The 82,988-nt window shown below is 67.9% G+C and carries 76 protein-coding genes and 18 pseudogenes; 47 read left to right on the forward strand and 47 right to left on the reverse strand.

Features of this window, described 5'->3' with window-relative positions:
- Positions 1-97 precede the first annotated feature (97 nt).
- The 8 genes and pseudogenes from AB0D12_RS32805 (at position 98) to AB0D12_RS32840 (ending at position 10,453) form a co-directional block, all read left to right on the forward strand.
- Positions 98-859: a serine hydrolase domain-containing protein gene (locus AB0D12_RS32805; protein ID WP_362691071.1), complete on the forward strand. Its 762-nt coding sequence runs from the start codon at positions 98-100 to the stop codon at positions 857-859.
- 1,225 nt (positions 860-2,084) lie between these two features.
- Positions 2,085-2,558 carry a lamin tail domain-containing protein gene (locus tag AB0D12_RS32810; protein ID WP_362691074.1) on the forward strand — a complete coding sequence of 158 codons (474 nt, stop codon included), beginning with the start codon at positions 2,085-2,087 and terminating at the stop codon, positions 2,556-2,558.
- Between the two features lie 203 nt (positions 2,559-2,761).
- Positions 2,762-2,968 carry a hypothetical protein gene (locus tag AB0D12_RS32815; RefSeq protein ID WP_362691077.1) on the forward strand — a complete coding sequence of 69 codons (207 nt, stop codon included), beginning with the start codon at positions 2,762-2,764 and terminating at the stop codon, positions 2,966-2,968.
- A 309-nt stretch (positions 2,969-3,277) separates the two neighbouring features.
- Positions 3,278-3,829 (forward strand): annotated as a pseudogene (locus tag AB0D12_RS32820) (dihydrofolate reductase family protein); the annotation flags it as partial.
- A 615-nt stretch (positions 3,830-4,444) separates the two neighbouring features.
- Entirely contained in the window at positions 4,445-5,953 is a 1,509-nt protein-coding gene (locus AB0D12_RS32825; RefSeq protein ID WP_362691080.1) for an AMP-binding protein, read from the forward strand.
- Positions 5,954-6,001: 48 nt separating this feature from the next.
- On the forward strand, positions 6,002-7,771 hold the full coding sequence (locus tag AB0D12_RS32830; protein WP_362691083.1) for a DUF3556 domain-containing protein: 1,770 nt from the start codon (positions 6,002-6,004) through the stop codon (positions 7,769-7,771).
- On the forward strand, positions 7,764-9,179 hold the full coding sequence (locus tag AB0D12_RS32835) for an NAD(P)/FAD-dependent oxidoreductase (RefSeq protein ID WP_362691086.1): 1,416 nt from the start codon (positions 7,764-7,766) through the stop codon (positions 9,177-9,179). The genes AB0D12_RS32830 and AB0D12_RS32835 overlap by 8 nt, the downstream gene beginning before the upstream one ends.
- Positions 9,180-9,202: 23 nt before the next feature.
- A complete protein-coding gene (locus AB0D12_RS32840) occupies positions 9,203-10,453 on the forward strand; it encodes a helix-turn-helix domain-containing protein (RefSeq protein WP_362691089.1) in 1,251 nt (416 codons plus the stop codon).
- Between the two features lie 95 nt (positions 10,454-10,548).
- Here the strand turns inward: AB0D12_RS32840 and AB0D12_RS32845 are convergent, their stop codons facing one another.
- The 9 genes and pseudogenes from AB0D12_RS32845 to AB0D12_RS32885 form a co-directional block, all read right to left on the reverse strand.
- Complete coding sequence (locus tag AB0D12_RS32845; RefSeq protein WP_362691092.1) at positions 10,549-11,769, reverse strand: acyl-CoA dehydrogenase family protein; 1,221 nt, start codon at positions 11,767-11,769, stop codon at positions 10,549-10,551.
- A complete protein-coding gene (locus AB0D12_RS32850; protein ID WP_362691095.1) occupies positions 11,766-12,722 on the reverse strand; it encodes a 3-hydroxyacyl-CoA dehydrogenase NAD-binding domain-containing protein in 957 nt (318 codons plus the stop codon). The genes AB0D12_RS32845 and AB0D12_RS32850 overlap by 4 nt, the downstream gene beginning before the upstream one ends.
- Before the next feature lie 42 nt (positions 12,723-12,764).
- Complete coding sequence (locus AB0D12_RS32855) at positions 12,765-13,502, reverse strand: acetoacetate decarboxylase (protein WP_362691098.1); 738 nt, start codon at positions 13,500-13,502, stop codon at positions 12,765-12,767.
- Between the two features lie 19 nt (positions 13,503-13,521).
- A complete protein-coding gene (locus AB0D12_RS32860) occupies positions 13,522-14,292 on the reverse strand; it encodes a crotonase/enoyl-CoA hydratase family protein (protein ID WP_362691101.1) in 771 nt (256 codons plus the stop codon).
- Positions 14,293-14,323: 31 nt separating this feature from the next.
- The gene (locus tag AB0D12_RS32865; RefSeq protein ID WP_362691104.1) at positions 14,324-15,493 is read right to left on the reverse strand and encodes a CoA transferase; all 1,170 of its coding nucleotides are present in this window, start codon (positions 15,491-15,493) and stop codon (positions 14,324-14,326) included.
- 149 nt (positions 15,494-15,642) lie between these two features.
- A complete protein-coding gene (locus AB0D12_RS32870) occupies positions 15,643-16,548 on the reverse strand; it encodes a LysR family transcriptional regulator (RefSeq protein WP_362691255.1) in 906 nt (301 codons plus the stop codon).
- An 815-nt stretch (positions 16,549-17,363) separates the two neighbouring features.
- Positions 17,364-18,065: pseudogene (locus AB0D12_RS32875) on the reverse strand (sodium:solute symporter); the annotation flags it as partial.
- Positions 18,062-18,265 carry a DUF3311 domain-containing protein gene (locus AB0D12_RS32880; protein ID WP_362691106.1) on the reverse strand — a complete coding sequence of 68 codons (204 nt, stop codon included), beginning with the start codon at positions 18,263-18,265 and terminating at the stop codon, positions 18,062-18,064. The gene AB0D12_RS32880 and the pseudogene AB0D12_RS32875, both read right to left, overlap by 4 nt.
- Positions 18,266-18,570: 305 nt before the next feature.
- The gene (locus AB0D12_RS32885) at positions 18,571-18,849 is read right to left on the reverse strand and encodes a GlsB/YeaQ/YmgE family stress response membrane protein (RefSeq protein WP_327328046.1); all 279 of its coding nucleotides are present in this window, start codon (positions 18,847-18,849) and stop codon (positions 18,571-18,573) included.
- 810 nt (positions 18,850-19,659) lie between these two features.
- On the opposite strand from AB0D12_RS32885, the gene AB0D12_RS32890 reads away from it, so the two are divergent.
- Positions 19,660-20,739, forward strand: a complete 1,080-nt coding sequence (locus AB0D12_RS32890; protein ID WP_362691258.1) for a PP2C family protein-serine/threonine phosphatase — start codon at positions 19,660-19,662, stop codon at positions 20,737-20,739.
- A gap of 136 nt (positions 20,740-20,875) precedes the next feature.
- Here AB0D12_RS32890 and AB0D12_RS32895 read toward each other — a convergent pair whose 3' ends face one another.
- On the reverse strand, positions 20,876-21,202 hold the full coding sequence (locus AB0D12_RS32895; protein WP_362691109.1) for a plasmid stabilization protein: 327 nt from the start codon (positions 21,200-21,202) through the stop codon (positions 20,876-20,878).
- Between the two features lie 990 nt (positions 21,203-22,192).
- Here AB0D12_RS32895 and AB0D12_RS32900 point away from each other — a divergent pair.
- The 4 genes and pseudogenes from AB0D12_RS32900 (at position 22,193) to AB0D12_RS32915 (ending at position 24,075) form a co-directional block, all read left to right on the forward strand.
- Positions 22,193-22,419: pseudogene (locus tag AB0D12_RS32900) on the forward strand (DUF5133 domain-containing protein).
- 109 nt (positions 22,420-22,528) lie between these two features.
- A complete protein-coding gene (locus AB0D12_RS32905; protein WP_362691112.1) occupies positions 22,529-22,897 on the forward strand; it encodes an STAS domain-containing protein in 369 nt (122 codons plus the stop codon).
- A 9-nt stretch (positions 22,898-22,906) separates the two neighbouring features.
- The gene (locus AB0D12_RS32910) at positions 22,907-23,251 is read left to right on the forward strand and encodes an ANTAR domain-containing protein (protein ID WP_362691114.1); all 345 of its coding nucleotides are present in this window, start codon (positions 22,907-22,909) and stop codon (positions 23,249-23,251) included.
- A 287-nt stretch (positions 23,252-23,538) separates the two neighbouring features.
- A complete protein-coding gene (locus tag AB0D12_RS32915) occupies positions 23,539-24,075 on the forward strand; it encodes an isochorismatase family cysteine hydrolase (RefSeq protein ID WP_362691261.1) in 537 nt (178 codons plus the stop codon).
- 1,036 nt (positions 24,076-25,111) lie between these two features.
- On the opposite strand, the gene AB0D12_RS32920 is transcribed toward AB0D12_RS32915, so the two are convergent.
- Positions 25,112-25,999 carry an SDR family oxidoreductase gene (locus tag AB0D12_RS32920; RefSeq protein WP_362691117.1) on the reverse strand — a complete coding sequence of 296 codons (888 nt, stop codon included), beginning with the start codon at positions 25,997-25,999 and terminating at the stop codon, positions 25,112-25,114.
- Positions 26,000-26,169: 170 nt separating this feature from the next.
- Between AB0D12_RS32920 and AB0D12_RS32925 the strand changes: the two genes are divergently transcribed.
- Positions 26,170-26,511 (forward strand): hypothetical protein, encoded by a 342-nt coding sequence (locus AB0D12_RS32925; protein ID WP_362691264.1) that lies wholly within the window; start codon positions 26,170-26,172, stop codon positions 26,509-26,511.
- Positions 26,486-26,836 carry a PRC-barrel domain-containing protein gene (locus AB0D12_RS32930; protein WP_362691120.1) on the forward strand — a complete coding sequence of 117 codons (351 nt, stop codon included), beginning with the start codon at positions 26,486-26,488 and terminating at the stop codon, positions 26,834-26,836. The genes AB0D12_RS32925 and AB0D12_RS32930 overlap by 26 nt, the downstream gene beginning before the upstream one ends.
- 43 nt (positions 26,837-26,879) lie before the next feature.
- On the opposite strand, the pseudogene AB0D12_RS32935 reads toward AB0D12_RS32930, so the two are convergent.
- Positions 26,880-27,110: pseudogene (locus tag AB0D12_RS32935) on the reverse strand (CBS domain-containing protein); the annotation flags it as partial.
- Positions 27,111-27,169: 59 nt separating this feature from the next.
- Here AB0D12_RS32935 and AB0D12_RS32940 point away from each other — a divergent pair.
- A complete protein-coding gene (locus AB0D12_RS32940) occupies positions 27,170-27,670 on the forward strand; it encodes a metallophosphoesterase (protein ID WP_362691123.1) in 501 nt (166 codons plus the stop codon).
- A gap of 700 nt (positions 27,671-28,370) precedes the next feature.
- Here AB0D12_RS32940 and AB0D12_RS32945 read toward each other — a convergent pair.
- Positions 28,371-28,934 (reverse strand): hemerythrin domain-containing protein, encoded by a 564-nt coding sequence (locus AB0D12_RS32945; protein ID WP_362691126.1) that lies wholly within the window; start codon positions 28,932-28,934, stop codon positions 28,371-28,373.
- 247 nt (positions 28,935-29,181) lie between these two features.
- Between AB0D12_RS32945 and AB0D12_RS32950 the strand changes: the two genes are divergently transcribed.
- Positions 29,182-29,709, forward strand: coding sequence for a hypothetical protein (locus tag AB0D12_RS32950; protein WP_362691267.1), 528 nt, complete (start codon positions 29,182-29,184; stop codon positions 29,707-29,709).
- 257 nt (positions 29,710-29,966) lie between these two features.
- On the opposite strand, the gene AB0D12_RS32955 is transcribed toward AB0D12_RS32950, so the two are convergent.
- On the reverse strand, positions 29,967-30,095 hold the full coding sequence (locus tag AB0D12_RS32955) for a helix-turn-helix domain-containing protein (protein WP_362691129.1): 129 nt from the start codon (positions 30,093-30,095) through the stop codon (positions 29,967-29,969).
- 465 nt (positions 30,096-30,560) lie between these two features.
- Between AB0D12_RS32955 and AB0D12_RS32960 the strand changes: the two are divergent.
- Positions 30,561-30,882 (forward strand): annotated as a pseudogene (locus AB0D12_RS32960) (hypothetical protein).
- 374 nt (positions 30,883-31,256) lie between these two features.
- On the opposite strand, the gene AB0D12_RS32965 reads toward AB0D12_RS32960, so the two are convergent.
- The 3 genes from AB0D12_RS32965 to AB0D12_RS32975 form a co-directional block, all read right to left on the reverse strand.
- Positions 31,257-31,448 carry a DUF6381 family protein gene (locus tag AB0D12_RS32965; RefSeq protein WP_362691132.1) on the reverse strand — a complete coding sequence of 64 codons (192 nt, stop codon included), beginning with the start codon at positions 31,446-31,448 and terminating at the stop codon, positions 31,257-31,259.
- Between the two features lie 121 nt (positions 31,449-31,569).
- Positions 31,570-31,947, reverse strand: a complete 378-nt coding sequence (locus AB0D12_RS32970) for an SRPBCC family protein (RefSeq protein WP_362691135.1) — start codon at positions 31,945-31,947, stop codon at positions 31,570-31,572.
- Positions 31,948-32,113: 166 nt separating this feature from the next.
- On the reverse strand, positions 32,114-33,139 hold the full coding sequence (locus AB0D12_RS32975; protein ID WP_362691138.1) for a hypothetical protein: 1,026 nt from the start codon (positions 33,137-33,139) through the stop codon (positions 32,114-32,116).
- A 190-nt stretch (positions 33,140-33,329) separates the two neighbouring features.
- Between AB0D12_RS32975 and AB0D12_RS32980 the strand changes: the two genes are divergently transcribed.
- A complete protein-coding gene (locus AB0D12_RS32980; protein ID WP_362691141.1) occupies positions 33,330-33,926 on the forward strand; it encodes a TetR family transcriptional regulator in 597 nt (198 codons plus the stop codon).
- A gap of 208 nt (positions 33,927-34,134) precedes the next feature.
- Positions 34,135-34,620, forward strand: a complete 486-nt coding sequence (locus AB0D12_RS32985; RefSeq protein ID WP_362691144.1) for a DUF4265 domain-containing protein — start codon at positions 34,135-34,137, stop codon at positions 34,618-34,620.
- Positions 34,621-34,660: 40 nt separating this feature from the next.
- Here the strand turns inward: AB0D12_RS32985 and AB0D12_RS32990 are convergent, their stop codons facing one another.
- Positions 34,661-34,927 carry a hypothetical protein gene (locus AB0D12_RS32990; protein ID WP_362691147.1) on the reverse strand — a complete coding sequence of 89 codons (267 nt, stop codon included), beginning with the start codon at positions 34,925-34,927 and terminating at the stop codon, positions 34,661-34,663.
- A gap of 525 nt (positions 34,928-35,452) precedes the next feature.
- Between AB0D12_RS32990 and AB0D12_RS32995 the strand changes: the two genes are divergently transcribed.
- Positions 35,453-35,629: a hypothetical protein gene (locus AB0D12_RS32995; RefSeq protein WP_362691150.1), complete on the forward strand. Its 177-nt coding sequence runs from the start codon at positions 35,453-35,455 to the stop codon at positions 35,627-35,629.
- Positions 35,630-35,936: 307 nt separating this feature from the next.
- On the opposite strand, the gene AB0D12_RS33000 is transcribed toward AB0D12_RS32995, so the two are convergent.
- Positions 35,937-36,131 (reverse strand): hypothetical protein, encoded by a 195-nt coding sequence (locus tag AB0D12_RS33000; protein ID WP_362691153.1) that lies wholly within the window; start codon positions 36,129-36,131, stop codon positions 35,937-35,939.
- 227 nt (positions 36,132-36,358) lie between these two features.
- On the opposite strand from AB0D12_RS33000, the gene AB0D12_RS33005 reads away from it, so the two are divergent.
- The gene (locus tag AB0D12_RS33005; protein ID WP_362691156.1) at positions 36,359-36,916 is read left to right on the forward strand and encodes a hemerythrin domain-containing protein; all 558 of its coding nucleotides are present in this window, start codon (positions 36,359-36,361) and stop codon (positions 36,914-36,916) included.
- Positions 36,917-37,104: 188 nt separating this feature from the next.
- A complete protein-coding gene (locus AB0D12_RS33010; RefSeq protein ID WP_362691270.1) occupies positions 37,105-38,106 on the forward strand; it encodes a glutathione S-transferase C-terminal domain-containing protein in 1,002 nt (333 codons plus the stop codon).
- A 95-nt stretch (positions 38,107-38,201) separates the two neighbouring features.
- Here AB0D12_RS33010 and AB0D12_RS33015 read toward each other — a convergent pair.
- A pseudogene (locus AB0D12_RS33015) lies at positions 38,202-39,679 on the reverse strand (ornithine decarboxylase).
- A 527-nt stretch (positions 39,680-40,206) separates the two neighbouring features.
- On the opposite strand from AB0D12_RS33015, the gene AB0D12_RS33020 reads away from it, so the two are divergent.
- Complete coding sequence (locus tag AB0D12_RS33020; protein ID WP_362691159.1) at positions 40,207-40,350, forward strand: DUF6233 domain-containing protein; 144 nt, start codon at positions 40,207-40,209, stop codon at positions 40,348-40,350.
- Positions 40,351-40,952: 602 nt separating this feature from the next.
- Positions 40,953-42,194 (forward strand): cytochrome P450, encoded by a 1,242-nt coding sequence (locus AB0D12_RS33025; protein WP_362691273.1) that lies wholly within the window; start codon positions 40,953-40,955, stop codon positions 42,192-42,194.
- Between the two features lie 686 nt (positions 42,195-42,880).
- Here AB0D12_RS33025 and AB0D12_RS33030 read toward each other — a convergent pair.
- The 4 genes and pseudogenes from AB0D12_RS33030 to AB0D12_RS33045 form a co-directional block, all read right to left on the reverse strand.
- Positions 42,881-43,006 (reverse strand): type II toxin-antitoxin system prevent-host-death family antitoxin, encoded by a 126-nt coding sequence (locus tag AB0D12_RS33030; RefSeq protein WP_362691276.1) that lies wholly within the window; start codon positions 43,004-43,006, stop codon positions 42,881-42,883.
- A 252-nt stretch (positions 43,007-43,258) separates the two neighbouring features.
- Positions 43,259-43,632 (reverse strand): annotated as a pseudogene (locus AB0D12_RS33035) (VOC family protein).
- 344 nt (positions 43,633-43,976) lie between these two features.
- Positions 43,977-44,906: a hypothetical protein gene (locus AB0D12_RS33040; RefSeq protein ID WP_362691162.1), complete on the reverse strand. Its 930-nt coding sequence runs from the start codon at positions 44,904-44,906 to the stop codon at positions 43,977-43,979.
- A gap of 667 nt (positions 44,907-45,573) precedes the next feature.
- Positions 45,574-45,822: a hypothetical protein gene (locus AB0D12_RS33045; RefSeq protein WP_362691165.1), complete on the reverse strand. Its 249-nt coding sequence runs from the start codon at positions 45,820-45,822 to the stop codon at positions 45,574-45,576.
- A gap of 494 nt (positions 45,823-46,316) precedes the next feature.
- Between AB0D12_RS33045 and AB0D12_RS33050 the strand changes: the two genes are divergently transcribed.
- On the forward strand, positions 46,317-46,910 hold the full coding sequence (locus AB0D12_RS33050; RefSeq protein WP_362691168.1) for an ATP-binding protein: 594 nt from the start codon (positions 46,317-46,319) through the stop codon (positions 46,908-46,910).
- The gene (locus tag AB0D12_RS33055) at positions 46,907-47,356 is read left to right on the forward strand and encodes a Fur family transcriptional regulator (protein ID WP_362691171.1); all 450 of its coding nucleotides are present in this window, start codon (positions 46,907-46,909) and stop codon (positions 47,354-47,356) included. The genes AB0D12_RS33050 and AB0D12_RS33055 overlap by 4 nt, the downstream gene beginning before the upstream one ends.
- 323 nt (positions 47,357-47,679) lie before the next feature.
- Here the strand turns inward: AB0D12_RS33055 and AB0D12_RS33060 are convergent.
- Both AB0D12_RS33060 and AB0D12_RS33065 read right to left on the reverse strand, forming a co-directional pair.
- A pseudogene (locus AB0D12_RS33060) lies at positions 47,680-47,838 on the reverse strand (SUMF1/EgtB/PvdO family nonheme iron enzyme); the annotation flags it as partial.
- 478 nt (positions 47,839-48,316) lie between these two features.
- Positions 48,317-48,790: a helix-turn-helix domain-containing protein gene (locus AB0D12_RS33065; RefSeq protein WP_362691174.1), complete on the reverse strand. Its 474-nt coding sequence runs from the start codon at positions 48,788-48,790 to the stop codon at positions 48,317-48,319.
- 105 nt (positions 48,791-48,895) lie between these two features.
- Between AB0D12_RS33065 and AB0D12_RS33070 the strand changes: the two genes are divergently transcribed.
- The gene (locus AB0D12_RS33070) at positions 48,896-49,309 is read left to right on the forward strand and encodes a DUF1398 family protein (RefSeq protein ID WP_362691177.1); all 414 of its coding nucleotides are present in this window, start codon (positions 48,896-48,898) and stop codon (positions 49,307-49,309) included.
- A pseudogene (locus AB0D12_RS33075) lies at positions 49,299-49,646 on the forward strand (transposase); the annotation flags it as partial. The gene AB0D12_RS33070 and the pseudogene AB0D12_RS33075, both read left to right, overlap by 11 nt.
- Positions 49,647-49,668: 22 nt before the next feature.
- On the opposite strand, the gene AB0D12_RS33080 reads toward AB0D12_RS33075, so the two are convergent.
- On the reverse strand, positions 49,669-50,109 hold the full coding sequence (locus AB0D12_RS33080; protein ID WP_362691180.1) for a MarR family transcriptional regulator: 441 nt from the start codon (positions 50,107-50,109) through the stop codon (positions 49,669-49,671).
- Between the two features lie 137 nt (positions 50,110-50,246).
- Here AB0D12_RS33080 and AB0D12_RS33085 point away from each other — a divergent pair.
- The 3 genes and pseudogenes from AB0D12_RS33085 to AB0D12_RS33095 form a co-directional block, all read left to right on the forward strand.
- Positions 50,247-51,680: pseudogene (locus AB0D12_RS33085) on the forward strand (MFS transporter); the annotation flags it as partial.
- Between the two features lie 75 nt (positions 51,681-51,755).
- A complete protein-coding gene (locus AB0D12_RS33090) occupies positions 51,756-52,319 on the forward strand; it encodes a carboxypeptidase-like regulatory domain-containing protein (RefSeq protein ID WP_362691279.1) in 564 nt (187 codons plus the stop codon).
- Between the two features lie 128 nt (positions 52,320-52,447).
- Complete coding sequence (locus tag AB0D12_RS33095; protein WP_362691183.1) at positions 52,448-53,575, forward strand: NADH:flavin oxidoreductase; 1,128 nt, start codon at positions 52,448-52,450, stop codon at positions 53,573-53,575.
- 151 nt (positions 53,576-53,726) lie between these two features.
- Here AB0D12_RS33095 and AB0D12_RS33100 read toward each other — a convergent pair.
- From AB0D12_RS33100 to AB0D12_RS33130, 7 genes and pseudogenes are all read right to left on the reverse strand, one after another.
- A pseudogene (locus AB0D12_RS33100) lies at positions 53,727-54,020 on the reverse strand (response regulator transcription factor); the annotation flags it as partial.
- Between the two features lie 270 nt (positions 54,021-54,290).
- Positions 54,291-54,614, reverse strand: a complete 324-nt coding sequence (locus AB0D12_RS33105; protein ID WP_362691186.1) for a histidine kinase dimerization/phosphoacceptor domain-containing protein — start codon at positions 54,612-54,614, stop codon at positions 54,291-54,293.
- Positions 54,605-54,865: a hypothetical protein gene (locus tag AB0D12_RS33110; protein ID WP_362691189.1), complete on the reverse strand. Its 261-nt coding sequence runs from the start codon at positions 54,863-54,865 to the stop codon at positions 54,605-54,607. Before AB0D12_RS33110 ends, AB0D12_RS33105 begins: the two co-directional genes overlap by 10 nt.
- Before the next feature lie 1,061 nt (positions 54,866-55,926).
- The gene (locus AB0D12_RS33115) at positions 55,927-57,261 is read right to left on the reverse strand and encodes a hypothetical protein (RefSeq protein ID WP_362691192.1); all 1,335 of its coding nucleotides are present in this window, start codon (positions 57,259-57,261) and stop codon (positions 55,927-55,929) included.
- A 970-nt stretch (positions 57,262-58,231) separates the two neighbouring features.
- Complete coding sequence (locus AB0D12_RS33120; protein WP_362691195.1) at positions 58,232-58,747, reverse strand: DUF6233 domain-containing protein; 516 nt, start codon at positions 58,745-58,747, stop codon at positions 58,232-58,234.
- Positions 58,748-59,497: 750 nt separating this feature from the next.
- Entirely contained in the window at positions 59,498-60,100 is a 603-nt protein-coding gene (locus AB0D12_RS33125) for an SDR family oxidoreductase (protein WP_362691198.1), read from the reverse strand.
- On the reverse strand, positions 60,046-60,315 hold the full coding sequence (locus tag AB0D12_RS33130) for an SDR family NAD(P)-dependent oxidoreductase (RefSeq protein WP_362691201.1): 270 nt from the start codon (positions 60,313-60,315) through the stop codon (positions 60,046-60,048). Before AB0D12_RS33130 ends, AB0D12_RS33125 begins: the two co-directional genes overlap by 55 nt.
- A gap of 65 nt (positions 60,316-60,380) precedes the next feature.
- Between AB0D12_RS33130 and AB0D12_RS33135 the strand changes: the two genes are divergently transcribed.
- Both AB0D12_RS33135 and AB0D12_RS33140 read left to right on the forward strand, forming a co-directional pair.
- Positions 60,381-60,815, forward strand: coding sequence for an Rrf2 family transcriptional regulator (locus AB0D12_RS33135; RefSeq protein WP_362691204.1), 435 nt, complete (start codon positions 60,381-60,383; stop codon positions 60,813-60,815).
- Between the two features lie 405 nt (positions 60,816-61,220).
- A pseudogene (locus tag AB0D12_RS33140) lies at positions 61,221-61,924 on the forward strand (IS5 family transposase).
- A gap of 27 nt (positions 61,925-61,951) precedes the next feature.
- Here AB0D12_RS33140 and AB0D12_RS33145 read toward each other — a convergent pair.
- Complete coding sequence (locus AB0D12_RS33145) at positions 61,952-64,324, reverse strand: transglycosylase domain-containing protein (RefSeq protein WP_362691207.1); 2,373 nt, start codon at positions 64,322-64,324, stop codon at positions 61,952-61,954.
- A gap of 155 nt (positions 64,325-64,479) precedes the next feature.
- Between AB0D12_RS33145 and AB0D12_RS33150 the strand changes: the two genes are divergently transcribed.
- Positions 64,480-64,620: a hypothetical protein gene (locus AB0D12_RS33150; protein ID WP_362691210.1), complete on the forward strand. Its 141-nt coding sequence runs from the start codon at positions 64,480-64,482 to the stop codon at positions 64,618-64,620.
- Between the two features lie 169 nt (positions 64,621-64,789).
- On the opposite strand, the gene AB0D12_RS33155 is transcribed toward AB0D12_RS33150, so the two are convergent.
- The 4 genes and pseudogenes from AB0D12_RS33155 to AB0D12_RS33170 all read right to left on the reverse strand — a co-directional run bounded on the left by AB0D12_RS33155 (position 64,790) and on the right by AB0D12_RS33170 (position 66,445).
- Positions 64,790-65,005: a hypothetical protein gene (locus AB0D12_RS33155; RefSeq protein ID WP_362691282.1), complete on the reverse strand. Its 216-nt coding sequence runs from the start codon at positions 65,003-65,005 to the stop codon at positions 64,790-64,792.
- 237 nt (positions 65,006-65,242) lie between these two features.
- Complete coding sequence (locus AB0D12_RS33160) at positions 65,243-65,458, reverse strand: hypothetical protein (protein WP_362691213.1); 216 nt, start codon at positions 65,456-65,458, stop codon at positions 65,243-65,245.
- A 201-nt stretch (positions 65,459-65,659) separates the two neighbouring features.
- Positions 65,660-65,829 (reverse strand): annotated as a pseudogene (locus AB0D12_RS33165) (transposase); the annotation flags it as partial.
- Between the two features lie 7 nt (positions 65,830-65,836).
- Complete coding sequence (locus tag AB0D12_RS33170) at positions 65,837-66,445, reverse strand: TetR/AcrR family transcriptional regulator (protein WP_362691216.1); 609 nt, start codon at positions 66,443-66,445, stop codon at positions 65,837-65,839.
- 151 nt (positions 66,446-66,596) lie between these two features.
- Here AB0D12_RS33170 and AB0D12_RS33175 point away from each other — a divergent pair, with 151 nt between their 5' ends.
- On the forward strand, positions 66,597-67,049 hold the full coding sequence (locus AB0D12_RS33175; protein ID WP_362691219.1) for a DUF1801 domain-containing protein: 453 nt from the start codon (positions 66,597-66,599) through the stop codon (positions 67,047-67,049).
- A gap of 308 nt (positions 67,050-67,357) precedes the next feature.
- Positions 67,358-67,485: pseudogene (locus AB0D12_RS33180) on the forward strand (leucine zipper domain-containing protein); the annotation flags it as partial.
- Positions 67,486-67,806: 321 nt separating this feature from the next.
- On the opposite strand, the gene AB0D12_RS33185 reads toward AB0D12_RS33180, so the two are convergent.
- Positions 67,807-68,232 (reverse strand): VOC family protein, encoded by a 426-nt coding sequence (locus AB0D12_RS33185; RefSeq protein ID WP_362691221.1) that lies wholly within the window; start codon positions 68,230-68,232, stop codon positions 67,807-67,809.
- A 330-nt stretch (positions 68,233-68,562) separates the two neighbouring features.
- On the opposite strand from AB0D12_RS33185, the pseudogene AB0D12_RS33190 reads away from it, so the two are divergent.
- From AB0D12_RS33190 to AB0D12_RS33200, 3 genes and pseudogenes are all read left to right on the forward strand, one after another.
- A pseudogene (locus AB0D12_RS33190) lies at positions 68,563-69,376 on the forward strand (IS110 family transposase); the annotation flags it as partial.
- Positions 69,377-69,548: 172 nt separating this feature from the next.
- Positions 69,549-70,424 (forward strand): helix-turn-helix transcriptional regulator, encoded by an 876-nt coding sequence (locus AB0D12_RS33195; RefSeq protein ID WP_362691222.1) that lies wholly within the window; start codon positions 69,549-69,551, stop codon positions 70,422-70,424.
- Between the two features lie 205 nt (positions 70,425-70,629).
- Positions 70,630-71,403, forward strand: a complete 774-nt coding sequence (locus tag AB0D12_RS33200) for a class I SAM-dependent methyltransferase (protein WP_362691224.1) — start codon at positions 70,630-70,632, stop codon at positions 71,401-71,403.
- Positions 71,404-71,414: 11 nt separating this feature from the next.
- On the opposite strand, the pseudogene AB0D12_RS33205 reads toward AB0D12_RS33200, so the two are convergent.
- Together AB0D12_RS33205 and AB0D12_RS33210 are read right to left on the reverse strand one after the other, a co-directional pair.
- Positions 71,415-72,121 (reverse strand): annotated as a pseudogene (locus AB0D12_RS33205) (transposase).
- A gap of 31 nt (positions 72,122-72,152) precedes the next feature.
- On the reverse strand, positions 72,153-72,662 hold the full coding sequence (locus AB0D12_RS33210) for a hypothetical protein (protein WP_362691226.1): 510 nt from the start codon (positions 72,660-72,662) through the stop codon (positions 72,153-72,155).
- A gap of 268 nt (positions 72,663-72,930) precedes the next feature.
- On the opposite strand from AB0D12_RS33210, the gene AB0D12_RS33215 reads away from it, so the two are divergent.
- Positions 72,931-73,806 (forward strand): helix-turn-helix transcriptional regulator, encoded by an 876-nt coding sequence (locus AB0D12_RS33215; protein ID WP_362691228.1) that lies wholly within the window; start codon positions 72,931-72,933, stop codon positions 73,804-73,806.
- A 130-nt stretch (positions 73,807-73,936) separates the two neighbouring features.
- Here AB0D12_RS33215 and AB0D12_RS33220 read toward each other — a convergent pair.
- Positions 73,937-74,248, reverse strand: a pseudogene (locus AB0D12_RS33220) (oxidoreductase); the annotation flags it as partial.
- A gap of 316 nt (positions 74,249-74,564) precedes the next feature.
- Entirely contained in the window at positions 74,565-74,849 is a 285-nt protein-coding gene (locus AB0D12_RS33225) for an Atu4866 domain-containing protein (RefSeq protein ID WP_362691231.1), read from the reverse strand.
- A 426-nt stretch (positions 74,850-75,275) separates the two neighbouring features.
- On the opposite strand from AB0D12_RS33225, the pseudogene AB0D12_RS33230 reads away from it, so the two are divergent.
- From AB0D12_RS33230 to AB0D12_RS33250, 5 genes and pseudogenes are all read left to right on the forward strand, one after another.
- Positions 75,276-75,572 (forward strand): annotated as a pseudogene (locus tag AB0D12_RS33230) (helix-turn-helix transcriptional regulator); the annotation flags it as partial.
- A 504-nt stretch (positions 75,573-76,076) separates the two neighbouring features.
- The gene (locus tag AB0D12_RS33235; protein ID WP_362691234.1) at positions 76,077-76,832 is read left to right on the forward strand and encodes an Atu4866 domain-containing protein; all 756 of its coding nucleotides are present in this window, start codon (positions 76,077-76,079) and stop codon (positions 76,830-76,832) included.
- Between the two features lie 181 nt (positions 76,833-77,013).
- Positions 77,014-78,408: an amidohydrolase family protein gene (locus AB0D12_RS33240; RefSeq protein ID WP_362691237.1), complete on the forward strand. Its 1,395-nt coding sequence runs from the start codon at positions 77,014-77,016 to the stop codon at positions 78,406-78,408.
- Positions 78,409-78,680: 272 nt separating this feature from the next.
- On the forward strand, positions 78,681-78,869 hold the full coding sequence (locus tag AB0D12_RS33245; protein ID WP_362691240.1) for a hypothetical protein: 189 nt from the start codon (positions 78,681-78,683) through the stop codon (positions 78,867-78,869).
- 146 nt (positions 78,870-79,015) lie between these two features.
- Positions 79,016-79,981, forward strand: coding sequence for an SDR family NAD(P)-dependent oxidoreductase (locus AB0D12_RS33250; protein WP_362691243.1), 966 nt, complete (start codon positions 79,016-79,018; stop codon positions 79,979-79,981).
- Between the two features lie 234 nt (positions 79,982-80,215).
- Here the strand turns inward: AB0D12_RS33250 and AB0D12_RS33255 are convergent, their stop codons facing one another.
- Complete coding sequence (locus tag AB0D12_RS33255) at positions 80,216-80,728, reverse strand: PadR family transcriptional regulator (RefSeq protein WP_362691245.1); 513 nt, start codon at positions 80,726-80,728, stop codon at positions 80,216-80,218.
- Positions 80,729-80,783: 55 nt separating this feature from the next.
- Here AB0D12_RS33255 and AB0D12_RS33260 point away from each other — a divergent pair, with 55 nt between their 5' ends.
- Positions 80,784-81,473, forward strand: coding sequence for an isochorismatase family cysteine hydrolase (locus AB0D12_RS33260; protein ID WP_362691247.1), 690 nt, complete (start codon positions 80,784-80,786; stop codon positions 81,471-81,473).
- A gap of 290 nt (positions 81,474-81,763) precedes the next feature.
- Here the strand turns inward: AB0D12_RS33260 and AB0D12_RS33265 are convergent, their stop codons facing one another.
- Both AB0D12_RS33265 and AB0D12_RS33270 read right to left on the reverse strand, forming a co-directional pair.
- Entirely contained in the window at positions 81,764-82,216 is a 453-nt protein-coding gene (locus tag AB0D12_RS33265; RefSeq protein WP_362691249.1) for a transposase family protein, read from the reverse strand.
- Positions 82,217-82,451: 235 nt separating this feature from the next.
- Complete coding sequence (locus tag AB0D12_RS33270) at positions 82,452-82,805, reverse strand: VOC family protein (RefSeq protein ID WP_362691252.1); 354 nt, start codon at positions 82,803-82,805, stop codon at positions 82,452-82,454.
- Positions 82,806-82,988 lie beyond the last annotated feature (183 nt).

Raw genomic sequence — 82,988 nt, forward strand, 5'->3', positions numbered from 1 at the left:
AACTCCGGCGGGTAGTTCTTCATGACCACGAGATGTCCGTTCTCAGATCCTCAAGATCCAGTGTCTCGTGTGTCCAAGATCAGGGGTCAAGGCCCAGTTGACGATCAGGATGCTGCTCAACCACACCAGCGGGATCTTCAGCTGCACCGATGACCAGGAAGCACTGAACCGTCACGAGACCCACAGCCCCGAGTTACTGGTGCAGATCGCCATGGCGCATCCGGCCGCCTTCGTGCCAGGTTCGGACTGGGCGTACTCCAACACCAACTACGTCGTTGCAGGCATGATCATCGAACGGGTCGGCGGCCGGGCGCTTGCCGACGAGATCACCGAGCGGATCACCCGCCCGCTCGGCCTGACCGGGACGTACCTGCCGCACGGCAGCGACCCGACGATCCACGGGCCGCACTCCCGGCACTACACGAAGCTGTTCCGAACCGAACCCGAGGCCCCGGTCCACGACGCGACCGAGTTCGACTCCACTATGTTCTGGGCGGCCGGCGGCATGATCTCCAGCCTCAACGATCTCAACCAGTTCTTCGGCGCCCTGCTGGGCGGCCGCATACTGCCGCCGGACCAGCAACGCGACATGTTCACCACACTGCCGACCCACCGCTGGATTTCCAACGCCACCTACGGTCTCGGCGTCTCCTCAGTGACGCTGCCCGGCGGGGAAACGATTTGGGGTATGGGGGGCGCTCTCCTCGGTTCGTGGTCCTACACCTACGGCACCCGCGACGGCAAACACATGACCACCGTCAATGTCAACGGCGACTGGGTCAACAGCGGCTGGGACGACCCCATCGGCATCTTCACTGATCTGCTCCAGAGGAAGTTCTCACGCCTGAGGGATACCTGAACATCCCAGTCACGGTGCCGGTCGTTGGATCCGTGCCGCGTCGTCTGCGACCCGGCGTGGGGACCGGGCACGACTATAGGGAGAAGGTCCATCCGCTTGTCCACGTCGAGTCGGAACGTGCCGTACGGGTTGCTGTTCGACCAGAACAAGGCAGTCAGTCCGCTCCGGCCCTCTTTGCTGAGCCTCGAGGCCCAGGCCGGTTCGGCAAGGACCTTCTGACTGGTTTCGGCGAGCCCTCGATAGCGGGATCTGCGCGCAGGCGGCAACGTTGAACGCCCTGGGAGATGGTGCACCGCGGCTGGGGGGAACTGTCTCCGTTGGAGAGGGGGATCGGCCGGGTGCCCGAGGCGGTGGGGAGGAGTTGTGCCGGCCGCTGACCATGGGCGAGGCCAGAGATGTGGCGATGCGGGTGGCGGCGGGGGCTTTCGAAGCCGAGTACCGCCGTCCCCCGGCAGACGTACCGGAGTTGAGGGGGTTCAACGAGCGTGCGGGGTACGGGTGACGGGACCGTGGGGAACGACCGGCCCGGGCGTGCCGATGGTCTGGCTGCGCAACCGTAGGCGCCCTCTGCTCCGGTCCACTCCCGCTCGCGCGGGAAGAACACTTCCTGACTTGCGCTCTTGGAGGGGCCTTGCCGCTGCTTGGCCACGGTCTTGCGGGGGTCCGGCCGGTGCGCTTCCACGCTGATTCGCCGGGAGCGGTCGCATTGCAGCCTCAAGCCGTCGCGGATGGTCTTGATCAGTCAATGGTGTCCGTCGCCTCGGTTGCCCTCATCGGGAGTCCGGCGGGACCCCGGCTACAACAGCGTGTACCCGGTCCTCGTCAGCGCGAAGGCTTTTCTTTTCGTATGTAAGTGCGACACCGTCTCGGGTGTGCGAAGAAACGTGCAGAAGCATCGTTACCGAGTTTCTGTCCGCCGAGCGGGTGATGTGCCGGGTAGCGCAACCGGTGGCGCGCCGGAGCACGCAAGGGCTTGCTTTTGATCATTGAACGGATCGATGTAGCGGACAGTGAATGTCAGGGGCACGCTCGCCGCATATGCGGATCCGATGCGGGCGCTTGTTACAGAAATGTCCGTAAATGGTAACGTGCGCCGGTTGGCCTGCCGCCGGCCGCGCCGGGCGCCCCAGAGTTTGGGTCCTCGGCCCAGCACGGGCCGGGAACCCGCACCGCACCACCAGCTCTCATCGGCTTGTGGAGCACCGTTCTTGAGGAGACGTCACCTATGTCTGCTTCTCGCACCGCCCGCCGTATCGTGGCGACCGCCCTCGCGGCCGGCGCCGTTGTCTCCGCCGTCGCCCTGCCGGCCTCGGCCGACGACAACGACAGGGGCCGGCACCACCAGCGTTCCCAGGTCGTGATCAGCGGCGTGCAGGCCGACAGTCCCAGACGCGGCATCGGCACCAACCGGTCGCTGAACGCCGAATGGGTCGAGATCACCAACAACACCCGCCGCACCGTGGACCTCGACGGCTGGACTCTGCGCGACGCGGACGGCAACCGCTACCGCTTCTACGACGTCCGCCTCCCCGGCCGCGCCACCGTCCGCATTCACAGTGGCGCCGGCCGCGACACCCGCACCGACCTCTATCAGGGCCGTCGCACCTACGTCTGGGACCGCTCCGACACCGCGACTCTGCGCGACGACCGCGGCCGCACCGTCGACATTGAGTCCTGGGGCCGCGGCCACCACCACTGACCCAGCCGGTGAGGGCCGTCCGACCGTCGACACCGGATGACCCACCCTCCGTGAATCGTGTGCCCGGGCAGCCTGACCTGCCCGGGCACACGTGCCGTCCAGCGCCCGCACCACCGACCCGACCGAAAGACTGCAACGGCACTCAGCCAAACAGCAGCGCACAACTCCCGTGGCGGGACGTGTGGTTGATGATCGTTGTGGCTATGAGACTCGCGGGGCTGCACGACGGAGAGTGGATGATCCCGGACGCGCAGGGCCGGAAGTACAGCTACGACAAAGAAAACGAAGCGTTCAAGGAACTCCCCGAGTACGGGGAAGGTGCCACGGTGTGGACCCGCGAGGTCTATCGGGCTCTGTTCATCACGAGGTCGGTCGACGGCTGGCAGCAGGTCCCCAACCCCCGCGGATAGGGTGCCCGTGACGACGGGTCCGGTGCTCCCGCGCTTCGTTCGCACGCCGAGCGGGAGCATCCCAAGCTGGTTTGTCACCCAGGACCAATCTCTGCCGAGGGGCCCCGCCGTGCGGGCTCGAGCACCCTTGGGTGAGTCTTCGGCGCCCACCACGGCCATCTCGTTGTCCGGCGAACTGCGAAAGCCAGTGAGGTCTTCTCAACGAATGATCTCGTGAGGTGACTCGGCCCAGGGGATCCCGCGAGCCGCGATGAGTCCTGCGGCGTCCGGCGGTCGTACTGTCGAACCCGTTACCGAGGAGGACTTCTGATGCGCAGCGTGACCTATTCGATGGGCGTCTCACTTGACGGCTACATCGTCGGGCCGGACGGCGACTTCGACTGGACGGCGCCCGACGAGGAACTCTTCCGCTTCGTCACCGACGAGATACGAGAGGTCGGCGTTCACCTGTTGGGACGACGGCTGTACGAGACGATGCTGTACTGGGAGACCGCCGACCAGGATCCATCGCTCGACGACTCAATGCTCGAGTGGGCCGCGATCTGGAAGCCGCTCCCAAAGGTGGTGTTCTCCACCACGCTGTCGGCGGTGCAGGGCAATGCCCGCCTGGCCTCCGGCGGCCTGGCGGAGGAGATCGAGCGGTTGCGAGCCGAGCCGGGGGAGGGCGACATCGCGATCGGCGGCGCGACTCTCGCCGCCGAGGCGGCCGCGTTGGGTCTGATCGACGAGTACCGGGCCAGGGTCTGCCCGGTGCTGGTTGGCGGTGGCATTCCGTTCTTTCCCCAGCGCGAGCGCCGGGTGGATCTCGAACTCGTCGAGACCCGCACCTTCAGCTCGAGAGTCGTCTACCTCCGCTACCGTGGCGCGCTACTGAACTTGAATGGGTGTGTCGGGGGCGAGAGGTCAGGTGGGGCCGCACGTGATCGACGGCTGCCTCGCCGGTACCAGTTTGGCCCTCGGGTCCTGATGGTCAGAACGTGCCGAAGAAGCGATGCCACCAACTGGGCCGCTGGACGTGCCAGTGAAGCCGGCTCGGTCCGTCGTAGTCGCGCTCCAGCAGTTCTTCGGGAACTACCGCATACCCGAGGTCGACCAACGCTCGATTGACCTTCGCGAGATCAGCTGCATCCAGCTCGCCCTCAGCCTGGGCGTCCTCCGTACCGAAGAAGGCTCCGGGGTTCTCAGCACAGACCAGGGCGAGGGAGCCGGTACTGGATCTGGTTGAGCCGGTGCTTGACCGCGCGTGTGACCTCGCCGAGGTGGGCGGGGCGAGGTGGCCGCGAAAAGGTCGACGGTGTCGTGCCGGACGTAGTCGAAAAGGCCATCGCCAGTCCGGCCGGGTTCGAGCGTGCCGCGTGCCCTGTGCCCCGCGCACAATCGGCGTCGGAGTAGTCGTCTTCCGCGCCCATGGGCCTGCGACGCTGCGCGTTCGTACTGTCTCTTTTCACAGGCGGCGGACGACTGTGAGGACCTGAGATGCACTTTGCGGAACTGCCCGATGTGCGCGCAGCGCGCAGCCCGAATGCGCCCAGCCTGGCTGACGATGTATTGGACCTGGACAATGCGGAATTCCTGGCCGAGGTGCGGGCGGCCGCCGCGTGTTTGAGGCAGCGCGGGATCGGGAGCGGCGACGTGGTGGCGGTGATGCTGCCCAATCGCGTCGAATTCGTGGTCGCGCTCTTCGCGGCCTGGCGGCTGGGCGCGGCAGTGACCCCGGTGAATCCGGCACTGACCGCCAACGAAGCCGAATACCAGTTGGCCGACTCGGCGGCGAGAGTCGTCGTCGGTCAGGACGAAGACGGCCCGGACCTGTCCGTGCCCAGGATCGATGTCGCGGAGCTCCGCACAACCGCTGGGTCCGCAGGCACCGCGAACGCCGCGGGGGAGGCCTGTGGCGGGCGGGGTGAGCCGCCACCTGCCACCGACGCACTCGCGCTGCTCATCTACACGAGCGGCACGACGGGAAGGCCCAAGGGCGTCATGCTCTCCCACGCCAATCTCGAGGCGATGTCCACGATGATGATCGAGGTGTCGCAGGTGGCCCAGGACGACCACAGTTTGCTGATCCTCCCTCTCTTCCACGTCAACGGCATCGTGGTCAGTGTGCTGTCGTCGCTGCTCGCGGGGGGCAGAGTCACTGTCGCCGGACGCTTCAAGGCCGAGACGTTCTTCCGTACCATCGAGGCGGTACGCCCGACCCGTTTCTCGGCCGTCCCCGCGATCTACGCGATGCTGATGGAACTCCCGGAATCGGAGCGGCCTGACACCTCCTCCGTCCGGTTCGCGGCGTGCGGGGCCGCGCCGATGCCGGCCGAGCTCATCGAACGCTTCGAGGGCCGCTACCGGATCCCGATCGTGGAAGGCTATGGCCTCTCGGAAGGCACGTGCGCGTCGACGTCGAACCCCCTCGACGGCCTGCGCAAGCCCGGCACTGTGGGCCTTGCCATGCCGGGCCAGGAGGTTGCCGTCATGGATCCCTCAGGCCGCCTACTCCCGCAGGGCGCTACCGGTGAAGTCGTTGTCCGCGGCCCGAATGTGATGCGTGGATACCTCAACCGGCCCGGGGAGACCGCTCGTACGGTCGTCGACGGCTGGCTCCACACCGGTGACGTCGGCCTGTTCGACGAGGACGGCTACCTGGTGCTGGTGGACCGAATCAAAGACCTGATCATCCGCGGTGGGGAGAACATCTACCCCAAGGAGATCGAGTCGCTCCTCTACAGCCACCCGGGGGTATTCGAGGCGGCTGTCGTGGGGCAGGCGCACGAGGTGTTCGGTGAAGTGCCCGTGGCCTTCGTCGTGTTGCGTCCCGGCGCGAGCGTCACGACCGAGGGCCTCCTTGAGCACTGCCGCGGTTCACTCTCCCGCTTCAAGCTCCCGGAGCGGGTCATCGCGGTGGAGACACTCCCCAAGAACCCCGTCGGAAAGACGGACAAGCCCGCACTGCGGGTGGAGCTCGTCTCCCACGCGTTCCCGGCCGTCTGAGCCGCTTCCTCCTCCGTTCCGCCCCCGGGCGAGAAATGAAGGTTCGTCATGGGATTCATCACGCCGAATCTGGCCGACTTCGACCTGAAGAAGTGGCGGTCGCAGCCGTATCTGCAGCGCATTCGTCCACTCGCCCAGCACTGGGCCGAGAACGGCTTCGGCACACCGGGGGCGGTCTACGTCCTCTACCTCCTCAAGATCGTGGGCTATGTGCTCGGCGGCGTCGCCGTCACCGCGGCGACGCCAGGGCTCGGGTCAATGGGCGACGTCGCGTCCTGGTGGACCGAACCGATCGTCTACCAGAAGATCGTGATCTGGACGCTGCTGTTCGAGGTGCTCGGCTTCGGGTGCGGATCGGGACCCCTGACGCTGCGCTTCGTGCCGCCGGTCGGTGCCTTTCTGCACTGGCTGCGGCCCGGCACCGTCCGGCTGCCTCCGTGGCCGGGTCGTGTGCCCTTGACCCGGGGCACGCGCCGCACCGCGCTCGATGTGGCGCTGTACGCGGCTGTCATCACCTCGGCGGTGTGGCTGCTGATTTCCCCGGCAAACGCCGGGCCGGTGCCCCGCGAGAACGCCCTCGGCCTGATCGAGCCGGTCCGGCTGATTCCGCTGGCTCTCTCCCTCGCGCTGCTCGGGCTGCGCGACAAGACCGTGTTTCTCGCCGCCCGTGGCGAGCAGTACGGGCTGACGCTGCTGGTCTTCTGCTTTCCGTTCACCGACATGATCATCGGGCTCAAGCTCGTTATGGTGGCGCTGTGGTGGGGCGCGGCGACGTCCAAGCTCAACCGCCACTTCCCGTTCGTCGTGGCCATCATGATCAGCAACAGTCCGCTGCAGCGCGTCAAGTGGCTCAAGCGCAAGCTCTACCGGGGTTACCCGGACGACCTGCGCCCGTCCAAAGTGTCGGGCTTCGCCGCCCACATGGGCACCGTCATCGAGTACGTGGTGCCCCTGGCACTCCTGCTCTCCGACGGCGGCATCACCACGACCGCCGCGCTGATGCTCATGGTCGTCTTCCACCTCCACATCATGTCGACCTTCCCCATGGGCGTGCCGCTGGAGTGGAACGTCTTCTTCATCTTCTCGGCGCTGTTCCTCTTCGGGCACTACGCGGAGATCGGGGTGTCCTCCCTGGACTCTCCGTTCCTGGCCGTCCTGTTGCTGGTGTGCCTGGTCGCCGTGCCGGCGTTGGGGAACGCCAAGCCGCACCTGGTGTCGTTCCTGCCCGCGATGCGCTACTACGCCGGGAACTGGGCCACCAGCACCTGGTGCTTTCGCAGGGGGACAGAGGAGAAGCTGAACGCGCACATCACCAAGGCCGCCGGTATGGCCAAGGATCAGCTCGTCACAATCTACGGAGAGGACCTCGCCGAGCTGATGCTGCACAAGGGCATGGCATGGCGTTCGATGCACACACACGGCCGGGCGCTCAACGGCCTGCTTCCCCGTGCCCTGGACGACACGGAGGCCTACGACCTGCGCGACGGCGAGTATGTGGCCGGCGGGATCCTGGGCTGGAACTTCGGCGATGGCCACCTGCACAACGAACAACTCCTGGACGCGGTACAGGAGCGTTGCGGTTTCGAGGAGGGCGAGCTGCGCGTCATCATTCTTGAATCACAGCCCCTACACAGGCGGCGCCAGCATTACCGCATCGTGGATGCCGCAACCGGCCGGATCGAGGAGGGGTACGTGGACGTCAAGGACATGGTCACCCGGCAGCCGTGGCTTGCCGACGACGATGCCTCGATACCCGTGCGCACCGTCGACGGCAGCGCGCGGCCCGTGGACGCACAGGCGGAGACCGTGCATGAGTGACGCGATCGTGGTGGGGGCCGGCCCGAACGGGCTGGCCGCCGCCGTGGCCCTCGCCCAGCAGGGGGTGGCGGTCACCGTTGTGGAGGCCGCCGAGGAGATCGGCGGCGGGGCCAGGAGCAGCGAGCTGACCGTGCCCGGCGTGCTGCACGACCACTGCTCCGCCGTGCACCCGATGGCTGTCGCCTCCCCGTATCTGCAGTCTCTTGGCCTGGAGCGGTACGGCCTTCAGTGGCTTTGGCCCGAGGTGGATCTCGCGCATCCCCTGGCCTCGGGACGGGCGGGGGTGATGGTCCGCTCGATCGAGGAGACCGTCGGCTCGCTCGGCGCGGACGGCCCGGCCTGGCGCAGCCTGTTCGGCCCGCTGGCGTCGGGGTTCGACGCGCTGGCCGAGGACCTCTTCAGGCCGATCGTGCATGTGCCCGCGCACCCGGCTCACCTCCTACGGTTCGGCCTTCGGGCGCTGTTGCCCGCTACCGCCATCGCCCGCCGCTGGCGGAGCGAGGAGGCGCGTGCCCTGTTTGCCGGGGTGGCGGCGCACGCCTTTCACCCGCTGACCCGACCCACCAGCGCTGCTGTGGGTCTGATGCTCACCGCCGCCGGGCACCGGTACGGCTGGCCGGTGGTGCGTGGGGGCTCCCGCAACCTTGCCCAGGCGCTGGCCGCACTGCTCAAGGAGCGCGGCGGCACGATCGAGACTGGGGTGCGGGTGCGTTCCCTCGACGAACTGCCCCCGGCGAAGGCGGTTGTGCTCGACGTCGCTCCGGGTGCCGCCGCCGACATCTGCGGGGACCGCATGCCCTCCCGTGTGGGGCGCGCCTACCGGAAGTGGCGCCACGGCCCGGGGGCGTTCAAGGTCGACCTTGCCGTCGAGGGCGGGGTGCCGTGGAGCAACGAGGCGTGCCGCCGGGCCGGTACCGTGCACCTGGGCGGCACCCTGGAGGAAGTCGTCCACGCCGAGCGGGAGGTCGGCTTGGGCCGCATGCCGCAGCGCCCGTTCGTGCTGCTCTCCCAGCAGTACCTCGCCGACCCCGGCCGCTCGGCGGGAGACGTCCACCCCATCTATGCGTACGCGCATGTGCCGCACGGCTACACAGGCGACGCAACGGAAGCCATTCTGGACCGCATTGAGCAGTTCGCCCCGGGATTCCGCGAGCGTATCGTCGGCTGCTTCGTCCGCTCGACCGCCGAACTGCCGCTCTACAATCCGAACTACGTCGGGGGCGACATCGTGACCGGCGCCAACACGGCCCTGCAGGTGGCGCTGCGGCCCCGCTTGGCCCTCGACCCGTACAGCACCGGCATCCCCGGCGTCTTCCTGTGCTCGGCGGCCGCCCCGCCCGGCCCCGGAACCCACGGCATGGGAGGCTTCAACGCCGCAAAGTCCGCTTTGCGGTTTCTCGCCCGGTGAGCGGGCAGGAAAGGAGCGCCGACGTGAGCACGCCCTCGGACCCGGTCGCGCGGGTGGCGCTCGCCGTACTGCCCCAGCGCGAGGAACTCATTGCCACGCTCATCGCCATCATCGAGCGGGAGATCGCGGTCCTCGACCACGACGAGCGGCTGCACAGCCTGCTCGAAGCAAGCGTCACGGAGAACGTTGTCACCGCCCTGCACGTCATGAGCAACGGTATCGACCCGCGGACGGTGGACGCACCGCCCTCTGCCGTCTCCTACGCCCGCCGGCTCGCACAGCGCGACGTCCCGATGTCGGCGCTGCTGCGCGCCTACCGGCTGGGCCAGGCGCGCTCCCTCGACCTTGTTCTCGGCAAGGCCATGAGGCTGCCGGGCGCGAACACCGCGAGCACGGTCATCTCGCTGGTCGGCATAGCCGCGGCGTACGTCGACCGGGTGTCCGAACAGGTCGCCCGGGCCTACGAGGACGAACGCGAACGCTGGGTGAGCAGCAGAGGTGCGCTGCGCCAGCACTGGGTCGGTCAGCTGTTGCACGCTGCGTCCCCCAACGTCGAACAGGCCGAGGCCGCCCTCGGCTACCGGATGGCCGGGACCCACCTCGCCGTGGAGGGGTGGGTCAACCGCGGGGCCGGGCCGGTCGATGCCATGGGCATCCTCGAGCGCCTGAGTTCCCTCCTGCAGCGGGAGTTCCACGCGCGGGACGAACCTCTGCTTGTGCCGACTGACGAGATGGACGTGCGCATCTGGTTCCCGGTGAAGGCCGCCTGCCCGGCTGTCGACCCCGACGCGGTGGCGATGGCACTGAGGCGGGCGAAGCTGCCGGTGCGCGTTGCCATCGGCAACGCCCGCCCCGGCCTGGAGGGCTTTCGCCGGAGTGCCCGCAGCGCCTCGCGGGCCAAGGCGGTCGCGCTGGCAGCGGGCGACGCCGCGCCCTGTGCGGTCTCCTTCGCCCAGGTGGCTCCACTGGCCCTGCTGGCCGACGAGCCTGACGAGCTGGCGGACTTCGTCGCCGACACCCTCGGCGGCCTGTCGGTGGACGATCCGTGGCGAAATTCCCTGCGCGAGACTCTGCGGGTCTTTCTTGCGACCAATCGCAGCTACGCCGCCACGGCCGAGCAGCTGACGGTGCATCGCAACACGGTTCACTACCGCGTCCAGCAGGCCGTCGAGAAGTACGGCGTTCTTGTGGAGGACAACGCGTTCGAGCTCCAGCTCGCCCTGGCCATCTGCCACTGGCACGGTGCCACCGTCCTGCGCCCGGCTGCCCAGTGAAGCGCCACGATCCCGGCATCCCCCTTGGGGTTTCCAGGCGCGTTGGGCCCTCCGGTCTGCGCTGCCTCACCACCGGCGCCGCGGTCGCATGCGGCTCAGACGAAGGCGCTTTCGCCGGTGATCGCCTTGCCGACGATGAGGGTGTTCATTTCGCGGGTCCCCTCGAAGGAGTAGATCGCCTCGGCGTCGGCGAAGAACCGCGCGACGTCGTAGTCCAGCACGATGCCGTTACCGCCGAAGATCTCCCTGCTCCACGACACGACCTCCCGCATCCGTGAGGTCACGAACGCCTTGGCGAGCGCGGAGTGCTCGTCGCGGAAGATACCGGCGTCCTGCAGACGGGCCAGCTGCACGAGCATGCCCCAGCAGGCGGTGACGTTGCCCAGGCTCTTGACCAGGAGATCCTGCACCATCTGGAACCGTGCGATCGGCCGGCCGAACTGCCGCCGCTCCTTGGCGTACTCCAGCGCCAGCTCGTAGGCGCCGATCATCACACCGAGAGCCTGCCACGCCACCCCGCTGCGGGTGGCGCGGAGGATCTCCGCCACGTCCCGGAAGGAGTTGATCCGCTGGAGGCGGTTGGCCTCCGGCACTTTGACGTCGGTCAGGGTGATCTCCGCGTTCTCCACGATCCGGAACGCGATCTTGTTCTCGATCTTGACGGGGGAGAACCCGGGGGTGCCCTTTTCCACGACGAATCCTTTGACCTTGCCGTCGTCCTCGTCGCGCGCCCAGACCACGATCAGGTCGGCGAAGGTCGCGTTGCCGATCCACTTCTTGGCGCCGTTCAGCACCCAGTTCTCGCCGTCCCACTTGGCGGTGGTGCGCATTCCGCCGGCCACGTCGGAGCCGCCGAGCGGTTCGGTCATCGCGAAGGCTCCGATCTTGTCCAGTGCGGCCATCGCGGGCAGCCAGCGGTCCTGCTGCTGCTGATCGCCGCCCCGGTAGATGCTGTACATCCCGAGACCGTTGTGCACGCCGAAGAAGGTCGCGGACGAGGCGTCGGTGCGGGTGTACTCCATCGAGAGCATGCCGATCAGGAGGTTGCTCCCGGCGGGCAGCGGGCTCCCGTACCCCTCGTAGGGCACGCCCGCGAGCCCCAGTCCGCGGAACTTGTCCACCAGTTGATGAGGGAACTCTCCCTTGGCCCAGTATTCGTTGACCAGCGGCTTGACCTCGGTGCGCATGAAGTCCCTCGCCTTGAGGAGCAGCTTGCGCTCCTCCGGCGGCAGCAGGTCCTCGTAGCTGTAGAAGTCGGCGCTGAGGGCGTCGCCGGAGCGTTCCTTCTCGGCGGCCTCGGTAAGCGGGGTGGTCATGACGTGTTCTCCTCAACGTTCCTGGATGCGTTGTCCCGGGCGGACAGCACGGCGAGCTGCTTGCGGTCGCGCTCCTGGGCGAGTTCGGCGTACGAGCGGGAGCCGTAGGAGTTCTCCACGGCTCGGATCAGCCGTTCCCTCTGCTCGGGACGCTGCTCGGGGTGGCCCAGCACGTCCCACATCGTCTGCATCGACATGCCGATGTGCTCGGCCATGTGCCGGTAGCCGCCGGGGCCTCCCCCCAGGTGGGCCCCGAGGAACGGGCCCACCGTCGCCCACCGCAGCCCGAGCGAGTTCACCACCACGGTGTCCAGCTCGTCCGGCGCGATGACACCTTGCTCGACCAGGTAGATGGCCTCGCGACTCAGCGCGTTCTGCAGGCGGTTGCCGACGAAGCCTGGAATCTCCTTGCGTTCCACCACCGGAACCCGGCCGACGAAGCGGTAGAAATCCACCGCCCGGGCCACCGAGTCCGCACCGGTGCGCTCGCCGGGCACCACTTCCACCAGCGGCACCAGGTGCGGCGGGTTGAACGGGTGACCGATCAGGATGCGCGCGGCGTCCTCGAGTTCATCGGTGAACGCCGTGGCGCAGATGGCCGAGGACGAACTCAGCAGCAAGGCGTGGGCCGGGGCCTCGTGCACCAGGGTGGTGAACAGCTCGCGTTTGAAGCCGACGTTCTCCGGACCGTTCTCCTGCACGATGTCGGCGTCCCGTACGGCGTCGGCGACGTCGGGTGCCAGGTGGACCCGGCCGGCCATGTCCCGCACGTCCAGCCCCTGCTGGGCCAGCTGGGGGGCCGACTGGGCCAGTGCTGTGTCGACTGCCTCTGCGAGGTCGGGACGCGGGTCGCTGACCCGTACGGTGAGGCCGTGGGCGGCGAACAGGGCGGTCCATGACAGGCCGATGGTTCCGGCGCCGACCACCGCCGCGGTGGTGAACGACTCAGTCATCAAAGGTCTTCTTTCTGCGTCGTCGGATTACTGCTCATCGGTTCAGCGCGCGAGGTAGTCGTGCACCGGCTTGACCGGAGCGAGCGTGAGGTCGGTGAGGATGTGACTCGCGGAGACGATCTCGCGCACCGGCAGGTCGGCCATCGGGGCGAGCACGTGGGCGAAAAGCTGGAGTCGCGCCGGGCCGGTCCAGGCACCCTTCACCACGACGTCGGTGATCTCGGTGCGTACCAGCTGCGCCACCTGCGGCGCGCCGTCGAAGCCGGGAACCATCTTCAGCATGTACGTCGGCACGGTGATCTGCGCCGTCGCCTCGTCCGGGTCCAGGTCGTGGTGCTTGTAGCCCATCGTCGCGGTCGCCACGCGCTGTGTGCCGTAGTCGAGGACGCCGACGAGGGCGCCGTGGTCCACGTACAGGGCGGGCGATCCGACCGTCTTCGGGAACGCGCCGGCCTCCCGACCGGAGGCGGTGGCCGGGAAGTTGTCCAGGTACATGGCGTGGAGGTACTCGCCCCGCTCGCCTTCATGGTGGACCTCGATGGCCTGACCGGACTCGGTGTAGGGCCCGTAGCCGGTGACATCGCCCATCCGCATGATCTCGAACCGCACCAGCGGATCGTCGATCTCCAGTGGCTCGGGTACCACGGCGCGCAGCGCTTCGGCGTCGGTGCGGTAGACGATGTTGAGGTACTCGCGGTCGGTGAACCGTGGAACGACCGGCGGGTACGCCGGATTCACCAGCGGGGTGGCGATGCGCCGGCATACGTCCTGCTGCTTCATGATCTCGTCCTTCCTGAAGCTATTTGCCCTGCCAGACCGGGGTGCGGTGCTCCGCGAACGCGGTCATGCCCTCTCGCACATCGGCGGAGGCCATGAGGCCGGCCAGCTCACGGGCCTGTGCGGCGAACGCATCGGACTCGGGTGCGCCGTCGGCGGCACGGACGACCTTCTTGACGGCGGCGAGCGCCAGCGGGGCGTTCTCCGCGAGCCGCTGCGCCCACTGCAGCGCGGCTGCGACGGCGTCGCCGGCGGGCACGACCCGGTTGGCGATGCCGAGCCGTGCGGCCCTTTCCCCGGAAATCGGCTCGCCGCTCAGCAGCAGTTCCATGGCGAGGTAGTGCGGGATCCGTTTGGGCAGCCGGATCACACCGCCACCGGCCGCGATCAGACCCCGCTTGACCTCCGGCAGGCCGAACTTCGCGTCTGCGGCCGCGACGATGAGGTCGCAGCCGAGGGCCAGTTCGAAGCCGCCGCCCATCGCCCAGCCCTCGACTGCGGCGATCAACGGCTTGGTGGTCTCGGCCTGGGTCAGGCCGCCGAACCCGCGTCCCGGGACCTCCGGTGATTCCCCGGCCAGTGCGGCCTTGAGGTCCATTCCGGCGCTGAACACGCCCTGGGCGCCGGTCAGCACACCGATCCGCAGAACGGGCTCGGCCTCCAACTCATCGAGCGCGGCGGCGAGTCCGGTGGCGACGTCCGCGTTGACCGCGTTGCGCGCGGCGGGCCGGTCGATGGTGATGAGCAGGCACGCGCCGATGGTCTCGGTGCGCACCTGAGCGGTGGGGTTCATGTGCGGCTCCTTCCTTTCAAGTCGGTGGGGGTCAGTGCCGGGTGGCGAGCTCGCGGAAGACCTCGTCGGTGTGCTGGCCGGGAAGCGGGGCGAGGCGGCGGATCGAGCCGGGGGTGGCGGAGAAGCGCACCGGGATGCCGACCGTGTGGATGGCGCCCTCGCTCGGGTGCTCGACGACATCGAGCAGATGGCCTTCCCTCACGTACGGGTCGTCGCCCGCACGGTCCAGTTCCAGCACCGGTGCCATCGGGATGCTGTACTTGGCGCAGATACGCTCCCACTCCTCGCTGGTGAAGACGGGCGAGCACTCCTCGACGAGACCCATGAGAGCGTCGATATCGGCATCGGCGATCGCCTCGCCGTTCACCCGCGGGTCCTTGGCGAGGTCGGTACGGCCTGCGGAGGCGAAGAAGTCGCGGAAGTTCTGCGGACCGTAGGGGATCACACAGGCAAGGCCGTCCCTGGTGGGCACCGCCCGATGGCCCTTGGCCATCGATAGCGGGAAACCGGTGGAGCCCACCGGAGGCTCGAAGACATGGCCCGCGAGGTGCTCCACGAGGTTGAACGCGAGGACTGTGTCGGTCATTGGGATCTCGACGTGCTGGCCGGTACCCGCCTTGCTCCGGTGAAGCAGCGCGGCGAGCACCGAGTAGACGATGGTCAGCGCCGAAACCTTGTCGCCGAGAATCGTGGGCAGGTAGACCGGCCTGCCGATTGCCCGGTTCGCCACGTCCACCAGGCCGGAGGCAGCCTGCACCGTCTCGTCGTAGGCGGCGTTGCCGGCCCGCTCGGAGTCGCTGCGGAAACCCTGCGCGTGCGCGTAGACCAGGCGCGGGTTGCGCGCGGCGATCTCGGAATATGCGAGACCGAGGCGGTCCAGCGCGCCGTGGCGCATGTTGGTGATCAGCACGTCCGCGGTGTCGATGAGCTTGAGCGCCTGCTCGCGACCGGCCTCGTCCTTCAGATTCACTGACACGCTTCGCTTGTTGCGGTTGACGTTGAGGTTCAGAGGCGTCATCCCGCGGGTGTTGCGGTACTCACCCAGCCGTATGGTGTCCGACGGTGACTCGATCTTGATCACGTCCGCGCCGAGATCGCCCAGGATCTGCGCGGCGTAGGGCCCCATCACCACAGTCGACAGGTCGATCACCCGGACTCCGTCCAGGGGGCCGGTGGTCTTCTCGGCCGTGCTGTCCATCATTACTCCTGCTCTCGCGGCACTTCATTTTGACGGTTCGTCAACGACGTTAGCGTCGAAACGGAGAGCAGGGAATGATCATGTAAAGAACAACGGCATGACCGCAGCGGTCATGCCATCGTCGTTATGGTAGAAGGGTATTGACGGCTAGCTCAGACAGAAATCGCGTCGCCGAAAATCTGCCGGGCGCTGGTGATGAGACCTTCGAGGTCTGCGCCCTCGGCTGCCCGGTCCTTACGGAACAACAGCCCGGTGACCAGGTCAGGTTGGAAGTCTGCGATTGGCATGACGACCACGTTGTCCAACCGGTAGAGGTGCATAGGGCTTTCCGGGGAAAGCATGGTCATCGAGAACGCGATGCCACTGGAGATCAATTCGGAAGTGCCAGAATAGTCGGCCATGTTGATTCGGATTCTCTTCTTGACTCCAGCGGAATGCAGTCGGGTGTCGATCTCCTCGAAGTATGCCGGCGTGGCGTCATAAGGTGTGGCCACATAAGACAGATCGACCAAATCGTCGAGTGTGACTGAATTCCGGCCGAGGAACCGGTCGGCCGGGACTGCGGCGCCAAGACGTTCCCTCATGACCTCGATGATCTCGAGCGCAGGTTCGGCGACCGGCAGTCGCGCCAGAGCGAGCGCCAGCCTGCCCTCACGGACGGCGGTCACCAGGCTCGCTGTGGTGCCGGGCCAGCGCTTGACCTCGGACATCTCGCGGCAGGCATCCTCGAGCAGACGGACGCGGCTGCGCAGGATGGGGTGCACCCCGGGCGGCATACCCATGAACACCGTGCGGCGCTGGCGCCGGACGGCCTCGCGCAGCCGCCACGGTATCGAGTTGACCCGTTCGAGAACGTCGCGCGCCATCGGCAGCAACGCAGCGCCGGCGGGCGTCAGTTCAACCCGGTGCGTGGTGCGCTCGAACAGCACTTGGTCGAGCTCGCGCTCAAGATCTTTGATCCGCTGGCTCAGCGGAGAGGGTGCCATGTGCAGCTTGCGCGCCGCCTGCGAAAAGTTGAGCTCTTCGGCGACGGCCACGAAATAGCGCAGGTGCAGCATCTCCACGCGGTAACACTACCTGCGGCCCCGCAAGGACAACTCAGGCGGCTTCGCAACCACTTGTGGTCAGCCTCTCCCCTCCATGCACGGACTCGGGTGGTTCTCAGTCGCAAGGCAGCATCGAAGCTCACCGCTCATCGGGCTCAGCCTGATCCAGATCGAGTACACCCCGGCCTGGCGGAGCGAAAACTTCCAACGCCGGCAGGGAGAAGATGCTGGCCGCGACGGAACCGACGAGGGCTCCTGAGACGGCCCCGCAGCTGTCGGCACGCGGCCATCGTGCAGGCATACCAAGGCCGGGGCGGCTCATCCCCGCTCTCCTGGAAGGGCGGGACACGATGACGAATGAGCACGGTGAAGCGTCTGCCTTTCCGGCGCCCTCTTCATCGCTGTGACCCGCCCGACTGACGGTGACGCAAGTCGAGTGGCAGAACGAGCGATCATTCTGTGGGCCAGGCCTGCAGGGCGCCAGCGGAACGGACGCTTGCAGGTCCAAGTGGTCCGACTCAATCCCGGCGCTTGGCGCCTCGCTGCCAGAGGCGTACTTGCTGGACTCCCCGCTGCAAGGCGCTGACGACTGCGTATTGTATGCGCAGATGTGTCAGTTCGGCGCCCGCGCCCCACAGCTCCCCGCAGTCCTTGTGTCTGAGGTAGTGCCCTTTGGCGACTGCGGCGGACAGGCTGGTGAAGCCGGTGCGGACGGGCGATGCCTTCTGCGGCGGTCTGCATAGTCGTCTCAGCAATGCTCACTGTGACGCTGACGTGAATCCCCAGAGCTTTCACCGGGCGGGCCGCAGCGACCATCTCTCCGCGGAGAACTTTGCCTGCGCCGCGTCGAAGATGTGCGCGTAGCCGCCCAGTCGCATCGGAATGTAGATCACCGCGACGATGATGACGATGTAGATCAGGGCGTCCTTCACGAACGCGATCAGCGCAGGGGCCCGCAGGCCAGAGGAGTAGGTGAACGCGGCGAGCACCGCGAAGGCGATGAACAGCGGCAGGTCCCGAACGAACCAATTGCTCTCGGAGGTGCCGCCGATTCCCAGCACGTCCAGCACCGACTGGATGCCGACCAGCTGCAGCGCGATGTACGGCATGGTCGCCAGGATGCCGGTAAGCGCGACTACCAGGGACAGCGCGCGCGAACCGTAGCGGCCGCGTACAAAGTCGGCCGGGGTGACGTAGCCATTCCTGTGGGAGACCGACCATAGCCGCGGGAGAAACATAAAGATCAGCGGGTAGACGATGATCGTGTACGGCACGGCGAAGAACCCCGCCGCACCTACGCCGTAAATCAGCGCCGGCACAGCGATGAAGGTATAAGCGGTGTATAGGTCGCCACCGAGGAGGAACCATGTCACCCACGTGCCGAAGCTGCGCCCGCCCAGGCCCCATTCGTCCAAGTGGCGCGCGTCGGCAGCCTTGCGCCAGCGCATAGCCAGGAACCCCATTGCGCTGACCAGTAGAAAGAAGAAGATGAATACCACGAGCGCGACGGTGTTGACACCCTGGTTCACCGCCGCTGCCCCTCTTTCAGCGCCCTACGCTGCTGCTCCTCGCGGCGTAGCAGCCGGTAGGCAATGAAAGTAAACGCGGACGGGATCGGCACCCACAGCAACTGGTACCAGTAAAAGAACGGCACGCCTCCCAGCTCCGGTGTGATCTTGGAGTATGAGGAGACCCACAGCATCGCGACGAAGGGCGCCAGAAGCAGCACAGCCGCGACGGTCGCGCCCGCGTGAGCACGCCTTCGCCCGGATGAAGACCTGGAAGACCCTCGTGACTGCCGCCCCCGAGAGCGGGCGGTGCCACCGCCGCCTTGGCCTTCGGCCTCGCCGGCGTCCCGGCCACCCCGTCCGGGCCGTGGCAACCCACCGATCAGCCGAGCAAACAACGCACCGGGTCAATACAGCGAGTAGGCGCCCCGGCGCGGTCGAACCTGCGGGGACACGACCCGACCGCGCCGAGGCGCCCCTGCCTCGTATGGGTTCAGCTTCTCGTCTCTGTGGCTTTCGCCGCCCGTCAGGCGTGCCGGTGGGTGCGCCTGTTTCCGGTGATGAGCCGGTAGAGGGCGAGCAGGATCAGGGAACCGACGATCGCCGCGACCCACGTGGAGAGGTCGAAGAAGCCGTCGATCGAGTCGACGCCGAAGATGACCTTGCCGAGCCAGCCTCCGAGAAGGCCGCCGGCGATGCCGATGAGCATGGTGATGATGATGCCGCCGGGGTCCTTGCCAGGCATCAGAAGCTTGGCGATCATTCCGGCGAGCAAGCCGATGAGTATCCAGGCGATGATGCCCATGATGATCCTCTCCCGTCTCGGGGATGTACGGCTGAGTTCAGTTATCGTCTGCGCCGGGGAACCGGGTTTAAACACAGGTTTAAACAGCGACATCCACGCCGCCAGGCTCATCCACCGCGACCGGAAACCGTGGCATGGTAACCATCGGCGGACCGAAGGTGATCGGCTTCGGCATCGCCCGCCCCTTAAATGCCGCCACCACCGGCGGCCTGACCCATCTCCGCGAGCCGCCCGCTGAGATGCCGAACCGTCAGTACACCGAACCAGCCGCCGGGGCTCTCCTGCATGCAGCTGCGGCGTCCTTGGCTGCAGGCAGGTCGCGGGGATCGATCAGCACTTCGAGCGCCGGCCGGCCGATCACTGCTCTCTCCGGGTAGCCGAGCAGATCCTGGGCCCGCCGGCTCCATCCGACCACGGTCGATCGTGTCCGACTGCACGTTCCACGGCATCTTCTGGTGCCACTACTGATGGCGTCCATGGTGGCGCCACCTGGTGTCGAACGGATGTGCCGAAGTGGCCTCGCCACGGTCATCTCAAGATCACGCCGCCCTGCCCCGCCCCTGGCCGCGAAGCCCGGCCCGGTGAAGTCCGATGACCGGCAGATGACGGGAAAAGTACAGGTGAACCGCCCTTGGTCACGGGGGGGAGTGCGCCTGCAAACGAGCACATCTGGCCCACAAGGCGTATATGTGAAGCCATTGGAAGTACAAACATGGGGCGGTAAGGCAAACCGTGCGGTGCTCCGTTCCTTCCGGACCGTGAGCGGGGTCCGGCAGCAGGAGATGCACTGTGAAAGTCCTGCAACCCACACTGGCGAAGGTGCCGTGGATGCTCGCGGCGCTGTCCCTCGTGGCTGGCGTACTGCTGGACCTTTTCGCGCCCCAGCCGTACACGGGACTCCCGCTGCTGGCCGCCGCACCGCTCGTCGCGGGCGCCACGCTCTCCTTCCGCTCCGCTCTCGCCGTCGTGTGTGTCACGTGCGTGGTCTCGGTGGCGGTGGATATCGAACGCGGACGTCCGGCGACGCCATTGTTTGTCGATCTGGCCGTGGTCGGCTTGATCGGCGTGCTGGCTCTCGCGGTCAACCGGCTCATTGTGCGGCAAGGGCGCGATCTGGCGATGGCCAGGGATGTCGCGGAGGCAGTTCAGCGGGCGGTGCTCCCGGACCCGCCGAGGGAGGTCGGGCCGCTGGCCGTGGCTGCGGGGTATACGGCGGCGCAGGCCGAGGCGCGGATCGGCGGTGATCTCTTCGCGGTGCAGGAGACGCCGTTCGGGGTGCGGATGATCATCGGAGATGTGCGGGGCAAGGGCATTGCGGCTGTCGCCGCCGTGTCGGTCGCGATCGGAGCGTTCCGTCAGGAGGCCGAGTACGCACCCACCTTGGTCACGTTGGGACAGCGGATGGACGAGGCGCTGGCCAGGGCAGCGGCCCGGAGCGGCCCGGTGATCTCCACGGAGGGCTTCACCACTGCTGTGCTCGCTGAGGTCTCCGCCGACGGCGAGGTGCTGAGCCTGGTGAACCGCGGGCATCCGCCCCCGTACCTGGTTCACGACGGACAGTTCGTACGGCTCGACCCGACCGCCCCACAGCTGCCCCTCGGGATGGGGCTGGGCGATATCACTCCTCCTGGTTCCGTGCCCGTCGATGTGGTGCGACTGCCCCCGGGGGCCTCGCTGCTACTGGTAACTGACGGTGTCACCGAGGCGCGGGACAAGCGGGGGACTTTCTATGATCCGGTCTCCTCAGGGCGCATGCGCAGGCGGTTCAGGGACCCCGATGCACTGGTGGATGCCCTCACCAAAGACGTCGGCCTCTGGACCGAGGGCGAACACGAGGACGACATGGCCATCCTGGTGGTTTCGCGGCGCCGCCCTCCCCGCGCCGCCTGATCAGGAAGCGAGCCCCCCGGCGCCGCCTCGCCCACGGCTGGGCTACGGGAACATGACTGCGAGGGCGTGCTGCAGCAGGGGCGCAGTGGTCGGCAGCTGGTTCGGTGGGCGGTGCGAGGATCCCCCCCACACAAGGTCAGCGGCCCAGGGCTTTGCGCAGCTGCTGCTTGTTCATCGAGGAGCGTCCGTCGATGTTGCGCTTCTTCGCCTCCTCATACAGCTGGTCCTTTGTCGGTCCTTGTGCGCCGCTGTGGGAACGCTCGCCGCCGCGTTGGGATGCGGACTTCTTGTCCTGAGTGGAGGTCTTGCTGGCCGTCTTCGACTCCCCCGACCTGGCCCGCTCCTTGTTGACCGTCCGCGAAGCAATCTCCTTCGCGCGCCCGGTGGAGGCGCCGCGCTTCTCGGCGCTCTCCTTGATGTGCTCGTACTGACGCTCCCGCTTGGGGCTGGAACCTGCTGGCATGACACCTCTCCTCAACCGTCGTACCTCTCAGCAGATCGAGTGATCTGACCTCACTCAGCGCCTGCCCGAGGCCGACAAAAACACACCGACGACTGCAGCAACTACTTCAGCCGAATACCGTTCCGCCCGCGACACCAGCCGGACAATCGGGCGGCAAAACGCGCCGGGATCCGGGATGGCACCTGTGCGGTACGCCGAAATACCGGCCGTACCGCCCAACTCGACCTGAGGGGCATCCTTGGCATGGTTTCTGGCCTTGCCCGCGCTCTCGGACTTGCTCGAGCAAGCGCGTGCGGTACTGACTGCCTCCTTCTTGCGGGTCCAGCCGGCCGGGCATGTCGAAGGGTGCCGCGTCGGAGAGGTGGTCGGTGCAGCCCGAAATCAGGGCCTTCGTGACGGTGATCCTGGCGTTGTGCTTCCCGACTCAGCTCGTCCGGGTGAAAGATTGCAGGTCTGAGCGGGGACTGGAGCTGTTGAAAGGCGTCCTCGGCCTTCGTGGCGTCGTACGAGGCCAGAGTGGAATCGCCTCCCGCGATGTTCTTCCTCCAGTTCTGAAGCACGACGGCGCCCGCGCTGGGCAGTCGAGGGCCTTTTGCCAGGAGGCGTTCGAGACTGCGGGAATGTGGGTCGTTTACTCTCCGGAACATGATCCTGCAAAGGAACACTGTGCGCCTGCGGCTCCGGTTGTCCTTGAACGCGAGAGCCTTCAGCCGCTCGGCGGTCAGCGGAGGTCTTGAGGTCCTTGAAGGTGATGCAGCAGTCGCAGACGCCGTTGGACGGTTCGCCGACTCTCCGTTTGAGCAACCGGAGGTGCTCCGGCAACCAGCGCGGCGCTTGCCGATGTCCGTTCGCTTCTTCAGCACAGCCACCGTGCCTCTTGAGGTGACTGTCCCGGGCGGCAATTGTTGTGCCTGCATGAAGATGCGGGGTCCGGGTAGGCGCCGCACCATCGGGAGTACCAACTTGTGCCTGGCGTAAAGGAGATGCGTGGTGCTGATGGCTCACCCTGCGGTGCTGGGAACCTGATCGAGCAGTACGAGGCCTTGAGGGCCTTGCATGCCGAGGACGGCGGCCCGGAGGGCCAGCGGCGCATGGATGACCTCGCCTACACGCTGTGCGTGTCCACCGGCACCCGCGACGTGGATGCCGCGCTGGTCGCCGCCCGCCACCGGCTGCCCTGTGCGCGCCCCGAAGACGACTCCGTCCTCGCAGACTGACATTCCGGTACTCGTACGAGCAGCGCCCGTCCCCGCCCTCCGCGGCGGGGGTGTGGGCTGTTCGCCAGGACATCTGGCCCGACCCGAAGGGCTCTGCTACGTGTAGGGGATGCCCGACATCGATACCGCAGCCCCGCATCCCGTTGTGGGACCCCAAGTTCTCGGCTGTTGCCGCCGCGGGCGCACCTGGGTGGTGACGGTCGGCGGCGACCTCGACACCAAGGCGCTGGCACCAGTGCAGAAGAAGTTCGACGAGCTCCTTGCCACAGGCGCTAAAGCGATCGTGGTTGACGCCGGGGCGGTGACCTCGGCTGACGCCGGCCTCCTCGCCCTGCTTCTTCCACTGCACCGTCAGACGGCGCTCTATCTGGCCGCCCCCTCCCCGCCTGTCCGGCAGGTTCTCAAGGCGGCTGGCGGTGACAGCGGCGTGCCGTGCGCGTCATCACTGGGCGAGGCGCTGGATGCGATCGGGACCTGACCGTCGGCCATGGACACCGGCCCTGCACCCGAAGGCAGAAAAGTCGCCTCGAGCCAACCTCCAGCCGACGAGGTGACGGCTCTGAAAGAGGAAGTGCACCAGCTTCACCAGGCGGTGCGTTCACACGCAGTGGTGGACCAGGCGATCGGCGTCCTCATGACTGCCGCGCGCACGGCCGCCGATCAGGGCTTCACCGTGCTGCGGGAAGTGTCGCAGCACACCAACATCAAACTGCGCCGCATCGCCGAACTCATCGTCACCGGGGCGATGACCGGTCAGCTCCCGCCTGGCATCCGCAGCGAGGTGGAGAAGTCCCTCGCCCGGCACCGGCCGCCACCCGGACGCTTGGGCTGACCCCGTCCCGGACCGAAGCCGCCTTGCCTTGGCCCTACTCACCAGCTGGTTCGAGTGCCCAGCGGAGACCGAGGGGAGAGCCTTCCGTCGCGCGGTCGCGGTAGCGCTGTCGAGAGCCGCAGCCGGTGCGCGCCCCGCGCGCTACTCCCGCATTGCCCCCGATGAAAGCCGCCCAGCCACGACAACGCACCCTGCGTCGGCCGCGAACGCGCCTGCTCCGATCTGGGCGACGGATCGGTAGTCGGCTGGGTGTGCCGGCTGCCGCATGGAGTGGAACCATGGCTTCCATGAGGCATTGCGCTGTCATCGTGATCGACATGATCAACACCTATGATCATCCCGATGCGGAGCTCCTCCTCCCCTCTGCAATGAAGGCTGTCCCGGCGATCGTCCGGCTGATCGAGCGTGCCCGGGAGCGCAATGTCCCGGTCATCTACGTCAACGACAACTTCGGTGAGTGGCGCTCCCATCACGGCGAGATCGTGGAGACGGCTCTCGCCGGCCGGCACGCCGACCTGGTCGAGCCGCTGAGACCTGGCGACGACTCCCTCTTCGTCGTCAAAGCGCGCCACTCGATCTTCTACGGGACCCCGCTGTCCTACCTGCTGACCCAGCTGGACGTGGAGCACATCATTCTGTGCGGACAGGTCACTGAGCAGTGCGTGCTCTACTCCGCCCTCGATGCTCACATCCGGCATCTGCAGGTGACCGTGCCGGACGACGCCGTCGCGCACATCCACGCCGATCTGGCCGACGCCGCTCTGCGGATGATGCAACGCAACATGAACGCCGACATCCGCAGCAGCGAGGACATCGAGTTGTAGGCAGGCCGCAACCCTTCACAGGCGTGAGTGGCGGATGTTGCTGGCGGCGGGGCGCAGGTGTGGCCGTACCGTCGACCATGTCCCTGGGTGAAGCACTGCACGCTGTCGACGCCTGACCTCACGCTTCAAGCAGCCTGGCCGACGCGCCGGAGTGAGGTCGAGCGGACGTGAGTGCTCAGAGCCTGGTGTCCTTCGACGGGAATCTGTACTCGGTGCCGCCTGGTCTGCCTGGCGCCCAGGCCAGGGTCTGGCACCGGCTCGGTGACTCAGCATCGCCACTGCTTGCCGGGCGGTCATTGGCCGTCACGCCGGGCGCCTCGCGGCGCTGGTCAGACGGTGCGCGTGAGGCCAGTCATGTGATCGCGCTGGAATAGGGGGTGCTGGCCGCCTTCTCCGACCGGGCTCCGTGCAAAAACTCCGCCGCCCGCCGTCGCAGGCCGCGCTTGCGTGCCGACCGGCGCCGCGGCCAGGCCCGGGACGAAGAGCGGGCCCGTCGGCTCGGGGAGAAACCACGAGCCAGGCGACCGGTGGGTGAACTGCCCACGGCCCGGCGACGGTCACGCTCATGTCGCGACTTGCGGCGCCGGATCCCGTCAGACGGCGCGCATCGTGCGTACGGGATGCGCTCGGCCTTGCCCGTGTCGCCGACGATGGCCGCGCACCAGTCGTTTGCGGTCCGGCTTCGCGTGCATCCTGGCCGCCAACGAAGGCGGAGGGATCCTCAACGTCCTGTCGGCGATGTCGTGGTTGTCCTACGCGGCCAACGCCTACAGCGCGGCAACGTCGGCCGCGTGGAGGCTCACTAACGGGCATCCGCCTCAAACGCGCTGGCCAGGGGGCCACGGTGACCGCCGAGTAACGCGCCGTAGTAATGCTGGGCGGCATCCAGTCTTGGGCCGTGCCACATAGAACCCCGCGGGGCAGGGCTGCCTTCCCGCTGGCTTGGCATCACGAAAGTCGGCGCAACCAGATCGTTGCTCTCTTCCTGCGATCGCGGGCCACGCGCGTTCGCTGCCTACCCGGCTTTCCGGATAGATCAGGGTAGAGGTGTTCCTCCTGTGGCGTTGACGACTTCTGCGGTGATGTAGCTTGCCTGAGGGGACGCGAGGAAGACGTAGGCGGGAGCCATTTCTGCCGGCTGTGCGGGACGTCCCATCGGGGACTGTTTTCCGAATTCGACCGTGTCCGGCATTGTCGCGGGGATCAGCGGCGTCCAGACCGGGCCGGGGGCGACGGCGTTGACCCGGATGCCGTCGGACGCCACCATCTGCGCCAGTCCTTGGGTGAAGGTGACGATGGCGCCTTTCGTCATCGCGTAGTCGAGTAGGTGAGGGCTGGGTTTATAGGCCTGAACGGAAGTCGAGTTGATGACACATCCTCCCTTTGGTATGTGGGGCAGCGCCATCTTCGACAGCCAGAACATGCCATACAGGTTCGTGCGCATCACCCGGTCGAACTGCTCCGTGGTAATGGCGCTGATGCCGTCAGGCTGCGACATCTGATAGGCGGCGTTGTTCACCAGGATGTCGATCCGGCCGAATTCTGCAAGCGCGCGCTCCACCAGTGCCTGGCACTGGTCCTCCTCGCGGATGTCGCATGGCAGGGCGGCCGCCTTGCGCCCCGCTTCCTCCACCAGGGCAGCTGTCTTCCTCGCTTCGTTCTCCTCCTCCGGAAGATAGGTGAACGCGACGTCCGCGCCCTCGCGTGCGTAAGCGACGGCGATCGCTCTGCCGATGCCGGAGTCGCCACCGGTCAGCACCGCCTTGCGGTCATGGAGGAGGGCGTTGCCGCGATAGCTTTCCTCGCCGTGATCAGGCTGCGGATCCATAGGTCCGGTCCACCCTGGATGATCTTGATCCTGTTGCGGAAAATCCGGTTCCGGATACTTGGTGACAGGGTCCTGAGATTCGCGATCTTGCGACATTTCGATGGCCTCCTTGCTATCGGCCTGGCACCTCACGCGTGCCCGAAAGCTCTTCTGCAAACCATCAGGTGATTCAACCCGGCCCGCTCACTGGCGGCCGCTGGCCCGGGATCAGCATTGAGATCGAGGAACACGGCAACGGGCCGTCTTGCGGCGCGCCCGCCGCCCTCGTGCGTTACCAGCGGTTTCCGGCCTGCGTCAGCTCGCGAAGTGAAAGGCTGAGAAGAGCAGTCCGGAGCCTGGCTTTCCTCACCCCGGCTTATGCACGGCCACGGCCCTGCAGGCGCGCCCGCCTCGGGGCGGTTTTCGACGCCCCCGACCGTCTGGTGGCCTGCATCGTCGGCGACGGGGAGGCCGAGACAGGGCCTCTCCCTGGGATCGCTTCAGTCGAGGAAGCCCTCGAGTGGCAGACCCTGGGCCTCGGAAGTACGTTCACCGACATGCGGCGGATTCTCATATCTGCCACGCACCCGGAGAGGCATAGCTGTGAGCGAGGACATCTGGGGCTATAAACCGAGCGCGGGATATCAGAAGGGGATCGACCTCATCGGCTACAAGGTCGAGGCCACTGATGGCAGCATCGGCAAGATCGACAAGCACTCCGAAGACGTCGGTTCCTCCCACCTCGTTGTCGACACCGGTATCTGGATCTTCGGCAAGCATGTGCTGCTGCCCGCCGGAACCATCGAGCGCATCGACACGGCCGGGGAGACGGTCTACGTCAACCGGACGAAGGATCAGATCAAAGACGCGCCCGAATTCGACGAAGCCAAGTACACCGGCGAGCCCAGCTACCTGGAGCAGTTCGCCCGGTACTACGGCCAGCCACACATGTAGGGGTGGTCACCCTGCCACGCACGGGCGGCACGCGTGCCGGTCGGTCGGTGGACAGGGCCTCGAGCAGGTCGCCGACTTGGGGGTCGGGCAGGGCACGGGCAACGTCGGCCCGGGCGACCATACCGACCAAGTCGTGGCCGTCGATGACCGGTAGTCGGCGCACTTTGTGCTGGGTCATGGTGCGCAGAATCTCGTCTGCGCCGTCGTCGGCTCCGATGGTCACCGCCTCGCCCTGGGCGAGTTCGCCGGCCTTCGTCTGCCCGGGTTCCTCACCCTCGGCCAAACCTTCACCAAGATACGGCTCAAGGCCGACTGACCGCATACGCTGAAAAGGTGCGTCTGCTACTGACCAGCGACACCCATCTGCCCACGAAGGCCAAGGAGCTGCCGGAGGAACTCCTGGACCGGATTGCCAGCGTCGACCTGGTCATACACGCCGGAGACTGGGTGGACACCGCGACCCTCAACTTGCTGGAGGCGCGGGCGAAGCGCCTGGTCGGTGTGTACGGCAACAACGACGGGGCGGACCTGCGGGCCCGGCTGCCCGAAGTGGCGCGCGTGGAACTGGAAGGGCTCCGCATCGGCGTCGTCCACGAGACCGGCCCGGCGCAGGGGCGCGAACGGCGGTGTATCGAGCGGTTTCCCGAACTGGACGTGCTGGTCTTCGGGCACAGCCACATTCCGTGGGACACGACTGCCGACGGCAGGCTGCGCCTGCTGAACCCCGGTTCACCGACCGATCGCAGGCGTCAGCCGTACTGCACGTACATGACCGCCGAAGTGGCAGCGGGTGCCGTCGGCCAGGTGCGGCTGCGTCGGCTGCCGCGGCGCTGACCGCGTCTCACTGAAGAGCCCGGAGTCCGCTCCTTTTCCATACGGGGCTCGCCGGCACGGCCGGCGGACGGCCCTTGAGGTATGCCCGCAGGCCCCAATTGCGGATGTCCGGCCCGGTGCGAGTAAACCCCTGACAGGCGACATATTTCCGGGGTCCGGTGTGCTTCTCAACGCTCCGGGTTTCAGGCCGGAGTAGTGCTTTGTAAGGGAATTTCGACGTGCATGTATCGTCCTGCACCTCTGATTCGGCTAGAGATTTCGTCCCCATCCGAGGCGGCTTTGAGAGGAGCGACATGACTGAGAACACGCCGTCCCAGGCCGAGGGAGACCGGGACGAGGACGACGCGCGCACGGGCACGCCGACCGATCGGCCCGATGTCCCAAGGATCAGACCGTCACAAGCAGAGGGTGGTCGGGATTCCGGCTCTTAGGCGGACGGATCGGGAGCCGTCGAGTCGGAAATCGCCTCCGGCCCCGGTCATACCTAGCCTGGTCGGCGGCCGCGCTCGATGACGCCGACGGCTTTACGCTGTGGCTGGAGTGCTCGTGAGGCCTGCCCGGCTCGTTCCTCCTTGCACCGGCGTAGTGGACCGTAGGTCCCGGTGAGCCCTGGTCCGAAGTCGCCGATTCCGAGATGTGGGCCGTAGGCCTCTCTTCCCGGCGCTTCCGGCCCCCCGGTGCGCCTGTGCCGCTTGGCGGCTCAGACGTCTTTGCCGCGTCCGGAGAGCGCGTCGCGCAGCCGGTCGACGAGCCCCACTCCGGGGGCGAGGAGCTTGTTGGCCGGCGGCGTGTCGGGCGCCGACGGGTGGGGACGGGTCGGTGCGATCTTCTTGGCTTTCTGAACCTTGTCCCCGAGGTCGTTCAGCATCTCGGCGGAGCAGGCCTGACGCAGCCGGGGGAACAGATTCGACTCCTCGTCGGCCACATGTTGCCTGATCTCCGTCATGAGGCCGGCGATCAGCGCGTCGAACCGGGGGTCGTCCGCGGCGCAGCCCTCAAGGTCCTTCATGGTGCGCTCGGCAGCGGCGTGGTCCCCCAGTTCCTTCTCGGCGAGTGCCTCACCGCCAGGGACATGCTCCCGCACCGCCGGATACAGGTAAGCCTCTTCAGCCACCGAATGCCGGACCAATTCCATGGTGACTTGGTCGGCGTACTGCTTCCTCCGGCTTTCGCCGGAGGGAAGCTTCTCGATATTGGTGAAGAGTTCCTCCACCTCCTGGTGGTCGGTGGTCAATTCATCGATGATGTCTCCGCCGTGTGCCATGCGGTTGCTCCTCTGTGTGAAGGGCCCTTGCGCTCTTGTGACGAAGGCCCATCCACACGACAGTGAAGCCTCTGGGGGCCGCCATCGCACGTATTCGCCCCCTGAAAGGCATGGCACCTACTCCTGTTGGGTCACGAGGCGGTGTGGCTGAAGCCACTCCGATCCCGTGAGCTACACCATTTCTCTGCGACTGGGCAAGGAGTAGTCTTCCCGCGCCCAACCCTTCCCCATGACGGATGGCCCGGACTTGCTGGCAGACATTTCCCCGCTCATAGCGGCGACCGCGCAGTGGCTCACGCGCGCGTATCCGTCGGGCGGTGGCGCGATGGATTCCGCCCTTTCCGAGATTCAGGCGCGGCAGGCCGTGACGGTCGCGGCGTGGCTGCGCTATCCGACCTCGATAGACATGGCCTTGGTCACGATGACGGGCCCGGGCGGCTCCGGACGACTCGACTGGATCACGGGCGCGGACGGCGTCGGGCTCGACGATGCGGGAGAGTACGCCTGGCGTACGTGGGTCGACGAGGTCGTGGTGAGCTGGGCGGCGTCGCTGCTCACTATCTCGGAGCTGGCCGAGGCCGCAGTGGCCGCTCTCGCCGGGTCCGAGCACATGAAGGGCGGCCCAGTCGAGTTCCGTCGTCTGGTGATGCCCGATGAGCGGGACCGCGGAGCCGCGGCGCTTCTGCGCCACCCGGATCTGCTCGGGCCGATAGCCGAGCTCCATCACAGCCAGCTCCTCGAGCGCCTGGACCGTGGCCCCGCACTGACCGGCTGACCGGCGGTGAGGACGACGCCCAGGAGGGGGAGCAGTTCGGTCTCGCCTTGGCACGCGTCGCGACTGCAGCCGCTCGCTGTCGTCCTCGATCACCACGGTCGGTGCTGAGTCTTCCCGGCGTCGACGCCGGCCCAGCATGCGCCAGTCCACAGGCCGCTTGCCGAGACGACCGATGGCAGACGGCTGAAAGCCACATCCGGCGCCCACGACGAGCGCCCACTTGCCGTGGTGACAGTGGAACGTTGCCTGATGCCGCACTACGTGAGGCTCGACGGGACGATCCCATAACGGCGCATCTTGCGGTACGTGGCGGCGCGGGATATGCCCAGATCCCGTGCGGTGCGCTGGACGTTGGAGTGGTGGCCCATCAGTCCACGCAGAGTCACTTCCAACGCCGGTTGAGGACAAGTGCGGGGGCGGGTGATGTCGCCGATGCGGCAGGGGCTGAGTGTGATGTGCTTGAGCGCGCGCCAGCGTTCCTTAGGCTCGGCGGCGGCGCGTTCGACTAGGGCTCGGACGTGCCTGATCAGGGCGTTCGTGGTCCGGGTGTCGATGTGGAGGGGCTTTCTCGGAGCGGCCCGTATCCGATGCCCGCCCGATGTAGCCTTTGTCCGCCAGGGTCGGCAGGCCCCGAGCAGCCGCCTTGCAGAGCGCCAGTGGCCTGCGAGGTCCCGGTGTCTCCCGCCAAGCGGCGCACGCAGCCACGCTCCCGGAACCAGCGCAACACCAGCAATGATCTTGTGGTGAGACCTGTCCTACCAGGGGCTTCACGACAGTTCCGACTCAGGTGCACTACGACGGGGCCATCAGTGCAGGAGTTCAGTTTCGCGGTCGTGCTTGTCACGGGCGTCATGGCGTCCGGAAAGTCCACCATCGCCCAGCTGCTGGCCGAGCGTCTCCCACGCTCGGTGCACCTGCGCGGCGACAGCTTCCGGCGGATGATCGTGTCCGGTCGCGAGGTGTTCACGCCCCAGCCGACCGCCGAGGCAAGGGCGCAGTTGCGACTGCGCTACCAGGCATCCGCTGCGGTCGCAGATCTGTACGCGCAGGGGGATGGACCGTCGTCGGGACACCCCGCGCCGCGGGCTCTGGCTGGACACGTCGAACCAGACACCCCACCAAACCGTGAATCAGATCCTCGCCGGCCTCGCCACGGCTCGCATCGTCGGCTGAGAGAGCCCAGAGCCCATCAGAAGGTCGCTGAGAAAAACCTCAATGCCTGCGGAAAAGGAGCGGATATCGCGCTTGAGGGGGCTGAGGCAGCTCGATGGCGGGACACCAAACGGGGACGAAGAGCGCTCCAGGACCCTGACCCAGCCTTCGTTCACGTAGGCGAGCCCGTCCAGGCCGGCAGCGCGGACGGCTCCCCGTCGAATGGCAGCGCCTGACCGGATTTGCTCCCACCCGATGATGTCGACACGACTAGCAACCCCATCCGCCGCGCAAACGCCAGCGAATGCAGGCCGACGGGGCCAGGCCCGTCGGCCGCGTGTGTCGGCCCGTTCCGCGCAGCTGAGCGGGGTAATCAGGAGTCTCGGCTTTTGCTGTTACTCCTGAGGGTAAATGTCCCCCGCTGCCATGGCGCTCTCCTGCTCGCTCTGCGCAAGCAGTCTGCGCGCCCTGTCCTGGAGGCGCTGACGCTCCTCAGGGTCGGTCGCCTGTTCCGCCTCCTTTTTCAGGGCATCGGCCTCCTGCCGCAGTTGACGTACGTGGCTCCCGGATTGTCCTGGACCGCTCATGGCCCCTCCTCATACGTTCGGGATGAGCGCTGGCCCCCTCAGGGAACCAGCGCCCTCGCGACTCTGCATCCCGAACGGTCTTGGGCAGGAGCCCTCGACATCTTTCATGCCGGGTTGATGTTCAGTCGGGACTGACGCGGCCACGCCACGATCCGGATTCCCCACCGCGCTGTTCGATGAGCTCCTTGAAGCGCCGTATGTCGCCGTTCACACGCCGGTCGATCATCCCGACCGCGGACGCGGCCTTCTCCGCCGCCCCTGTTGGTTCGACGTCCATCACGAGTTCCACTCGGGTGTGCGCGTCGTCGAGGCGCTGGAAGTGGACCATTCCCATCTGCTTCGTGTCGCCGCTGACCGTGCGCCAGGCGATCCGCTCCTCGAGGAGCTGGTCGACGATCTCGGTGTCGAATTCCCGCCGTACGAGCAAGGCGTTGGCGGCGGCGATGTCACCGCTGATCCACTCCGGGCTCGCGGGTCGCCGCTTCCACAGGGCGAGCATTGTCGGCAGCGGGCGCCTGCACTGCGGCCGCCGCTGGCCCCGAGTCCACCGGCCAGGCCTGCGGGATGTCGGCCGGCTGGATCAGCCGGGGGTGCACGGTGGGCACGTACCGAGCATAGGAAACGGCACGCAGGGCCTGCCCCCGCGCGTCCCGGGCAGCGGGCCCTCAGCCCCGGGCGGCGACCTGTCGGGACCGCAGGCCCACCAGCAGCGCCCCGAGCACGGCCCACAGCGCGAGGGTGATCAGCGGGCCGGCGGCGTGGGCACCGCCGAAGTAGCTGAGGTCGGCGACGGCCCGTACGGCGGCGCCGGGCGGGAGCAGCCCCGAGACGATGCGGGCCAGACCGGGCAGCAGGACGACGCCGATGGTGGCGCCGCTGGTCGAGTTGCCGACGGTGAGCAGCAGCAGGGTCGCCACCGGGACGCCGACCGGGCCCAGCCAGGTGCCGAGCAGCTTGGTGGTGAACGCTGCCGCGGCTGCCAGCAGCGCGAGCGTGCCCGCCAGGGGCAGGAACGCTGCCGGTACGGCTCCCAGGACGGGTCCGGCGATGGCGGCCGCGATGGTGCCGCAGGCTGCCGAGAAGCCCCAGATCAGCCGGAATCGGTGGCGCAGGGCCAGCACGTGGCCGAGGCCCAGGGTGTTCTGGGCGAGTACGAACCCGGCGAGGGTCACACCGAACGCCACATAGAAGCCACACAGTCCACGACTGTCGAACTTGGCCAGCGGGACGATGTCCGCGGTCTCCAGGTGCTGCCCCGCCTGGTTCGCATAGGTGGCGGCGAGCCCGGTGACGGCGTTGGTGGTGGACAGGCCGTTGGCTCCGGCCACGTCCAGCCGCAGTCCGCCGTCACCGTTGGGGCCGAGGGCTGCGACGGCGTCACGGTGAAGCACCGCTTGGCGCGCCGAGGCGGCGTCGGCTGCCTGGTGCACGTCGACGCGGTCGCCGAGCGTCTGCCGGACCTCGGTGGCGAGCTGCTGCCCGGTCACGGCCAGCGGTACGCCGTGCGGCTCGGGGTTGCGCTGGAGGCCCACATAACAGACGACGAAGGCCGATACCACGACCAGTCCGACGATCGCTGGTTGCAGCCAGGCCCGCACCGGCACCGCCCGGCGGGCGGACGATCCGGACGACACGGGTGGCGTGGACGCCGCGGGCGTCGAGGACTCGGTGGGGGCGGGTGGCGATGCCACAGGGGTCTCCTGTGCTGTCGGTGGTTCTGCGATTGCCGGGCGGAGGCCGTCGGCCTCAGACGGTGGGAGGCAGCGAAAGGCCCTGCTTGACCCGCCGGGTGATCTCATCGGCCTCAAATAGATGTCGCTAACAATCTAAACGGAGGCTAGGATAGATGGCAAGCGACATCCATCTGAGGAGAGTGATTCCGTGGGCCGCGTGTCCCAGGCGCAAGCACAGGAGAACCGGCAGCGCGTCGTAGCCACCGCCTCCCGGATGTTCCGTGAGAAAGGCACCGCGGTCAGCGTCGCCGACCTGATGAAGGCCGCCGGGCTCACCCATGGCGGGTTCTACAAGCAGTTCGCCTCCAAGGAGGACCTGGTCGATGAGGCCATCGCCCACGCCTTCGACGATCCGGCGGCACACTCGGCGGTGGCGCTCGAGGAGCACGCCGGGGAGCACGAGGCCGCCCGCCGGACGCTGATCGAGCACTACCTCTCGGTTTCGCACCGCGATCACGCCGGGGGCGGCTGCCCCGTTTCCGGATTCGCCGCCGACCTGGGGCGCGAGCCCGACCAGGCCGCCCGCGCCCGCCACGTCTACATCAACGGGGTACGGAACCTCGCCGCTCGGCTGGCAACCGGCGACGACGACGGCATGGCCCAGTTCTGCACCATGGTCGGTGCCCTCGTCCTCGCCCGCGCCACCCGGGGCAACCCGCTCTCCGAAGAACTGCTGCAGGCCGCGCGCACGGCTCTCACCGAGAGCGGCACCGGGCAGTCCGCACCGCAGCAGCGCACGGACTGACCGGGCCCGCAGGCCGGGTCCGGCCGTCAGTTCCCGGCCCGCGGCCGATGCAGCGGGGAGCAACGGGGAATCACCAAGTGAGCGGATACACCTCAACGCTCCGGCAGCTCAGCATCGGCCTCCCAGGTCAGCCCAGAAGTGCAGACGGGATCTTCCGAACTAGGGACGCGTTACCGGAGCGTTGTCGCGACCAGGAATGCTGTCGGGCATGACTGCGCCCGGTCCCGAGCACCTGAAGGTCCACTTTCACCTTGAGATAGAGGATGACTGGCCGCCGGCCGGGGTGGAGAGCCTCTGGGCCATCGACCGGGGCAACGGACGGGCCGAGCTGGTGAACACGCCCTTCTTCGTACGGGGTGTCGCCGTCGGCGATGTCGTTGAGACGTCCACTGATGAAGAGGGAGTCAGGTGGGCCGGGAAGGTGGTCCAGCCCTCGGATAACTGCACCATCCGCTTGATCGTGCTCCGCGACAGCGGCTCGGCAGCAGCCCGACAGAGCGTGCTCAATGCCTTTCATCAGTTGGGCGCTGGCGGCGAAGGCGTCGAGCAATTCGGCATGGTGTCCCTCGACATCTCGCCGGAAGCGAAGCTAGGCAAGATCAAGAAACTCCTTCAGCAGGGAGTTGATCGGGAATGGTGGCACATGGAGGAGGGCTGCATCACTGACCTCTGGCGGTCAACCGAAGCTGACTAGCACCTCATCAACACTGATCCAAGCTCAGGTCTTGGCGACCTCAGTACGGCCGCGGGACCTCGTGCGCTTCCAGCGCAGCGGCGTAGCGCGCGAGCAGCGCGTCCAGGTCGGTCAGCAGAGTGCCGGCGGTCTCCCGTGCCCCGGCCACATTGCCTTGGTCGAGGGCTTCCACCACCTCAGCAACGTCGCTGCGAAGGATGGGAAGCGAGTCACCCTGGATCAGTACACCGGGGAACTGCCGACCGGGCAGGCGCACCACAGCATTGTTCCCGCCGTCCGTGAACAGCTCAGCCTCAACACCTTCCATGAGGCCTTCCAACCTGCATCACCAGTTGACATCAACGACAGCAGACAGGAACGGCGTTGGTCGGTCGTCAGCGGCCGGACCATACGCGGTCGAGCGCTCTGTCAGGCACCGGATCGAACTCCTAGAGCGGGTGCCGCCGGGTGCGAGCTGCGGAGAGGGACTGTCTCCCGGGGCCAGTGCTGTGGGAACCAGTCGGCGGTTTTGGCGATTTCCGCTTACGTGACGTGACGAGTTCCTACGCTGGGTTGCTGGCGAGTTGAGACGAGGGTGTCAGGGGGCGAGGATGGGTGCGGAGATTGTTCAGTTCGTGGCGCAGGGGGGGCCATTTCTGACGGCGACTCTGGGGGCTTATGGCGCTGGCGTGTTGACGCGGACGGAGAGTCCTGCGGACGAGACGACGGCGAATGTGGGGCGGCGCATGCTGCAGGCGGTGTGGCGCCGCCGTGGCGAGGAGGGGCGTGCCGCGCTGGAGGCGGCGGTGCAGGACGCGGCTGACGCGCCGAAGACGAGGATGCGGCGGCTGCGTTGTGCCAGCAGATCAAGCGGGCTTTGCGGGAAGACGAGGAACTGCTGCGGGAGCTGGCGGGATTGCTGCCGGCGAGGAGCGGTCCGGTGACGCTGACCGCGTCGGGTGAGCGGACGATCGCCGTGCAGGCGATCACCACCGCGGCCACTCGTGACAACGCCACGATCCAGCCATGACCAGGGCCGACCAGCCATCGCCCGGGCAGGCGACGGCGTCGGGCCAGCGGGCAATCGCATCAGCGGGCGGCATCGGGGTGGCGATCAGCGGGGATGGCGCCCGGGTGGTTGTGTTGCCGCCGGAGGCAGTCCGCTGGGCCCAGGATGCCCCACCGGAACGCAATGCTCGTTTTGGTCGCGCTGGACGAGAGTGGCTTGGCCCCGGCCAGAAGGCGTGCCCGGCCGACGGTGATCCCCACGTGCGGCGGCCGAGCGGAGATGCCAAGGTCAGCACGAAGTCGACGACCAAAGCGCCGATGGGCAGGAACTACCGGTAGCCGAATACCCGACCGGCGGCCGCGGACGCGCCGCCGTCCTTGGAGAAGCGCGCCACCAGGGGCCGGTAGTCGGCCGTCACTAGTACGACCAGGCCGAGGGCCAGAGCCAAGGTGGGCAGCGGAGGGGACAGATCACCGAACAGGGCCCGCAAGGTGGCCTCGATGGCGTAGGCCGACGAGACCACCGAGCAGGAACCCTACGCCCTCACGACGCGGCTGCGTCGCAGCCGGACAGGGCGGCTCCGAGGGTGGTCCCATCCAGGAACCGCGCGCCAAGAGCCCGCCGCCCCTTCGACGGCATCCGGCTCAAATCCGCCTCCCAGAGCGTTACGAGCCGGGGGGAGGGGGAAGGCGTCGTTCTGGTACGCCAGTATTCGGCTGCGATCGGCCCGAGGGAAAGGCAGCATGCGGCATGGCACACGCTCCGGATGTCATCGCGGAACTGACTGCCGACCACCGTGAGGTGAGCGAGCTCTTCGCGCAGATCGAGGAGATCACGCCTGGGTCGGCGAAGCGTAAGCAGCTGCTCGACCAACTGACCATTGAGCTGGTACGGCACTCAGTAGCCGAGGAGATGCACCTCTACCCCGCAGTGCGCGAGTACCTGGAAAACGGAGATGCACTGGCGGACAAGGAGCTCGCTGACCACGGCCGGTTGGAGCAGCTGCTCAAGGGCCTTGAGGCGAGGGACGCCGACGACCTCGATTTCAACCGGCTCCTGGTGAATCTCAGGGTGGAAGTCTTCGCACATGTCAAGGATGAGGAGAATAATCTCTTCGTTCAGCTGCGCCAGGCCTGTCATCCATTTGTCCTGGAGAGCCTGGGCGAGAAGGTCCGGAACGCGAAGAAGACCGCCCCCACGCGTCCCCACCCCGGTGCTCCCACCTCTCCGCCGGCCATCAAGCTCCTGGCCCCTGGTATCGGGCTGGTCGACCGGGCCCGTGACTTCGTCACAGGCCGCGGCCTATAGCAACAGGTCTCAAGGACGGCGGCGGGGTACCGGATGTCTTCGTCGACTACTCGAACATCCGCGGGACCGGCTACCGAGAGCTGGTCGTTTCGGTCTTGTTCTCGATCACAGTGCGATACCGATTGCATTCGAGGCTATTCCCCGTGTTCGTCGCTGTTGTTCCTGGGTATGGCGATGAAGTGAGCTATGTGAACCGCGGCGGGGAGTACTCGCGTGACAGCCGGTACATCACCACCCGGATCACCACCGAGGGACGCGACGGCTTCCGTGTGGAGCCCGGCCGCTACCGGCTGGTGGTCAGCCGGGCCTGTCCGTGGGCCAGCCGGGCGGTGATCGTACGGCGGCTCCTCGGCCTGGAGTCGGCGATGTCGATGGCCATCGCCGGGCCCATCCACGACGAGCGCAGCTGGACGTTCGACCTCGACCCGGGCGGCCGCGACCCGGTGCTCGGCATCGAGCGGCTCCAGGAGGCGTACTTCGCCCGCGACCCGGGCTACGACCGGGGCATCACGGTGCCGGCGATCGTCGACGTGCCGACCGGCAAGGTGGTGACCAACGACTTCCCGCAGATCACGATCGACATGTCGCTGGAGTGGAGGCTCTACCACCGCGAGGGATCGCCGGCGCTCTACCCTCCCGCGCGGCGGTCGGAGATCGACGCGGTGAACGAGGTGGTCTACAAGGATGTGAACAACGGCGTCTACCGGGCCGGGTTCGCCGGGTCGCAGGAGTCTTACGCCGCAGCCTACGAGCGCCTTTTCGCCCGGCTCGACTGGCTCTCGAAGCGGCTGGAAGGGGTCCGCTACCTTGTCGGCGACACGATCACCGAGGCGGATGTGCGGCTGTTCACCACGCTCGTGCGCTTCGACGCCGTCTACCACGGCCACTTCAAGTGCAACCGGCAGAAGCTTTCCGAGATGCCGGTGCTGTGGGCGTACGCGCGGGACCTGTTCCAGACGCCCGGCTTCGGCGACACGGTCGACTTCGACCACATCAAGCGGCACTACTACACGGTGCACCGTGACATCAACCCGACCAGGATCGTGCCGGCCGGCCCGGACCTGACGGACTGGCTCGAGCCGCACGACCGCGCAGCGCTCGGCGGGTGGCCGTTCGGCGACGGCACGCCGCCCAAGCCGGTCGCACCCGAGGAGGCAGTGCCGGCCGACCACACACCGCCGGTTGCGTGAGCGGGCGTCTATGCTCCCGGCCACGTCCAGCGTCATGTCCACCGTCTCCATCCGGGAGCCCGGGCGCGCGAAGCCGCCGCTTGCCCGGGTGACTGTCAGGCGTCGGCGGTGGTGGCCACGACCCGTACGGTGCGCAGTTGGTTGTCCGCTGCGTCGGGCACGTTCATGCCCGCGTTGATGCCGGTGCGCAGGTATTGCAGGACCGGTGCGGTGAGCTGTTCACCCGGCAGCGCGGCGGGAATGCCGGGCGGATAGGGCGTGAGCATCTCTGCCGCTACCCGGCCCTCCGCCTTATCGAGGGGGACGTCCTCGGTGCGGGCGAAGAAGGCGTCGCGAGGCAGACTGACCTGTTCCAGCCGCAGCTCGTGCGGGTCGGGCACGGCCACGGAAGTTGTCGATCGCAGTTCATCGGCGTGGTGGGCGAGCTCGGTGAGGGCGTCGAGCAGGCGCTGTGTGGTGGCTGCGTCGTCGGCGGGGGTGATCTGCGCGCTGATACGACGGTGGTCGACCAAGTGCATGTCGACGTGGTGCCGCTCGCGCAGCCAGTCGGCGGCCTGGTAGCCGGTGGTGCCCAACGCCGCAAGGTCGATGACCACGGGCAGCGGGTCGAACTCGGCAGCCCGCCGTGGCCCGCAGAAGTCGGCGGCGGTGTTGACGTGCAGGCCGTCGATGCGCTCGATGGCGTCACGGGTCTCCGCGGCGAGTGTCAGTGTCTTCGACATCAGCCTGTGACCGTGAAGGGCCATCTGGCGGCGCCAGCCGTCAATGCCCGCGTAGAGCAGGACGGAGGGGCTCGTGGTGCCCAGGAGGTCGGCCCGGGAGGCGAGGTCGGCCGGATCGATCAGATCGCCCTGCAGATGGAAGACTCCAGGCCGCCACCCATCTTGTGAATGCGGGTGACGCAGATGTCCGCGCCGGCGTCCATCGCCCACGACGGCAGGTCGGGGTGGAACGGCAGGTGTGCGCCCCATGCTTCGTCGACGATGAGGGGCCGTGGCCGTGACCTGCGGTGGCACACATCGGCGATGGCTCGCAGGTCTGCGGCAGCTCCGTAGGGCGTCGGGCTGGTCACTAGGGCACCACGCGCGTCGGCATTTTCTGCGAAGGCCTTTTCGAAGGCGGCGGCGGACGGCGGATGGGCGAGGTGGCGTTCGACGTCCCACTCCGGCTCCACCCACACCGGCTGAATCCCGCAGAGGATCAGCCCGGAGACGACGGATTTGTGCGCGTCGCGTCCGACGAGCAGCTTCTCGTGCGGGGAGGCGACCGTGAGCATCGCCGCCTTCACCGAGAGGGAGCTGCCGCAGGTGGAGAAGAACGTGTGCTCGGCATGAACAGCGTCCGCCATCAGCCGCTCGGCCCGGTCGAGGACTCCGCCTCGCATGCGCCGGTCGTCCAGGCCCCCGATGGCCAAGACGTCCCCGCGGAATGGGGCGTCGCCAAGGATCCTGCGCACTTCGGGGTCCGCGCCGCGTGCCTGCTTGTGCCCGGGCGGGGAGAAACCGAGCTTGTCGGCCTCGTGATAACGCGCCAGTGCTTCGAGCACAGGCGCCTCATTGTGATCCACAGCCATAACGGAGCTGTTCCCCCGTGCGGCGCGACTACGCGTGCCAGCGCTGTCGCCGCGGGGGAGAGGTGCCTCTTGGAGCCTCCGGAAAGCTGGGAGCAGCGAATGAGGGCGGCGATGCCTTCCCGCCAACGGGCTATGTGCTCTTTCGGTCGGAGGCGGGGACTGCTGGACGAGTAGTTCCGATTTTTGGGGTTCGCAGGCGCGGCGAGGGTGTCCAACATCGAGTTGTGAACCCTGAGTTGGATCGGGGTACTACGTCCACTTCGATGACCGGTTGAAGACCACCACGCGATGGCTTGGTAGGCCACCACTGCTGTGAACCCGGAACTGATCAGTCTCGCGGTCTCAGCACAGAGCTGCGGTTCAAGTCGGATCACGGAGGCGTGGGGGAGGCGGCGTAGATGTCATGCCCGACGGGCCTCTCGTCCGGAGCTGTTGCGGTTCCTGGACCGCGCCTGGCGCGCTGCCCCCGTCCCCGCCGCTACCGCCGGAATGGAAGATTGAGATGAGTCCTGCGGGCGCCATGCCACTTGCTGTCCACGCCGGGGATTGCACGGCACGGTGGGGCGGCGCGTGCGAAGCCGATCAGCTGTGAACAGGCTCTCGCGGCCCTGGCAGACCACGTCGAATTCTGTACCATCTGCCGCTCTGACCGCGACCTCGGAATGCTGTGACCGGCAGTCCGTCGCAGCCTGGAGGCATGAGCCATGCGCCGATCGTCGTGTAGCGGATCTCCGTGACAGGGGGTCGATGGGGCACGGTGCGGGACGAGAGCGTGGGCCTTGCCTACTCCGACCGGGACCTGCTCGAGTACCTCCGCCCGGGCTGGTCTGCCTGACGCGGAGGAAGTCCATGCCGCCGCCATGCGCCGGTGCGCTGCGCGCGCGAAGGGCGGCAACGGGCCTTGGGTCACGGACATATTGGAGGTCCTCCTCGCCCGTCAGGAACCCGGCCGCACCTTGGGACTCGCGGGCCGCGTGACGGAGGCGTTGGAAGAACCCTGCAGCTCGCCTATCAGCTTCAGGACCGCGATCACGCGGCTGGTCCGAAAGTTGCCGTGCTCCTCGAGGACCGTGACCGCCACGCCCCCCGGGCCAGCAGCAGGCCGAGGACTATTCCGGCGGGGCCGCCGCGTACCACACAGCACGATCGCGTCCCCTCTCCTGCGGTGAAATCCCGGGATCTACACACAGGTGCATATAGCATCAAACTTGGCAAGTCCGCCGCACATGATCGCAACCTACTTCCGGGCATGAGACGTACTACGGGAGGCATGATGAGCCAGCAGCCGGTCCTTCTGCCCTACGCCGACCCGGGCTTCGTGGCGGACCCGTTCCCGCTCTACCGGCAGCTGCGCGAGGATGGCCCCGTGCGGCGCGCCGTTATCGCCGGGGGCCTGGAAGCCTGGCTGGTCACGCGGTACGAGGACGGCCTCGCAGCTCTGTCCGACCCGAGGCTGAGCAGCGACATCCGCGACGCGTCCGATCCCCGGCTCATGCGGCAGCTGCCCGCGCCGGAACGCGAGTCTTTGCTGCGCAACATGCTCCGCTCCGACCCGCCCGACCACACCCGCCTGCGCCGCCTGGTCTCGAAGGCGTTCACCGCGCGGAGGGTGGCCGAGCTGCGGCCCCGCGTCCAGGCGATCACCGAGGGACTGCTCGACGCCGTCGTGCCGACCGGTCGCGCCGACCTCGTCGAGGACTTCGCGCTGCCTCTTCCGGTCACCGTCATCAGCGAACTGCTCGGAGTACCCGTGACGGACCGTCACGACTTCGAGCGGTGGACCAACGACATGATCCTGCGCCGAGCGGAGCTGCCGGACCCGGCCGTGGTGGACGCGGCGTGGCAGCACATGCACTCGTACCTGACCAAGCTGCTCGATGCCAAACGAGCCCGGCCAGGGGACGACCTGATCAGCGCGCTGATCATCGCCCGGGACGAGGAGCAGCGGCTGGACGAGTACGAGCTGATCGCCATGTCCTTCCTGCTGCTGGCAGCCGGATACATCACCACCGTCAACCTGATCGGCGGCGGCATCGCCGCGCTGCTCGCACACACCGACCAGCTGCAGATGCTGCGGGACGATCCGGCGCTGCTGCCGGACGCGATCGAGGAGTTCCTCCGCTACGACGGACCGGTCAACCCCGGCATCGCCCGGTTCGCGCGCGAGGACGTGTCCATCGCGGGCGTGACCATCCCACGCGGCGCGACCGTGCTGATCGCCTCCGCCATCGCCGACCGCGATCCGGCGAAGTTCCCCGACCCCGACCGCCTGGACATTACCCGGCGAGACAACGCCCACCTCGCATTCGGGCACGGCATCCACTACTGCCTTGGGGCGCCGCTGGCCCGGTTGGAGGGTCAGGTCGCCATCGGCACCGCCCTGCGCCGCCTTCCTGGCCTCGCTCTGGCCGTGGCGCCCGGCGAGCTGCGCTGGCGCCCTGGCGGTCTGCGCGGCCCCGAGCGCCTGCCCGTCACCTTCACCCCAGACGGCCCGCTCCGAGATGCTCCGGCTTGATCCGGACGACAACAGCCGTCGACAATTGCCGTCGACGAAGTCCTGTTTCGCGAGACCGGTGAACGGACCCGTCCTCCCTACGGTCGGCGGGGCAGCAGCGCGACCGCGAGCAGAGGTATGGCGGCCAGAACGGCCCAGGGCACAGCGGGTGGCAGGCCGGTATCGAGCAGGGAGGCACAGACCCGCCAGCACCGGTCGCCGCTCTGTCGGCCAGGAGGGTCAGGCCGGAGACCGAGGACCGCGCGCCCTGTACGGCCCGATCTTCAACGACTCGATCGGTGGCATCACGGCCTGGCGGTACGTCTCCTTCGGCACGATGAAGGTCGGCAACATGAGCCTGATCACCGTGGTGCGGCACACCCTCCAAGAGGAGGAGACGGGGCGTCAGGAGCTCTTGTCCTCGGTCTTGGTGGCGGGGCGCAGCGCCGCTCACGGCCACACTACTCACGGATGCCTCTCGCGGAACTGGTGGAGTCAAGCACCTTCTGGGCGTGGAATGGGCTCAGCTGCACGTGTGCACGGGCTGGTCGGGACAGTGGCTGGACGCCGAACAGTACGACCACTGCCTCACGGCAGCTACCCGGTACGAGCGCCGCTCTTTCGCAGTAACTGCCAACGCGAGATTGTGAGTTGCAGCGTCGACGTCGAGGTGCCCCGCGGGCTGCGCCTGCTCGGAAAGGCGCCGGTTAGGTGGCGGGTGGACCGGTCAGGTCCTTACCGCCGCTGATCGCTGCAAGCGTGGCTTCGAGGCTGGCGAGCTCTTGCACGCTGATGAGTACTGCGGCTGGCTGTCCGTGATCGGTGATGAGGATGCGGTCATGGCCGTGGGGGCTCGGCGGACCAGCCGGATCAAGATGCTCAAGCGCCAGATGTTCGGCCAAGCAGGTTTCGCGCTGCTCCCCAAGTGAGTCCTCCTCGCGCGAATCTTGTTCATGCTCCCGTGTGGCGCTGTCCGGGCCCTTCGCCCGTGACACGAGCCACGCACGTGCGGTTTCTGGAGAGACGGAAGGCCCATGCTCCCTCAACACAGCACGGGCCTTCGCCATGTACGACCGACGCAGGCGTCAACCCAGCTTTCCTCGCTCGATGCAGAACTCGTTACCCTCCGGATCGGCCATGACGACCCAGCCCCTGCCGTCCGGCAGGGTGTGGTCCGCGAGCTGCCGGGCACCCAGCTTCAGGGCCCGCTCGACCTCCTGGGCCCGGTTGCGACCCGTAGGCTTCAGGTCGAAGTGGACGCGGTTCTTGGCCGTCTTGCCCTCCTCTACCCGTACGAACAGCAGACCTGGACCACCGTTCGAGTCCTCGATCAGTGCCTCCGGGTCACCCGGTTTGTCCTCGTCGGACACCGGGCGCCCGAGCAACGCGCTCCAGAACTGGGCGAGTTCGTACGGCCGCCGGTGCAGTCGAAGGTGATGTGGCGAATGGTGGGGTTCAACGGTCTTCTCCCTGGGGTCCGTTCACGTCGTCGCTCCGCAGGGTGTCGGACCCGCAGACCACTGTCGAACGATTACCGGTCGCCGCCTCACACAACGTGCGGTCTTCCTCCGTGAAGCGGGACGCCGGGATGCCCTGGCCCTGGAAGCGGGACGGAAACCTTCGAACGGCCCCAAACGGCGTCAGGTGATCTTCCGCCTCCACGATGCTCCCGACCGACGCCGGCATTTCCGGACGCTCCTCCATGAGCCGTGAGGAGCTCATCAAAGCCCTCTCCGGCAAAGGCGGGCGGCGTAGGTCCACCGCCTCGTGACCTGCCTCCGGTCGCCGGGAAAGACGGCGCTGTCACTGGGGGTCGGGGTCCAGGCGCTCTGCTCGTGCGGCAGCGGCATCGGCGTGGCTGCGTGCCTGTCGGGCAGCGCGGCCGGCCTCACGAGCACGGTCCCGCGCCTCACGCACTTCAGCCCCGGCGGCGCGGCGGTGCTCACGGGCCTCATCAAGCTCCCGGGTCAGCGTGGCCACACGGTCCTCCGCTTCCTGCAGTTGTGTCTCTGCCTGCTGACGCTGCGCCTCTGCATCTTCCAGCTGCGTCTCTCGGGTTTGGGCCTTCCGCTCGGTCTCCGTCTGGTCCTTGCGGGCCTGCGCGAGCTTCTTGCGCCGCTCCTCGGCCTGGCGTCGCTGCTGGCCGGCCGCCTGGGTCGTGCGGCGGGGGGTGTCGCGGCGTTGGTCGCGATCAGGGGCACGTCCGCCGTCGTCGGCCTGCGGGGTGGGTGCGCGCTGCGGCGGGGCGCCTGGCGCGGCTACGGTGAATCCGACCGGCGGGGTCAGTGGTTTGGAGAGCCGGGCCGAGGCCCACTCCTTGGCCGCCTCGGGATCGGCCAGGACCGCGAGCAGCGTCGCCTCGACCTCGTGCTCGACGCTCTCGCTGACCGTCTGACCCGCATCCGCCGCGAGCTGCCGGGCTTGGCGGGCCAGGGCTGTGACCAGGGTGTGCTGCTGTCGGCTGAGCTCCCGCAGCTGCTCGCCGTCGAGATCGCGGTGGGCCTGGCGCAGGCCCTCACCGAGCCTGATCAGCGGCTGGACGTGTTCCGGCCGCCAGCGCACGAGCAGGTTGCTTGCCCAGGCCGAGAGCGTGGGGCGGCGCAGCGCCTGGATCCGCTCGGCCAGCTTGCGGTCTCCAGCTGTGCGGGCGGCCGCCACGCGGGCGTTGCGGGCCGCGGTGAAGTCGCTGGGCCGCAGCTCGTACAGCTCGTCGGCGACACTGTCCAGGTCCACGGTCCTCCCGCTGCTCACATCCCTGTGGCAGATTTTCGCACCTTTGATCCGGGTATGCGGCGACTGTGCCGCTTGCCCCTCCGCTGGGGCCGAGCCTGGCAGCCGGCACCGTATCTGCCCCGGCCCGGCGCGATGCCCGGCGGCACGATTCTTGAGCCGAAGGGCGACGGATACCGGATGCTCGTGTTCGCGGAGGCTGGCGTGGTGTCATCTGCAGTCGCGCACGCGCGCTGCGGGGGAGGGCTCCGGGGGCTCTCCCGTCGTCCGGGCCGCTTACGGGACAGCTTGCGCCGACCCGCCGGTGCGCTGACGCACTTCCGTGCGCGCGACCGCTCATAGGCTCCTTGACGGGTCGGCTCGTCTCAGGAGGCCCATTGGCTATCGCCCCGCCGACCTGCGGATGGACGTCCGTGATCGTTCGGTCGCCCTCCGACAGGGGGTCCTCCGGCAGAAGGTGCTCCTCGGCAAGATGGTCGTCTCTTCCTCGCTGCACGCCAAACCGGCCGCCACACCGGCGTACCCGCGTTCGAGCTGGAGAGCTCGGAGCACTTCTGCCGCTGGCACCTCGTTGCGGCACAACGATTGAAGGGTCTGTCCCGCCGGGAGCAGTCGGCACGACCCTGTGGAGCAGACCGTAGGTGCCTCACACTCACCGATTCTTGGATTGCTATCGCTGCTCATACCTTGGGTCGTTTCGAGCCTCGGGCCGGTCGGCGAGCGCCTCGAGCAGTTCGGCCGGCCGGCTTGAGGCTGCTCCGGGGTAGCGGATGCCCTCGCCCTCCGGTGTGGTTTCGGTGTCCTTGCCGATCGGGTGGCGCCGGCTGGTTGCGGTGCGCAATCCGTACCGCTCGTCCCACGCCCGCGTTGGCGCGGTCAGGCCGGTGCCGAGCGGAGCGGCGGCCGCCAAATTACTCACCGGCGAGCTGCCGGACCTCGACCTGGACCGGCTCGCCGACGTCGGCCTAAGCCGGGGCATCGGCAAGTGTTCGTAGGCCCAGTCCGGTACGTAGAGCATGCTCTCAGCCCAGAGGCGATCGATGGCGTGCGGGACGAAGCACCCGGCGTCTTGCTTGTTGTACGCGCCCACTACGAGCGCTGCGCCACGCCAGCGGATGTCCTTCTCGCTACGAACGGAGGTGCGCTCATGCCTCTGGGCGGCAACGCGTGCGGATGCCGGGCGTTCCCGTTGCGCGACACACATAGCGATACAGCGGACGAGGCTGGACGGTGTAACGCGTTCGCCGGGGCTAGCACGCTCCGCCGGTTTCCGGAGTCCCTGAGCCGGATGCGATCCTCTCCAGTTGCGTGTAGGAGTCATGAATGGATGATGCACTCCATAGTCTTGACTGACTCCAGAAAAGCCGTACGGTCGAAAGACAGATTGCAACCGTCCCCCGAAAGCGCGCCCTCATGGACCGCACAGCCCCCCGAACACCTCGTCCGCGCGGAACGATCGCCGATACGGCTTCCCCCGGACCTCAGCGCTCCGCTCTGCCCCCACACCCCGCGGCCGTCGACGCGCCCCTGGCCGCGAACTGCGTGGAATCATTCGTGGCCGGGCCCTGGCCGCTGCCGTGGTCACCGACCGCGTGCGGTGTGGCGAGGATCGCGATACGTAACGTTTTGCCCCGATGGGGTGTCGGCGAGCTCGTCCCGAACGCCGAGCTGCTGGCGAGCGAGCTGGTGTGCAACGCGCTGCGTCACGCCGTCGGCCCGCTGCGCCTCACTCTCGAGCGGGTGTCCGGTCTGCGCTGCCACGTCAGCGATGGCTCTTCGGAACCTCCCTGCCCGACCGACTCCGGCCCCGAGGATGAGGACGGCCGCGGACTGGCACTCGTGGACATGCTGGCCGCACGGTGGGGCTATGAGCACGGTCCCGTGGGGAAGAGCGTGTGGTTCGAGCTGTCCGTCGACGTGGACACACCCGACCTGGACGGCCAGCACACATGGATCGGCGAGACCGACCTGCACGGCCTGGACACCTTGAAGGGCGAGGCAGCATGACGACTGCCGAGGAACCCATGGCGCTGGCCGCGACACGGCTGCGCACGGCGGGCATGCGGGTCACTGCCCAGCGCATGGCCACGCTGATGGCTGTCTGCGAGTCGCCCGGCCACCTCGACGCCGACACCCTGCGCGAGCGCGCCCAGCGAGTCACGGGCAGCCTGTCCCTCCAGGCCACCTACAACGTGCTGCGCGCCCTCACGGACGCCGGTTTGGTCCGGTGCACGCAGATTCCCGGCCATCCGTCTCGCTACGAGATCGAGCACCACGACAACCACCACCACTTCGTGTGCCGTCGCTGCGGCACCATCCGTGACGTCGAGTGCACGGTGGGTGCGGCTCCCTGCATGGAGCCACAGTTGCCGAAGGAGTACGAGACCCAGGAGGCCGCCGTGACCTTCTGGGGCTTGTGCCCCGACTGCCGGGACGGCGCGGTGGCGTCCTGATGGCGTCGGACGCCGATGGCACGAATGAGCCCCTGCCATGTGGAGGCGGGCGGTATCGGTGTCCAGCTTCACGATGCTGATCGCGTCGGTGACTGCGTGATGGTCCTGGACGTAGCACATCGCACCGTCGAGCTGCTTCAGCAGGGAGGCGAGTCCGGGGGAACCCTTGCAGCCTGACCGCCCGGGGCGGGCCACGTCATGCCGGGCCCGTATTCTTCCAGGTGTCGTGAGCGGCGTGAGCGACGTACTGGGCCGACGGCACTGTCCTCGTCACCGCGCCCCTCGGGGTGCGGTAACGCCGCGGCCCGGCGCAGAAACAACGTCCACTCCGCCTCCGTCGGCAGCCGTGTATCGGACCATGAGCAGTACGCCTGTGCGTAGTTCCATGAGACATGCACGACTGGGGCTTGCCTCGACGCTCGGCCTGTGGGGCTTGGCCCAGCTCGATCTCGCCTCCGGGAAGTGGACCGAGGCAGCCGCCACTCTCCACCGGCTCGCGCGGTGGGTTCCGGCGCGCTCTGCGCCTGCCTCCGGCCGCCGACCGCGACAATGGTGGCTCGCCCGGGCCCGTTATGGGCTGCGTGCCAACGGTGCCCGCGGGAGCTCAGCGGACCAGGACGCCCGCGAAACCGGACGGCAGGGCAACGAATCTGATCCCCCGCCAACGGCGGATCGTGCTGTTGGGGTGCGACCAACAAGGAGGTGCGGCCCGGCTGTGCCTGGGCCCACGCATCGTCGTACCGCCTGCGCCGCGTCTTCCAGCAGTTGGGCAGTCGTAGGGGCTCCGCACCGGCGTCGACGTCGACGGCGGTGGCGCTTTCTGGGAAGCCGTTGAAGCTGCGCAGGGCAGTCCAGGTCGGCCTGGCGGGCAAGGGGATGTGCGCGCGAAGACCCAATCCGGTACAGGTGAACGTGCCCTCGACGGGGCACTGTCGACGCGGTGGTTGGTGTGGAAGACGTCTAGGTCGTCGGGCTGTCTGGTCGGCGGAGCCCGCTCGCGTCGTGTTCTTCGTAGCGGTGCACTTGGCCAATCAGGCGGTGCAGCAGGCTGCGGGCAGCGGCGATGTCGGCTGAGGCGATGTCTGCGGTCAGTGCCTGATGGACCGTGCTCGCGCGGGTGGTGATTCTCTGCAGCGTGGCACGTCCGAGCGGGGTGAGGGCCAGGAGCGGCGACCCTCGGTGGTCCGGGTTGGGCTGGAAGTCAGCCAAGTCCTCGCGGACGAGATCGTTGGCGACACGCTGGACTCCTTGACGGGCGATCCCGAGGCGGCGGGCGGCCCGTGCGACGGTCAGCGGCTCCTCGGAGACCGCGCTGAGCAGCTGCCAGCGGGCCTGGGTCTGCCCCTCGGCCGCCGCAATTGCCTCTCCCGTCTTGCGAAGCAGACCAGCGGCCTCGAACACGTCTGCGACCAGGAGGGCCAGCTCTTCCGGCACGTTCACACTCTCCAATAATTGACAACATGATGACAGTCTGGAAATCTATTGTCATCTTACCGTGGGCCGGTTCCCGCCCCAAACACCCAGCATTCGGAGAAGACGATGAGCAGCGCCACCGTGATCCTGCGGGCCGCCTTGGAGCGGGCGTCCGCCGTCCGGCCGAAGGTCGGCGGTTTCCCCTACCTCGCCGAGACGCTTCGCCAGGCCGGCGTCAGCCGCTGCCGGATGGCCGTTCCCTCCAATGCCATGCTCTACCTCACCGACGCCGGGCCTGTCGCCGTCCAAGGCGAGCCGCTGTGCACCGGCATGGTCGACGTCGCGCCCCTCAACCGCGAAGCCCTTATCGCGGCGCTCCGCAGTGACCAGGCCGGGGAGACCGCATTCCCAGAGTTCGTCCAGGGCTGCTGGAAGGCCGGTGTCGTCTGGTACGACGTCGACCTGAACGCACGGACCTGCTCCTACTACGGAGCCGACGGCGCCAGCTACACCGAGACCTACCCCACCGTCGAAATCTGACAACGTCCCCGCGGCCGGACAGGGCATCGACGCCTGGAAGAAGATCATCGGCCGCAAACGGAGCATCGTCAACGACACCGTCGGCCTGCTCCTGACCGTCCTGGTCACCGCGGCGAGCGTGCAGGACTCCGTCGCCGGCAAGCACCTCATCGACCGGGTCGCCGCCGAACATCCCCGCATCCGCAGGACCTGGGCCGACGGCGGCTACCGCCAGCACCTCGTCGAGCACGCCGCCGCCCTCGGCATCGACAAGCACATCGTCCGCCGCGACCCCGCCACCAGAGGTTTCTCCGTCCTGCCCCGCCGCTGGACCGTCGAGCGCACCCTGGGCTGGCTACCAGCTGGACAAATACTCGCCGTCAGGCGTCCTTCTCCGTCGTCGGTCGCAAGCGTTCCAGCAGGGCGTAGAGCGTCGCGCTCTCGGCTGCGTCCAGGGCGTCGAGGGCGCCGTGTGTCTCCTGCATCTCTTCGCGCACGCAGCGGATGATCTCGCGGCCCGCTTCGGTTGCGACGACGTTCTTCACGCGGCGGTCTGCGGGGTCGGCTTCACGGCGGACCAGCTCGCGGGCCTCCAGGCGGTCCACGATCCCGGTGACGTTCGACGCGTCGCACACCAGCAGGGCGGCGAGGCCGCGCATCGGCAGCGGGCCGTCGAGCTGGGCGAGGACCTTGGCCTGGGTGGAGGTGAGCCCGTGGTGGGCGGCGGTGGCCGCGAAATCGCGCCACTGGGCGGTGCCGATGGCGGCGAGCAGTTCCAGCAGCTGGAGCTTGGTGGGTACCTGCGGGGCGGTGGCGCTCATGGCTGGAGCGTACTCAAGATGCTTCACATTATCAATTATTTACTTGACTACCTTAACTATTGAGGTCTACCGTCTGCCGAAGTGCTTGATGTCATCAAACATCTACGATCTGAAGCATTGAGAAGGTCCCGCCAGCCATGAGCCACGCCGCATCCGCCCCCGCCGCCGGGCAACGGAACGAGACGGTCATCGTCTTCGCCCTGAGCCTCGCCGCCATGGTCGTGTCGATGATGCAGACCCTGCCCGTCCCGATCCTGGGCCTGATCCGCAACGACCTCGGCACATCGACCGCCAACGTCAGCTGGGTGACCACCGCCACCCTGCTCTCCGCCGCCGTCTTCACCCCGCTGCTCGGCCGCTTCGGCGACCAGCACGGCAAGAAGCCCACCCTGGTGGCCGTCCTCGGCGTCATGGTCGCGGGCTCCGTCATCGCCGCGGTCGCGAGCTCGCTGCCGCTGCTGATCCTGGGCCGGGTGCTCCAAGGCGCCGCCACCGCGATCTTCCCGCTGGCCCTTTCCGTCCTGCGCGAAGAAGTCCGGCCGCAGAAGCTGCCCGGCGCCATGGCACTGGTCAGCGGCACCCTCGCGTTCGGCAGCGGGCTCGCACTCGTCGCCACCGGCCTGCTCACCTCCGGCGACGACGCCGACTACCGCAACGCCTTCTGGATGGCGACCGGCTTCGCGGTCCTCGCCCTGCTCGCCGTCGTCTTCCTGGTCCCCGCGACCCGGCACAAGACCGGCGGCCGCACCGACTTTCTCGGCGCGTTGACCCTCGGCATCGCCCTGCTGCTGCTCCTGCTGCCGATCTCCCAGGGCCACGAGTGGGGCTGGACCTCCGGCCGTACGCTGGGCAGCTTCGCCGGCGCGGCCGTCATGACCGCCGTCTGGGTGCTCATCGAGCGCAAGGTGCGCGAGCCGCTCGTCGACATGGGAATGTTCGTCCACCGCCCGGTCCTCATGGCCAACCTGGCCGGCATCCTCGTCGGCTTCGGCATGTTCGCGAACTTCCTCGGCGTCTCCTACCTCGTGCAGATGCCCAAGGCGCTCACCGGCTTCGGCTTCGACGCCTCCATCCTGCGCGCATCCGTCCAGTTCCTGCTGCCCGGCGCGATCGTCTCGCTGCTCACCTCGCCCGTCGGCGGCCGGCTGGTCCGCCACCGCGGCCCCCGGTACGTGCTCGCCATGGCCGCAGCATTCGGAGCCGTCGGCTTCGGCTGGCTTACCCTCGACCACACCCACACCGCCTCGGTGATCGGCGCCGGCCTCATCGTCGGCGCGGCCGTCAGCTTCGGCTACGCCGCCATGCCCGCCGTCATCATGGCGAGCGTTCCACACCACCAGAGCGGCATCGCCAACGGCATCAACTCGATCTCCCGCTCCACCGGCAGCGCGATCGGCAGCGCCATCGTCACCACGATCCTGGCGTCCAAGACCATCGAGCACCTGCCGGCGGGTGCACCGCCGCTGCCCGCCGAATCCGGGTTCACCCTCACCTTCGGCATCGGGGCCATCGCCTTCGCACTGGTCGCGGTGATCAGCTGGCTCGGCCTGCGCGGACAGCACGGCCCCCGGGTCGTCAAGGCGGGCAAGGCAACCGCGGGTACCTCGTCAACTCCGGCAGTGGAGACGGCCGTTGCTGATCCGGTTATGGAGCCTGCGCTCCAGGCCGATGCTGTCCCGGCCGGGGCCGGGTTCCACGGCCTGGTGCGGGACGCCGACGGCGAGGTGCTGGGCGGTGCAGCCCTGTCCCTTGTCTCGCCGGATGGGCGGCAGGTGGGCCGCACGGTCTCCCAACCCGACGGCCGGTACGCACTGGACGCCCCCACCAGTGGCCCGTACGTCCTGATCACGGCCGCTGACGGCCATCAGCCGCAGGCCGCCACGGTCATGGCGGCGGCCACCCCGGTCGCGTACGGCATCAAGCTCCCCCGCGCCACAGGACCGTCCGGTCTGCAGGTGGGGGGCACCGTACGCGCCGGCAAGGGCGGCCGCCGGCTGCCCGATGCCCGGCTGACGCTGGTGGACGCCGCCGGGAACGTGGTGCGCACCACTGTCACGGACACCGACGGTGCGTACGTCTTCACCGACCTGACCGCGGGGGAGTACTCGCTCATCGCCAGCGGCTACCCGCCCGTGGCGTCGACGCTGGCCGTCGAGGGTCGCGGTACGGACAGCTTCGACATGGCGCTGGCGCACCCCGCGGCGCAGTAGGCGGCGGTGTCCGGGAGCACAGGGCAGCTCGCCGGACAGGCGGAATGCCGTGACCGCCCGGACGGTCGACCCCTACACGCATTCAATGCGCGTTGCACGTATCTACTGATACTTACAAGGAGCACCTCATGACCCTCACTACGTCCTCCGCCTCGCGTGCGGCCGAGATCCTGTCCCGGCCCGTCGCGCTGAACGGCCTGACCGTCCCGAACCGCATCGTGATGGCGCCGATGACGCGCATGTTCTCCCCGGGCGGCGTCCCTGGTGAGGACGTGCGGTCGTACTACGCCCGTCGCGCCGCCGCGGGTGTGGGCCTGATCGTCACCGAGGGGACCTACGTCGGCCACGAGTCGGCCGGGCAGAGTGACCGTGTGCCGCGGTTCCATGGTGAGGAGCAGCTGGCGGGGTGGGCGAAGGTCGCCGAGGCCGTTCATGCGGCGGGCGGCGCGATCGTGCCGCAGCTGTGGCACATCGGCATGGTGCGCAAGCAGGGTGAGGCGCCCTACGCCGACGCCCCCGCCGTCGGCCCCTCCGGCATCCGCGTCGACGGCACCGAGAACGCCGGCCATGCGATGACCCGGCGCGACCTGGACGACGTCATCGGTGCCTTCGCCGAGGCCGCCGCGGCCGCCGAGCGCATCGGCTTCGACGGCGTCGAACTGCACGGTGCCCACGGCTACCTCCTCGACCAGTTCCTGTGGGCGGGGACGAACCGCCGTACCGACGCCTACGGCGGCGACCGGGTGGCCCGTACGAAGTTCGCGGCCGAGATCGTGGCCGCGGTCCGCGAGACCGTCTCGCCCGACTTCCCGGTGATCTTCCGCTACTCGCAGTGGAAGCAGGAAGCCTACGATGCCAGGCTCGCCGAGACCCCGGAGGAGCTGGAGGCGATCCTCACCCCGCTCGCCGCGGCCGGCGTCGACGCCTTCCACGCCTCCACTCGCCGCTACTGGCTCCCGGAGTTCGAGGGCTCGGACCTGAACCTGGCGGGCTGGACCAAGAAGCTCACCGGCAGGCCCACCATCACTGTCGGCTCGGTCAGCCTCGACGGCGACTTCATCCGCGGCTTCATGGGCGAGGGCGCCCCGGTCCGGGGCATCGACAACCTCCTCGACCGCCTGGAGCGCGACGAGTTCGACCTGGTCGCCGTCGGCCGCGCCCTGCTCCAGGACCCGCAGTGGGCGGCGAAGGTCCTGGGGGACCGGTTCGAGGAGCTGAAGCCGTACGACGCGGCAGCGCTGAAGACGCTGAGCTAGGCGTACCCGTTGGCCCCGTCGATGGGATTCCGCGTGACTTCCGTCCATCGACGCCTCGGTGGCAGACGTAGCAGCCTCGTACAACGAAGGGCACCGGTTCTCACCGGTGCCCTCCTGTCGTTCCAGTCAGGCCCGTCCCCATCCGAGCAGCTACACACTCGTCCAGGTCGAAGGTGGTCAGGACGAGGACGCGGGGCACCGGGTCGGCCGGGGCGGCCGGGGCGGCCGCGTCGGCGAGGATCTTCTCGGTGGCCGCGATGCCGCTCATGCCGGGCATCCGAATGTCCATCAGAATTACATCGGGGCAGGTCGCCGCCGCCAGCACGACAGCCTCCTCGCCGTCGTCCGACTCGCCGACGACCTCGATGCCGGGTGCCGCGTGCAGCAGCCCCACCAGTCCCGCGCGGATCAGGAACTGGTCGTCGACGACCTGCACCCTGGTCATCCCGAAGTGTCTTCTCCCTCGCGTACGGCCTGCGTGGAGGTGGGCAGGGTCATGCGCACCGCGAACCCCCTCGCTCCGCGGGCCGATGTCGACCCGCCCGGCGTAGAGCTTGGCCCGTTCTCGCATCCCGATCAGCCCGCGCCCGCCGCCGGACCGAAGCTTGTCCGGAATCACCCCCTCCGTCGTTCGTGACTGCCACTTCCAACTGCCGTCGCCCATAGTGAAGTTCCACCTCCGCGCAGGCTCCCGGTACGTGTTTGAGTACGTTGGTCAGCGCCTTCTGAACCACGCGCGGTACGCACAGAGTTCGACGCCGGGCGGGAGTGGGCGCGCCGTGCCCTCGACCCGCAGCTCGATCCGTACGCCACCGGCCCGCACGCGCTCGACCATCTCCCCGAGACGCGCGAGGCCCGGCATCGGTGTGGCCGGAACTTCGTCCTCTTCGGAGGCTCTCAACACCCAGAGCATGCGCCGGAGTTCCTCAAGCGCCTCCGCGCTGGTGCCGGAGATCGTGGCGAGCGCACCACGCGCCGTGTCCCGGTCCGAGTCGAAGACAAAACCGGCCAGTCCCGCCTGCACCGAGATCACCGACATGTGGTGGGCCACCACATCGTGAAGCTCGCGCGCGATCCTGCCGCGTTCCTCGGCCACTTCGCGGTGGGCTCGTTCGGCCTGTTCCTACGGAGTTTGCGGGCGAGTTCGGACGCGCGGCGCGCGGTGGCGCCGAAGCGCCAGAGCACGGCAGGGAAGACAAGAGCCTGGCCCACGACGGACTGCATGGAGTCGGTGTGGCTCACTACGCCCGCGTAGATCCAGATCCCGGCCATCACCGCTGCCCAAGCCACGGAGGTACGGACGGGGCGCAGCCCCCGGTAGTCGTGGGCAAGGGGCGCCGCCTGTTTCCGGACGGCGGTGCCCCGGTCGGCCTGCGGCTCCTGAGCAATGAGACGACATCGGGCGGACTGGCGATTCAGGTATACGAATCGACAGGACTTCCGGAGTACGGGACGCACGGGGTCGACGCGTAGGCACTCCGGGCCGAACTGATCCCGACGGCCTGCAGTGATCGCCGGTCGAGCCCTGACCACCTTGCCCGGCGATCAGGCTTTGTTCTCACGACCGATCATGTCTGGTGCTTAACGCCGTCGAGGGCCGGGAGCGTTGCGGCCATGGAGACGACGTCGCCCATGGGGCCAGGCGGCCGGTTCGTTCAGCCGGTGGCGGTATCTGGCCCGGCTGCGGTCCGGGAGCTGGTGCTGGCGAGCCCGTAGGATTCGGTGCCGGTCTCGAGGCCAATGGCGAGCCCACCGCAGTTCCCAGGAGCCTGCCCCTGCGGCGCAGTCCTCCGTCGAAACCGCCCAGGACCCTCCCAAGGCGAACCTCTATTCCTCCCCTCTGAGCCGTTCCATGGAGAACGGCTCATCGGCGGATCCATCAGGCTGGAACTGCCCCAGCCGGACTTGTCCCTTCGTTTCCGCCCCCTCTTCGACCACGCCGGAGCGGACAAGGCGGTGCGGCTGTGGGACTCCGCCACCCGACAGCGCACCCCGCTGAAAGGCGTGATGGTGGGTTGCCCTCGGGGTGCTCGGTCGGCTTGATGTGGCCGTCACGCTCGCGCGACCCTGGGCGGCGCTGCTGGGCTCGCCGGGGTCCTCCATGGTGTGGTGGCAGGGGGCCAGCAGCTGCTCGGCGCCGGACCTTCGGCGGCTGGCCCGACACCACAGAGGACGAGGCCCAGGACGACGACACCGACCGGCACGAGTAGCCGCTGGTGGGCGTTCCTGGAGACGTGGCGCAACGGGCATCAATGGGTGCCCGGCAGGCGGCCTGACGCGGCGTGATGCACGGCGGTCACTCCGGAGGCAGGTAGGCCGCCGAAGTGACCGCAGCGCACGGATCGTTGGCGTCAGCGGGCGAGCCGCTCCACGATCCAGTCGGCCAGCGTCTCGGTGACCTGGCTGTGCTCGGTGTTCTCGGTGTCGCACTTGAACTCGTCGAGCATGCTCTTCTCGGCGGGCAGCGACTCGATGTCCTCGTAAGGGTTCACGTTCCATGTGACCGGATCGAAGTCCAGCGCTACCGCGCTCACCGCCGGGACGAAGCACCCGCTGCGGTATTCCTGCGGGATCTCGGCCTTGAGCGCGTCGGCGATCATGCCGAAGGAGGCGAGGCCGCCGCCGGGCGCGCCGTCGAGGGCGGGTACGTGGGAGGTGTTGCCGCGGCGCACCTGGCCCAGTGCCTTCATTTCGCCGATCGGCTGGTGCTCGCCGGCGTTGGGCTGGAAGCGGGCCGTCGCGGAGGCGACCAGCGGCAGCCGCCAGTCGAACACCGTCTTGCCGGGCGGCAGGTCGCGGCCGGTGCCGGTTCCGGTGCCGTTGGCCACGCCTAGCTTGCGGGGCCGCATCGGGAACTGGCCGTACTGCTCCAGCTCCGCCAGGAACTGCTTGCGCGGTTCGCTGGTGGTGGCGACCGGGCCGGAGTACTTGGCATTTTCGACCCAGGCCCACAGCAGCTGCTGGGCTGCGGGGCTCCTGATCAGGTCGGCCTGCTTGGGTGCGTCGGGGTTGCCGGTGGGGAAGGACTCGAAGAAGTAGGCCATCTGCTGGAGCACCAGCGGGATCCACGCCCCGTTGTGGGGGGTGTCCCAGGAGATGTAGGTCTCCGTCTGGTGGTCCACGCCGTGGTGCTCCATCTCGGCGAGGGCATAGCGGGTGATCATGCCGCCCATGCTCACTCCACCCACGATCAGGGGGCTGTTGCCTTGCCGCTCCGCGATGGCCTGCTGGATGGCGCTGATCACCACACCGGCGTTCGCCTGGATGTAGGTGTGACGCTGATCGAAGCCCACCAGGACGACGTCGATGCCTGCGGCGAGCAGTTGGTCGAGGAAGCCGGGCTTGCCCTTCTTGTAGGGCGCGTTGAAGTGCTCCCACAGGCCCGGCAGATCACTGGGGCCGTAGTTGAAGCCGTCCGCGAAGATGAACGGCCGCTCAAGGCTGTTGTGCCCGTTGGCCAAGTAGACCGCCGCCGTGCCGGTCGCCACCTCGCGCCGGTACGGCCGAGTGGACCGCAGCTCCCAGATCCTTGGCTTCCGGTCCTCGGTGCGTGCCGTCCGCGCCGGGCTCGCGAACCATACGCCTGGCTCCAGCGCCCCGGCGAGTGTCGCCGACGCCTCGGCCGGGGGCTTTCCTTCATCCTGCTTCGCCGTCAACTCGACGTCGATCCTGGCTTCCTGCGCCATGACTACCGCCTCTGCTTGGGTGCTTCTCATGGACGTGCCAATGGACGTGCACAGCGGTTTGCACCGCGCCCACATGCGATTGGGCAGGGCAGTGCATTGGAGTTGCCGCCAACCGCGGCACGCACGCAGGGCTCCATCCCTGCATGGTCACTGAGTGTAACAGTTTTGTAACTCAGCGTGTCATCGGGCGGGTGTGTCGTCGGGAGTCCCGGACACCGGTTCGGTCTCGCCCGGGACTGCCGAGTCCGAACGCCGGCGTCATCGCCACCGCCCACGGAACCGTCGCCGAAATCGGCGTCACGGGCGCTGAGTGCTCCGCTCTTCTGGAAACTGTGGACGGCAGCCGTGTCGCCGTGTGCTGGCCGTCGCCGGACACCGACGACCCCGCAATGCCGGTACGAGGCGGGCAGGTCCTGGCAGTCGACCTGATCTGGCCCCGCACCGCCGACCGGTTGTGCTCACCGCGCTGAGCACGCCTGTACGCACGGGATCGCGACAGCCCGAACCCCACGGCTGGGTGTGAAGCTGCGGAGCCTGGAGAGCTTCCCCAACCTGCACGGCCTGGCCCCACATCCATCCCACCACCGGGACCGCGCGAGCAGAACCCGGCCCCCGCCGGACGACCCGAGCCCGCCCAAAAGAAGGCCCGGCCTCCTGGTTGTCCACCAGGAGGCCGGGGCTTTTCTGTTTCGGGAGCGACGGCCGCCGGCTGCGCCTCCTGTGGCGTCGAACTCACTCAGCACACCACGTCCGCCTCGAAACGGCATCTGAACCCGGCCCCGGCTTCCCCCCGGAACGGCGGAGTCAGCGGGCGTCGGCCGGCACGTGCGCCGTGCCAAGCATGAGGTTCTTCCCTCGATCAGGTGAGGACCTTGTGCCCTGCAATGTGCGGCTGAGACATGCCGGCGGCCGGAGAATTCGACCCATCGGGCAGCGCGTGCCGGGAGTTGGGCCTCGGCTGCACCAGCGGCTACATCAGGGGTGGGAGAGTTTCGGCGGCGCCGCACTTCGTGCACACCCTCGTGCCTGGCTGCCTGACCACGGTCAGCGCTTGGTCGAGGTCGAGGATGTCGCCGTCGTCCGCGTCTTCGCAGTCATGGACGTGTACCACGTTCCATCCAGGCCGGCCACGCTCACGCGGGAGCCGCTCGATTCTCCACGCTCCCGCGCCCTCCACGGCCTCCACGACGGGGGTGGCGGCTGGCACCGGCTCCAGCCGCTGCGTCGGCGCGTCGACGGCCGGCGCCAACCCCTGTGCCGGATCGTCCTCGTAGACGATGCCTTCCAGCAGGCGGACATAGTCGGCGGGCACCCAGACCATGTACTGGGCGGGCTCCACCCATTCGTCCGCCGTCGCCTGCCACGTCGGCAGGCTGACCTGGTACATCCACGCCCGCTGCGTCTGCAGCCGTGCGTGGAGGAGGCCGGTGAGCTCCTGGCCGTCGGGGAGAACCACCAGAACCGGCGGAAGCGGGGCTGTATTCATCTCACCACCACAAGACGTTGCCTCGGTCGGCGAGCCGGAGGTCACTGCTCCGACCCGTGCTTCCCCGTCTGCTCCGGGTTCAGACCCTCAACCCCGTTGCCAAGGTGGCGTTCACGACTGCTCGATGCCCGAGGAGGGCCCCCGCCCCCACCATCTCGCCGCGACGAGACTGTTCAACGACGAATTCGGCGGACGCGTCCAGAAGCGGCCGCGGCCGGCTTCCCAGCCACGTGCTTTCGTGCGGCTCGCGACGCCAGCTCATGCGCAGCGTCACCCCGGGACCCTTCGGTGTGGGGCCTGCCCCACGAGGTCGACCGAGTCCTCACGCGACACGCGGGCTCTCGCGTACCCAGCTTCGGAGCCGGCTGAGATCCAGTCACTGAAATCCGCGATCAGCCCTCGGGCCACCGAAGGACCGCCGATAGCAAGCGCGCCGGCGCGACCGTCGCCGTCGACGGCGGCCGCACCGCCATCTGAGCCTGCCTGCTCTGAGAGGAAAGACTCATGAGCAACACCGTGCACGGCCTGAGCGTTGACGCCGCCGACGCCGAGAAACTCGCCCACCCCTCTACGCGGCCTTCGGGCTCCTGCTCGCGCTGAGCCCTGCCATGGGGGCGGGGGTCGGCTTCGTCGCGCTGCACAGCGGCTCACTGCACGCCGGGTGTGAGCCATGGTGCTGGTGGTGCTCGTCGGCGGTGCGCGCCCTGAAGGCGCGATGCCGTCCTTCGGGGGGCGCGGCAGGGTTCCGGTTCAGGCGTTGTAGCCGCCGTGGGCGTCCAGCACCGCGCCCGTGACGTACGACGCGGCGGGGCTCGCCAGAAAGGCGATCGCCGCGGCGATTTCGGCGGGGTGACCCACGCGCTGCAGGGACAACGAGCTGACCATGGCCTTGAGGGTCTCGGGGTCCGGCCCTTCCATGCCGCTCTCCATCAGTCCGGCCTCCACGACGTTGGCCGTGATGTCCCGGGGCCCGAGGTCCCGTGCGACCCCCATGGTGTACCTCTCGATCCCTGACTTGGTCGCCGAGTAGTCGGCAAGGCCCGGGACACCGACCCGCGAGCCCAGCCCGGAACTCACCGTGATGATGCGGCCGCCCGCGCGCAGCACGCGGGAGGCGGCCCGGATGACGGCGATCACTCCGAGGTAGTTGGTGGCGTGCATCCGGTCCAGTGCGGCGGTGTCGGCGTCCGGGTCGTCCACCGTGCGGCCCTGCTCCACCGAGATCGCCGCGTTGTTGACGAGGATGTCCAGGCCGCCGAAGTGCGCGACCACGTCGTCGATCAGCGCCGGCGCCCGGCTCATGTCCGCCTGGTCGGACTTGAAGGCGGCGGCCTTCGCTCCCTGTCCGCGCACCTCGTCGACGACGGCCTGCGCCTGCTTCTCGGAGCTGCATAGGTGAACGCGACGTCGGCGCCCTGCTCGGCCAGCAGTCGTACGGTCGCGGCTCCCAGTCCGCGCGACCCCCCGGTGACCAGGGCGACCTTGCCCGTGAGTGGCTTGCTCATTCTTCTCACCTCGTTGATTGACTCTTCCCGATAGTCGAAACATATATGGTTACAACAGCTCATTGCAACCTTTGCTGTTACGACCGCGTCGTCGTAACATGAAGCGTTGCGGCCGGGAGGAGGGGTTCATGAGCGCCAACAGCAGATTGACCATCGCCGCCCACGCGCTGGCCTGGATCGGTCTCTACCAGCGCCAGGGCCATGAGGTCGCCACCTCCGAGCAGATCGCGACCAGCGCGAACACCAATCCCGTGGTGATCAGACGGCTGCTCGGCGAGCTGCGCAGGGCGGGGCTCGTGGAGTCCCGGCGGGGCGTGGGTGCGGGCTGGTCGCTGGCGCGCGAGCTGGGGTCGATGACCCTGCTCGACGTGTACGAGGCAGTGGAACCCGGCCCGCTGTTCGCGATGCACCGCGCCACCCCGGACCAGGGATGCGTGGTGGGTTACGGCATCCAGCCGGCGATGCAGGGCATCTACGAGGGCATCGAGGAGACCCTGAGACGCGAGCTGGCCCGCGTCACGCTCGAGGACGTACTCCGGAACGTCCTCGCGGCACCTCGCTAGCCTCCCCGTTACGCCCTGACATCACCAAGTCCCCACCCATGCCCAGGCCAACGAACAGTCCGGCGACCAATCACGCCAAAGTCCGTTATGCCACTAAGAGAGCGTTTCATCCTGAATTGGTGCGCCCCGTCAGCACCAAATGTCACTCTCGACCCGCGTGTTGTCCTTCCTGCCCGACGCTGGGTTCGTGTCCCCATGCGTATCGGGTCTTCTTGCGATGAGACAGAAGCAATGCAAGCCAAACGGATCTTTCAGCGTGGTCACGCACCCCGCCAGCCACATCGAAGTCCGACCGCCCCAGGCGCACCGCACTGACTCATCGGCGAACCGGAATCAAACAGCCCATTCAGGATGAAACGCTCTTCAAGGCGTCGTTTTTTGGGGCTGGCGGCCGTTGGACAGTTCATGGCTGATCTGGTTGAGCGGCTGGTGCCGGACGAGTTGTGGGTCCTGTTCCGGCGGGTGGTGCCGCCCACGGAGGTGAAGCGTCCCCAAGGCGGAGACCGGCGGCGGGCGGGTGACCGCGAGGTCCTGGCCGCGATCATCTTCGTGGCCACCTCAGGCTGCGTCATCCTCGACGAACTCGGTGCCCGCGGTGAGCCGGACAGGTCGCGGTGCGAGATCGACTCCGTCAGCCTCCGGGCCGCAACAGGGGGCCACTGACAGGACCGAATCCGACCGACCGCGGCACGTTGGGATCGAAGATTCACCTGCTCACGGACCGGACCGGCCTGCCGCTGTCGCTGGACATCTCCGGGGCCAACATGCACGACACCCAGGGACTTGAACCCCTCGTGCGGGGCATCCCGCCCATCCGATCCCGCCGAGGACCCCGCCGCCGAGGCCGGCCAAACTCCACGCGGACAAAGGCTACGACTACGACCACCTGCGCCGCTGGCTCCGCAAGCGCGGCATCCGGCACCGCATCGCCCGCAAGGGCATCGAGTCCTCGAAGCAAGCTGGCCGTCATCGCTGGGTCGTCGAGAGGACCGTGTCCTGGCCGGCCGGCTGCCCGACTCCACCGCCGCTACGAGCGGAAGACGGAACACTTCTCCGCCTGCGTCGGCATAGCCGCAGCACTCATCGGCTACCGTCGACTCACCAATTGAAACAACGTCCAAGCCTCCCAGATGGCCTCAGGGCCGGATCGGCTCGGGGGCCGGGAAGTTCATCACGGGCTGGCCCTTGAGCGCTTCCGACATGTAGATCTGCCAGATCTCGGACGGGAACGACGCACCGTGGATCTTGTCCTGGCCACCGGTGCCGTACATCTCGAGGAATTCGCGCTTTTTGTTCTTCTCGTTGTCGTCGAAGCGGTACATGTCGATGGCGGTCGACAGCTGCGGCGTGTAGCCGACGAACCAGGCCGACTTGTTGCCGTCGGTCGTACCGGTCTTTCCGGCGACCTGTCGACCGGGGAGCCGGGCGTTCTTGCCGGTGCCCTCCGGCTCGTCCACAACCGAGCGGAGCACATCGGTCACATTGCTCGCAACGGCGCTGGAAAAGGCTTGCTTGGTCCTGTCCTCGTGCGCGAAGACCTTCCGGCCCGCGTAGGTGACCTCCCTGACGGAAAACGGGTCACGCTGCTTGCCGTTCGCCGCGAACGTCCCATAGGCGCCGGCCATGCGGATGGCGCTGGGGGACGAAATGCCGATTGAGAAGGATGGCACGTTCGACTTGTTCAGGCCGGATTCCAGCAGACCGGCGTCGATGGCCGACTGCCTGACCGTCGGGATGCCGATGTCCATGCCCAGCTGCACGAAGGGCGAGTTGGCGGAGTGGACCATGGCTTCACGCAAGGTGATGTTCTTGAACGACTCGCCGCCGTCGTTGCTCTGCAGCCACTCCTCTCCCTTCTCGTTCGTCCAGACGGAACCGTCGTAGTTTTTGATCTTCAGCTTGTTCTCGCCGCTGTACCGGCTCTTGTCCGGGTCGACGATCTTGCGCTTGGCCTTGCCCTGCTCCGGCCCGAGCTTGGGGTCGCGCACGCCGTCCCGCATGGCGGCGGCCAGGACGAACGGCTTGAAGGCCGACCCCACCTGGGCGCCGGTCTCATCGGCGCCGTTGGTGAAGTGCTTGGTCGAGTCGTCGCCGCCGTAGATGGCGACAATCTCTCCGGTTTCCGGATTGATCGAGGCACCACCGAACTGGACGTGTGTGTCCGTGTGAGGACGCTTCTTTGGATCGATTCTCACATCTTTGATGCGGTTGACCGCGGCCGTCAGCTTCTGGATCTTCTTCTTGTCAAAGGTCGTGTGGATCTCGTAGCCGCCCAGCGCGAGTTTGTCGGCGTCGATGCCCTGGTCGTTGTTGCTGAGGAAGTTGGACTTGGCGAGGTCTACCAGATAGCCGATCTGCCCGCTGAGTTGCCCGCTCTTGGCGGCGCTTCTTGGCATCGGGAAATTCTTGTACTTGACCCGCTCCGCGGCAGGGAGGTGCCCGTCTTTGAGCATCTCGTCGAGGATCCAGTTCCAGCGCTCGGTGACACGGGCGGTGTTGGCCTCGGGCGTCGCGGCGGGATCGATGTCGACCGAACCGGCCGGGTCGAAGTGCACGGTGTCCTTCAGGAGTGAGGCCAGGAATGCACACTGCCCCGTGTTGAGGTCCTTGGCGTCGATTCCGTAGTAGGTGCGGGCCGCCGCCTGGAGACCGTACGCGTCACGTCCGTAGTACGAGGCGTTCAGATAGCCGGCCATGATCTCCGGCTTGCTCATATTGGCGCCTACCTTGACGGAGACAATCAGCTCCTTGAACTTACGGCTGAAGGTCTGCGACTGGTCGCCCAGCCGTGCGTTCTTCACATACTGCTGGGTGATCGTGGAGCCACCCTGGGTCTGCCCACCCTTGGCCATGTTCACCAGAGCCCGGCCGATACCCATCGCGTCGACGCCCGAGTCCGTCCTGAACGTCTTGTTCTCTGCCGAGATCACCGCATTCTGCATATCCTCGGGGATCTGCGAGATTGGGATAATCTGCCGGTTGATCTCGCCACCGGTGGCGGCCATCTGCGTGCCGTCCGCCCAGTAGTAGACGTTGTTCTGCGCCTCGGACGCTTTATTCGGGTCCGGGACCTCCACCATTGCGTAGGCAATGGTGGTAGCCGCCATCAGGCTGCCGATGAAGCCCAGACAGAGGCCGGTGACCAGCTTCCACGACGGCACCCAGCGCCGCCATCCGTACTTGTTGTGACGCGGATAGTCGATGCGGCGGGCTTTGCCAGGGTCTCCGTCGCGGCCGTTGCCCGAGCCCTTGCCTCCATCGCCTCCCCGGCCACCATCACTTCCGTCGTCGCCGGTGTTCGCCTCGTCGTGCAGGCCGTCACCGCCACGCTGGGTGGTACGACCGTCCTCGGCGTCTTCGCCGTTCGGATGCCGGCCCTCGTGCGAATCGGAAAAAGTCTGCGGGGTGGTGTCCCCGGAAGGGGCTGGGCAGTTGGACTGCTCGGCGGCACTGCTTGCCGCAGAGGGCTCGTCGCCCTGGGAATGCGGTGGGGGACGGTGCTCGCTCATCGAACGACAACTCCTCTGGCAGCAGGACGTCCGGAGGCGGCCGTCGCGCAACGGTCAGCTATTGCAATGCTGTTGGGCGGCAGGACATCGAAGATTATCGCGGCACAGCGTAACCGTTGGCCAAGGGGTCTGGATCTTGTTTCGAGGCGCGGGGCTTGCTCGTCGACGGGCTTCTGGCGGTTGCCGCCTGCTGTGTTCTGCTGGCGGTAGGTGGCTTCGTGTTCGGCGGACGGGACATGGCCGATCTCACCGTGCAGTCGGGCGAGGCGCGCGAGATGCACATCAGGGCCCGGTGAAAGAGCTCTACAAGGCGGGCAAGACGAGCTGCAACGGTGTTGGCACCGTTTGCAAACTCCGCATCGCCGCAGCCGTCGGCGGACAGATTCGGTAACTCCTTGCAGCACTTCCAGGGGCAGCTTCAGTATCAACCTTGGGACTATTGAGCTGCCGACGGACTTGGCGACGTCAGTACGGCCGCGGAATCTCGTGCGCTTCCAGGGCGGCGACGTAGCGTGTCAGCAGCGCGTCGAGGTCGGCCAGGAGAAGGACGGCGGTTTCCCGGGCCGAGGCCAGGTCACCCTGGTCGAAGGCTTCCACCGCTTCAGCAAGGTCGCTGCGGAGGATGGAGAGGGAGTCACCCTGGATCAGAACGCCGGGGAACCGGCGGCCCGGCAGGCGCACCAATGCGTCGTTCCCACCCTCGGTGAACAGCTCAGCTCGACACGTTCCATGGAGCCGTCCAACCTGACATCGCCATCTGACCTCAACGGCAGTAGACAGTACCGGCGTTGAGTGATCGAGAGCAGTCGGGTCTCGCTCGGCCAGGTGCTCTGCAAGGCACGAACGGCCGAACTCCTGAGGCGGGGTGTCGCGCATCCGAATCAACAGAACAAAGGGCGGGGCGCGGCAGGGCAGGCGTCAGTCGCCGAGGAGGCAGGAGCGCCAGTTCCGGCCGGTCCGGGTGATGACTCCGGCCTGTTCCATGTGGCGGAGCTGATATGCCACCGACGAGGTGCTCGACAGGCCGACGCTCCTACCGATCTCGCGGATCGTGAGGCCCTCCCCGTACTCAGCTATCCACCCCGTGATGCACCGCAGGTTGCCCATCTGCCGCCCGGTGAGGTGATCGGCCATGTGGCTCCCCTTCCTCCTGTGAACGGACCTGGCGGCGCAGCTCCACCCGGGCCGCGCGGCGATCCGCCCCGCTCGGTGTCCCAGAACGGGTGCCAGAAAAGCCCGGAGGACAACCGCATCAGGCGACGGCGCAGCGCCCAGCAGGCGGGCCCAGGTCCCGTCCGCCTCCCAGTGGGCGAACCGCTCGTACACCGTCTGTCACGGTCCATAGCGCTCCGGCAGATCACGCCACGGAGCACCAGTCCGCAGGCGCCACAGCACACCATTGATCACCTAACGGTGGTCCCGCCACGGACGCCCCGCCGGTCAACACCCGGCAACAGCGGCCCTATCTGCTCCCACGCCCCATCCGTCAACTCTCCACGACCCACTACAAGATCAATCATCAGACAGGCCCTGGTCGGTGGTTCCGTAAGCGGCCATGAACATGTCCAGCAGTCCGTCGACCGCGTCCTCGTCGATGGGGCGGGTTGACAGCAGGCTGCGGTAGTACAGAGTGCCGCACAACACTTCGGCGGCGAATTCCAGGTTCGCTTCCGCGTCCAGTTCACCGGTGTGCTGGGCGCGGGTGATCCGAGCGAGGGTGCTCTGCTCGACGGTGATCAGGAATCGTTCGTGCAGGGTCGCCCGAAGCGTGGAATCGGCCTGTGCTTCGGCAATAACTGCGCGGTAGATGGGGCCGATCGGCGGGCTGGAGAGGGCGAAGCCTGAACGTAGGAACTGTTCGCGCAAATCCCTGCGGACGTCCCCGGTGTCGCGATAGTCCAGGTCGCTGGTCCACACGCGGCTGAGTGCGTCGAGCAGCAGCGCCGCCTTGGACGGCCAGCGCCGGTAGATCGTGTGTTTTCCGACCCCGGCCCGTCGGCCGACCGCCTCGATGCTCAGGCCCGCGTAACCGACCTCCGCAGCCAGATCGAGGGTTACCCGCAGCAGCTCTTCGGTGCGCGCGGCGCCTCGGCGGCGTGGCGTCGCGGGCGTGTCGCTCATGCCCCCACTCTATCGGCACGTGGCGTGCCGTTGACAATGCCGAGGACTGCGCGCATATTCAGTCTCGATCGGCACGGTGCGTGCCGATGATGGCGTGTCGCCACACACGACCAAGATCCCGCCACATCAGATCAACAAAGGGAGATCTGTCATGAGTAGCACCGACAGCAGCACGTACGAGGGATTCACGGCCGAGGAGCGGGCCGCGATGAAGGGCCACGCCCAAGAGCTGAAGAAGGCAGCCCGCCGCAGCTCGCGCGCGGACAAGGCGGCGGAGGCGGAGCGGGAGGTGCGCGCGAAGATCGCCGAGATGCAGGACTCGGACCGGCTCATGGCCGAGCGCGTCCATGCCGTCATCACAGCCAGCGCCCCGGTCCTCGCGCCGAAGCTCTGGTACGGGATGCCTGCCTACGCGCTGGACGGCAAGGTCGTCTGCTTCTTCCAGAGCGCAGAGAAGTTCAAGGCGCGCTACGCGACGCTCGGGTTCAGCGACCAGGCGAAGCTGGACGAGGGCACGATGTGGGCGGCCGGTTTCGCCCTGACCGAGGTGACGGCCGAGGTGGAGGCGAGGATCGGTGCGCTCGTGAAGCAGGCGGTGAGCTGAGGCACGCCCGGGCCTGTGGCATATTTGCGCGCTCGGCGGCCTGGCGCTACTGATACAGCATCTGCTGCGCTTCTTCACTGACGGCGTCGAGACGCCAGGCTGAGCACAGCAGGTGTCGAATCCCGCCGACTAGCTAGGCCGTGTCTGACAAGGAGCGCCGTCCGGCTGGAGGGCGCCAGGCGGGATTTGTCAGACACGACCTAGGTGTATTGATCATGAGCGTTGTTGACACTTGCGGGTCTTGATCATGGCGAAGACCTCCGCTGTGGTGGAGGTGTCTAGGCTCCACACCACGCACGGAGGTCTTCGTGTCCCACCGTAATGCCCGGCTGACCGTCTTCGGGAGGCAGTTGAATGGTTGAACGGTGTCCGTTCCGGCCGTCAGGTCGCACGCGTGGCCGCCGAGATGGGGATCTCGCGGGCCACCGCGCACAAGCGGATGCAGTGCAAGGACCTGCCGACGCTGTGTGAAACGCACCCTGTCGCCGTACGCCTACAACAAGACCAACGGCAGCGTCGGGCACAACACAAACGTGATCACCACTGTCACCCTCTTGACCGGCCCCGCCAGACCCTGACTTCCCGGTCTTGGAATAAAGCCAGCCAGAGCGTCGTGCGGCATCCGCCAGTGACGTTGTGCTGAATCCCCCGGGCAGCCCGCTCGCCCCCTTGCTGGCTGTCCCAGCTCATCGAACCTTGACCGGTCTCACCGAACTCTGACCAAGTCTGATCATCTTGTCAGTTCCGGGTGCTCTGCTCAGAAGACCAGCTCGCCGACACCCAGCAAGTTCCCCTCACTGTCGCGGAACCAGGCGGCGCGTTCACCCCGTGCGCCCTTGCTCGGATAGTTTCCGTCGATCTCCGCGATCCCATCCCTCGTCCGGAACCCAGGCACTTCGACCTCCTCGAACACCACGCCGCGCTGCTTGAGGTCCGCCACAGCTGCCTCGATGTCGTCGACCTGCCACCCCATCTGAGTGAAGGTGCCGGGAGAGGCTCCCGTCGACATGAACAGCGCGAACTCCGCACCCCCACACCGGTACAACAGCCCTCCGGGCCGCTCATCGACGGGCTCCAGACCGAGCTGCTCGGAGTAGAAACGCCGTGCCCGGTCCAGGTCCTGCGCGGGAAGCCTGGTCGCCACACGGCCCCGGGCCAGAAGGTTCCTCTCGTCTGCGTTCATGCCTCCACTGTGCCGTGAGCAGTGGCCAGAGTGCGCGAAACCGGTGCGTAAAGCGCTCGACTGGCTCTCCCGATGCCGCAGTGGCATCCGCCACTCAAACTTCCCTACGGTCTTCCCCGGGACCGGGCGAGCCCTTCGTATGGTTGGCCCACCCAGGGGCGTCGGGTGTGGCTTTCAAACTTCTGCCGCATGTGGCTTGCCCGGATTGGCCGCCCGACGCCCACGACGACTCGGCTGCCAATTAGGAATTGCGAATGATCGCTCAGTAGGGAATCGACAGCGAGGTCGTCCGTCGGGAGGCACCAGCACCACACCGCACGGAGGCACCACATGGCCGCGATCTGGGTCGGCATCGACGCAGGCAAGACCCATCACCACTGCGTCGCGATCGACGAGAGCGGCCGCCGGCTGCTGTCGCGACGCGTCGCCAACGACGAGCCCGAACTACTCGAACTCCTCGCCGACGTCATGGCCCTGGGCGACGAGGGTGACCTGGGGCTCGACCTGGCCGACGGCGCAGCCGCCCTGGCCATCACGATCTTCCTCAACCACGACCAGCCGGTGCACTACATCTCTGGTCGGGCCATCCACCGTGCCTCCGAGAGCTACCGCGGCGAGGGCAAGACCGACGCCAAGGACGCCGCCGTCATCGCCGACCAGGTCCGTATCCGGCGTGACCTGCACCCCTTACGCACCGGCGACGAAACCGTCACCGACCTCAAGATCTCACAGGCCGCCGCATGGACTTGGTCGCCGACCGCACCCGCACCGTCAACCGCCTCCGCGGTCAGTTGACCGGTATCTTCCCCGGTCTGGAGCGGGCGCTGGACCTCACCAACACCGGCCCGCTCACCTGCTGATGGGCTATCAGACGCCGGCCGCCCTCCGCCGGAGGGGCACCACGCGGTTGGAGACGTGGCTGCGCAACCGCAAGGTCCGCAGCGGCGATCAGCTCGCCGAGACCGTGATCCAGGCCGCCGAACGCCAGCACACGCGCCTGCCCGGCGAGAAGCTCACGGCCCAGATGGTCCACACGCTGGCGAAGGAGGTGATGGCCCTCAAACAGCAGGTCGCCGAGCTCGACAAGCTCATCGAGGCCCGGTTTCGCGACCACCACACCTTCGACGTGATCACCAGCATGCCCGTCCTGGCGGCCGGGCACTTCGCGAGGTGTAGATGCAGAGATCAGGCACCCACCGTGGTGAGGTGCCGGAGAAACAACCAGGTCGCGGCTGTCCAGGGTGCGCGATTCCTAGGGGAAGCGCGCCCCCCTTCGTCCCCACAACAAGGCACTGCGGCGCCCTAGCCTCGACACCATGGACACAGACACGGACCCCGCTGCCGAGAACGCGCTGGGAGGTTTCCTCCGCGCGCGGCGTGCCCAACTGCGCCCCGAAGACACGGGACTTCCCACATCCGGCCGTCGCAGGGTGCCCGGACTGCGCCGTGAAGAGGTCGCCACGCTCGCCGGGGTGAGCACCGACTACTACATGCGCCTGGAACAGGGCCGCGAACGGCACCCGTCCCAGCAGGTACTCGAAGCCGTCGCGCGAGCTCTGCAACTGGACGACGAAGCGGTGGCCCACCTATACCGCGTGGCCACCCCGACCATGCGCCGTACGCGGCGCGCCCCCCGCGTCGAACGCGTCGCCCCGCACCTGCGGCGACTCCTCGACACCTGGAGCGACACCCCCGCCTTCGTCCTGGGCCACGCCTTGGACATCCGGGCCCGCAACCGGCTCGCCGGCGCCCTGTATGCCGGCTTCACCCACTCGGACAACCTGCTGCGCATGACGTTCCTGGACCCGACCGCGCACGGCTTCTACGGCGACTGGGACCGAGCCGCCGAATCGAGCGTGGCCACACTGCGGCGGGCGGCCGGCATCGTCCCCGAGGACCCGCGGCTGAGGGAGCTCGTCGGCGAACTGTCCATGAAGAGCGCTGACTTCCGCGTCCTGTGGGCGCGCCACGACGTGCGCGGCAAGACCCGCGAGGCCAAGCTCTTCCACCACGCCCAGGTCGGCGACCTGGAGCTCCACTACGAGGCCTTCACTGTCAACAGTGCCCCCACCCAGCAACTCATCGTCTACCAAGCAGAACCGGGCAGCACATCCGGCGACGCCCTCGCCCTGCTCGGCTCGCTCAGTGCCAGCCCCGTGCCCGCGCAGGACACCGCGATGGGCACCGACTGAGTGCGCGCTCGCGGCTCCCCGAGGACACAGCCCGGCCCGGCGTTTCCTGCCTGTGCCAGGGCTACACTCACGGCTCCCGGCCCGGGTGGACGCGAAGGAAGATGACGCCATGACCCGGAATTGTGGAGCTGGGGGAGTTCTCCGTTCGTGCCTCGGCCGGCTTAGGTTTCTGTCCGGTGGATCATGTGAACACTAGGCTGCGACGATGGACCGAGTAACCGACATGCCCGAGACTCTCGCCCAGCCTGCAGATCCGGCCCAGGCGAATGACTACGACAGCTTCGCCGAGGCGTACTCGGCGGAGAACGAGAACAACCTCGTGAACGCGTACTACGAGCGGCCCGCGATGTTAGCCCTCGCCGGAGACGTGACCGGCCGTCGGATCCTGGACGCCGGTTGCGGCTCGGGCCCCCTGTCCGCCGCACTACGCGACCGCGGTGCCGTCGTCACCGGCATCGACGCCAGCGCCGGGATGCTGGCGTTGGCAAGGCGGCGGCTCGGTGACGACGTATCCCTGCATGTGGTCGACCTGAGCGACCGCCTGCCGTTCGCCGACGGTGCGTTCGACGACGTGGTCGCGTCGCTGGTGCTGCACTACCTGGAGGACTGGGGGCCGACGCTGGCCGAGTTGCGGCGAGTACTCAGGCCCGGCGGCCGGCTGATCGCGTCGGTGGACCACCCTTTCGTGGCCTACACGATCCAGGATCCTCGGCCCGACTACTTCGCGACCACCAGCTATACCTTCGACTGGACGTTCAACGGGCAGTCCGTCCCGATGAGGTTCTGGCGCAAGCCATTGCACGCGATGACCGATGCCTTCACCACCGCCGGTTTCCGCCTTGCCGTCATCAGCGAGCCGCAGCCCGACCCGGCCGCCCGTGAGCTGTTCCCCGACGACTTCCATGACCTTTCGATCAAAACCACCTTCCTGTTCTTCGTCGTCGAGGTACCGCCGTCGGCTACCGGCTCGGACGAGTAGCCAGTCGCGGATCACGAGCGGAGCCAGAGCCGGATCGAGGCGACGATGACGGTGCCGTGGAAGGTGTAGGCGCGCTTGTCGAACCTCGTGGCCACAGCCCGGAAGTTCTTCAGGGCGTTGATTGTCCGCTCCACTTCGTTCCTGCGCGTGTAGATCCTCTTGTCGAAGCCGACGGGTGGGCCGCCCTTGCTGCTGCGGGCTTGCCGGTTGGCCCGCTGATTCTTCGGCGCGGGGATGGTGTGCTTGATCTGACGTCGTCGCAGGTAGCGACGGTTGCGGCGGGACGAGTACGCCTTATCGCCGCCGGGATGGCCGGGCCGGGTGCGCGGGTGTCCGCCCCCCGGCAGCCGGCCGACGCGGATGCGTTCCCTGACCGGGTTGAGCTGCGGGGCATCGCCCCACTGTCCCGGCGTGACCAGCAGGGCCAGTCGAGGTCGCCCTCCACGTCAGCCTGGGCGAGCAGGGCCGTGAAGACCTTCTCCCAGGTGCCGTCGGCTGCCCACTTCCGCAGCCGGTTGTGTACGCCCTTCCACGAACCGAAGCGCTCGGGAAGGTCCATCCAGGGAGTCCCGGTGCGGTACTTGAACGCGATCGCGTCGATCACCTGCTGGTGATCCCGCCACTGCCCACCCCGCTTCGGTGTCCGGTCCGGCAGCAACGGCTCGATCCGCGCCCACTGCGCATCACTCAACGACACGCCCCAAGCAACGATCCGCATCTGCCGCGGCAACGGCTCCCCGCCCTGCCGATCAGACGGGTCGCAGAACCTGATCAGGTTCTGCGGAGGCGGCTTCGGCGAACTCGGCGAAGTCCATGTTGCCGAGCGTCAAGTTCGCGTGGACTGCGTGCACTGCGGTGGGCGCGGCGCGGAACTCCCGGGGCTGCGGGGACACGATGAGCTCTTGGTAAAACGCGGGATCGAGGTCGTCCTCCTCCTCCCAGATCGTCGTCAGAGCCAGCAGGGCCCGAACCGGCGACCCCATTGTGTGGCCGTCAGCGAGGAAGACGACACTCAGGTAGTCATCCTCGCCCACCACGGAGAGAACCTCGTCAGTGTCTGCTCCAGACCAGGCAGGCGCATCGACCACATGCACCCTTGCGGGAAACTCGCCGAACGGCCCCCACGGCCGGCGCAGCTCCCCGATCACCGCATTCCACGACTCGTCGTCGCCGAAGTCCGTTCTGATGACGAGAGCGTCGAACGTGTCGCGTCCGAGGATCTCAGGCAGCACTCGTTCGAGCCTCTCTGGCATCGTCATGTGGAGGACTCTCCCATGCCGCACCGACACCCCAGCCCGCTGCCGAAGTGATCCAGAGGAAACGTCCTACCCGGCCGAGGCTGGATTGCCGAGGACCCCCGGCGGCGCGTGCCGGGCCTGCGCGGGGAGGCACCGATGACGCCGGGCGCAGCCGACCGGGCCCTGCGGCCTCATCTCGTAAGCGGCCGACCTCGCGGGCGTGGCATCGCCGGACGCCCGGACGTTCCGCCCACCGGCGGTCGGCATTCTCCTCCACTAGGTTGGGGTCATGAGCGACAGCACTCCTTTGGGAGAGTTCCTCAGAGCACGGCGCGAAGCCCTCAAGCCGCAGGATGTAGGCCTGCCGGAGCACGGCCGCAGGCGGGTACCGGGGCTGCGCCGCGAGGAAGTCGCCATGCTCGCGGGCGTGAGCTCCGACTACTACATGCGCCTGGAACAGGGCCGGGAGACCAGCCCGTCGCCCCAGGTGATCGACGCGGTCGCCGCCGCCCTCCACCTCGACGACGAGGCACTCGACCACCTGCGCAGACTTACCCGGGCGCCTCGGGAACGCCGCAGCGTTCCCGCCGGTCACGACCGGATCAGCCGCCAGCTCCTCCAGCTGCTCGACAGCTGGCCCGACACCCCCGCCTTTGTCCTGGGACCGGCCCTGGACATCCTGGCGCACAATGCCCTCGCCGCGGCCCTGCACAGCGGATTCCAGCGGTTCGACAACCTGGCCCGCATGGTCTTCCTCGACCCGGCCGCGCGTACCTTCTACCAGGACTGGGAGAAGGCCGCGAACTCCTGCGTCGCCGAAATTCGCGCGGCCTACGGATACGACCCCGCTTCCCCTCGGATCACCGAAGTCGTCTACACGCTCCGCGCGAAGAGCCCGGAATTCGCTGAATTGTGGGCACGGCACGAGGTGAAGGGCAAGACCCAGCAGGCGAAGAACCTCACACACCCCGAGGTCGGAGCTCTGGAAATCCAGTTCTCGGCCTTTACGGTCAACGATGCCCCGCACCAGCAACTCGTCGTCTACCAGGCCGAGCCTGCCAGTGCCACCGCGGCTGCCTTCGCCGAACTCCGTTCCACGGCCGACCGAGGGGAATCCGCACAAACGGTGCAGGAAGAATCCGGCCGGGCTCTCAGCGACACCTGACTTCCTACTTGCTCGCGCGCGCCCCGGCCCCTCTGCCCCCCAAGGAAACTCCCCCCGCCGCCTGCGCGAGCTGATGACACCGTCCCCTCCCCACCACTCGAAGGGGACGGCGAACGGCCCAGGCCTGGCCGGCGGTGGGACGGACGATGATCTCACTGACGTCGACTTCGGCGGGTTGGTCGATGGCGAACGCGATCGCCGCCGCGACGGACGAGGCCGGGATGACGACCCTGAGTACGCATCCTCTCGCGGCCCTCCGGGGCGGAGATGGCCTCGGCGAGTTCGGACGCGGTGACGCCGGGGGAGCCGGTGGTGACGCGGATGTCGCCGCCGGCATCCTGGCGCAGTCCCTCCGAGATGGCCCACGCCAAGCTGCTCGCCGAGCGAGGTCACCATGTGCGGCGTGCTTGGTGGCGCTGCACACGACCGCGGTCGACGAAACTCCTTCACAGTGCGGCAGCCGATGCGGCCGACCCCGGGTCCTCGTGCACGGCGATTACGCCTTCGTAATCCCGTATAGGCAGGGGTGGGCTCGGGAGGCGGTAGCGGCAGGAACGGCCGGTCTGTTCGATGAGTTGCTCGACTGCGGTGCCGCCGTCGCCCAGCGTCAGGATGCGGGTTGACGGCGCGCTCCGGGTCGGGGGTGGTGGCCGTCATCAGCGGCTGCCAGGTGTGGAGGGCGTAGAAGTCACTGTTGCGGGCCCACACTTGGTCCGGGGTGGCGGAGACGGTCACCTGCACGTGGATCTTGGTCATGGTCAGGCTCCCTGCCGGGCGCGCTCGCCGCCCTCGCGGTAGAGCACCAGGTGCTCGTGGACGAGAACCCCGTCGCGGACGTCGCCGGTGGCGGTGAAGCCCGTGTCGTCGACGTAGTCGAGGTGGTTGCCGGCGACGCTGTAGCGGCCGGTGTAGGCGCTCTGGCGGTTGCCGCGGGCCTCGTCGTAGCGGCCGTTCGGCAGCAGTTCCTGACGGATGAATCCGTCCGCGGTCACCCACATCCCGACGTACGGGTGCGGGTCGCGCGGCGTGTCGTTGCTGGTCATGGCTCTACGGTCGGCCCGGCGGCCGATGCCAACCAGGCCGCCGTCTCCCCAGGTGAGGGCTTCCTGGGTGCTGCGCACCCATCATCGCGTGCAGCTGTGCGCCCGGCAGCGGCGCCGGCCGACTGGGCCTGGCCGGTCCGGTCGGCGGGCTCTGGTGGGATTCGCAACGAGGTCGGCCACGTGGGCGGATGCGCCGCACCTGTGCCTCAAGACTCCGTGCGTACCAGCGGCACCGCGTCGGTGAAAGCCGCCTATCCTCGCGCGGCGAAGCGGTGATCGCGGGAGCCCCGGCCGGACGGGGGAGTCGGCCGGGGCAGATCGAGGGGAGGGGGACGCCCTCGCTGATCACTGACTCCAGGACTGGCGGCGACTGTTGGCGTTGGCCGGGCACGGGCCCGGAGCAGCTGCGCACCGCCCCACCGGACGCTCTCCACCCTCGGTGCTGCCGCCTTCGCGCAACGCACGGCCCGCGAGCTCCGCGCCACGGGCGAGCACGCGATCAGGCAGCCCGTCGGAGCGCTCGACCAACTCACCGGCCAGGAGCGGCCGATCGCCCGCCTGGTCGCGACCGGCGCCACACCCAAGGAAGTGGGAGCGCAGCTCTTCCTGAGCCCGCGCACCATCGATGCCCATCTGCGCAGCGTCTTCCGCGAACTGGGCCTGACCTCACGCCGGCAGCTGCACGAGCTCTCCCTCGACGAGCCCGTGAACAATCAGGGCTGAGTCCCTGGGGCATCGGGCTCGGGCGCCGGAATCAGGCAATTGTCACCGACGCGACACCCTCGCCGTATTGCGACAGCCGTGACCACAGCACCTCTCGTGGAAACGACTCGCAAGAGACCGAGGTGACCGGCCATGCCCGGAGTCATCGCAGGAACCCCGCTGAGCGGACGTACGGCCGTCGTGACCGGCGCGTCCATTGGCATCGGCGAGGTAGGCGGTGAAGGGTTCGTGCACAGCCCAGACCGATCTCAACATCACGGGCGTCATGAGCACCATCCCGCAATGAGCAGGCCATCTGGGACCGCTCCACGATCACCGCCGCACCGAGCGGCACTGACCGTGGGTGCCGCGCACCTGGGGACACGGCGGCCTGGTTCCGATTCCGGAGCACGCCGAAGCTGATGGTGCAGCAGCCGCCCGGCGCTACCAATCACCCGCACGGCTTGCAGGAGCCCACTTCGCGCATCGCACACACCAATGAACCAACGCACTCAGGAGTGAGCAATGAGCATCACCGACACGGACATCGTGGGCTGGAACTCCAAGGCCCTCGACGAGATCCTCTCGAACGACGCGGGACGTCCCGTCCTGTTCACCAACGCCCGCATCCTGACGACGGACCCGCTGATCGGGACCATGACCGGTGCCGACATCCTGTTCGTCGGCCCCCTGATCGTGGCGGTCGGCCCCTCCCTCTTCAGCGCGGCGGACGACGACAATGCCATCGTCGTCGACTCCACGGGCATGACCATCGTCCCCGCCGTCGTCGACACCGTCGCGCTGGCCGACGGCCGGGGCCACCGCTCGGAGTACGCCGCGACGCTGACCCCGGGCACCACCAGCGACCTGCTGGTGGTGCCCGACGAACTCGCCGCCGACGTACCGAGCGCAGTGGCCACGCTCATGTCCCAGCCGGAGCAGGTCCGCGCACTGGTCGCGGCCGGCAAGCCCGTCCTGTGGGCCGGCACCGACGCCCCCGGCCGGGCCACTGCCCCCGAGGCGGGCATCCCGGCCTCACCGGACCTGACCGGCAGCCCGCGGGTCGGCGTCTGGATCGACCAGGAGGACTTCCTGCACCAGGAGCTCACCGCCGACGGCCGCTATGACGAGACCCGGGGCGGCCGCCCGCACGCCTACCAGGGCAGGTACTGGATCGACGGCGACCGCATCGACTACCTGGACGACCTCGGCTTCTGGGCCGTCGGAGAGTTCCGGGGCGACGAACTGCACCACGTCGGCTACATCATGCACCTGGGTTGATCCCTTGTGCGGCCCCGGAATCGCGTGCCGGGGCACGTCCTGAGCCTGGGTGCGCGACACCTGGGGAAACGACGGCGTGGTTAGCCGCAGCGGAGCGGCCGAGGCCGGTGGTCCAGCAGCTTCGACCGCCCCTGACGGCACACCAGTCCGGCCTCACCGGCACATGGAAAGAAGACCCCTCATGAACGTCAACGACACGACCAGCGCTGCCGTCCTCGAACAGCTCCGGCGTCAGCCGGCCGACCGGCGGCGCATCCTTTTCAGCGGCGCGACCATCGTCACCATGAACCGGGACCTCGGCGTCATCGACTGCGGCGACCTGCTCGTCGAGGGCGACACGATCACCGCGGTCGGCCCCGACCTCAGCGCGGGCGACGCCGTCGTCGTCGATGCCACCGGAACCGTCATCACTCCCGGCTTCGTCGACACCCACCGGCACGCCTGGGAGGCCCAGCTGCGGCGGATCATGCCGGACGTCGACGACCTCGGCGGCTACGTCATGGCCACCCTGGCCGGCTACGCCACGGTCTACCGGCCCGAGGACATGTACATCGGCACCAGACTGGCCGCCCTGACCGCGATCGACAGCGGCATCACGACCATGCTCGACTTCTCCCACAACTCCCGCACCGGCGAGCACTCCGACGCCGCCATCCAGGCCCTCCTGGACACCGGCATCCGCGGCGTGCACGCCTCCATGGGCCCGCACTTCGGCGACTGGGACCGGCAGTGGCCCGGCGACCTGACCCGGCTCAAGGAGCAGTACTTCAGCAGCGACGATCAGCTGCTGACGCTGCGCCTGGCCGCCCTGGCCACCGACGAGATCGCGGGCCCCACTCTCGCGTACGGGCAGGAACTCGCCGGTGTTGCAGAGCACTTGGGGATCGGTGTGAGCGTGGACGCCGTCTTCGGCACGTCGTCCTCCGAGGCCGTGCGGCGCTGGGCCAAGGACGGCATCCTCGGCCCCGATGTCACCCTCATCCACTCCACCGGACTGACCGCCGACGCGTGGAAGGCGATGGGGGAGTCCGGGACCACCGTGGCGCTGGCCCCCACCTCCGACGCGCAGATCGGCCTGGAGACCGCGATCCCCGCCGTCGACGAGGCCCTGTCCGTCGGCATCCGCCCCGGCTTGAGCATAGATGTCGAAGTCGCCCTGGCCAGCGACATGTTCACGCAGATGCGGGCACTGCACGCCATTCAGCGAATGCGTGCGGTCAACGCCGTCTACGGCACCGACCAGCAGCAGCCCTCCCGGATCACCACGTACGACGTCCTGGACTTCGCCACCCTCCAAGGCGCCTGCACCAACGGCCTCGGGGGCGTCACCGGCTCCCTCACCCCGGGCAAGAAGGCCGACCTGCTGGTCATCCAGTCCGAGGACCTCAACAACATGCCGCTCAACGACCCGATCGGCACCATTGTGCTGGGCTCCGACGCCCGCAACATCAGCGCCGTCCTCGTCAACGGCGAACCCCGCAAGTGGAACGGCCAGGTCCTCGACGTCGACCTGCCCGCCCTGCGCAGCGAGGTGCACGCCTCGCGCGAGTACGTGCTGAACACCCCCGCCGCCTGAGCATTCCCCTTCATCGTCCCCCGGCCGTTCCTCCCGCGGCCGGGGGCGCCCACCGCGGCCCCCTGATTTCCGGGCGGCCGACGAACCCCGGGGCTGCGGGCCACACGGTCCGTTGCGCAAGCGTGGTGCCGCGCACCCAGGAAACAAAGGGCCTGTATCCACATCGCGTCGCCCGTGAACCTGGCATTGGGCCCCGTTGCGCCCCGCACCCGCAGAAAGCCGCTTCGCCCAACACTGGCCGCCGCCAATCGCGGCGGCGCCGTCGACCCCTCATGCCGCTCCCCAAGACGGGGTCGGCCGACCAGATGTACGCCGTCCTGGCTCTGCTGCACCCGATGGCCACCTCGTTCGGCGCCGCACCGGGGCCGGCCACCTGGACCGCGACGGCGTTCGGCTTCGCCTACGCTGTCGGATTCCTCCTCGCCGGCCCGCTGTCGGACCGCTTTGGGGGCGCGCCGTGATCAACGCCGGGCTGGTGGCCGCCACCGCAGCCACCGCGGGGACTTCTTGCCCGGAACTACTGGGACACCCCCTCGCCGGAGTGAACCCGGCGAGGGCTCGGCCACGCGTGTGACTTCGAGCGCGTTCCAGCTCGTAGCTTGGAAGCATGGCAACTCCTCAGCACAGGATCGGGTCAGGCTTCGGAGCCGAGAGCACCACGGAGGAGGTCCTGCGCGGGATCGACCTGACCGGAAAGCTCGCGATCGTCACCGGCGGCTACTCGGGCCTTGGATTGGAGACGACGCGGGCGCTCGCCGGCGCCGGCGCCCATGTTGTGGTGCCCGCCCGGCGCCGCGCGGCCGCTCAGGAGGCAGTCGCCGGCATCGACAGCGTGGAGGTCGACGAGCTGGATCTCTCCGACCTCGCAAGTGTCCGCGGTTTCGCCGAACGCTTCATCGCCTCAGGCCGCAGCGTCGACTTGTTGATCAACAACGCCGGGATCATGGCCTGCCCGGAGACACGAGTCGGACCGGGCTGGGAGGCGCAGTTCGCGACCAATCATCTCGGCCACTACGCGCTCGTCAACCGGCTTTGGTCGGCGATCGCGCGGGGTGGGGCGCGAGTTGTCACGGTGTCCTCCAACGGCCACCAGTTCTCGGGAATCCACTGGGACGACGTGCAGTTCGAGCACGGCTACGACAAGTGGCAGGCATACGGGCAGGCGAAGACTGCCAACGCGCTGTTCGCCGTACAGCTCGATGCGCTCGGCCGGGACGCCGGTGTACGAGCGTTTTCGGTGCACCCCGGCGCCATTGCCACCCAGCTGGCGCGCCACGTGCCCAGGGAGGAGATGCTCGCTGCCGGCTGGATCGACGAGGACGGCAACCCGGCGAAAGCCGAGTTCAAGACCCCCGACCAGGGTGCGGCGACGCAAGTGTGGGCGGCGACCTCCCCGCAGCTGGCAGGCATGGGCGGCGTCTACTGCGAGGACTGCGACATCGCGGAGCCCGCAGGCGAGGGTGAGCTCAGCGGGGGCGTACGCGCCTACGCGACGGACCCCGGGCAGGCGGCGCGGCTGTGGAAGTTCTCGGCCGAGCTCACAGGTGTCGACGCGTTCGCGGCAACCGTCTGAGAGGTTCCGTCCGCATCCACGATTTGAGCCGCTGGTTGGCGTCGTTGCTGGTGTTGGTGGTGCTCCGAATGGATTCACCCGGGACGACTCCGGGGGCGTTGGTGATCCAACCGCCGGAGACCGCCGTCTGGCCGGCTGGACAGACAGCCCGGGTCGCAACAGAGCTGTGCGCTGGCACCGAGACGACCGGACCTTGTGCTTCAGTGGCGCCCCGGGAGGTTCACCCGGGCGGCATCATGCCAGTTGCTCCCGCAGCCAGGACTGTTCCGCGCGGCTGGTGGCGCGGGCGATGAGGAGCATGCCGCGGCGGTACGGGTCATCGGTGTCCTCGGCGCATCGCGGGCGGTTGCCGTCGTGGAAGAAGCTCGCGGGCTGTTCCAGGAACTCCAGCCTCCGGCGCAGCACTGCGTGCTGGTCGGCGGTGTCGGGGAGCTGAGAAAGGAAGGCCAGGATGGTGAAGTATCTGGAGCTGTCGCTGATGTCCGGGTCGTCGGGTTCCCGGAGCCGGCGCAGCAACTCGGTGCGGCCGGCAGGGGTCAGGCTCAGGGTGTGCCGCTGGGCGGCCGAGGCACCGGGCTCAGTGTGCCGGTCCAGCAGCCCGGCTTTGACCAGGCGGTTGATCGCCGGGTAGAGACTGCCGTCGCTGACCGGGCGGGCATGGCCGGACAAGTGCGCAATGAGGGGGCGCAGTTGGTATCCGTGCAGCGGGCCGTCGGCCAGGAATCCCAGGATGGCGAGTTCGAGCATGCTGCTACTCTCGCACATCGAAACGAGGTATCTCGAATCGAGATAGGGGATGGGGATGGCATATTCCGAGGCATGGGTCACCGCGCGGGCGCGTGACGCCTACGAGCACGGCCGGGCATCGTTCGATGTGCGGCCAGAACGCTCCGCGCTGCTCGTCATCGACATGCAGGACGAATTCACCCGCCCCAGTTGGAGCCCCTACTGGGTGCCGGCGGCAACCCGGATGGCGCCCAGACTGCGCCAACTGGTCGAGGAATGCCGGGCCGCCTCCGTCCCGGTCATCTGGACCATCTTCGACGACACGCACCTCGGCCTGGACCGGCCGCACGCCTTGCGCTACCTGCCGCACGCAGACACCGACTGGCGCCGGCCGGGCCCCGCCGAAGTGTGGGCCCCGATGGGCTACCGCGCCGACGAGGCTCTGATCCGCAAGCCCTCCTACGGCGCGTTCTACGACACCCCGCTCGACACGATGCTCCGCAACCTCGGCCGCGACACGGTCATCGTCACCGGCACCCTCACCAACTACTGCTGCGGCATCACGGCCCGACAGGCATACGAACGCGGCTACAAAGTCGTGTTCGGAGCCGACGTCACGGCGACCGACGACGAGTCCCGGCAGGAACCCGAACTCGCCGTCCTGCGCAAAGGCTTTGCACGGGTGCTGACCGCCGAGGAGATCACTCACCAGCTGATCGGACGCACCTCCGGCACCGGGAACGAGGACTGGGCGAACGTAACCTGACGCGGCACCAGCCACGCGCTGCGCCCAGGGTGTCGTGGCGTGATCACGCGGCTTGCCCAAGCGGGAGCGCTGTCGACGCCGCCGTCTCAGCCTGCGGCGCTGTCCTGTGCTCGGGCCGCCCTGGTGCTGGCTGGCGAGCACAACCTCGATGTCGAGCCGCTTCGCCAGCCACTCGGCAAGACTGGACGCCGCTCGATCTGGCAACAGGTCCACCGGTCGTCGGCTCTCGACATCGACCAGCACGGTGCCGTAGACGCGCCCCTTGCGCGTCGCGTACTCATCGACTCCGACTACCCGCGGGGACGGTGCCTCCGGCTCAGGCAACGCGTCGAGCAGCCGCAACACCGTGCTGCGGCTGACGGACACCCCGAAGACCCGGGCCATCCGGGCTCCAGCCCGGCCGGCGAGCGCAAGACCGTGGTCTTGATCGTGTTCTGCTTGCGCTTTCCGGAGACGAAGGCGGCCCGTCCGGCCTTCGGCCGACGGACCTGGGTCTCGGTGCCGTCGAGGCGCAGTGTGACGTTTTCGGCCTCGGCGTAGGCGAACACGTCGCCCAGGGTGCGCAGGCACAGGCCTGGTCGTTGCGGGACGGCACACCCGCGTTCGGCCAGCAGCGGCCTGATCTCGCCGATTGCCCGGCCGATCACGGAGGACCAGACCTGATAGATCACGCCGATGGCCTCGTGGGTCAAATCGGTGCGCAAGTGGACCAGGGCGACCAGCAGTCGGTCGGTGAACAGCACTCGTATTTTGGCCCAGCGCCGGCCTGGCGCCTCCGGTCGCCGCGGCGCCGCCGGCGGCGCCCGGACTCCCATCGCGCCTCCCACCGCGGCGCGAGTGCGGTGACAAGCTCACCAAGGTGTCCCCGTGACAGCCCGCAGAAGGCGTAACGGGACATGGCCACGCGGGCCTGACCAAGGTTCACATCTCGACAACCTAGTGGGCCACCAGTACGTCACCGCCTGCGTGAAGACGCGGTCAGGCGGGCTGCCACAGCTCGACCCGATTGCCCTCAGGATCGGTGACCCAGCCGAATCGACCGACACCCTCCATGTCCTGCGTCTCTTCAGCCACGTCCGCTCCCTTGGCGCGCAATTGCGCGAGCATCGCATCCAGATCGCGGACCCGGAAGTTGAGCATGGTCTGCTGGGCGTGGGACCCGAAGTAGTCGGTCTCGGACTCGAACGTCGCGAACACGGTCAGCCCGGCTCCCTGACGCCACAGGCCGTTCTCATCGGCGTCCAGACCTAGGCAATCGCGATACCACGCACCCAGGGCCGCCGGGTCGGCGGCCCGCATGAAGTATCCACCGATTCCCAGCACACGTTCCATGCCGCTATCTTGCCAGGACGGCGATCGGGCGTGGTGGCACCACACCATCACCCGCTTCACACCCCCATCTCAATCGCGGGGGAACTCGTTAGGGCTCGCAGAGAATCAACATGCGGGTTTGATCTTCCTCGGGGGCTGGCTGCCGTACTTGTCGAGGTGGGCAGCCACGTCCGTCGGGGTGCG

Source organism: Streptomyces sp. NPDC048479, from assembly GCF_040651435.1.
Classification (GTDB): Bacteria; Actinomycetota; Actinomycetes; order Streptomycetales; family Streptomycetaceae; genus Streptomyces.

Coding starts and splice junctions, on each gene's coding strand:
- AB0D12_RS33175 (WP_362691219.1), top strand. CDS start 66,597: ATGAGTAGCACCGACAGCAGCACGTACGAGGGATTCACGGCCGAGGAG.
- AB0D12_RS32860 (WP_362691101.1), bottom strand. CDS start 14,292: ATGAACCCCACCGCTCAGGTGCGCACCGAGACCATCGGCGCGTGCCTG.
- AB0D12_RS33005 (WP_362691156.1), top strand. CDS start 36,359: ATGGCACACGCTCCGGATGTCATCGCGGAACTGACTGCCGACCACCGT.
- AB0D12_RS33145 (WP_362691207.1), bottom strand. CDS start 64,324: ATGAGCGAGCACCGTCCCCCACCGCATTCCCAGGGCGACGAGCCCTCT.
- AB0D12_RS33255 (WP_362691245.1), bottom strand. CDS start 80,728: ATGCTCGAACTCGCCATCCTGGGATTCCTGGCCGACGGCCCGCTGCAC.
- AB0D12_RS32870 (WP_362691255.1), bottom strand. CDS start 16,548: ATGCTGCACCTGCGCTATTTCGTGGCCGTCGCCGAAGAGCTCAACTTT.
- AB0D12_RS32920 (WP_362691117.1), bottom strand. CDS start 25,999: ATGTCGCAAGATCGCGAATCTCAGGACCCTGTCACCAAGTATCCGGAA.
- AB0D12_RS33170 (WP_362691216.1), bottom strand. CDS start 66,445: ATGAGCGACACGCCCGCGACGCCACGCCGCCGAGGCGCCGCGCGCACC.
- AB0D12_RS32895 (WP_362691109.1), bottom strand. CDS start 21,202: ATGCCAGCAGGTTCCAGCCCCAAGCGGGAGCGTCAGTACGAGCACATC.
- AB0D12_RS32990 (WP_362691147.1), bottom strand. CDS start 34,927: ATGGAAGGTGTTGAGGCTGAGCTGTTCACGGACGGCGGGAACAATGCT.
- AB0D12_RS32810 (WP_362691074.1), top strand. CDS start 2,085: ATGTCTGCTTCTCGCACCGCCCGCCGTATCGTGGCGACCGCCCTCGCG.
- AB0D12_RS32835 (WP_362691086.1), top strand. CDS start 7,764: ATGAGTGACGCGATCGTGGTGGGGGCCGGCCCGAACGGGCTGGCCGCC.
- AB0D12_RS33225 (WP_362691231.1), bottom strand. CDS start 74,849: ATGACCAGCAACGACACGCCGCGCGACCCGCACCCGTACGTCGGGATG.
- AB0D12_RS33240 (WP_362691237.1), top strand. CDS start 77,014: ATGAACGTCAACGACACGACCAGCGCTGCCGTCCTCGAACAGCTCCGG.
- AB0D12_RS32915 (WP_362691261.1), top strand. CDS start 23,539: ATGAGGCATTGCGCTGTCATCGTGATCGACATGATCAACACCTATGAT.
- AB0D12_RS32850 (WP_362691095.1), bottom strand. CDS start 12,722: ATGACTGAGTCGTTCACCACCGCGGCGGTGGTCGGCGCCGGAACCATC.
- AB0D12_RS32865 (WP_362691104.1), bottom strand. CDS start 15,493: ATGATGGACAGCACGGCCGAGAAGACCACCGGCCCCCTGGACGGAGTC.
- AB0D12_RS33235 (WP_362691234.1), top strand. CDS start 76,077: ATGAGCATCACCGACACGGACATCGTGGGCTGGAACTCCAAGGCCCTC.
- AB0D12_RS33105 (WP_362691186.1), bottom strand. CDS start 54,614: ATGTCGGTGATCTCGGTGCAGGCGGGACTGGCCGGTTTTGTCTTCGAC.
- AB0D12_RS33250 (WP_362691243.1), top strand. CDS start 79,016: ATGGCAACTCCTCAGCACAGGATCGGGTCAGGCTTCGGAGCCGAGAGC.
- AB0D12_RS32855 (WP_362691098.1), bottom strand. CDS start 13,502: ATGAAGCAGCAGGACGTATGCCGGCGCATCGCCACCCCGCTGGTGAAT.
- AB0D12_RS33025 (WP_362691273.1), top strand. CDS start 40,953: ATGAGCCAGCAGCCGGTCCTTCTGCCCTACGCCGACCCGGGCTTCGTG.
- AB0D12_RS33195 (WP_362691222.1), top strand. CDS start 69,549: ATGGACACAGACACGGACCCCGCTGCCGAGAACGCGCTGGGAGGTTTC.
- AB0D12_RS33130 (WP_362691201.1), bottom strand. CDS start 60,315: ATGAGCTGTTGTAACCATATATGTTTCGACTATCGGGAAGAGTCAATC.
- AB0D12_RS33215 (WP_362691228.1), top strand. CDS start 72,931: ATGAGCGACAGCACTCCTTTGGGAGAGTTCCTCAGAGCACGGCGCGAA.
- AB0D12_RS33200 (WP_362691224.1), top strand. CDS start 70,630: ATGGACCGAGTAACCGACATGCCCGAGACTCTCGCCCAGCCTGCAGAT.
- AB0D12_RS32815 (WP_362691077.1), top strand. CDS start 2,762: ATGAGACTCGCGGGGCTGCACGACGGAGAGTGGATGATCCCGGACGCG.
- AB0D12_RS32845 (WP_362691092.1), bottom strand. CDS start 11,769: ATGACCACCCCGCTTACCGAGGCCGCCGAGAAGGAACGCTCCGGCGAC.
- AB0D12_RS32945 (WP_362691126.1), bottom strand. CDS start 28,934: ATGGCACACGGCGGAGACATCATCGATGAATTGACCACCGACCACCAG.
- AB0D12_RS33095 (WP_362691183.1), top strand. CDS start 52,448: ATGACCCTCACTACGTCCTCCGCCTCGCGTGCGGCCGAGATCCTGTCC.
- AB0D12_RS33135 (WP_362691204.1), top strand. CDS start 60,381: ATGAGCGCCAACAGCAGATTGACCATCGCCGCCCACGCGCTGGCCTGG.
- AB0D12_RS33050 (WP_362691168.1), top strand. CDS start 46,317: ATGGACCGCACAGCCCCCCGAACACCTCGTCCGCGCGGAACGATCGCC.
- AB0D12_RS33070 (WP_362691177.1), top strand. CDS start 48,896: ATGAGCAGCGCCACCGTGATCCTGCGGGCCGCCTTGGAGCGGGCGTCC.
- AB0D12_RS33090 (WP_362691279.1), top strand. CDS start 51,756: ATGGAGCCTGCGCTCCAGGCCGATGCTGTCCCGGCCGGGGCCGGGTTC.
- AB0D12_RS33055 (WP_362691171.1), top strand. CDS start 46,907: ATGACGACTGCCGAGGAACCCATGGCGCTGGCCGCGACACGGCTGCGC.
- AB0D12_RS33245 (WP_362691240.1), top strand. CDS start 78,681: ATGCCGCTCCCCAAGACGGGGTCGGCCGACCAGATGTACGCCGTCCTG.
- AB0D12_RS32830 (WP_362691083.1), top strand. CDS start 6,002: ATGGGATTCATCACGCCGAATCTGGCCGACTTCGACCTGAAGAAGTGG.
- AB0D12_RS33115 (WP_362691192.1), bottom strand. CDS start 57,261: ATGGCGCAGGAAGCCAGGATCGACGTCGAGTTGACGGCGAAGCAGGAT.
- AB0D12_RS32910 (WP_362691114.1), top strand. CDS start 22,907: ATGGACACCGGCCCTGCACCCGAAGGCAGAAAAGTCGCCTCGAGCCAA.
- AB0D12_RS33270 (WP_362691252.1), bottom strand. CDS start 82,805: ATGGAACGTGTGCTGGGAATCGGTGGATACTTCATGCGGGCCGCCGAC.
- AB0D12_RS32825 (WP_362691080.1), top strand. CDS start 4,445: ATGCACTTTGCGGAACTGCCCGATGTGCGCGCAGCGCGCAGCCCGAAT.
- AB0D12_RS33185 (WP_362691221.1), bottom strand. CDS start 68,232: ATGAACGCAGACGAGAGGAACCTTCTGGCCCGGGGCCGTGTGGCGACC.
- AB0D12_RS33160 (WP_362691213.1), bottom strand. CDS start 65,458: ATGGCCGATCACCTCACCGGGCGGCAGATGGGCAACCTGCGGTGCATC.
- AB0D12_RS33210 (WP_362691226.1), bottom strand. CDS start 72,662: ATGACGATGCCAGAGAGGCTCGAACGAGTGCTGCCTGAGATCCTCGGA.
- AB0D12_RS32885 (WP_327328046.1), bottom strand. CDS start 18,849: ATGGGCATCATCGCCTGGATACTCATCGGCTTGCTCGCCGGAATGATC.
- AB0D12_RS32965 (WP_362691132.1), bottom strand. CDS start 31,448: ATGAGCGGTCCAGGACAATCCGGGAGCCACGTACGTCAACTGCGGCAG.
- AB0D12_RS32970 (WP_362691135.1), bottom strand. CDS start 31,947: ATGCTCGCCCTGTGGAAGCGGCGACCCGCGAGCCCGGAGTGGATCAGC.
- AB0D12_RS33120 (WP_362691195.1), bottom strand. CDS start 58,747: ATGAATACAGCCCCGCTTCCGCCGGTTCTGGTGGTTCTCCCCGACGGC.
- AB0D12_RS33080 (WP_362691180.1), bottom strand. CDS start 50,109: ATGAGCGCCACCGCCCCGCAGGTACCCACCAAGCTCCAGCTGCTGGAA.
- AB0D12_RS32985 (WP_362691144.1), top strand. CDS start 34,135: ATGACTGCGCCCGGTCCCGAGCACCTGAAGGTCCACTTTCACCTTGAG.
- AB0D12_RS32905 (WP_362691112.1), top strand. CDS start 22,529: ATGCCCGACATCGATACCGCAGCCCCGCATCCCGTTGTGGGACCCCAA.
- AB0D12_RS33260 (WP_362691247.1), top strand. CDS start 80,784: ATGGCATATTCCGAGGCATGGGTCACCGCGCGGGCGCGTGACGCCTAC.